113 protein-coding genes, 5 tRNA genes and 1 pseudogene (2 of these 119 running past the window's edge) are annotated in these 115,343 nt (G+C 43.0%); 52 read left to right on the top strand and 67 right to left on the bottom strand.

Going from position 1 to position 115,343, the window contains the following annotated elements:
- Positions 1 to 17 carry the start of a DUF4260 domain-containing protein gene (locus tag QY318_04895; protein WKZ31143.1) on the bottom strand. The gene continues 355 nt to the left of window position 1, outside the view, so the window shows 17 of its 372 coding nt (coding positions 1–17); its start codon is at positions 15 to 17; its stop codon lies off the left edge, out of view.
- 144 nt (positions 18 to 161) lie between these two features.
- On the opposite strand from QY318_04895, the gene QY318_04890 reads away from it, so the two are divergent.
- The gene (locus QY318_04890; GenBank protein ID WKZ31142.1) at positions 162 to 1,139 is read left to right on the top strand and encodes a M23 family metallopeptidase; all 978 of its coding nucleotides are present in this window, start codon (positions 162 to 164) and stop codon (positions 1,137 to 1,139) included.
- 109 nt (positions 1,140 to 1,248) lie between these two features.
- On the top strand, positions 1,249 to 1,572 hold the full coding sequence (locus tag QY318_04885; GenBank protein ID WKZ31141.1) for a hypothetical protein: 324 nt from the start codon (positions 1,249 to 1,251) through the stop codon (positions 1,570 to 1,572).
- A 414-nt stretch (positions 1,573 to 1,986) separates the two neighbouring features.
- Here QY318_04885 and QY318_04880 read toward each other — a convergent pair whose 3' ends face one another.
- A complete protein-coding gene (locus QY318_04880) occupies positions 1,987 to 2,493 on the bottom strand; it encodes a hypothetical protein (protein ID WKZ31140.1) in 507 nt (168 codons plus the stop codon).
- 103 nt (positions 2,494 to 2,596) lie between these two features.
- Complete coding sequence (locus tag QY318_04875) at positions 2,597 to 3,175, bottom strand: DNA-3-methyladenine glycosylase (GenBank protein ID WKZ31139.1); 579 nt, start codon at positions 3,173 to 3,175, stop codon at positions 2,597 to 2,599.
- Between the two features lie 270 nt (positions 3,176 to 3,445).
- Here QY318_04875 and QY318_04870 point away from each other — a divergent pair, with 270 nt between their 5' ends.
- A complete protein-coding gene (locus QY318_04870; GenBank protein WKZ31138.1) occupies positions 3,446 to 3,658 on the top strand; it encodes a hypothetical protein in 213 nt (70 codons plus the stop codon).
- A 98-nt stretch (positions 3,659 to 3,756) separates the two neighbouring features.
- On the opposite strand, the gene QY318_04865 is transcribed toward QY318_04870, so the two are convergent.
- Complete coding sequence (locus tag QY318_04865; GenBank protein WKZ31137.1) at positions 3,757 to 4,404, bottom strand: NUDIX hydrolase; 648 nt, start codon at positions 4,402 to 4,404, stop codon at positions 3,757 to 3,759.
- 61 nt (positions 4,405 to 4,465) lie between these two features.
- Here QY318_04865 and QY318_04860 point away from each other — a divergent pair, with 61 nt between their 5' ends.
- Positions 4,466 to 5,293: a methyltransferase domain-containing protein gene (locus tag QY318_04860; GenBank protein ID WKZ31136.1), complete on the top strand. Its 828-nt coding sequence runs from the start codon at positions 4,466 to 4,468 to the stop codon at positions 5,291 to 5,293.
- Between the two features lie 116 nt (positions 5,294 to 5,409).
- Here QY318_04860 and QY318_04855 read toward each other — a convergent pair whose 3' ends face one another.
- The 5 genes from QY318_04855 to QY318_04835 all read right to left on the bottom strand — a co-directional run bounded on the left by QY318_04855 (position 5,410) and on the right by QY318_04835 (position 11,150).
- Positions 5,410 to 7,389: a hypothetical protein gene (locus QY318_04855; GenBank protein ID WKZ31135.1), complete on the bottom strand. Its 1,980-nt coding sequence runs from the start codon at positions 7,387 to 7,389 to the stop codon at positions 5,410 to 5,412.
- A gap of 225 nt (positions 7,390 to 7,614) precedes the next feature.
- Positions 7,615 to 8,385: a heliorhodopsin HeR gene (gene heR / locus QY318_04850; protein WKZ31134.1), complete on the bottom strand. Its 771-nt coding sequence runs from the start codon at positions 8,383 to 8,385 to the stop codon at positions 7,615 to 7,617.
- A gap of 161 nt (positions 8,386 to 8,546) precedes the next feature.
- Complete coding sequence (locus QY318_04845) at positions 8,547 to 9,482, bottom strand: phosphotransferase (GenBank protein ID WKZ31133.1); 936 nt, start codon at positions 9,480 to 9,482, stop codon at positions 8,547 to 8,549.
- Between the two features lie 19 nt (positions 9,483 to 9,501).
- Positions 9,502 to 10,398 carry a methyltransferase gene (locus QY318_04840; protein ID WKZ31132.1) on the bottom strand — a complete coding sequence of 299 codons (897 nt, stop codon included), beginning with the start codon at positions 10,396 to 10,398 and terminating at the stop codon, positions 9,502 to 9,504.
- 386 nt (positions 10,399 to 10,784) lie between these two features.
- Positions 10,785 to 11,150 (bottom strand): hypothetical protein, encoded by a 366-nt coding sequence (locus tag QY318_04835; protein ID WKZ31131.1) that lies wholly within the window; start codon positions 11,148 to 11,150, stop codon positions 10,785 to 10,787.
- A gap of 97 nt (positions 11,151 to 11,247) precedes the next feature.
- Here QY318_04835 and QY318_04830 point away from each other — a divergent pair, with 97 nt between their 5' ends.
- Positions 11,248 to 11,772: a DUF6512 family protein gene (locus QY318_04830; protein ID WKZ31130.1), complete on the top strand. Its 525-nt coding sequence runs from the start codon at positions 11,248 to 11,250 to the stop codon at positions 11,770 to 11,772.
- A gap of 128 nt (positions 11,773 to 11,900) precedes the next feature.
- Here the strand turns inward: QY318_04830 and QY318_04825 are convergent, their stop codons facing one another.
- The 3 genes from QY318_04825 to QY318_04815 form a co-directional block, all read right to left on the bottom strand.
- Positions 11,901 to 12,590 carry a hypothetical protein gene (locus tag QY318_04825; protein ID WKZ31129.1) on the bottom strand — a complete coding sequence of 230 codons (690 nt, stop codon included), beginning with the start codon at positions 12,588 to 12,590 and terminating at the stop codon, positions 11,901 to 11,903.
- Positions 12,591 to 12,666: 76 nt separating this feature from the next.
- Positions 12,667 to 13,149: a hypothetical protein gene (locus tag QY318_04820; GenBank protein WKZ31128.1), complete on the bottom strand. Its 483-nt coding sequence runs from the start codon at positions 13,147 to 13,149 to the stop codon at positions 12,667 to 12,669.
- 29 nt (positions 13,150 to 13,178) lie between these two features.
- A complete protein-coding gene (locus QY318_04815) occupies positions 13,179 to 13,646 on the bottom strand; it encodes a hypothetical protein (GenBank protein WKZ31127.1) in 468 nt (155 codons plus the stop codon).
- Between the two features lie 171 nt (positions 13,647 to 13,817).
- Here QY318_04815 and QY318_04810 point away from each other — a divergent pair, with 171 nt between their 5' ends.
- The 6 genes from QY318_04810 to QY318_04785 all read left to right on the top strand — a co-directional run bounded on the left by QY318_04810 (position 13,818) and on the right by QY318_04785 (position 20,562).
- Positions 13,818 to 14,144 (top strand): nucleotide pyrophosphohydrolase, encoded by a 327-nt coding sequence (locus QY318_04810; protein ID WKZ31126.1) that lies wholly within the window; start codon positions 13,818 to 13,820, stop codon positions 14,142 to 14,144.
- A 2-nt stretch (positions 14,145 to 14,146) separates the two neighbouring features.
- Positions 14,147 to 15,718 (top strand): DUF2075 domain-containing protein, encoded by a 1,572-nt coding sequence (locus QY318_04805; GenBank protein WKZ31125.1) that lies wholly within the window; start codon positions 14,147 to 14,149, stop codon positions 15,716 to 15,718.
- Between the two features lie 217 nt (positions 15,719 to 15,935).
- Entirely contained in the window at positions 15,936 to 16,136 is a 201-nt protein-coding gene (locus QY318_04800) for a hypothetical protein (protein WKZ31124.1), read from the top strand.
- Between the two features lie 195 nt (positions 16,137 to 16,331).
- Positions 16,332 to 16,976: a prolyl oligopeptidase family serine peptidase gene (locus QY318_04795; protein ID WKZ31123.1), complete on the top strand. Its 645-nt coding sequence runs from the start codon at positions 16,332 to 16,334 to the stop codon at positions 16,974 to 16,976.
- 193 nt (positions 16,977 to 17,169) lie between these two features.
- Positions 17,170 to 18,264: an ATP-binding protein gene (locus tag QY318_04790; protein ID WKZ31122.1), complete on the top strand. Its 1,095-nt coding sequence runs from the start codon at positions 17,170 to 17,172 to the stop codon at positions 18,262 to 18,264.
- 6 nt (positions 18,265 to 18,270) lie between these two features.
- Positions 18,271 to 20,562, top strand: coding sequence for a S8 family peptidase (locus tag QY318_04785; GenBank protein WKZ31121.1), 2,292 nt, complete (start codon positions 18,271 to 18,273; stop codon positions 20,560 to 20,562).
- A 364-nt stretch (positions 20,563 to 20,926) separates the two neighbouring features.
- On the opposite strand, the gene QY318_04780 is transcribed toward QY318_04785, so the two are convergent.
- Together QY318_04780 and QY318_04775 are read right to left on the bottom strand one after the other, a co-directional pair.
- Positions 20,927 to 21,003 (bottom strand) — tRNA-His (locus QY318_04780).
- Between the two features lie 74 nt (positions 21,004 to 21,077).
- Positions 21,078 to 21,584, bottom strand: a complete 507-nt coding sequence (locus tag QY318_04775) for a hypothetical protein (GenBank protein ID WKZ31120.1) — start codon at positions 21,582 to 21,584, stop codon at positions 21,078 to 21,080.
- Positions 21,585 to 21,763: 179 nt separating this feature from the next.
- Between QY318_04775 and QY318_04770 the strand changes: the two genes are divergently transcribed.
- Entirely contained in the window at positions 21,764 to 22,699 is a 936-nt protein-coding gene (locus QY318_04770; protein ID WKZ31119.1) for a hypothetical protein, read from the top strand.
- Positions 22,700 to 22,707: 8 nt separating this feature from the next.
- Complete coding sequence (locus tag QY318_04765; GenBank protein ID WKZ31118.1) at positions 22,708 to 23,292, top strand: sigma-70 family RNA polymerase sigma factor; 585 nt, start codon at positions 22,708 to 22,710, stop codon at positions 23,290 to 23,292.
- On the opposite strand, the gene QY318_04760 is transcribed toward QY318_04765, so the two are convergent.
- The gene (locus tag QY318_04760) at positions 23,272 to 23,850 is read right to left on the bottom strand and encodes a hypothetical protein (GenBank protein WKZ31117.1); all 579 of its coding nucleotides are present in this window, start codon (positions 23,848 to 23,850) and stop codon (positions 23,272 to 23,274) included. The two genes, QY318_04765 and QY318_04760, sit on opposite strands and share 21 nt — an antisense overlap.
- Before the next feature lie 33 nt (positions 23,851 to 23,883).
- Positions 23,884 to 24,201 (bottom strand): MGMT family protein, encoded by a 318-nt coding sequence (locus QY318_04755; protein ID WKZ31116.1) that lies wholly within the window; start codon positions 24,199 to 24,201, stop codon positions 23,884 to 23,886.
- Between the two features lie 85 nt (positions 24,202 to 24,286).
- Between QY318_04755 and QY318_04750 the strand changes: the two genes are divergently transcribed.
- From QY318_04750 to QY318_04740, 3 genes are all read left to right on the top strand, one after another.
- Positions 24,287 to 24,826 (top strand): hypothetical protein, encoded by a 540-nt coding sequence (locus QY318_04750; GenBank protein ID WKZ31115.1) that lies wholly within the window; start codon positions 24,287 to 24,289, stop codon positions 24,824 to 24,826.
- 93 nt (positions 24,827 to 24,919) lie between these two features.
- On the top strand, positions 24,920 to 26,842 hold the full coding sequence (locus tag QY318_04745) for a hypothetical protein (GenBank protein WKZ31114.1): 1,923 nt from the start codon (positions 24,920 to 24,922) through the stop codon (positions 26,840 to 26,842).
- Between the two features lie 106 nt (positions 26,843 to 26,948).
- On the top strand, positions 26,949 to 27,866 hold the full coding sequence (locus QY318_04740) for an alpha/beta hydrolase (protein WKZ31581.1): 918 nt from the start codon (positions 26,949 to 26,951) through the stop codon (positions 27,864 to 27,866).
- Positions 27,867 to 27,891: 25 nt separating this feature from the next.
- On the opposite strand, the gene QY318_04735 is transcribed toward QY318_04740, so the two are convergent.
- The gene (locus QY318_04735; protein ID WKZ31113.1) at positions 27,892 to 28,521 is read right to left on the bottom strand and encodes a hypothetical protein; all 630 of its coding nucleotides are present in this window, start codon (positions 28,519 to 28,521) and stop codon (positions 27,892 to 27,894) included.
- 136 nt (positions 28,522 to 28,657) lie between these two features.
- Between QY318_04735 and QY318_04730 the strand changes: the two genes are divergently transcribed.
- Positions 28,658 to 29,887, top strand: a complete 1,230-nt coding sequence (locus QY318_04730) for a hypothetical protein (GenBank protein WKZ31112.1) — start codon at positions 28,658 to 28,660, stop codon at positions 29,885 to 29,887.
- 1 nt (position 29,888) lies between these two features.
- Here the strand turns inward: QY318_04730 and QY318_04725 are convergent, their stop codons facing one another.
- Positions 29,889 to 31,523, bottom strand: a complete 1,635-nt coding sequence (locus tag QY318_04725; protein WKZ31111.1) for a hypothetical protein — start codon at positions 31,521 to 31,523, stop codon at positions 29,889 to 29,891.
- Between the two features lie 194 nt (positions 31,524 to 31,717).
- Here QY318_04725 and QY318_04720 point away from each other — a divergent pair, with 194 nt between their 5' ends.
- From QY318_04720 to QY318_04705, 4 genes are all read left to right on the top strand, one after another.
- On the top strand, positions 31,718 to 32,032 hold the full coding sequence (locus tag QY318_04720) for a hypothetical protein (GenBank protein WKZ31110.1): 315 nt from the start codon (positions 31,718 to 31,720) through the stop codon (positions 32,030 to 32,032).
- Between the two features lie 35 nt (positions 32,033 to 32,067).
- A tRNA-Leu gene (locus QY318_04715) sits at positions 32,068 to 32,156 on the top strand.
- Positions 32,157 to 32,247: 91 nt separating this feature from the next.
- Complete coding sequence (locus QY318_04710; GenBank protein WKZ31109.1) at positions 32,248 to 32,595, top strand: hypothetical protein; 348 nt, start codon at positions 32,248 to 32,250, stop codon at positions 32,593 to 32,595.
- A 94-nt stretch (positions 32,596 to 32,689) separates the two neighbouring features.
- Positions 32,690 to 33,130 carry a hypothetical protein gene (locus tag QY318_04705; protein ID WKZ31108.1) on the top strand — a complete coding sequence of 147 codons (441 nt, stop codon included), beginning with the start codon at positions 32,690 to 32,692 and terminating at the stop codon, positions 33,128 to 33,130.
- Here QY318_04705 and QY318_04700 read toward each other — a convergent pair.
- Positions 33,096 to 33,560, bottom strand: a complete 465-nt coding sequence (locus QY318_04700) for a GNAT family N-acetyltransferase (protein ID WKZ31107.1) — start codon at positions 33,558 to 33,560, stop codon at positions 33,096 to 33,098. The two genes, QY318_04705 and QY318_04700, sit on opposite strands and share 35 nt — an antisense overlap.
- Before the next feature lie 54 nt (positions 33,561 to 33,614).
- Positions 33,615 to 35,402, bottom strand: coding sequence for a CapA family protein (locus QY318_04695; GenBank protein ID WKZ31106.1), 1,788 nt, complete (start codon positions 35,400 to 35,402; stop codon positions 33,615 to 33,617).
- Positions 35,403 to 35,496: 94 nt separating this feature from the next.
- Between QY318_04695 and QY318_04690 the strand changes: the two genes are divergently transcribed.
- The 4 genes from QY318_04690 to QY318_04675 all read left to right on the top strand — a co-directional run bounded on the left by QY318_04690 (position 35,497) and on the right by QY318_04675 (position 41,404).
- Positions 35,497 to 36,540 carry a heparan-alpha-glucosaminide N-acetyltransferase domain-containing protein gene (locus QY318_04690; GenBank protein ID WKZ31105.1) on the top strand — a complete coding sequence of 348 codons (1,044 nt, stop codon included), beginning with the start codon at positions 35,497 to 35,499 and terminating at the stop codon, positions 36,538 to 36,540.
- Positions 36,541 to 36,587: 47 nt separating this feature from the next.
- Positions 36,588 to 38,054, top strand: a complete 1,467-nt coding sequence (locus QY318_04685) for a DUF2334 domain-containing protein (GenBank protein WKZ31104.1) — start codon at positions 36,588 to 36,590, stop codon at positions 38,052 to 38,054.
- 1 nt (position 38,055) lies between these two features.
- Complete coding sequence (locus QY318_04680; GenBank protein WKZ31103.1) at positions 38,056 to 40,104, top strand: Ig-like domain-containing protein; 2,049 nt, start codon at positions 38,056 to 38,058, stop codon at positions 40,102 to 40,104.
- A 106-nt stretch (positions 40,105 to 40,210) separates the two neighbouring features.
- Positions 40,211 to 41,404, top strand: a complete 1,194-nt coding sequence (locus tag QY318_04675; GenBank protein WKZ31102.1) for an AAA family ATPase — start codon at positions 40,211 to 40,213, stop codon at positions 41,402 to 41,404.
- Here the strand turns inward: QY318_04675 and lysS are convergent.
- From lysS to QY318_04635, 8 genes are all read right to left on the bottom strand, one after another.
- Positions 41,401 to 43,392 carry a lysine--tRNA ligase gene (gene lysS, locus QY318_04670; protein WKZ31101.1) on the bottom strand — a complete coding sequence of 664 codons (1,992 nt, stop codon included), beginning with the start codon at positions 43,390 to 43,392 and terminating at the stop codon, positions 41,401 to 41,403. The genes QY318_04675 and lysS overlap by 4 nt on opposite strands.
- Before the next feature lie 395 nt (positions 43,393 to 43,787).
- On the bottom strand, positions 43,788 to 45,524 hold the full coding sequence (locus tag QY318_04665) for a FecR domain-containing protein (GenBank protein WKZ31100.1): 1,737 nt from the start codon (positions 45,522 to 45,524) through the stop codon (positions 43,788 to 43,790).
- Positions 45,525 to 45,540: 16 nt separating this feature from the next.
- Positions 45,541 to 46,110 carry a sigma-70 family RNA polymerase sigma factor gene (locus tag QY318_04660; GenBank protein ID WKZ31099.1) on the bottom strand — a complete coding sequence of 190 codons (570 nt, stop codon included), beginning with the start codon at positions 46,108 to 46,110 and terminating at the stop codon, positions 45,541 to 45,543.
- Between the two features lie 85 nt (positions 46,111 to 46,195).
- Positions 46,196 to 46,345, bottom strand: coding sequence for a hypothetical protein (locus QY318_04655; protein ID WKZ31098.1), 150 nt, complete (start codon positions 46,343 to 46,345; stop codon positions 46,196 to 46,198).
- A 102-nt stretch (positions 46,346 to 46,447) separates the two neighbouring features.
- The gene (locus QY318_04650; GenBank protein WKZ31097.1) at positions 46,448 to 46,933 is read right to left on the bottom strand and encodes a SufD family Fe-S cluster assembly protein; all 486 of its coding nucleotides are present in this window, start codon (positions 46,931 to 46,933) and stop codon (positions 46,448 to 46,450) included.
- On the bottom strand, positions 46,896 to 48,284 hold the full coding sequence (gene sufB, locus QY318_04645) for a Fe-S cluster assembly protein SufB (GenBank protein WKZ31096.1): 1,389 nt from the start codon (positions 48,282 to 48,284) through the stop codon (positions 46,896 to 46,898). Before sufB ends, QY318_04650 begins: the two co-directional genes overlap by 38 nt.
- A complete protein-coding gene (gene sufC / locus QY318_04640) occupies positions 48,253 to 49,005 on the bottom strand; it encodes a Fe-S cluster assembly ATPase SufC (GenBank protein WKZ31095.1) in 753 nt (250 codons plus the stop codon). The genes sufB and sufC overlap by 32 nt, the downstream gene beginning before the upstream one ends.
- A gap of 880 nt (positions 49,006 to 49,885) precedes the next feature.
- The gene (locus tag QY318_04635; protein ID WKZ31094.1) at positions 49,886 to 50,860 is read right to left on the bottom strand and encodes a lysylphosphatidylglycerol synthase transmembrane domain-containing protein; all 975 of its coding nucleotides are present in this window, start codon (positions 50,858 to 50,860) and stop codon (positions 49,886 to 49,888) included.
- 77 nt (positions 50,861 to 50,937) lie between these two features.
- Between QY318_04635 and QY318_04630 the strand changes: the two genes are divergently transcribed.
- The 5 genes from QY318_04630 (at position 50,938) to QY318_04610 (ending at position 54,262) form a co-directional block, all read left to right on the top strand.
- Complete coding sequence (locus QY318_04630) at positions 50,938 to 51,381, top strand: dual specificity protein phosphatase (GenBank protein ID WKZ31093.1); 444 nt, start codon at positions 50,938 to 50,940, stop codon at positions 51,379 to 51,381.
- Between the two features lie 4 nt (positions 51,382 to 51,385).
- Complete coding sequence (locus tag QY318_04625) at positions 51,386 to 52,276, top strand: YegS/Rv2252/BmrU family lipid kinase (GenBank protein WKZ31092.1); 891 nt, start codon at positions 51,386 to 51,388, stop codon at positions 52,274 to 52,276.
- A gap of 125 nt (positions 52,277 to 52,401) precedes the next feature.
- Positions 52,402 to 52,478 (top strand) — tRNA-Pro (locus tag QY318_04620).
- Positions 52,479 to 52,574: 96 nt separating this feature from the next.
- Positions 52,575 to 53,456, top strand: coding sequence for a hypothetical protein (locus QY318_04615; protein WKZ31091.1), 882 nt, complete (start codon positions 52,575 to 52,577; stop codon positions 53,454 to 53,456).
- Between the two features lie 545 nt (positions 53,457 to 54,001).
- Complete coding sequence (locus tag QY318_04610) at positions 54,002 to 54,262, top strand: hypothetical protein (GenBank protein ID WKZ31090.1); 261 nt, start codon at positions 54,002 to 54,004, stop codon at positions 54,260 to 54,262.
- Between the two features lie 74 nt (positions 54,263 to 54,336).
- On the opposite strand, the gene QY318_04605 is transcribed toward QY318_04610, so the two are convergent.
- Genes QY318_04605 through QY318_04590 form a run of 4 tightly spaced genes read right to left on the bottom strand, consistent with a single transcriptional unit; the run spans position 54,337 to position 58,350 of the window.
- On the bottom strand, positions 54,337 to 55,311 hold the full coding sequence (locus tag QY318_04605; protein WKZ31089.1) for an HAD-IC family P-type ATPase: 975 nt from the start codon (positions 55,309 to 55,311) through the stop codon (positions 54,337 to 54,339).
- Positions 55,271 to 56,767 (bottom strand): HAD-IC family P-type ATPase, encoded by a 1,497-nt coding sequence (locus QY318_04600; protein WKZ31088.1) that lies wholly within the window; start codon positions 56,765 to 56,767, stop codon positions 55,271 to 55,273. The genes QY318_04605 and QY318_04600 overlap by 41 nt, the downstream gene beginning before the upstream one ends.
- A 1-nt stretch (position 56,768) precedes the next feature.
- Positions 56,769 to 57,725 (bottom strand): sodium:calcium antiporter, encoded by a 957-nt coding sequence (locus QY318_04595; protein ID WKZ31087.1) that lies wholly within the window; start codon positions 57,723 to 57,725, stop codon positions 56,769 to 56,771.
- A 37-nt stretch (positions 57,726 to 57,762) separates the two neighbouring features.
- Complete coding sequence (locus tag QY318_04590) at positions 57,763 to 58,350, bottom strand: prephenate dehydratase domain-containing protein (GenBank protein ID WKZ31086.1); 588 nt, start codon at positions 58,348 to 58,350, stop codon at positions 57,763 to 57,765.
- 123 nt (positions 58,351 to 58,473) lie between these two features.
- On the opposite strand from QY318_04590, the gene QY318_04585 reads away from it, so the two are divergent.
- The 3 genes from QY318_04585 (at position 58,474) to QY318_04575 (ending at position 62,420) form a co-directional block, all read left to right on the top strand.
- Positions 58,474 to 59,541: a nucleoside monophosphate kinase gene (locus QY318_04585; protein WKZ31085.1), complete on the top strand. Its 1,068-nt coding sequence runs from the start codon at positions 58,474 to 58,476 to the stop codon at positions 59,539 to 59,541.
- Between the two features lie 637 nt (positions 59,542 to 60,178).
- A complete protein-coding gene (locus QY318_04580; protein ID WKZ31084.1) occupies positions 60,179 to 60,634 on the top strand; it encodes a hypothetical protein in 456 nt (151 codons plus the stop codon).
- 19 nt (positions 60,635 to 60,653) lie between these two features.
- Positions 60,654 to 62,420, top strand: coding sequence for an ABC transporter ATP-binding protein (locus tag QY318_04575; GenBank protein WKZ31083.1), 1,767 nt, complete (start codon positions 60,654 to 60,656; stop codon positions 62,418 to 62,420).
- On the opposite strand, the gene QY318_04570 is transcribed toward QY318_04575, so the two are convergent.
- The 4 genes from QY318_04570 to QY318_04555 all read right to left on the bottom strand — a co-directional run bounded on the left by QY318_04570 (position 62,417) and on the right by QY318_04555 (position 66,433).
- On the bottom strand, positions 62,417 to 63,070 hold the full coding sequence (locus QY318_04570) for an MFS transporter (protein ID WKZ31082.1): 654 nt from the start codon (positions 63,068 to 63,070) through the stop codon (positions 62,417 to 62,419). The genes QY318_04575 and QY318_04570 overlap by 4 nt on opposite strands.
- A gap of 145 nt (positions 63,071 to 63,215) precedes the next feature.
- The gene (locus tag QY318_04565; GenBank protein ID WKZ31081.1) at positions 63,216 to 64,349 is read right to left on the bottom strand and encodes a quinone-dependent dihydroorotate dehydrogenase; all 1,134 of its coding nucleotides are present in this window, start codon (positions 64,347 to 64,349) and stop codon (positions 63,216 to 63,218) included.
- 48 nt (positions 64,350 to 64,397) lie between these two features.
- Positions 64,398 to 65,153, bottom strand: coding sequence for a hypothetical protein (locus QY318_04560; protein WKZ31080.1), 756 nt, complete (start codon positions 65,151 to 65,153; stop codon positions 64,398 to 64,400).
- A complete protein-coding gene (locus tag QY318_04555; protein WKZ31079.1) occupies positions 65,150 to 66,433 on the bottom strand; it encodes a hypothetical protein in 1,284 nt (427 codons plus the stop codon). Before QY318_04555 ends, QY318_04560 begins: the two co-directional genes overlap by 4 nt.
- 143 nt (positions 66,434 to 66,576) lie before the next feature.
- Here QY318_04555 and QY318_04550 point away from each other — a divergent pair, with 143 nt between their 5' ends.
- Positions 66,577 to 68,682: an acetate--CoA ligase family protein gene (locus QY318_04550; GenBank protein ID WKZ31078.1), complete on the top strand. Its 2,106-nt coding sequence runs from the start codon at positions 66,577 to 66,579 to the stop codon at positions 68,680 to 68,682.
- Between the two features lie 10 nt (positions 68,683 to 68,692).
- Here the strand turns inward: QY318_04550 and QY318_04545 are convergent, their stop codons facing one another.
- The 5 genes from QY318_04545 to QY318_04525 form a co-directional block, all read right to left on the bottom strand.
- The gene (locus QY318_04545) at positions 68,693 to 69,286 is read right to left on the bottom strand and encodes an ElyC/SanA/YdcF family protein (GenBank protein WKZ31077.1); all 594 of its coding nucleotides are present in this window, start codon (positions 69,284 to 69,286) and stop codon (positions 68,693 to 68,695) included.
- 2 nt (positions 69,287 to 69,288) lie between these two features.
- Positions 69,289 to 70,143 carry a thiamine pyrophosphate-dependent enzyme gene (locus QY318_04540; protein ID WKZ31076.1) on the bottom strand — a complete coding sequence of 285 codons (855 nt, stop codon included), beginning with the start codon at positions 70,141 to 70,143 and terminating at the stop codon, positions 69,289 to 69,291.
- Positions 70,144 to 70,145: 2 nt separating this feature from the next.
- Positions 70,146 to 70,778, bottom strand: coding sequence for a hypothetical protein (locus QY318_04535; GenBank protein WKZ31075.1), 633 nt, complete (start codon positions 70,776 to 70,778; stop codon positions 70,146 to 70,148).
- A 113-nt stretch (positions 70,779 to 70,891) separates the two neighbouring features.
- Positions 70,892 to 71,920, bottom strand: a complete 1,029-nt coding sequence (locus QY318_04530) for a 2-oxoacid:acceptor oxidoreductase family protein (protein ID WKZ31074.1) — start codon at positions 71,918 to 71,920, stop codon at positions 70,892 to 70,894.
- Positions 71,917 to 72,471 carry a flavodoxin family protein gene (locus QY318_04525; protein WKZ31073.1) on the bottom strand — a complete coding sequence of 185 codons (555 nt, stop codon included), beginning with the start codon at positions 72,469 to 72,471 and terminating at the stop codon, positions 71,917 to 71,919. The genes QY318_04530 and QY318_04525 overlap by 4 nt, the downstream gene beginning before the upstream one ends.
- 128 nt (positions 72,472 to 72,599) lie before the next feature.
- Here QY318_04525 and QY318_04520 point away from each other — a divergent pair, with 128 nt between their 5' ends.
- Positions 72,600 to 73,193, top strand: coding sequence for a superoxide dismutase (locus tag QY318_04520; protein ID WKZ31580.1), 594 nt, complete (start codon positions 72,600 to 72,602; stop codon positions 73,191 to 73,193).
- A 78-nt stretch (positions 73,194 to 73,271) separates the two neighbouring features.
- Here the strand turns inward: QY318_04520 and QY318_04515 are convergent, their stop codons facing one another.
- From QY318_04515 to mutL, 3 genes are all read right to left on the bottom strand, one after another.
- Complete coding sequence (locus QY318_04515; GenBank protein WKZ31072.1) at positions 73,272 to 74,366, bottom strand: ABC transporter permease; 1,095 nt, start codon at positions 74,364 to 74,366, stop codon at positions 73,272 to 73,274.
- Positions 74,367 to 74,387: 21 nt separating this feature from the next.
- Positions 74,388 to 75,164 (bottom strand): ABC transporter ATP-binding protein, encoded by a 777-nt coding sequence (locus QY318_04510; GenBank protein WKZ31071.1) that lies wholly within the window; start codon positions 75,162 to 75,164, stop codon positions 74,388 to 74,390.
- Positions 75,165 to 75,238: 74 nt separating this feature from the next.
- Positions 75,239 to 77,086, bottom strand: coding sequence for a DNA mismatch repair endonuclease MutL (gene mutL, locus QY318_04505; GenBank protein WKZ31070.1), 1,848 nt, complete (start codon positions 77,084 to 77,086; stop codon positions 75,239 to 75,241).
- A gap of 282 nt (positions 77,087 to 77,368) precedes the next feature.
- On the opposite strand from mutL, the gene QY318_04500 reads away from it, so the two are divergent.
- Together QY318_04500 and uvrB are read left to right on the top strand one after the other, a co-directional pair.
- Entirely contained in the window at positions 77,369 to 78,256 is an 888-nt protein-coding gene (locus QY318_04500) for an adenylate/guanylate cyclase domain-containing protein (GenBank protein WKZ31069.1), read from the top strand.
- Between the two features lie 66 nt (positions 78,257 to 78,322).
- Positions 78,323 to 80,299 carry an excinuclease ABC subunit UvrB gene (gene uvrB / locus QY318_04495; GenBank protein ID WKZ31068.1) on the top strand — a complete coding sequence of 659 codons (1,977 nt, stop codon included), beginning with the start codon at positions 78,323 to 78,325 and terminating at the stop codon, positions 80,297 to 80,299.
- A gap of 11 nt (positions 80,300 to 80,310) precedes the next feature.
- Here the strand turns inward: uvrB and QY318_04490 are convergent, their stop codons facing one another.
- Both QY318_04490 and QY318_04485 read right to left on the bottom strand, forming a co-directional pair.
- On the bottom strand, positions 80,311 to 80,631 hold the full coding sequence (locus QY318_04490) for a hypothetical protein (protein ID WKZ31067.1): 321 nt from the start codon (positions 80,629 to 80,631) through the stop codon (positions 80,311 to 80,313).
- Positions 80,624 to 81,259 carry a hypothetical protein gene (locus QY318_04485; GenBank protein WKZ31066.1) on the bottom strand — a complete coding sequence of 212 codons (636 nt, stop codon included), beginning with the start codon at positions 81,257 to 81,259 and terminating at the stop codon, positions 80,624 to 80,626. Before QY318_04485 ends, QY318_04490 begins: the two co-directional genes overlap by 8 nt.
- A gap of 138 nt (positions 81,260 to 81,397) precedes the next feature.
- On the opposite strand from QY318_04485, the gene QY318_04480 reads away from it, so the two are divergent.
- Positions 81,398 to 82,279, top strand: coding sequence for a WecB/TagA/CpsF family glycosyltransferase (locus QY318_04480; protein WKZ31065.1), 882 nt, complete (start codon positions 81,398 to 81,400; stop codon positions 82,277 to 82,279).
- 9 nt (positions 82,280 to 82,288) lie between these two features.
- Here the strand turns inward: QY318_04480 and QY318_04475 are convergent, their stop codons facing one another.
- The 4 genes and pseudogenes from QY318_04475 to QY318_04460 form a co-directional block, all read right to left on the bottom strand.
- Complete coding sequence (locus QY318_04475; GenBank protein WKZ31064.1) at positions 82,289 to 82,984, bottom strand: anaerobic ribonucleoside-triphosphate reductase activating protein; 696 nt, start codon at positions 82,982 to 82,984, stop codon at positions 82,289 to 82,291.
- 22 nt (positions 82,985 to 83,006) lie between these two features.
- Positions 83,007 to 85,262 (bottom strand): annotated as a pseudogene (locus tag QY318_04470) (ribonucleoside triphosphate reductase).
- A 288-nt stretch (positions 85,263 to 85,550) separates the two neighbouring features.
- Positions 85,551 to 86,174 carry a transcriptional regulator NrdR gene (nrdR, locus tag QY318_04465; protein ID WKZ31063.1) on the bottom strand — a complete coding sequence of 208 codons (624 nt, stop codon included), beginning with the start codon at positions 86,172 to 86,174 and terminating at the stop codon, positions 85,551 to 85,553.
- A gap of 36 nt (positions 86,175 to 86,210) precedes the next feature.
- A tRNA-Gln gene (locus tag QY318_04460) sits at positions 86,211 to 86,281 on the bottom strand.
- 141 nt (positions 86,282 to 86,422) lie between these two features.
- On the opposite strand from QY318_04460, the gene QY318_04455 reads away from it, so the two are divergent.
- Positions 86,423 to 87,745 carry a hypothetical protein gene (locus tag QY318_04455; GenBank protein WKZ31062.1) on the top strand — a complete coding sequence of 441 codons (1,323 nt, stop codon included), beginning with the start codon at positions 86,423 to 86,425 and terminating at the stop codon, positions 87,743 to 87,745.
- On the opposite strand, the gene QY318_04450 is transcribed toward QY318_04455, so the two are convergent.
- On the bottom strand, positions 87,742 to 89,241 hold the full coding sequence (locus QY318_04450) for an excinuclease ABC subunit UvrC (GenBank protein ID WKZ31061.1): 1,500 nt from the start codon (positions 89,239 to 89,241) through the stop codon (positions 87,742 to 87,744). The two genes, QY318_04455 and QY318_04450, sit on opposite strands and share 4 nt — an antisense overlap.
- A 44-nt stretch (positions 89,242 to 89,285) precedes the next feature.
- The gene (gene dnaE / locus QY318_04445; protein WKZ31060.1) at positions 89,286 to 92,690 is read right to left on the bottom strand and encodes a DNA polymerase III subunit alpha; all 3,405 of its coding nucleotides are present in this window, start codon (positions 92,688 to 92,690) and stop codon (positions 89,286 to 89,288) included.
- 78 nt (positions 92,691 to 92,768) lie between these two features.
- On the opposite strand from dnaE, the gene QY318_04440 reads away from it, so the two are divergent.
- The 6 genes from QY318_04440 (at position 92,769) to QY318_04415 (ending at position 98,096) form a co-directional block, all read left to right on the top strand.
- Positions 92,769 to 93,530 (top strand): hypothetical protein, encoded by a 762-nt coding sequence (locus tag QY318_04440; protein WKZ31059.1) that lies wholly within the window; start codon positions 92,769 to 92,771, stop codon positions 93,528 to 93,530.
- A 92-nt stretch (positions 93,531 to 93,622) separates the two neighbouring features.
- Entirely contained in the window at positions 93,623 to 94,351 is a 729-nt protein-coding gene (locus tag QY318_04435; GenBank protein ID WKZ31058.1) for a glucose-6-phosphate isomerase family protein, read from the top strand.
- Positions 94,305 to 96,239, top strand: a complete 1,935-nt coding sequence (locus QY318_04430) for a transglutaminase domain-containing protein (GenBank protein ID WKZ31057.1) — start codon at positions 94,305 to 94,307, stop codon at positions 96,237 to 96,239. Before QY318_04435 ends, QY318_04430 begins: the two co-directional genes overlap by 47 nt.
- Positions 96,236 to 96,652 carry a hypothetical protein gene (locus QY318_04425; protein WKZ31056.1) on the top strand — a complete coding sequence of 139 codons (417 nt, stop codon included), beginning with the start codon at positions 96,236 to 96,238 and terminating at the stop codon, positions 96,650 to 96,652. The genes QY318_04430 and QY318_04425 overlap by 4 nt, the downstream gene beginning before the upstream one ends.
- Before the next feature lie 5 nt (positions 96,653 to 96,657).
- Positions 96,658 to 97,266, top strand: coding sequence for a hypothetical protein (locus QY318_04420; protein WKZ31055.1), 609 nt, complete (start codon positions 96,658 to 96,660; stop codon positions 97,264 to 97,266).
- Positions 97,245 to 98,096, top strand: a complete 852-nt coding sequence (locus tag QY318_04415; GenBank protein WKZ31054.1) for a hypothetical protein — start codon at positions 97,245 to 97,247, stop codon at positions 98,094 to 98,096. Before QY318_04420 ends, QY318_04415 begins: the two co-directional genes overlap by 22 nt.
- 30 nt (positions 98,097 to 98,126) lie before the next feature.
- Here QY318_04415 and QY318_04410 read toward each other — a convergent pair whose 3' ends face one another.
- From QY318_04410 to QY318_04360, 11 genes are all read right to left on the bottom strand, one after another.
- The gene (locus QY318_04410; protein WKZ31053.1) at positions 98,127 to 98,423 is read right to left on the bottom strand and encodes a helix-turn-helix transcriptional regulator; all 297 of its coding nucleotides are present in this window, start codon (positions 98,421 to 98,423) and stop codon (positions 98,127 to 98,129) included.
- 93 nt (positions 98,424 to 98,516) lie between these two features.
- Positions 98,517 to 99,854, bottom strand: coding sequence for a hypothetical protein (locus QY318_04405; GenBank protein WKZ31052.1), 1,338 nt, complete (start codon positions 99,852 to 99,854; stop codon positions 98,517 to 98,519).
- A 68-nt stretch (positions 99,855 to 99,922) separates the two neighbouring features.
- On the bottom strand, positions 99,923 to 100,246 hold the full coding sequence (locus QY318_04400; protein WKZ31579.1) for an FKBP-type peptidyl-prolyl cis-trans isomerase: 324 nt from the start codon (positions 100,244 to 100,246) through the stop codon (positions 99,923 to 99,925).
- A 285-nt stretch (positions 100,247 to 100,531) separates the two neighbouring features.
- Positions 100,532 to 102,001: a hypothetical protein gene (locus QY318_04395; protein WKZ31051.1), complete on the bottom strand. Its 1,470-nt coding sequence runs from the start codon at positions 101,999 to 102,001 to the stop codon at positions 100,532 to 100,534.
- Positions 101,998 to 102,729: a DUF362 domain-containing protein gene (locus QY318_04390; protein WKZ31050.1), complete on the bottom strand. Its 732-nt coding sequence runs from the start codon at positions 102,727 to 102,729 to the stop codon at positions 101,998 to 102,000. The genes QY318_04395 and QY318_04390 overlap by 4 nt, the downstream gene beginning before the upstream one ends.
- A complete protein-coding gene (locus QY318_04385) occupies positions 102,730 to 103,452 on the bottom strand; it encodes an AAA family ATPase (protein ID WKZ31049.1) in 723 nt (240 codons plus the stop codon).
- 67 nt (positions 103,453 to 103,519) lie between these two features.
- Entirely contained in the window at positions 103,520 to 104,182 is a 663-nt protein-coding gene (locus QY318_04380) for an SDR family NAD(P)-dependent oxidoreductase (protein ID WKZ31048.1), read from the bottom strand.
- Between the two features lie 16 nt (positions 104,183 to 104,198).
- Complete coding sequence (locus QY318_04375) at positions 104,199 to 105,128, bottom strand: putative DNA base hypermodification protein (GenBank protein WKZ31047.1); 930 nt, start codon at positions 105,126 to 105,128, stop codon at positions 104,199 to 104,201.
- A 39-nt stretch (positions 105,129 to 105,167) separates the two neighbouring features.
- Positions 105,168 to 105,644: a hypothetical protein gene (locus QY318_04370; GenBank protein ID WKZ31046.1), complete on the bottom strand. Its 477-nt coding sequence runs from the start codon at positions 105,642 to 105,644 to the stop codon at positions 105,168 to 105,170.
- A gap of 17 nt (positions 105,645 to 105,661) precedes the next feature.
- Positions 105,662 to 106,252: a hypothetical protein gene (locus QY318_04365; protein ID WKZ31045.1), complete on the bottom strand. Its 591-nt coding sequence runs from the start codon at positions 106,250 to 106,252 to the stop codon at positions 105,662 to 105,664.
- Positions 106,253 to 106,288: 36 nt separating this feature from the next.
- The gene (locus QY318_04360) at positions 106,289 to 106,912 is read right to left on the bottom strand and encodes a hypothetical protein (GenBank protein ID WKZ31044.1); all 624 of its coding nucleotides are present in this window, start codon (positions 106,910 to 106,912) and stop codon (positions 106,289 to 106,291) included.
- Between the two features lie 107 nt (positions 106,913 to 107,019).
- On the opposite strand from QY318_04360, the gene QY318_04355 reads away from it, so the two are divergent.
- Positions 107,020 to 107,823 carry an SDR family oxidoreductase gene (locus tag QY318_04355; GenBank protein WKZ31043.1) on the top strand — a complete coding sequence of 268 codons (804 nt, stop codon included), beginning with the start codon at positions 107,020 to 107,022 and terminating at the stop codon, positions 107,821 to 107,823.
- A gap of 85 nt (positions 107,824 to 107,908) precedes the next feature.
- Here the strand turns inward: QY318_04355 and QY318_04350 are convergent.
- A tRNA-Gly gene (locus QY318_04350) sits at positions 107,909 to 107,982 on the bottom strand.
- Between the two features lie 71 nt (positions 107,983 to 108,053).
- Positions 108,054 to 108,602, bottom strand: coding sequence for a 50S ribosomal protein L19 (gene rplS, locus QY318_04345; protein WKZ31042.1), 549 nt, complete (start codon positions 108,600 to 108,602; stop codon positions 108,054 to 108,056).
- A gap of 161 nt (positions 108,603 to 108,763) precedes the next feature.
- On the opposite strand from rplS, the gene QY318_04340 reads away from it, so the two are divergent.
- Complete coding sequence (locus tag QY318_04340; GenBank protein WKZ31041.1) at positions 108,764 to 109,357, top strand: hypothetical protein; 594 nt, start codon at positions 108,764 to 108,766, stop codon at positions 109,355 to 109,357.
- Positions 109,350 to 110,321, top strand: coding sequence for a 2,3-bisphosphoglycerate-independent phosphoglycerate mutase (gene gpmI, locus QY318_04335; protein ID WKZ31040.1), 972 nt, complete (start codon positions 109,350 to 109,352; stop codon positions 110,319 to 110,321). The genes QY318_04340 and gpmI overlap by 8 nt, the downstream gene beginning before the upstream one ends.
- A 1-nt stretch (position 110,322) precedes the next feature.
- Here gpmI and QY318_04330 read toward each other — a convergent pair whose 3' ends face one another.
- Positions 110,323 to 111,291, bottom strand: a complete 969-nt coding sequence (locus QY318_04330) for a DUF368 domain-containing protein (GenBank protein ID WKZ31039.1) — start codon at positions 111,289 to 111,291, stop codon at positions 110,323 to 110,325.
- Between the two features lie 101 nt (positions 111,292 to 111,392).
- On the opposite strand from QY318_04330, the gene QY318_04325 reads away from it, so the two are divergent.
- Entirely contained in the window at positions 111,393 to 112,013 is a 621-nt protein-coding gene (locus tag QY318_04325; GenBank protein WKZ31038.1) for a glucosaminidase domain-containing protein, read from the top strand.
- A gap of 11 nt (positions 112,014 to 112,024) precedes the next feature.
- Here the strand turns inward: QY318_04325 and QY318_04320 are convergent, their stop codons facing one another.
- Complete coding sequence (locus tag QY318_04320; GenBank protein ID WKZ31037.1) at positions 112,025 to 112,543, bottom strand: DUF192 domain-containing protein; 519 nt, start codon at positions 112,541 to 112,543, stop codon at positions 112,025 to 112,027.
- A 56-nt stretch (positions 112,544 to 112,599) separates the two neighbouring features.
- Between QY318_04320 and mnmA the strand changes: the two genes are divergently transcribed.
- The 3 genes from mnmA to QY318_04305 all read left to right on the top strand — a co-directional run.
- Positions 112,600 to 113,661, top strand: a complete 1,062-nt coding sequence (mnmA, locus tag QY318_04315; GenBank protein WKZ31036.1) for a tRNA 2-thiouridine(34) synthase MnmA — start codon at positions 112,600 to 112,602, stop codon at positions 113,659 to 113,661.
- Positions 113,662 to 113,752: 91 nt separating this feature from the next.
- Positions 113,753 to 114,250: a sigma-70 family RNA polymerase sigma factor gene (locus QY318_04310; GenBank protein WKZ31035.1), complete on the top strand. Its 498-nt coding sequence runs from the start codon at positions 113,753 to 113,755 to the stop codon at positions 114,248 to 114,250.
- 34 nt (positions 114,251 to 114,284) lie between these two features.
- Positions 114,285 to 115,343, top strand: the 5' portion of a protein-coding gene (locus QY318_04305) for a hypothetical protein (protein ID WKZ31034.1). It continues 834 nt past the right edge of the window; 1,059 of the gene's 1,893 nt are visible here — the first part of the coding sequence; it begins with the start codon at positions 114,285 to 114,287; its stop codon lies beyond the right edge, outside the window.

Raw genomic sequence — 115,343 nt, 5'->3', positions numbered from 1 at the left:
ATAGTCAAAATTCTCATTGATCTATACTACCACACTTACATGTATGGGTACTGCACTACAGGTTAGCTCCGCTACTACTTTTCGCTACCAAATTTTGAGATACTAAAAGTAGAGTTATATAAGTTTGGGTACAGCATATATAATTTTTTAGACATATCAGAATGGCAATTCGCCGTTGTTTCAGGAGGGTAAAGAGTGGTGTGTTGACGATCGCAATAGCGCTCTTAATCTTGGCGGTCCCAAGTAGCGCTTGGGCGATGGTTCCATTTGCGCTCAATTCTTCAGGGACTTCACATATTATCTGGGCGCAGAGAGGTGCTAGCTGGGATAATCGATTGGGCAATTATGGTGGTGTTACGGGTAACTGGCAGGTAGTGACAGGCAGTCCTTACCATTATGGTGGTGACTACTATGCAGATGATTGGAACTGGAGATCCTATAATGAGGATTGCTATAAGCATGTAGTGGTTCCTATCTCAGGTACAATTATCTTTAAAGGCGTTGCGAACCCTGATCCAGGTTATGGATATCAGGTAGTTATTCAGTCCAATCAAAACAGCAACTTCGCATGGAGGGGCGCTCATCTGGTTTCTGGCTCGGTCTCTCCTCCAGTGGGTACAACAGTGCAAGCGGGACAATTTCTAGGTCTTGTTGGTAATACAGGAACGCAGTACTGTCACTTGCATTCAGTGCTGTATAAGAATATCTATTCATACTTAAATGGACAGCAAGGTAGAGTTCTATTGGGCCAAGGTAAGGCTCTTTTCAATACAGGTGGTCCAAACATCTTCGCCGCACCTTTTGAGCACGATGGCTCACACTGCAATACCTTTAGCGCATCTCAACTAAATCTCTTTGAGAACGCAAACTGCAATGGACCAAGGCAGCAGTATGTCAATCCAGGGCTATACAACCTAACAACATTTAATGACCTTACACGTTCTATGTATGTGCCCCCTTTCAAATCAGCGCGAATATATCAGCATGCTAACGGTGGAGGCTCGACACGGTGTATTACCGGCTCTATGTGGGATCTCGGTATCGATACCTATTCTAATGGTGTGCCGATAGTTCAGAATGGTCTTTCAACCATCTCGTCTGTTCGATACTACCATAACAGTACAAACTGCACGTTGTAGCATAGTTTATTCAGATGGGGGGCTTAGGCTCTCCATCTGTTGGCAGGTTTGTGGAATTGAATAGTGGTTGCTACAATGGTTAATAAGATAATATTTCATCATTCACATTATGGACGAGGCAGCAGTAAAAGCCCTTATCGCAGAGGTTAAGTCAATCCCAGGTATAAACTCAGAGACGCTCCAAAAGGCTGAGCAGATGGTATTTAAGCTGCCAAAAGCGCCTATTAAAGTGCCTAGTGGGTCTGCCGATAGCGCGCCTGTCACTGATGTTTTTTCTAACTCTGAGCTACGAGATGCTTTGGTCGATTTTGTAAATGGCTCGAAAGCGGCGTGGGAGAAGGGTGAGGATTACGGCTTGATAGGAACTGTTGTAGGAAGGCTTGAGAATTTTGAGGGGTTTGATGCTGCGAAGATGGTTCCTTGGTATAAGTAGCCAAAGAAAGTTATCGATAAGGCCACTACTATTGACGGTTTATTGGTAGACATGACTAGCTCCAAAGAGCAATATCACCATCTGTAATGCATTGGAGTTGACCGTGTTGCACTACATAAGAGGCACTCAACTTGGGTTTATCGTTTCTTTCGCCGAAAGCGTATTCTTGCCCAGGTACTACAACATATAAAAGTGTTCTTGTTCAGGCAGCCAATACACATCCCCTGCGCCATGGGCTTCAACTATCCTAATTGCTGATTGGAAGCAGTTTTGTGGGTCATCTGGAAATGAACGACCTTCGTTGTTATACGGATCGAACGCGTACATAACGTCTTTAGGTTTGTAAGTACAATGTAAATGCCTGGGATTATACCACTATGGGCTTTGAATTTGTATCTTGAGAATCTCGTTAGCCTAATAAAGCTCAATAAACGAGACATTTGTTATCACCCAGGCCTCTCCATCCTGCTTCAGATAGAGCTTAACACTTACTCCATCATCGTTTCTAAATGAATAATCAGCCGTTGTACCAGACAGATCTGCCTGGATCATTACCGAGTGCTGTTTAGTAAAGATGGCAGAAAAGGAATCTATCTTCAGCTCGTCACAATTTTCATAGCTACCAAAGGCCTTTTCGGCTACAGCTTCAGCGTCGTTTTCTAATTTGAACTCAGGCGAAAAGTAGCTTGTCACATTACCATTTTTGGAATCCTCACATAGTGGTACCACCACTGTAGAATTGATATCTCTTGCTCCTTCACCAACCGCTTGCATAATTACGTAGAAAGCTATTCCACATGTTGCGCAGCTTGCGAGCATAACGATTAGGAGGATAGCAACAATTAGAAGTGGCTTTTTCTTGCTCTTGCTTGGTGTAGTCGTTGTATTGTTTGTTGTAGTTGTCTCGGTTGAGTTTTCCATTGAGCTAGGATTGAGATTATATACTGGAGATTATAGGGGCAAGTATGTGGCTTGTCTATCGCATAATGGCAGGAGAATACTCTTGATGCCTAACGAATTGTATCTACCTAGATACAAACTTGCTTTCTGAGAGTGCATACCTTAGCTCAAACTCAGTTGATTTACTAATACCTATCCTTCGAGAGATCTCTACAGCAAATTTACCACTACTATTTGCGTCACATATCCTTAATGGTGAATCATTTCTTGTAAGATCAATGCCATCCAGGCTCTTATCAATGCCGAATGCCATGCATAGCTTACCTGGCCCTGTAGTCAGATCCATGAGCCCTTGCTTATTTCTCAGCTTCTTCATAGCCTCAATCCCTTGGATTGGCTCTAGCGCCCTGATAAGCACACTTCCCCCAGCATTTTGTGTCTGGCATACAGCGTCAAGGCAGTAATATGTGTGGATTCGATGGACATAGGCGTGTCCTCCGTCCAGAAAAAGCGATGAATTGGCAGCTGTTTTGCCTCTTGATGCGTGAGCTGCGTCATCATCTTCTGCTAGGTATGCCTCTGTCTCGACGATTCTGCCTATTAGTAGTTGGCCGCCTAGTTCTCTCACTAGTAGCTTGCCTAGTAGATCGGGTGCTACCTGCTCTGGCGGTCGTCTGAAGAATGTGCGGCTAAGGGTTTTCATCTGACTATTATAGTCTATTTTGTTGTGAATCTCGTGAGTTCCAACCATATATTGAAGTGGAGCTACCCATAAGCGGACTTATTGGTAGCTCCAGGACAAGCCTATCCCAGCTGGGAGATTGGCCATGGCAACATTAGTGCCGAACTTATCAGCGTAATGATGCCCGCGGCTATCCCCCATCTCGAGGATCTCTGCTTCTCGCCTTGCTGTGCCAATATTTTAGCCCTTTGGCTAATTGGCCCAACAGTGGAGAGAATCAGAAGACCACCGATGAAGAGATTCGCTTGCCATATCTGCTCGCTTCCGTTGGTCAGCCATAAAAATATCAGGCTGACTGTCCCGGCGACGGAAACAAGCAACCAGCGCCTGTTTCTAGTCCCCAAGAAGGCGCCTAAAGTCACTAACGCTGCAGAAGCGAACAACAGGTATGTGTTTGACATACCTCACCTCCGTGTGGTCTTAGGCTTCTCTATGTTTCCATAGAGTGGATGGTTCTGAGGGCATTTGCCACTCATCTGTCTGCTTTTTAAACAGCACTCCATCAACCACATCATTATAAAATCGCTTTAGAAGAGGATTCTTTACGGTAACAGCCCTGACTCATGCAGAAGTGCGACTTTTTCTTCCAATGCAGCCAAGGTTTTTGTGTATGCCCACTGGTTACGGCTGTAGAGGCTTAGCAATGTGTCTCTAGGCGAGAAGAAAACCTCTATTGGCTCTTCTGCCATGCTATATAAGCCAGTTTCAGTAGGTATCTGGTAGTAAAATCTGCCCAAGTCGTCCTCTCTAATCAAAGTATCGGCATTCAGCTCTGGGAAGTGGCTGGCAGCTGTAACAAACTGCAGTCCAATTCTTCTACTACTGTTGTGTCTAATTGAATAGGTTAATGGATACAGTTCTGTTGTGAGTTGGAGCCTTGTTTCCTCTAGAAATTCGCGCCTTGCTGTATCCGCTGGCGATCTATCTGTTAATTCTACGTGTTCTGAAGGTATATCCCATCTATTTCCCTCTTCGTTGACAAACAAGACAGAAAGCCCACCTGAAAGATTGTGTGTAACAACAAGTACTCCAGCAGAAGTTATAGTACAGATCTCGAACGGTTCACCATACGGGTCGGTCAAGCATGCTTCAAAACCCTCGCTCGGCATATTTCCCCACGGAAAGGCTTGGTGGCGGAGTTGGTATTCTGCTCTTTGTTGAAGTGCTTTAGCGATAATAGATTCATACATGGGCGGTTATACCATATTTAGCGGCAGGATAGATTCCTAATTGTGTTAAAATACCAATAATATGGCTACAGTCGAGGATTATTACGGGAAAAAAGAGTCAAGAATCGGATATCGACTATTCCTAAGAGATGCACAGCATTTCGGTCTTTATCCGCTTGTCGGTGATTCCAACATCTCTGAATGGGAGGCACAGAAGCGACACCACGATAGAATCTTCGCGCAGCTCGATCTAGAAGCCGGTCACAAAGTACTCGATATAGGGTGCGGTAGAGGGATTGTTGCGAAAGACCTATCGCAAAGGTATGGCTTAGACATAACTGGTATCGATCTTACCCCTTATATCGTAGAAGAAGCAAAGAAAAACAATTCAATGCTCGATAACCCTCCGACATTTATCAACGGATCGTATCAGGAGCTTCCATTTGAGCATGATAGCTTTGATGGATTATATGCTGTAGAGACACTATCTCATGCTACTGACTTGGCTAAGGCGGTTGAAGAGGCTTTCAGGGTCGTCAAGCCTGGTCGGAAGTCAGTTTTCTTCGAATATAAGATTGATGAAGATGTAGAACTAACCGAGTATGAAAAGCGAATGTACGATCTGGTTAACGAGGGGTCATCAATGGCTAGTCTAGACAAATTTACAGGAAATACTTTTAAGGAGCTGTTGGAAAAAACAGGCTTTAGAGATGTTAAAGTCACGGACGTAAGTCTTGAGGCTGAGAAATCATTCAGGAGGTTGTACAGGTTTGCCAGATTCCCATATTTCTTTATTAGGCTGTTTGGTCTACAAAAGACCTTCATAAATGCGACTGCTGCGGTAGAATATTACAAGTTGGCTAGGAAAGGGTATCTGCGATACTGCATATATGAGGGTGTGGTCGCGTAACTGTGAGAGGTTCACATTAATATCCCCACTTTATCAATAAACCTAATCTTAATCTTCTCACGCATATACTTCAGAAATGCATAGGGCTTTCGCCTACTCAGATACTGCACGTCACCCTACCCTCCAAGCACTAACCTTGCTTGATCCATGAGTGACTTTGGCAGCTGGCTATTATCAATAAGATCTCTCGGTGGCAGTATCTGAAAGAATTTCACACACCTTATCTGGTTGTCGCTGGTTCGAAGTACAAAATATAGAGCAGAATCATCAATCATCTCCTGTATACGCGGGGCAGCTATTGTGTAACCTCTATATAACCATAGAGTATCTTGGATCGTGTTATCATACTGTAGAGAATCGAGCCCATCGCCTACAGTGGTGTCACTTAATGTGCCGACTGAAAGCATTTCCGCACCTGGATACTGTTGTTTAACAATTTCAACTGATGTACTAATCATATTAATTATCTCGTGGGTTTGAGCTGCGGCGCCCATCTTTATAATGAAATTTGCGGAAGTCGCTGATGGGTGAAAAACGGTAGCATCGTTCCGATTTACAAATGTAAGTTCGCTTTTGAATCTCGTGTCTTCTTGGGTAAATGGTATGCCATTAATTATCACCACTAGTTGACCGTCTACGATCTTGATGCTGTCAGCGTACTTAATGATATCTGGTCTGTATTTTGTCTCACTCATGTACACTCCAGGCACTGGCACAGTTTCTACACGTGGGTATGGATCAAAGACTTTGTAGGCTCTATACTTCTGCTCAAGTAACGAATAGTCAGCAGGAGAAGGGAGATCTGGCATTGCGGTTGACGAGTTGCCTATAGCTGTTGGCTCGGGTGGTGTGGGCAAGGGTGAGCAACCAGCAAGTGCAGCTGCCGTCAACATTGTGGCAAAAACCGCGCCTAGTCTAAGGAAGTCTCTTCTCGACAGTTTGTTGGTCGTTGACATAGGTGGTTGGTAATCTACCGTTGAGGGCGTATTCGTATTATTAATGTGTGAGCGCTCGCGAGCGGCTATTATCAACGGATACAATTGGGTTATCATCAATGGCGGCATAACTATCGAGCTGCTTGATCCAGAAAAGTCGGATAATAAGCTCTCTTGAACGAGCATTAGTTTATTTTCAACCGCAATAGGGTCTGTAGTGATAGTAAAATCAAGAACCTTCTCATCAGCAGTTATTATCCGCAAACCTGTAGCATTTACACCTAGCTCTATTCCTATGCTTGTACCATTGTGAGTAACGATGTAATGGTCAACGTTTGAATGCAACTGATACTCGGAGCTTTCTTGCAAAGGAGCGTTAATCGGTTGATTATTCTGCGTAACAAATGCTATTGCTGGTGTTTTCTCTGAGTCATTCAGCTCAACATATTTTGCAACATTAAATTCAGCAAATTCTTCCTGCTTCGCTTCTAGCCAGTACCTCCAGTGCATTCGTCCTGCTATAGATTGATACCAATAATCCTTTCCCATAAAGCCCCGCGTAGTGGTTCTAAGAGCTTCAAGCATCGCAATCGTTGTTACCTTCTTGATCTTCTCTTCACGAGTCAGACCAGTTACACCAAACATACCGAGGCGGTCGGAGGGGTTTTTCATGAGTGACTCTGCAGCTGTTGCGAAAAACTCTGCATAATCTTTAGTGCTGTATATATTTTCCATATGCACAGGTAGCCCATCGCGATTCTGTTGGGGCCAACGATCTTCACTCCATTCGGTAAACTTAGCGTCACTGAAAATTGAGCCGTACGATGCGTCGACAAGATGCATCAATTCGTGGTAAAAAACGCCTCTTTGTTCAGGTTTAAAGTAAGTTATAGTCCCTTGCCGTTGGTCTGCTTGGGCAGCGATACCCTGCCCTGTCTTTTGATCGATTTGATCGACTGACTGATAATTTATTATAGTAATAACATCAAATGGTTTGCCGCTACCCACGGTCATAGCATTTGGAGAGATATTTGGTGGGAATTTCAATGCCTCTTCTTGAATCATCCTAGAGCGCTCTTGGGACATCGGCTCTCCTTCAATAGCTAGAGAATACGCATTCTTGAAGGCTGTTTGCTGTTGCTCGTTTTCTACCTGTGCCATGCCATCTTGTGCGCTGGAATATTCGTGGCTATAAGTTCTCGGGGTAAATAGCTGTCTCCGACTAAGTGTGCTCATCTGTTTTGATTAGGTTCTAGTAGGGATGATTTTTATTTCTTTATACTACCACAATTCACGCAAGTATTACTTCTACTACAAACGCAATAACGGCCGTGGGTATAAGGTTTCATTATTCAATTAAACCCGTAACTTCGGCTCTGTAAAATTCTAAGGTCTCAGAACTCCAGCAAACACCTGCCACGCGAGTAGCGACTTAGCTACCAAACTCAGAATCATATAAACACGCTCGCCGTATAGATAATCCCTCCATGGCCCTATCTTCTTGTACTGCAAGAACATATTCACCGCAAAGCAATTGAAGAAAATAAATATCGAGACATAGATCCAGTACACAAAGTCAGGAATATTGCCACCGCCATACTTGTTAGCGCCAAAGACATACACCCCAAACACTATCCAGGGCACAATCCCCGCTATACAGCCCAGCCAGTATGTATACCAGTCGGTCTTCTCCTTCCCTTTGTTGATCAGCTCCATTGCAAGTCCAAGCAGGTTCATTAAAGCTACAAGGGTGAAGATCATTATTAGGCTGGAAATATCGTAGATTCCGGTCAGGAAGCTTATTGCCAGCATCATCACGCTTGCGCTTAATGAGTACTCTATCCATCTTGCTTTGTTTATCCCTACCTTTAAGTCTGATTCATATCTCTTGCGATATACAGTTGCAATACTCAGATGTGCTAATGAGCAGATCAAGAAAAATATAACAACAAACCATGCCAGATTCACTGTAAATAGCTCGGTAGTTGCAGGTGCTAAAGCGCTTGTAGCTGGATCAAATTTTAAGTAATTGGTCGTAATCGGGACGACTCCTTGGTCAGCACTCGATAGAAAGAGCACAGCTAATGCTTGTGCGAAATGAAGTGCTGATAGTGCGAGATTTGATCTGTTAAGTCCTTTCATGGTTTTGTCGTTCATTGAGTGGGGAAGGCAATTAATTTAGATATCTGCTACTAATAGTATCAGAATCATAGGTGCAATAAAATGGAGGTCGTTTATAAATAGCTTTTCTGCTTTATGACTGGAACAACCCTAATGTAAGTAATTTTCATATCCCTCCTTAAGCACCCTCTCTAAACTTATTTATAGTATGACAAATATTCGTTAATTTCATCGATACAGTCATCTTTATTTATATTAGTCATATTCGAAGAAAGTAACGCTTCGAAATTCTCTAAAATACTATTTAGTGACCATTGCTGTCCGTAGTAGTCTAATAAGTCGGGGTAATGTTTACTTTTAGTTTCTGTAATATATTTCTTTATTGAAAAATGTTTATTTGATGAAAGAAAGTTAAGGTCTCTTTCGGAAGGAGTAAACATTGCACCGTCCCAATCAATTAACTTCATCCCTTTTGTTGTTTTAATTATATTCAAACCCGTAATATCACCGTGAGTCAGAACAAATCTCAAATTCTTTTTCTTATACATCGCTCCTAATAAGGTGTGTTGATTTATAATTTTACGAATTAGTGTTTCGTTCATAATCAACAATTCGTTTGTTTGTTTGTCATAATTTTGATTGTTGCCTACTACAGACACTAATAGATTAAGCCTATCAATAAAGTTATTCTCAAATGTTTCTTTAGGTAAATTAAGATTAATAATGTGAGTTGAATTGTGAATTTTAATCATTATGTCGAAAATCCTTTCATAGAGGGTTTTATCCCAATCATGATTACCTAAGCTAATATTTGTGCCATTAATAAATGGAAACAGGTAGAGTTTACCTTCCAATACTGAGCATGAGGTTTTACCTCTTATTTGAATTGGAGGAACTACAAATTCAAAATTGCTTAATTTTAGTAATAGCTCGTTTACTATATCAATACTTGCAATGATTTCTTTCTTGGCACAGTACTTGGCGAAAAACGTCTGACTATTCTTACCTTTAATTTTGTAGGAATAACTTTCTTCACCAATTGGGATAAAGCTCACAGTATCGACAACTATTTGGTAATTTGTTTCGATACTCCTGACAATATTATCTCGTATAGTAGCGTTGTCATATTTCATAGCGATTAGTTTACAAATATTATAGATAAGCAATAACAATAGTTGGCTGCTGGCCGTTAAAACTAATAGTGCGGCTTTCTATTCTATGCTTAGGGAAATGAGATTTTATAAACTTTATTAGGAGGTCAGGTTTCTTGACAATAAAGCAAAGTACAGCGTCATCGGTTAATATTCTTTTATACTCTCTTACTGATTTTTCATAAAGTTCAGTCATACTTGCAACCTCAAGTTGTTCACCCCATGGTGGATTTGAAATAGCTAGGTTAAACTGCGCCTCATCCCAATCTGTGGAAAAGGCAGATTCTATCTTAAGAGTAAAGTCTTTAGCTCCAACAGCTTTCAAATTCTCCCCTGCCATCTTCACAGCTTCCGGGCTCACATCACCACCCGAGACCTCTGCACCTTGTAGAAATGACTCACATAGTATCGTGCCACTACCGCAAAAATTATCAACTAATTGTACTTTATCTTTATCTTTTATTTTTGAGCAAGCCATTTTATAAAGCGATGCTGATATGGTCGGTTTTAATGAACCTAAATAATTATGTGTAACGTATTCTCGATCATGCAAAGGTTTTGCAAACAAGCGTATAGCCAAGACTACCCTCTGTTGCCCTATGCTTATTCGCACGTCAAAATTCTCATGCTCTTTCTCTGTGAACTGCATATCTAGCTCAGAGCTTAGTTGACTGGCTAATTGCGCTTTCAGTTCATATGTATCTGCAGTGGATTTGTATTTGCTTATCGTTATTGAGAAGTTACTTGATAGCTCTCTTAGCTGCTCAATTACTTGAATATATTGTTTGATGTTTGCTTTGCTGACGTGCTCTATAATATCTTCTATCACCGTATTCTTACCTACCTCAAAGGAATCAAAGAGTAATGCTAAATCATCAACAGTTTTTAAATTGCACAAATCATGTAAGTCACCTGCGAAAGAACCAACAATTTATTTCGTATCAACCTTTTCTATCTCTACGCCAAATTGCATCAGTTCGTTTTCTGCAATATCTTCCAATCCTTTAACTACAAAAAATATAATCTTCATAAATACTTTAGTTTATCTCGTTAAAATAAATTGCGACATTCCATATTTTCAGAATCACTTACGACTCCCTCTATGTATTTCAGTAGTATATCTGTGTCATAACGTAAACTGTGATTCTCAAGTGTTATTCTAATATAGTTTTTTACCTTACACGGAAAAATAGCTATAAGTGATATCCTAGAGTAGATCTGTGTTAGTTAAGCATTCCCTAGCCAGCTGGTGTCAGAGATGCCGGCTAGGCAACAAATGCTACCCTACTCCTTCACCACCTTCCCAATAGGCAATGATTTGCTAACCACTACCCCGTCTAGTACCTCCGCTTTTACTTCCTCTCGGGTACGACCATCATAGGCTACATCTACCGCATATGATGGGAACTTCGCTAAAAGCGGTTTGATGTATGTATCACCAAACCAGCCTCCTACTGTTCCCTCTGCATAATATGTAAATTGAAGTCCAAAATTTTTGTCTGAGACTGAACGAACGATTAGCTCGTAGAAGTTTTCGTCTTTAGCCCACTCCTGGGCGACTGTGATGAGATCTCTGAAACCTGCGACTTTGTAGTCGAATTTGATGACTCCGCATACAAAATGCGAAGAGTATCTATTTTGTTCTGACATTTCTGACTTTGCTAAATTTAAACTGACTTAATCTGACACCAGGTAATTATACCACGTTATGGTGTACAATTAGCTATTCCACTATTACGAACAACACATGAATCAAATAGCTATTGTTGAATTAATAGGAATCCCAATAATATTCATCTTAGGCTCATTTTTTCACTTTCTTTATAAATATGGAGGTAAAAGGCCTTGGATGGCTATATTTAGTCCTGTTAATGAAAGTATTTGGGAACATTTGAAGATCGCTTTTTATCCAGCTTTAATTTTTGCAATCTTTCAATACATTTTATTAAACCAGTCTACGTTGAAATTTTTTAGTTCTGAAATTATCGGGATTTATGTCATGATCCTCTTTATTTTAGTTGCAGAATGGATCTATCCAAGGATTCTAGGAAAGAACGTATTAGTATTAGATTTAGCTGTATTTCTAATTGCGATAATTTTAGGTCAGCTAACCTCCTATTTCTTGTATATTAATACTAATTTTGAACTACCTATGTGGGTAATTCTTCTAGTTATTTTTGGGCAGAGCATAATTTTTGGGATATTAAGCTTCAAACCGTTAAGGCTGCCTTTGTTTAGGGATTCTGTTGATGGTAAGTATGGGATTAAGTAGGAGAAGTATGCAAGAAAGAGGTAGACTTATTCCCAGGGAGATGTAAAACGGACATTATTGTTGGGTCTCAATGGATGGGAAATGGTGTTTGTATGATGGCTAGGTTCTTGACTAGTGTGAGCCCCAAATTATACCTGCAAGTCAATTTCAACAAACTGTAAACAGTGTGGCGAATCAGGACCTTTCTCAAATAATATGGATCTCATCGCATCTGTGTCAGTTTCTAAAGCTGGTACTGTGACATTAACTCCTTGAGATCTCAATCCAGTTATATATTGGCTCACCATGTCCCTGTACATTTCGGGCCATGCTTTATAGTAGATTCCATCTGGAACAAACGACATTAATTCTGAAAACATTAATCCGTAATTTGATGAGAGGTGTGAATATGCCCAGCTATAAAATTCTTGCATGAAAATGCTCCAATCTTTATAGTCTAGGCCTCTAATCCCTTCTAAACCAAATGCACCGATTGGATTACATAGGATAATATCTGGCTGAACGGGCAAACATATCGAATCTCTAGCCACAGGATCAAATAGGTCAGCTACAAGCACTTCTGCATGTGTATTTATACCTGGATTTAATCTAATGCCGGTCCAACTGTCCGCTTTTCGCATGAATGCTTTTCCTGTGTTACCTCCCGGTCCAAAGAGATCGAGCACATTTGACGGAAGTCCATTCCGTTTTCTGTGTTCTATCAGCTCAACAATTGACACTGTCTTGAGTCTGATTGCATCTTCGATCTGTTGATATCTATTCCCGGTAGATGGCCAATCCTTTTTATTATGTGCACTTACAAAGGATGCTTTACTCATTTAATTATGCATTTCATCGCTATGTAAAAAGAAAATGGGGCAGGAATTTCGTGAATTATACATTTCAAACGAAATTTTAGGAATCTGAAACAGATAAGTATTGAACCTTATTATCTCTGATATACATCAGATACTTTTCCATGTCTGGTAGATCTGGTTCTGCTATATGAATGAACTGTAATCTAGTGTCAGTACCAACTAATATTTGCGAAATCCTATACATTGTCCAATTACAAAAGCTATCGGTAAAGTCAGCGCTTATGCCAATACTGCCAAATCCATTTTCTGGGTAATCAAGAGTATATTCATAAATGCCCCCTACATCCAACTTCTTAGCATGGTTGTATTGATTTACTGCTCTACTCTCGAAATTTGATTTGTTTGTAGGGCTTTTGGCTACGCCTATAACGATTGTAGGTTTCAACTTTATAATTTCATCCTGAAAAAGCTGAAAATCGGACGTTAGTTTATGAAACTCAAATACTGACAGCCCTAGACAGGATTTGTAAGGGAAGTTCTTAAATGTATATATTAGTGGCTCAAACATGAACTTTTTCACTTATTCTTATACCTTGTTAATCGTTATTTTTAACTATTGATTGCGATAAGCTCGTCATTTGTGATCGTTATATTCCCCTCTCTATCAACAAACCTAATAGTTCTCTTCTCACGCATATACTTCAGAAATGCATACGGCCTTCGCCTACTCAGATACAGTGTATCACTCTGATTGATGTAGCACTCCTGCTCAAATGCAGATGCAAGATATGAGTCTAATGGTGATAATTTTCGGAAGTATCTGTAATAGATTCGCTCTGCCGCGATAAAGATGAAATAGAATATGAAAAGTAACTCCAACTGCTGGCGAAAATGAATCTTCTCGTGATTTATCCATGTGGGGTTATTTGGATGGTCTGGAAAACGGAGGTAGAGGAAAGGGTAAAATGCTCCAGCTTTGACGCTTTCTGGGTTGGCAAAGCCATTTAGTCTGCCTATGAGGGTGCAGAGTGTGGGCGATTGGATTTCTATGTAGTATTTTTTTAGGTTGATTCGCATTGGGGTAGTATAAAGGCCTATGAGTGAAAAGACCACTAAACTGGCAGGCAGAAATACAACTACACAGAATAGTAAAATTGAACTTGGAGTTTGAACTATTGTTGTGAGGGTATCTGTATCCCCTAAACATCAAGTGATAGAATGTTAAAGTATAATTAAAAGATTAAGTTTATGAAACACTCAAAATTACTAGAAAGACTCATAAATTTTCGGGATGCAAGAGATTGGAAACAGTTCCATACCCCGCAAAATCTTGCCAAATCATTATCTATCGAAGCAGGAGAGTTATTAGAATGCTTCCAGTGGACGGATAAATATGACCTAGAGGATGTTAAATCAGAAGTAGCAGACCTCTATACCTATCTTCTTCTGTTTGCAAATTCACTAGATATTGACCTTGAAAAAGTAGCTTCAGATAAATTAGCAATAAGTGAAGAAAAATATCCTGTTGAGAAAGCTAAAGGTAATGCCACCAAATATACCAAATTCAAGAAATAGCTATGTACGAGATCAAGAAATTTAATTACAGGAAGGATCAATTTACAAATGTAAGGGATTATCGATACGGTGAGAATTGGCCAATAGTGTATATTCTTGAAGACGGTAAGGAAGCCTATATTGGAGAAACTACAGCAGCATATAGACGGGCTAGCCAGCATTTCGAGAAGGCAGACAGGGCTAAGCTAAACTCAATGTATATAATTGCAGATGATGAATATAACAAGTCTGCTACGCTTGACATAGAATCCTCCTTGATTAGATATATGTCCGGCGATGGTAAATACCTATTACAAAATGCTAATTTTGGAATACAGGAGTCAAATTATTACGATAGAGAGCGTTATCAAGCTAAATTTGAGACTATTTGGAAAGAACTTCAAAAGTTAAAAGTAGTCGATAATGATCTTGTTCAAATTCAAAATAGTGATTTGTTTAAATATTCTCCGTACAAAGCCCTCTCGCAAGATCAGCTAGACGTCGTTGATAAGATAATGTCCAGTATTAAATTTGGGGAAAGAATTCCCCATCTTGTATCCGGTGAGCCAGGAACGGGGAAGACAATTGTAGCCACCTATCTAGTAAAAGCATTAAGCATGAAGAAATGGTCTAAAGACTTAGAGATAGGTCTTGTTATTCCAATGACATCGCTTCGTAAAACACTTAAGCGCGTCTTTAGAAATATTAAGGGTCTAACGCCAGGTATGGTAATTGGTCCTAATGATGTAGTAAGGAAAAAGTACGATATCTTGATTGTTGACGAAGCCCATCGGCTACAAAGACGGGTAAACCTAACAAACTATAGAGATTTCGATAAGATCTCTGCATCTTTAGGACTTGAGAAAGACTCTGCTACACAATTAGACTGGATCCTGCAATCATCAAAGCATCAAGTGCTATTTTATGACAAGTATCAGTCAGTAAAGCCAGCTGACATTAAATATAACGCATTAGACAATATTTCCTTTGTAAACCACAAATTAACTTCTCAGATGAGAGTCAATGGAGGAATGGACTATATAGAATATATAAGGGATATTTTAAACTGCTCCAATCCGTATCCAAATAAATTCTATACCTATGAATTCAAACTCTTTAATAATATAAAAGATATGGTCTTGGCAATCAAAGAAAAGGATTATGATTACAGTCTTTCAAGGATACTCGCAGGATATGCCTGGGAATGGAAGACCAAAGGAAACAATGAGATCGATTATGATATTGAAATTGACGGCACACGGCTTAAGTGGAATAGTGTCACAGAAGATTGGGTTAATTCACCTAATGCAGTAAATGAAATTGGGTGTATTCACACGATTCAGGGCTATGATCTGAATTATGCAGGTGTAATAATTGGACCCGAGATTTCTTACGACAAAAACAAACATAAAGTGGTTGTTGATAAATCAAAATACCTCGACTTCAATGGAAAGAGAGCAATTTCTGATCCAGCAGAATTAGAAGCATACATAAAGAACATATATACAACTCTACTCACTCGTGGTATTAACGGAACATATGTATATATAGTTGATGATTCATTGAGGCAATATATGAGTCAGTACTTTTTATAAATTTCTTAAAAAAAGAGCTCATCTTTTACAAAGATCAGACCGTGTAATAACAGTTGAGGTTAATCTCGAAAATGAGACCGTTTGGTTAACCCAAAAACATATAGAGAAACTGTTTGATAAAGACACTAACACAGTTATGAGCCTTCTCAAAACATATATAAAGTAGGCGAGTTAGATAGAAACTCAACTACCCGGAAATTCCAGGTAGTTCAAGAAAATGTGTGCAGAAAATGATCTTAACGAATCTAAAGTTCAAGAAATTATTGATGAATATCTATTTACAGAGAGAAAGCATATTGGAGATGAGGTTGTTAAGTCATTAAATACCCCTCCCAAAATCCTCGAGAGGCGATCACTTACCGATAAAACGATGGGTTTGATTCTTAACTTTGTTGAGACGCTTTTTGAGGGTGTGTAGTGATTGGAAGATAGCTAAGCTAGAATAGATATTGGAGGATTTGATAGCAAGGCTAGATGAAATTATGACTCACATAGGGTCAAGACTCTGACCTGCAGATTTATCGTCCATATTCGAATTCGCTAAGAGTCACGAATGTGGTCAGTTAGTTGACGAGATTAGGAACTATTTTCTTTTAGAAGTTATAATTGGTTTATGGACATATTAATTATACCGGGGTTCACCGGTTATCCAGAAGAAGTCACTTTCAAAGAATTGGGAGAAGAGCTTCAAGCCACTGGTCACATAGTGACTAAGATTGCATGGCCTCACATCCCTGATAAAATGAGCAAGTATAGTTTTTCAGAAACCATCGCAACTGCAAGAGCAACTCTCAATGCGATAGAAAGCAAAGAACTCATAATTCTAGGGTTCTCTATGGGAGGAATAATTGCAACTCTCCTAGCAACTGAATTCCCTCCGAAGAAACTTGGCTTAATTGTAAGTCCTTATCAGGTTGGAAGTGAGTATGACCTAGCTGGAAAGTATAAGGAGTGGAAAGAAACAGGTTATCGCAAAGTTACTTCTTCAAAGTTTGGTGAGCTCAGTATTCCCTTTTCGTTTATTGAGGATGCCCAAGAATATAATGCAATTGATTATATTCAGAATGTTACCTGCCCAGTTTTATTTGTTGTTGGTGAAGAAGATGAGAAGGTTCCAATGTCGGTAACCAGAAAGATCTTTGATAAAGCAAATGCGCCAAAAGAATGGTGTCAGATTCCTGAAATGGAGCATAAGTACCAGTATCAACCAAAAGTTCTAGAAGAGGTTAATAAGGTTATTGTCGAATTTATCAGCTAAGGTGAGTATGGAGTATTTATTGGGGTGCTTTGTGTGACGCATTCTTAAACCTGAAGATAAGCTTCAATCTCAGCGCGAACAATTTTCGACAATTTGCCAGCTAACGACTTATTACGGAATTATATATACTTGCATATTCGTAATTATAGTTGTAACCTATACTTATATAGTAATGTATTATGCAAATACGGAAATGTCCTTTAAAGTTGATTTCGTAGAAAAATTTATTAAAGCAGCTTCCGAGAACAATATTAATATTGTCAATAAAATGATAATTCAGGAAATTGAAGAAGCGAAAGCAAAGGGCCATTATAAAATAGTTAAACGTTTGGAAAAGATACGCTCAGAAATGATGCTCCTAGATAGTTTCTCAGGACAAAAAACAAGAGCCAACATTATAATTGATAAAAACGAGAATCTATATGAACGTAACACACCAAAAATCTCTATTTCAAATGTAACTTTAGACAAGTTTACTCACAAAGTTATTAATAGCTGGCTTCAAGAGTGGAAAGCACGTGACAAGCTTGAAAAAGAGAACATTTACCCTTCTAATTCAATATTACTTTATGGAGCACCAGGCACAGGAAAGACAATTCTTGCGAATGCAATAGCTAACGAGTTAAATCTTCCTTTAATATTAGTAAGATTAGACGAAATAGTTTCCTCGTACTTAGGTAAAACAGGTAAGAATATTCGTTCCATATTTGAAATAGCGAAAAACGAGAATGTTATAATCTTTCTGGATGAAATTGATACAATAGCTAAACACAGAGATGATTCATCAGAGCTTGGAGAATTAAAAAGAGTCGTGACAGTACTTCTACAAAATATAGACAACTTCCCTAAATCCTCGATATTAATTGGAGCGACAAACCACGACTCACTCTTAGATAAAGCACTCTGGAGAAGATTTGAAACACGGTTAGAGTTAAAATTACCACTTATATCAGAGAGACGACAGTTATTTCAAACATACTTATCGAATAGTACTAACGACTTACCTCTTAAACTACTCGTTAAATATAGCGATGGGCTAAGTGGCTCAGCAATACAACAAATCTCTTTAAGAATTAAACGAAAACTAGCACTAGCAGAAAATAGTGAAAATATTACAATAATCTCGCTAAAAGAACTCTTTTTAGTATTGCAGATGGAAAATATACTGAACAAAAATGATGCTTACAAAATAGCTCAAGAATTAACAAATTTAGGATTTACAAAACAACAAATATCCGAAAGCACAGGTATTCCATACACAACTCTCATTGATAATATAAAATCATAAGATAACATGGAAATTCTTTACACCTTAAAAAACAAAGCAACTAAAGAAGCGAAACAAGCGCACGGGAGCGATTTCTGGGAAACTCATTGGGAAAACGATGACTATATAACAGAGGAAGGATATATAAACCGTTTGAACACAATAACAAGTGCTGTTAATAGTAGTATCGAATCTGAACCATCCATTACCAGTCGAAGGTATATTGAAGTTAATCTTGATGAAAAAGCAGCATCGAAAACAAGCAAACCTCATAGACTGTGGGATATGAATAATATTCGGATAGTATCGTCGTCCACCGATAATAAAATCATAATAAGTGCTGAATTGCCGTCCTTAACAACTCTGAAAAAATCACTAGAGGAAGCATCATACATTAAAGCGAAAGAGAAATTAGATGATGTTAGAACAATTGATAGAAATGCATTCAGAGAAGTATATGCATTCACAGGTGCAAGCGTTTATTCCAGGAAAATAACAGAAAGAATTGATACGCACTTGTTTCAGAAATTATCCCAAATTCCTAATCAAAAAATCGAATGTATTATTGAGATGGCTTCATATATACCCTTTGAACAATACGATGTGCTTTTTAATGCAATTGCACAAAAATTAGATAGTGACGACTTGCAGAAAGTAGATGCGAAATTTTTTATAAATAATCAAATGTACTTTTTAGCATCAATTACGAAGTCTCAAGTCGAGGCTATGCTTTCTGACGCAAAATTGGATGATATAGCATACATATACCCTCTTGGAGCCATGACGGCAAGTAGAAGCTTACCTTCAATCGATATTAACTCAATAAGCATAACTCCCCCTCAAACAGATGAAATAATCGGCTTGATAGATAGTGGTATTAATTCTAAAGCTATCAGTTCATCAGTATTTCATACTGAGAAATATATTCCCAGTCACAAATTGGAAGATACATCGCACGGCACTTTTGTTGCAAGCAGAATATTATATGGGGGAAATATTACTTCGCTATTAACTAGTTCAACTCTAACTCCAATTGCTCAAATTCTGAACTTACAGGTTTTATACCAAGGAGCTGACGGTGCACCAGAAATAGAAGATTTATTTTCTTTAGCCGATGTTATAGAAAAGTCATTAGGTAAATATCCAAAAGTTAAAATCTATAATTTATCCATTAATAATAAATTACCCATTGAGAGCAGGAAAATACATCCAATAACTGTATTAATAGATTATTATTCGAGAAAATATGATGTCTTATTTATAGGAAGCTCAGGAAACCACGATTCCTATTTGGGATATTCGACTTATGATGAAATTATCAGCTCAAATGGTATTGAAATAGCATCCCCAAGTGATGCAATTAATATGCTAACAGTCGGTTCCGTAGCTGAAATTACTGATGATACAACGTGGAGCCCAGTGAATGGTGCCCCTTCACCATTCAGTCGAGGAGGGCATAATAGAGATTACATTATTAAGCCAGAGTTAGTCGCACATGGTGGTGAGATTTGTATGGATAATAATCTTGAACAGTCAAAGAGAAACTACGGTGTTGAGGGCATTGTAGGGGACAAAATTGAAAAAGACAACGGAACAAGCTTCAGCACACCTTTAGTCACTAGAGAAGCCATATTTGCATTAGATTATTTACATAATTCAGACATCAACGAGCACCTAGAATTAACAAATAACTATGCTAATACAATAAAAGCGATGCTTATACACTCTGCTGAGATGCCTATACAACAGCCTACGGGGAATATGCAAAAATTCTTAGGTATGGGTACACCCAATATTGCAAAGCTATTATCTTCAAATTCATCAAACGTAAATATTCTCTATGCAGACACAATTAAAGGTTCTTTCAAAAAGCATAGAGTTTTAGTAGATATCCCGAATGAATTAATTGATAAAAAACTTCAAATAACATTTACATGCGTTTACAACCCACCAGTGAATAATGCTTATGTAGATAGTTATAATCGCCACAGCCTTGAAGCGAATGTTCGTTTAATTAAGGTCTTACCGTCAGGTGAAGAAAAAATATCTTACTTATCCAAATTAAAAGGGAGAAAGAAAGTAAATGGGAAGAAATTCTCCTTAATACATTCAGAGACTTTTAGAAATAAATTTCCAGCAGGCAAGATTGAGGTTATAACTCAGTTAACAACAGAAGATGACGATACAACGATAGAGCAAAATTATTGTTGGATATTATCAGTCAGTGACCCAAGTGAGAATATTGATGTACAATCAATTTTAGAAAACTCAGCTCAACTTGAACAGATTATCCGACAAGAAGTTGAGGTATCACTTTAGTATTTTGGGGTAAATTTTATTCTATGAACATATCAACTATTAAAGAAGAATTAGAAAAGTTAATGGGTGAAGGGTACTACTCCAGACCAATATGACAATTTACGAGCTAAATGGACTAAACAGAAAAAACAATGAAGACAGGCTTAACTTAATAAGCCAAGCAGACGAAGAGTACTATATTACCTCTGCAATGCTATTAAACCTAGCTTCAAGAAGTCATGAGCTATTTATGGGTTCTGAACCTGATCAGAAACGACAACTTATCACACTTACACTTCAGAACCTATCTATCAAGGATGGAAAACTGCGTTATGACTGGATAAAACCGTTTGATTCTATCTTCAATTCTGCCAAGAGTCACGAATGGGGTGGAAGATGGGGCTTGAACCCACAACCCTCGGTTCCACAAACCGATGCTCTAACCAATTGAGCTACATCCACCACAAACAACACTTACACAACATAAGCGGCACACAATTATACTATCTCACCGCGCAAACTCCAACTCTACACCATTACCTCGTCATTGCCAGATCATTGAATGGATAGGCTATCGGGAACAGCTCAACCCCCTCTTGTCGCTCCCACCTCATCCCCTCACCTAACTGTGGTCGGTTCATCACCACAGGCGAAAATGGGTTTAAAAATGCGAAATCCCATTCATTATATGTATCTATGCGGCAAAGTCCCGCAGAATCTTGGCCATTAATGGGAAATATTGGTGCATACATATTCAACCCTGCCTCGTGTGCCTGCTGCATCGTTACAATTAGCGATCTCGATAGATGGTTGCTACAATAATGATCATAAAGTAGCGACCGCAGATCAGTCTCCTTTCCACCCATTACTCCAATACCTGTCCTCTTGTCATATGGCTGTAGGGATAGAGCGTGAACAGCATCAGGAAGCCTCAGCGCTACTTCATACAGATATTGTCCTGTCGTCTCAAGAGATTCGAGGGGAAGTTTTAAGAAATATTTTGCTAAATATTGGCGGGCAGAGCCTGTTTCGAAGCTTTCCATAAGCTGGTCGTGTTTTAGTACAGGAACTTGGTGAAACATTTGTAAGGTTATAAAGAATTTAGTCGGTCGGATTATACATTATATGAAGCTGACTCTGCTAGAGATTTAAACCTCTTTTGCCGTATTTTATGACCTAAATCCGTATATAATAGTAACTAAGCTTATAAATGCGGAAAAATATGGAGCAGAATGATTTTCTAAACAAATTAAACTCTCTTGATAGCCTTACTAATGAAGGCCTGAAAGAGAGGCTTAAGAATCAGCTTCTCGCTAGCTATGACGACTTAATTAGAACTAATGCGTCCCAAGTGCATGAACCTCGGCATCTCTTCCTCAAATTGGCGAGTTTCAAGACGGTAACAGTGCTCGTTTTCGTTCTAGTCGCCTCAATCCTTATGTTTTTCCTCAACAATAAAGGAGTGATTGAAGCAGTTGCAGAGTGTGGTATCAACATCGACTGTTATATAGGCAGCAGTAAGACTACCAACAAATATGGCATGGAGGTGAAGCTACTTTATTATGAAGGCACAGACGGACCTGGATTCTCTGGTAGTAACTTTGATGAAGAAAGTGCGCAGGAAATTATCAAAGACATGGGTGGAGAGCTTATATCGAGTTCAGATGATAGATACATATACTCATTGCCAGATACCGGCCATCTTGTCGATATTACCAGAGAGTACGATGAGAATGGCGCAGAATATTGGGCTGTATCTACAGTTAATATGGATTGGTTGGAATCGGGGATATTTCTAGATCTGTATTTTGGTGAAGAATTTGTCAAAGATAATATGGATTCAAGAGGTGGCACTTTGTCCAACTCTGTGTACAGAGACACAGCCCACACAGTAGCGGAGCTCGACTCACTAATTAATCAGGGTGGATATGTGAGGAATCACGAAGGGTGGAATGCATATCTAGACAGACCAGTACCAGATAGTTTTTATGAAGATATATATATGTATGATATAGAAATTGACGGTGTTTGGTATTTTCTTGAGCTCAGTTGGACGCAAGGCAACTTCTTAACTCTTAGAAGACTAGAAGATGGAACACTCGTGCAGAAAACCGACAAACCGATGTCCGACCTGATAACTTATCTTGAACAAAACTAGATAGAATCATGAACAGACGAACTGTAACTGAGCTTGATAAGCTTGCTGTCGAAGCTGCTAATGATAAAGAGTCGTTTGGACGCCTTTACGAAGAGACTTACGACAAGCTATTTAGGTATCTCTATTGGAAATGCGGAGATAGGGATACCTGTGAGGATCTTCTTTCAGAAGTGTACGTAACGCTTCTTGAGAAGATTCATGAGTACGACTATCGTCGAGCTTCATTCGTGACATGGTTGTATAAGATTGCTGCAAATCGGCTTACGGATAGATACAGAATGAAGGAGATTGAGAGTATTGATATGAGTGAGGCTGAACTGGCACTTGAAGGTGACGAAGTGGAGGCTCAGGTTGAGATAGAGGAATTTGTTCGCGAAGTACGCAAGCTGGCTGAGGTGCTGTCTTATAGGGAGAGAGAGATTTTCTTTATGCGTTACGGAATGGAGCTCTCAAATAAAGAGATTTCTGAGGCTTTGAGTATACGGGAGAAATCGGTTAGCTCAACTCTGTCAAAAGCTACTAACAGACTGCGGGATCTCTATTCAGACAAGATTGCTTTACAGAACAATCTTCTACCTAAGTCCACTGTATAGCATTATAAAAGCTGAGTGAGCCCCATTCGTTCTAAAAAGTGCCATCGGTGGATTATCCATAGCGTAAAGCAATTCACAAAAATCCCTCCTGTGCACCGCACAATAAATACCGATCAACCATTCTATGCTTCCACCATCCTGAAGCGCTGGATTACCCTCAAAGTTGGTTGACTCTCCATTCACTATATCCACATGGCTTGAAGTCAGTAAAAGACATCTTACCTCTCTCTGAAAGGTAAGCTTAACAAAATCAAGAAGCTCATCTCTGGTACGCAGCTCACCATTACGAAGCTGTTGAGCATATCCTTTCCATTTGGCTCTAGCTTCGTACCGGCAATAAGAATCCTGATCCATAAATGGATTTTCTGCAATCGCCCATTGCAAGAAGCATTGATCATCTACTTCACCATCATAATAGTTACCTTTCTGATGGCTACGAGCAATTATCTCCTGAATGGCCGACATAAGATCTATTTTCAGTTGTTCTCTTGTGTCTACTCCATGTTCTGGAACCCCACTTCCACCATGTCCAGCACTGCTCAAAAACGGAAGGTTCACGCGGCCAGTATACACCCACCCTAGCGGAAATAGCTACCTCCCATCCCACAGATAGCTCTCTAGCTCCAGAATAAACTGATCATCCACCTTGACCCCCTCATCCCTCAATAGATCTGCCTGAAGCACCTTCTCAAACCCACCATGCCCATGATCGATCGAGAGAAATCCCTTCGCATTTACTACTCGCCACCACGGTATCTGTCTCTCCTCATCTGTGAGCAGTCTAAGCGCGTAACCAACCACTCGTGCGGCTCTAGGATTGCCCAAGATTGAGGCAACCTGACCATATGTGGCCACTTTGCCCTCTGGGATTCTGTTTACTACCTCATATACCTGCTCGAAGTATTTCATGGCTCAATTATAGCAGTCGCATTTATGTAAGGGCGGTTACGATTAGCTATTCTGGCTCGGCGGATACCTTATAGTATAATGGGTGATGAAAAAGGGTAATTTTGGCTTGAGTGCACTACTAGCCACAACTATGTTTCTAGCTAGCTGCAGATCCGAGCCCGCAAAAAGTACTGTCACTCCCCCACCCTATGATACTGGCTACTGTGCGAGAAGTTTCGGTGCGGGAATAGGACATGAGTATGAGCTCGATCAGCCGTTACCCGAGATCGAGACACATCCTTGGGGAGTAGAGGTCGAAATAAATAACAATTACCCGTTTAAGCTTGCCATAGTAGGAACAAATCGCGCTTCACTCTGGATTGAGGAAATTGTTGTTTCTTTGCCAGATGGTACTGAGTATATAGTAGGCCAGCAGGGCAATCTTGAGCCTGTCGCCTTCATCAATCCGCCTGAAGGTGGTGGGCTTGTTTGCATAAACCCTCCACCTGATATTGATCTTAACCTTGCTGGCTCTACCATAACTATCTCTTGGGGGTTAAGTAAACCAGGTCCATACAATGTAATTGTATACGGAGCTGATAATCTATCGCATCGTCAGCATAGCTACCATCCGATTCTAGACTAACTACTGCAAACACCATACTTGTAGCTCAAGCCAACTTGACCCAGCATCAAATCAAAGGGTAGTATGATCAAAGTAAATATACACTGCTACAACATGCAAAATAAGCTAAAACTTGCTGCCGCCCTACTCCTTCTGCTTACTTCGTTTGGCATGTTATTTGTAAATAGTTCGTCGAAGCTAACCAAATCTGCAGAGGCTGGCATTAATGAGAACTTCGAGGAGCTCTCCCCAAGCTTTAACTGGGCAAATTTTTTCCTAACTGAAAGCGGCACTGCCGGAAATGCTAACCATTTTGGTGCATACGCCTTTGAAGAGCTAAACGGCGAGTTGCTTATAGGTATTGGACGCGCCAGACCAGCTGAGTCCAGCGGCTCAATGCTAGTGAAGTACGATGGATCTACAGTCACAAATATTGGCTTATTAAACGAGCAGGGCTTTGTCGACATGGTGAGTACTGGGAGTAGTGTGGTTATAGCGGGTTCAGATCCTGCCCCATGGCCTACAGGTACGCCTCCACAGCTATGGGAATGGGGAAATGTATATATAACTGATGGTGACAGCCTCACTAAATATCGTGAGACTAGCGGACTTGATGGTGTAATTCATACATTCTCAATAAGTCGTGCTGCCGATGGGACGCTCTATTCAGCAACCGGCTCGCAGGACGGGACACATAATAATCAAACTGGCACATGTGTACTTGGCACGACATGTTACGGCGAGATCTTTAGAAGCACAAATGGCGGATCTGTATGGGAAACGCTTGGACCGGCTGGGCCGTATAGAAACTTTGACGTCGCTGAATTTGCTGGCAGACTTTACACTCTTTCAAGTAGTGACTCTACTTTATACCAGCCATACCTTCAGTACAGTAATAATAATGGTGCTAATTGGACTACAATTACCCTTCCTACCGAGATTCATCGCACCCACTTTGTCGAGTTTAACGGACAGCTGCTTATTCTTGGCTATGACGACAGCACGATTTACGGCATTAATCCTGATAACAGCTATGATACTTACACGCTTGATTTTGATATTGGCTATGCGGATGTGGCTGTTCCTACATTTAGGAATTACAATCAGTTCGTGGTAGCTAACGATGGATTTCTTTACACCATTGAGCGCGGAGGAAGGGTGATGCGTAGCAGTGACCTCGAGCATTGGGATGAGCTTTACGATGCTGACAGAAGCTTCATCTCTATCGGATACTGGGCTGCACAGAACGCTATTGTACTTGGTGAGCGAGGTACAGCGGGTAGTGTGTGGATGATTGATATTGATAATGGGGATGTTGTGCAGATTTTGAACCTCGCTAGCGATCTCAACGCGATTGATCTGGCTAATAGCAGCAATCTTGAAAACCCGAGCCATCAGCACACAGGATATTATAGAGTAAGTCGCCTCCTAACTAACGCTGACATACCGCTTGCAGATCTAGTCATAGATCTAGTCGCAAGCAGAGATTGGGCTACTGTGTCCGGCGCAGTCGATATAGAATTAAATAAGTCATTTGTGCACAACTTAGCTGCTGCACCAGGCAGCTACGGTACATTTGATCTGTATGTACCCAAAACAGCTGAGCAAACCTCCGTAATGATCTGCCCAAATGCTATGTCGCTTGAGGATGTCGAGCCTGATTGCTCAGGTGGAATAGAGAAATTTGAGGTTGATTCAGATACAGACATTGTGACTATTAACTCTAATCAGTATTGGCGAGTAACAGGATTAACAGGCACCGGAGGCGTATCATTGCCTGCCCTCTCTGCATCAACTGGCGGAGGAGATGACGGTGGTGGAGATAGTGGCGGCGGGGATAGCGGTAGCGGCGATAGTGGAGGTGCAAACAGCGGCAGCAGCGGTAGTGGAAACGCTAGTGGTGGGACTAGCGGCGAGCTCGTAGCCACCGGGAGTGACCTTAGACAGCTGCTTGCAATCTACGCGGCTTTGATTACGACTATAATGATAATTACCTTCATTAAATCGGCTAGACGTGCTAAATGGAAAAACAGTTAGGAGTATCTTGCCAATTTTTCTGCTGAGTCATTTACACTATACAACTATCTATTAATCATCTAATATTGCCCGTATATAGTTAACGAGTGCAAGTTTACCGAGTGTGATGGTCAAAAATCCCGATACACGCAACGCGAAGAGTAAAATTCAATTTCCTACGAGCTACAATACGATACTGAATGGTAGGAAGGTGTCATATTTCGATACGGAGGGTGAATTGGCAGCCAATAACCCAAATTACCTATCACAGAAGCCACCGTTGCTTTTGATACACGGCTGGATCAGCGTGAAGGAGATATTTGTTACGTTTATTCATGAGCTAAGCCATAAATACAGGGTTATTGCCCCCGATTATCCTGGCTTTGGCTGGTCTGAGGCGATCCAGGTTGGCTCTGAATTAGATGAATTCAGCGATTTTACATCCGATTTCATAGAGCTTCTGAATCTAGGTAAGGTGAATCTGTATGGCGGCTCGCTTGGTGGTGTATTGGCTGCTAAATTTGCTGCAAAATACCCGGATAAAACGATTAAAGTTGTCGCCAGAGCGACGCCAGTGCACTATTCGCAGTTCCCCATCTACTTTACTATGTTGCCAGCAAGGCTATTTCTAAAAATGAAGCCAGTGATCCACAGCTCACAGTTTCGCTATATTTTTCGTAAGATGTGGCACCACGAGCGTAGATCACTAGATGTTCTTGAATGGGATTACTGGGAGGATAAGTTGGATGTTAGAGACAAGGTGCTCGAGGTGATGTTTGACTGCTTTGAGAAGAATGTATCGATAGAGCTAGCGCGTATAAGTATGGTATATCTGCAAAGGCTTGACCTGCTCAAAGAGCTTCGCGATAACAAAGCCGATGGGCTATTTATGATTAACGACTTCGACACAAAGGTTAAAGCAAGGCTTGAACTGTATGAAAAGGTGCCAAACTACAAGATTATGCGATTCAGTTCTAAATCGCATACCTCGCTCGAAGAGGATGTCTCGGAAGTGACACGGAAGATGATTGAATACTACGGATAGTTATCGCAGCTATTGACCTAACAAGCTATTCGCCTAACAGAAGTTCAACATGCGCAACAATCGCATGTATCACATAATTAAGAGGGTAGCGACCTATCAGTCCTGGTATTAGCTCAATTTCTATACTGTAATTAACATATTCGCGGTTGTTTTTATTTGGGCGTGAGTTTGTTGTGCAGATAATTTTCACAAACTCTTTAATGAAAATGCTTTGCACCTTGTTGCTTACTAGCGCTTTGGCTGATTTGACCTCCTTTGTATAGATCTTCTCCTTGTACGAGCTAAGCCGTATGTCTATAGGACTTTCTGGGACTCGAATTGTCTTATGCTCGCTGTTAATTATCTTGTTGCGCTCAATAATGCTGCCGATCTTGCTTTTGCGCTCATAATAATTCTTATAGCTTCTCTCTGTAAAACTTTCGCTATTCATCTGATCCCAGAAGCCTGGCTCAGACTCAAGTATGTCGATTACCTTGTTGAATTTGGTCTTCTTCAGATTGGGGTTAAATCTTAGACCATTGCCATATTTGTAGAATTTGCCAAGCGTCAGTGTAATCCTGTCATAATTATCTGGATTGTACTGCTTCAGCAAATCCTCAATTTTGTCGTGAATAATTGTGACTGTTGCCTCGTGTAACACGGTTTTAATGTACATTAAATCAGCTGCTATATATAATTATACTTATTGGAGAGGGTTATTCAAGGGTCAGCCCGACAGAGGGCGTTCCGGGCCCGGGACGCCCTGGTTCATACAGCCCCAAACCGGGCTGCCCGTACAAGCAAAACCGCAAATGTTGCAAAAAATACATTGGGAGAACAATCCAAATATCGAAGCGCTCCTCATTTCACATATGCCTCATGTTGACGACATTTTCCTTTTTACCCCTGAATTGAAGAGGCTAATGTCAGCGCATCGGGAGAATAGTGGTCAGCAGCTAGATAGCCAAATAGCTACCCAGATTGCAATTAAAGAAGCACACTTCTCGCCTACAGCAAACTTTACTCCAGATGCTTTTAATCAGATCAATGCTCTATACTACTCACAGCAAGATTTTGCCTTCTATAACCGCCTGGGGCTCGCTAGAGCCTTCGACGATTGCCCTCCGCTTACTCGGGCGATTGCATACTTAATGAAATCCAAAGCCACCTCGCAGGGTAAGTTAGACATTACAGAGCTCTCAATTGGTGCCAAGGCCCACGCATGGGTTGAGACTGCCAACCATCTTAGCGATCTAGAGATTCATCTCACTGCGACAGATATAAAAGACCCGAAATACCACTTTGACAAACTGGATTTCATCCCACAAAATCTTACGATCAAATACCAGATAGCCAACATGCTCAATCTGAGCAGCGTAAAATTACCCGCTAACCAAGATATTATCTACTGCACATATTTATTCGACACTATCTGGATGCGCAACGATCTTCACCTGATTAAAGGCGAAGATGGGCAATGGTTTCAGCAGCTGTTCAGGGTGAAAGTGACTGAGCTAGCTCCACATCGCGATAGATTCGTACAACAACTTAAAAATGCTCACTCACCTACTCTACTTGACCGACATGATTTCGAGGCAATCATGATAGAGCATATAACAGTGCCTTTTGATATTGCAGCTTTCGAACATGGCAAGCAAATTAAAGAAGTGCATGAAGACAAAAAGCCCGGTTTTAGCTTAAACTTTCCTGGCGGACTGATTGAATCGATCCAGTATCTGACTAAATATCTTAAGCCAGGTGGCTGCTTTATCCTTGGCGAGATCGCTGCCCATGCCGAGAATCAGGATATCGTCATGCGACCATGCGAAAAGACCGGACTTATTGCCAGATTCCAGGTTGAGGATTATGTCCTCGCCAAAGCCATCCTTGAGGCGCTCGGATATGCCGTTGATATCATGACCTTCGACAAGCTAGCTGATAAATACTTGCTGAAAGGATGGGAGGGGGAGTACAAAATTGAAGATGTGAAGCTAATCAACGGTAATCCGAACAGCTGTGTAGTGGTAATAACCAGAAAATAGATTAGTGATTCTCGTATACATCGTAAAGATAGTCCAACTGCACATACATGACTGGGCCTGCATCTCTATCGTACAGATATGGATCAATCTGAGTAAATAACCCATCAATCTTAGGAGCGTCTATATTGAAATAGTCTGGGTGGCTCAAGAAGTTTACAGTTGTACGCTTATCTATTGGCTGGCCCAGGTTTGGGTAGTTTTCCTTAAAATATGAGAACAGTATTGGTGCGGTACCATTGCTGTCAGTCGAGTCTAGACCGTTATTTGGAAATTCCCAAAGAGTCATCAACTCATCGCCGAAGCCGCTCGAGTCATTCTGGCTGTAGTAGGTTGGACGGTAAGGTTGAGTCGTTGTGCTTAATATCCAAGGGAATGGGATATTGTGACGGCCAAGGCCCTGTTCAGGATCGCTGGAAGTAAACCTGCTTCTTCCCGAAGAATCAGCCACGAAACCATTATCCTCAAGGATTATCAATGTATCAGTTGTCGCATGCCAACCACCAGCTCTAAAGATCTTTGGCTCTGGAAGCCCTTTCTCAGCAAACAACTGCTTCGACCAGGTAATGATCTGTGTGAGCTCATCATGGTTATATCCTGAAACGAGAACATCATAGCCATCGTTAGAGTTCCAACCCCATGCAGGAGCTGTCTTTGGCTCTACACCAGCTGCGCGCACCATATCAAAAAACATATGCAAATGGAGCCCGATTGTATCGCCATGATTCTGCTGCCTTGCCTTCACCCACGCCAGATTTTGGGCTGCAAACTGCTGGTTTACAGCACTAGATACAAATGTCCTCGGGTTGTAGAAATGGGTAATAGGCATGTTGTTATGCTTCTTGGCGATATTGTCGATGCTTTGGAGGTATGCGTACGGGAAATTTTTACCTTCGTGGTCCAATGTCCAGGCAACATATACAGGATATGACACATACACATCTTTGGTCTCAGAGTATGCATAGCCGCATGAGCTCACAATATAGATCCTTGCTTTTTGGATGCCAGGTGTAACAGTGTCAAAGTTTATCTTACCCTGATACGCCTTCGTATCACCCTCTTTTTGGGCTAGCTCTACTTTGACGCCTTGGTCAACCACTTCCGCGCGGATATGGAAATTCTTAATACCATCAGATGCTGCAGCATATTCCTGTGTCATCGCCCCACTTACGACCATTGATTTTTGGTCGTCACTAAACTCTTTTCCTATTAACATCCATTTTCTTGGCGTACTTACTGAGCTGAAAATACTGTCTTTATATGAGTCAAAGTTTGAACAGTTGCTACCATCACTTCGATCAACGATGCTGGCTTCATTTGCGATATCATCTTCATTAAGCTCATCACCGCTTTTTTTATCCTCTACCGGTGGTGCTGATGGTGTATAGAAAAGAATTCTATAGCCTAGATAGCCAAGCGCACCAAATAGCACTACTGTGATAAAGAGTGGAAGAATCGCTGACAGCTTGCTCGACTTTGCCTTCTTTTTACTACCTTGAGGTTGAAATTGGTACTCTGGCTCGTCGGCATAGCGTGGCTGAAGATAGGGAGACTGGTCTGTAAATTGCTGTTTCGGCTGTTGAATTTGGTTGTTGTCGTAAGGCTGGCCACCTGGAGCCCCTTGCTGGTTTTGTGCCATTGCCAATTATATCAAAAAATATTAATTATTCATTAATTTCAAGCTATAAGTTTATACGGAATTTGGTGGCTTCTGTAACAGAGCCATACGCCTTATTTCATTAAATTTTAATGTTGCTCTCTCGCCGCTTCCGTTATAAAATTGCTATAGCAATGCCCAATCCGGCGTGGCACACTTAATTAAGCAAAATTTCTATGAGACAGCGACCATTAATAACCAGCGTGATGAGAGGGATTGTAAGCTTTATTATGACCATAATTGAGATCCTTATCTGTCTTCGAATGGTATTCCTGCTATTTGATGCTAATGCCTCAAATGCGATCGTCGCTTGGGTATACGATAAAAGCCAGATATTTGTCGGCCCGTTTGAAGGGATCTTTAATGATATTGTGATTGATGGAAGATATGTGATCGATATCAACGCACTTATTGCATGGTTTGTGTATCTGCTTATCTATCTTGTAGTGCTTGAAGTGATCAAGCTGCTCGAGCGAGCATTGATGAGATAATCGCAATTTTGTGGTAAGATTCGCATGTTTATCGTGCTGGGGTGGCGGAATTGGCAGACGCGCTAGTTTCAGGTACTAGTGGGAGTTAAATCCTGTGGAGGTTCGAGTCCTCTCCTCAGCACCAGTTATTAAATGCCCAAATTGAATTTATTTGTACCAGACTCATGGAAGGAATTAGTTCACTGGAGGGAGAGCCTCCTTTATCGATATTAATCGTGGAGGATGATAGATCTAGACCTTTTGTCCGCGAAGCTAAGAAATCCCTCAACGGATCTACGCAATTCCATAGTGTTAACTCTGCCTCAAGACTATATGCCACACTTGTAGAGGGAGTCAGGTTTGATTTCGCAGTAATAGCACTGTCGGGGGGGGCGTGGCTTGGGGCTGCACTAAGCTGCCAAGAATATGGAATACCTGCGCATGTCATCCTTCATCCAGACGATATTGGTTCTGCTACTAAGCATGTCTACAACGCCTCTGAAACGATTGGACCTTTAGTCCATCTGAAGTTTCACAAAACAGGAGTTCCATTCCCTTGGAGTGCATTAAAAAAGTCCTTATAGCCTACAGCCTCCGGAGAGCACTCTTTACATATGGTCTATTTAGATGGATAATTTGACTATAGGTTGCGGGGCTAAGTTACGTTGCTTAACACAAATGTCAGAGCTTGAGAAAAAAAATATATTGTTAATTCTAGACGATACAAGCTGGGGAAGTATCCATAACGAAAGGTTAAAGACACTTGCTCAGTATGGCGCCGAGATAGTCACTGCAAGTAACATTCCAGAGGCGATAGAAATAATTTCTACCGGCAACGTCTTTCATATAATTACCAGGCCATACAACGGAAGATGGAGAGAAATTGCACATATAGCTAGGGAGCATCAGACAGCATGCACAATTGTGACTGGTAACCAATCTGAAAGGTACAGAAGGGCTATAGAGCAAGAGTTCCCAGAAGGTGTTTATGTCGCTTGTAAGGGAGAACGTGAGGAGATTGAGGCAATGTACAAAGACATAATAAGTCAATTTATTGAAGAGATCAAGGCAGAAAATGAAGACCTCACTGAACGCGGTTCGAGTAATAAATATGCCTAAACGGCCATTCTTTCTCCACCCACTCCTTCACATCCGCTGAAAGCCTCTCATAGAAACCATTCTCATACATCTTCTGAGTACACCACCACGAAACATCTACCTCATACTCTTTATCTAAACCATCTGGGAACCTAAAGCTCGGATGATAAAAGTAAATACACCCGTAACACTCATTTTCATCCTTACTCATTACAGTGTATGCGAAGGAATTCTTATACTCAAACTCTCGCTGGTGCCAAGATAAGTCAATTAGGTCATCCTCGATAGTGAGGTCTGTAGTTGGCCACGATTCACTCCTAACTTTGTGGATAATATCAATGCTGCTCATTACAGCAAGATAATCAAGATATACATCACTAGCACAAAGTTTACGCGCAATATAATCCTCTTTGACTAGCTCAGGAGGTATAAAATTATCTGGAACTAACATCTAATTGGCTATTACAACTTAAGTCGCTTATTATAGCGCATTCAGAAGGCTCGTCTAAAGGCTCGCTCTCGCATCCTCCAACAGCCCCAGCAGCAGCTCCCTATCCTCTCCCTCAGTCACATACGGCCTCATATCATTATCATAAATAGTCGTGCTTACCTTTGTCTGCACATGCTTACCGTCGACGAAATAGTGCGTTAACACAAGCCCTTGGCGCGTCCCAATCCACGGGATCTGGTCAAAAAAAAGATTTCCGAGGCCGTAGAAGATTGTCTTGCCATTGTACACTTCAAATGTCTGTGGCTGGTGCGCCTGTGTTCCAACAACGATGTCTGCCCCATCCTCTACCGCCTGTCGAAATACGCCTACCTGGTCAGGGCTCGTCAAAGCTTTGTAGCATGGAGGAAAAATCACGTCGCTGGCTGGATATGAGTAACACTCCTGAAACTGGAAGTCTACTATTACCACGGCGCCGGCTTCTTTTGCGGCCTTGATATCAGCTTCCATCTTCTCGAATGAGAACGAATTTGCTCCTGCTCTAGATGCCGAAGCCAAGGCACCTGAGCCGTTCATCGTGTCGTAATAGTTATATCCAATGAAGGCTAGCTTTGTACCATCAACCTCTTTATAGAGGATCTTGGCTGCATCTGTGCTATCCAGACCACCTCCGAAGTAGCTCCAGCCTCTCTCCTTATACATGCCGATTGAGTTTGTGTTGTGTACTGCGCCGTAATCGTTGTTATGGTTGCCTGTAAGCTCGATTATGTCTAGCCCAATAGCATCAAGAGCGGCTAAATAATCACTGTTTGAGCAGAAGCTCATGCTTCTTACCGGCACGCAGTCATCAATGAACGAGACCTCATTTGATGTGTGGGTAAGGTCAGCATCGGCTAGAAAATCACTGATCTTGGTCGCTGCATATGCAGGATCACCTGATGCATCTATCTTAAAGGCTAAATTTCGGCTAAGCGCTGTCACGCCGGTCATATTTAGCTTCAGCACCCGCTCGTCTGTCAGCTCCTGTTCAACATCCACCTCCTGCTTGGCAAGCCCGATTAATGTCCTACCAACAGAGTCGTCGGCACTGCTTTCAATGACCCCAAGGCTTGCTGGCAGCGATCCGCTATCAAAACTATCTAGATAGTAAACTCCCTCGTAGCTTAGCAGCTTCAGATCAGCTGTAAGGTCAGACATCATCACAATTGCAATTGTGCTATCTAGCCATTCAATGTCTGCCGTATTTTCGACAACTATGATCTGCTGGTCTGGAAAAAGTGCAGTAACAATGCTCTCATAACTGGATAATGTTACGAGTGCGACTGAGGAAGAATTTAGCTCATTTGCGTCTGTTGAGTCTTTTAACGAGTATAGGTTGACGACCGGAAGTAAGACCTGGTTGCTCAAAACGAGCATCTCATCTTCAATCGAGCCGTATCCAATCTGCAGATCGGCATTCCCGTCGACAAATTCATATCTCTTCTTCCCCTTATATTCGACTTCATCAAGTGCATCTTGTAAATCAGCTGCAAAATCTTCTGGAAGATCCTCGCTAATTTGTACCTTGTAGGTTCGGTAGTTTATCTGGAACTCCTTAGCCTTATAGGTAACAGCATTAATGTATGAGCGATATGTATTATTGAAAAAAACTGCCCCTATGATATTGAGGGCCACAAATCCTACCAATGTATAGCCTAAAATCCTCTTCAAGCTTCCACCACTATGCTTACTCTGGGGCTTGCCCTGTGGCTTGCTCTGAGACTTGCTGCGTTGCTGTTGCTCTCTTGCTCGGCGGTTCGGGTTGTATACAACGCTTCGCCTGTCAGAATAGTTATATGTAGGCATTTCTAGAGTTCTTAACTTATTTCAACAATCAATACGCTGGATTTCGTGAAAAGCTATATTTCCAAGCGATCCATTTCATATTATCATACTGCATATGTCGACCCAAAAGCCAAACAGCGAGCGCGACAATTCAATAGATCTTCTACGCGGCTCGGTAGTCCTGTGGATGATTATTACCCATACCAACGCGATTTTTTACAAGTTTGACAACCAAGGGTGGCTTGGGTTCTTTACATGGCTAGGGGCCACTGTCTGCTTTACCACTTTCCTGTTTTGCTCAGGTTCTGTATATGGAATCAAGTTTAAGGATCGCGGCGACAGGATACCATTTGAAAAATTGTGGCAACGTGTTGCATATATATTGTCAGGCTACTATGTGGCAGCATTTGCAGTTGTGATATTGAGCAATCAGTCACTTCCTTCATTTAATGAAATTATGCGCGTGCTATTCTTCGTAGAGGTACCAATTTTCACAGAATTCATACTCACTTTTGCTCTTGTGGACATACTTATATTCGCATTCCAGAAATATCTGAGAATATCCTTGAGTAAGCCATATATTTTACTAATTGTGGCTGTAGTAGTTTATGTTGCCGCAGCATACTTATATAAGGTAGACCTTAAAATAGAGCTGCTAAACGCTTACAAAGCGCTGTTTGTGGGCCACGAAGAACTTCACAGGTTTGGATTACTTTCCTATTTCCCAGTGCTGGCGATAGGTCTGGCTTGGGGCTACTGGAGCCATAACATAAAGGATAGGCGGGTGTTTCTTGGGATCGCTTTTGCAATCATGGCTGCGGGGATCTATATCGCTGAGCATCGACTAGGATTTGGGCAAGATCGGTTCCCACCTTCTCTGCTTTTCTTGGCTTACGGGGTGGCATATGCTGCCCTTTTCTTGCTACTTTCAGAGCTAATCACCAGATTAAAACCGCTTGCGAGCTCATTAAAATATATGAGCCGCTATACCTTTGAGTATTACCAGCTTCACGTTATAGTCATGTACACTGTAAGTATACTTGTTGCAGGACAGCGTTTTGGCGCCATCGGAGCTGCCGCTGCAGCGATTTTCGTTATACTTGTAGTCTCGCTACTGGTTCGGTTAATCGAATTAAGAAGATCCAAGAAGCTTACTTGAAAGAAATGGCTTCAATATAGAGAATGGCTCGAGGAAATATTCGGGAAATGAGATATAAAGCGCAAAATTACAATTACAGAAGAAAGAAGAAAAAGAACAAGCTGGTTTTCCAAGTTCTATTTTTAGGCATCATGCTCTTAGGGGTTGGATTCCTCTCATATTCCGTTACAGACTTTATGTATGACAAGAAGGAGGTGGGAAATACTGGTATTTCCACCGTCGACCTAGCATATTCTGCAACAGCAGAAGGTGAGGTAGAGGGAGTCTCGCTTGATAAGGCGCTGTGTAATCGCTTTGAGGAGGTGGGTGGAGAGGCTTTTCACTCGGCTTATACCGATCGTAAGTGGTATCTAATTACTAACAATCCCTCAGACTCGACTTTAAGATTTACGACCATCCCATCAAATGAGTTTGTGAAATTTTTTAATGCATACAAGGATCAGCTAAATCTTCAGGTTCAATACTCTATCGTTGGCACAGATGACTTAGCGGATCTTCCACTCGTCGAAGAAGAGAGCTTTGAGCTTGATATTCCGTTGGCTAGATATAATCCTGGTATATACGAAGTTAAGGCGATAATACGCAGCGATTGTGGGAAATTTGAAACTGAGGCATTCGAATATAATCTTTCATATCCAGTGTATGTCAATTTCACGCTTGACTGGGACGGCAATCTTGTCAAGGATGAGACCTTCACTAAGCTTGCTGATTTATCCGATCAGTACAATGCGCCAATTACTCACTTCTGGAACCCAAGGCTTTATGTTTCTAAGCAATATTCAGAGGCATATCGGGCACGAGCTACAGATTGGGTTAAGCAAAGAGCTACAGCAGGTGATGAAATTGGCCTACATCTTCATATGTTTTTTGACATGGTCGAAAGTACCGGTGTAACAGTGAGGCAGACTCCTGCTTGGGGATGGAATACTCATGATGGATACGATGTAATGGTTTATGGCTATTCTCAGCAGGAGTTAGGCAAAATAATCGATTGGTCGAGGAAGCAGTTTGACGAACGTGGTCTTCCAGATCCAAAAGTCTTCCGAGCCGGAGGATGGCAGGCAGATGAAGATACACTTATAGTATTGCAACAGAAGGGCTTCTATGCCGACTCTTCTGGTAGGACACGCTTTACACTTGGCACCAATGGCATACCAGTTCCATGGGATCTGAAGGTTGAGACGCAACCATATAGGCCAAACAGGTATGATCAGAATCTGGGCTCTGGATCGCCCGCCGACATTTTGCGAATTTGGGAGTATCCCAACAATGGTGGTGACTGCACGGCACTTTCTTCGTATGAAGTGCTAGGAAGGTTTGGTCAAATTTACAATGGCAGACCGGTTGATGAAGCAAAAGTATTCAACTTTCTGTCACATCCAGATTACTTCTACAAAGATGAGCCGTGTGTAAGCGGCACTTTGGAAGGGATAAGCAAACATAGCTATGAAAACGACCAGGGACCTGTTATATTTGAGACTATTAACAATGTACATAATTTAGTTGCCAAGTGATATGGACTTTAACGATTTCAGAATTCGAGCACTTGAAGAGTATGTTAAGGAGTATCTCCCATCATTCGAATCAAGAGTAGTTGTATTAATAATTTTCCTACTACTGCTTATAGCTATAAATGTAGGATTCTTTATTATTCGCCGAAAATATAAGAAAAAGGCAGGTGATGCATCAGCTGCTAAGGTGACTTCTGTCTGGTATAAGAAGATTGGCCTTTGGCTTTGGGATAAGAAATATCACATATTGCTAGTAATTTTCGATATTCTGCTGCTTATATTGATGTGGGTGGTCTTCTACATGGCATTTATCATTAGACCAAATGTCATTGGCTCCACACCCGATGTTAATGCATATATGGTCTCGGGTGAGCAGCCAATTGAAATAGAGTTTGATTTGCCGATAGATCAGGAGACTGTAAAGTTTAATATGTCACCAGAAGTTGAGGGTAAATGGGAATGGGAAGGCATCTGGGGAAGCGACTCCTTAAAACGAAAGGTTAAATTTACTCCTAAAGAGTCTATCTACCCTGGTTCGGTAGTCGTAATCTATATTACAGGTATCAGACTTCCATGGAGCGATGGGAAGCAGCATGAGCAGGCTGTTGAATTCTATGGCCCCAAAGTACCACAAATATACCAGACAATACCTGACGCTGACAGCGCAGATGTGCCTGTTAACAAACCACTCTATGTTGAATATGATTCTCCATTAGGCAGCTTCGTTGAGCTTAAGTATGAGATCTCTCCTGAGGTGAAGTTCACAGTCGATCTATCCGGTGATTATGTTCATATGCTTAATCTAGAGGAAGAATTGAAACAGGATAGTGAGTATACATTAAAGATTTACAGAAACTTGCGCTCATACAATGTAGAGAACGGTGAAGATATCGAGCGAAGCGACACAGAGACTATCTTGGATATGAAGTTTAAGACAGTTACGACTCCATATCTTAAGTCTCAGTCTCCAAAAGGAAATGCCGCACCTGCAGATTCTGAGATAATCGCCGTGTTCGATCAAAAAATGGATAAAGCTGAAGTTGAGAATAACTTCAGCATTGAGCCTGCAACCGAAGGGCGAATAGAGTGGCGCGATGATTATACATTTGTATTTATTCCAAACGCAGATCTAACAAAAGGCCAGTCGTATACTGTTAAATTTAATAAAGGGTTGATGAGCGGTAGCAGCGGCGTAACTCAGGAAGACATTATCTTTACATTTGGCGTGGCTGGTAAAGTAGTTGTTTCATCATTTAGTCCTACGAACGGTGCGACAGGCATTGAGCCAGCAGGGCTTGTTATCAGCGCACAATTTAACCAACCAGTTGACAAAGAGTCGGCACAATCACACTTCTCGCTTTCACCGTCTGTCGCGGGTACATTCAGCTGGGAAGGAGATCTGATGAGATACACCCTCTCTACATCTGCAGCATATGCAACAAGATATACTGCAACTGTAAGTGCTGGCGTTAAAACAGTTTACGGAATTGACTCTGATCAAGCATTCTCGACTGGGTTCACTACACGCGCGAATGTATTTACAATCAGTGGCATCCCTTACTATCGCCAGCAGGAAACCTTTACCTGCAATATTGCTGCTACACGGATGGTTTTGGGATATTACGGCATAAATATGACTGAGAACCAGATCCGCAGTGGAGTTGGTACTAGCGATAACCCGAATGTCGGTTGGGTATCAGGGTATGGAGTTCATATAGGCCCAGTATCAAATTTTGTTAGCGGATACCGACAAGTTGAAACGCACACAGGCTGGAATACGACAGATCTTCTTCGAAATGTTCAGAATGGCGATCCAGTGATTCTGTGGTGGTATAACCGTTATAGCCAGCCTAGAGGTGCCTACACATTGCCTTCCGGGGTTACAGGCTATATGGGTATGCATTCTGAGATAGTATATGGTTTTGCTGGTACACCGGAGAACCCGACAGCTATCTACGTCATGGATCCATGGAGAGGTTATCTTACCTATGACCCAGCGACCTTCTACTCGAACTGGGCATACCTAAACTACACAGCATTGGTGGTGCGTTAAAGTAAAGTAGTGCGACCACTTGGCAACAAGTGGTCGCACTATAAGTTTGTCGAGTAGCAGTTTCTCTGTGGTAAACTAGATAAAGAAACTTACTTATCTGCCCAAGATGCAAGAAGAGTCGACAACACAATTGGCCGAAGTGCTTTACCTAATAAGTAAGCTAGAGCAAGCCACACTTCCTCAAGGACTTAGAGAACAGATTGAGATGAAGCTGAAACGCCTCAGACGAATGGCTAGGCAGGGTCAGTCAGCTGGAGAGTATGAAGCTATCGCCAAATATATTGACTGGTGCATGAGCGTGCCTTGGGGCAGATATGTTCAAGACAATCTTGACCTCGTAAAGGCCAAGCAGGTAATTGATAGCATGCATTACGGTAGCGAGAACGTTAAAGAGGTAGTGCTTGAGTATCTTGCGGTATTGAATCGCAAAAATGCTGCAGCAGACAGAGAGTATTCAGCGCCAGTTCTAGCATTTGTTGGAGTGCAGGGTGCGGGCAAGACAAGCCTCGCCAAAGCTATAGCTGCTGCTCTAGGACGACCATTTTACAGGATTTCACTTGGTGGATTGGGCTCTCCAACTGAATTACGCGGCTCGCCTGCTGCTGACCTGACAGGGACTCCTGGCCAAATTGTGCGCTCAATGGTGAAGTCGGGCTGCATGAATCCAGTGATCCTCCTTGATGAGTTCGATAAGGTAAGCGGAAGCGAGAGCAGTAGACAAGACTTTATGGCGATAATGCTCGAGATAATGGATCCGCAACAAAACAAGTCTTTTCGAGATATTTATATTGATTATCCAGTAGACCTTTCAAAGATACTGTTTATAGCGACTGCAAACCGTTTTAAGACTATCTCTCGCGAATTGCTAGATAGGATAGAGTTTATAGAGTTTCCAGACTATACAGTCGATGAGAAAGTCGTCATCGCTCAGAAATATTTATTCCCTAAGGTCTTGGAGTATGCAGAGCTAAAGCCCGAGGAGCTACAGATCTCACAAACCGCTTGGCCAAAGCTTATCAGCACATTTGGTACCGACCAAGGTGTGAGACGAATTGAACAGAGCATGAAAAAATTGGCGCGTTATGTAACAAAGCAGATCGTGTTGGGCAAGACTACATCTGTTACAATCGATGAAAGCAACGTTGATCAGTATGCACGGCTGGTATTGCCGAGTGTCGAAGAGGTCCGCAACAAAGACTTCACAGCTGCACCAACTACAGCCCCAGATGCAACCTCAAACTCTGTACCGGACGCCGCTCAAACAGATGCAATGCCAATCCAAGCTGCACCGATGGCTTAGCCCCACATACTGAATTTCTTTGTAAGCGGGTCGATTATATCTGCTGCCCCAAAGACACCAATACCCCAAATCAGTAGATCATCCAGCTTTTTATCCTTGAGATCCTCTTGGAGAGGATCATCTAGGTTAAACTGAATCATCTCGTCAACATATATAAGGTATGGTAATCCAGTTTCTTGTACTTTCCGAGCGAAATTAACCATCTGGCCTGGATTTGCTGCGAGTGTAATCACAGGAAACTGTGAATTTGCAGATATTTTATCTCCATCTGCCAGCGTGAAGCTCTCCCGACCTACCACTGCCTCGCCAACTTTGCCGCCAAGATAGGCTGTCAGATGTCCTACAGTATTTGTAAGCCTCCAGCCTTCAACATCTTTGTTGAGCACGATGACAAATTTAGAGTTCGATGCAGGCGTGCTTGATGCTGCATATGCAGGCTTCTTATGTGAAGTAAGCTTACTAAAGTCTACTCGATCGCCATAAATCTCTTTCGAGAAATTGTCAAAGAATCTCTTCATCGGCGGGAATGGCACTCCTTCACGGGCTGTAACAGCCTCAAATGCCCAGAATACACGCTCAGACATCCCAAACCCTACTGCAGGCGGCATACCATATTCGAGCATCTCTACGAAATCTATATCAAGCATATGTGCCTCTTCGTCGCCAGAATCTCTCATATCTTGCTGCTCAAGGAACCTATCAAGCTGCTCTTGCGGGTCATTTAGCTCAGAAAATGCATTCGCCATCTCACTGCCAAGGATTATAGGATGGAATCTGTCAGCCTTGCGTGGATCATCCACATTGGCTTTTGATAGCGGAGATAGGAATTTCGGAACTCCAGTCAAAAAGACCGGCCCGACAATATCTTTCCGAATCAGCTTCCACAACCCGTCTGCCACCCTGCTTCGATTCATGTTGAGATCTGCCTCACCTCCATTTTTCACGTATACATCTACAAGCTTTTCAACTGTGTCATCAAATACGCTGACACCAAACTTATCCCAAACAACTGTCGAGAAGTCTATCTCTTCCCATTGACCGCTAAGATCGACTGCGTTACCACGGATCTCAAACTGCAATGTGCCATAAACTTTTTCAAGTACATATTTGAACATCTCTTCTGTAAGCTTCATCCCATCGCGTGAGTCAGCATAAGCCCAGTACCACTCCATGGCTACATGCTCCGGCAGGTGCTCTTCGCTAAAACCTTCATTTCTAAATCTTGGTCCGAGGTCATACACTTTTTCAAACCCGCCACCTAGAAGCCGCTTAAGCGGGAGCTCGTGGGATATCCTGAGGTAGAAATTCTCGGCAAGCGCATCGTAATATGTCTCAAATGGCCTTGCATCTGCACCTCCTGTGGTATGCTCCAGCACTGGAATATTAACCTCCGTGAAGCCTGTAGACTCCATAAAGTCTCGCACAGCGTTCCAGAATACACCTCTTCGTACAAACATCTCGCGAACCTCTGGATTCATCGTCATATCAAGATATCTTCTTCGATACCTAGTCTCTTTGTCGGTAACTCCTTGCCACTTATTTGGAAGCGGTCGTATGCTCTTTGATAGAAGCTTGATACTGGTTACAAGTACTGATTCCTGACCAGTTTTGGTCTTAGTTACGGTACCACGTGCCTCGATATGGTCACCGATATCAAGTAGATGAAGCTTATCTAAGCCAAGTATTCCCTCAGCCGTATTGGTTGCGCCTAGCTCCTCATTACGAATGTAAAGCTGTATACGCCCTGTTTGATCTTGTAGATCAATAAATTGGATATCCCCATGCTGCCTCCATGTCATTACACGACCATTTACCACAACCTTTTTGCCTTCTAGCTGTGCATACTGCACAATAATCTCACTTGCGTATTTTGTACGCTCTCCCTTCCCAGGGTAGGGGTTGATGCCCAGCTGCGTCAGCTCCTTAACCTTTGCTATTCTTTGAGCTCTTTGACCTATAAGGTCGCTTCCAAATTTTGTTTCGTTCATGCTATTTTTTACTGAATTTATGTATAACTCACAGGAGTTATTAAAACAAAACGCCTTTGCAACAAGTCAAAATTAACTTGTTGCAAAGGCGTTCAACCGCGGTACCACTTTGCTTTGCCCAGATATCTCTACCTAAGCCTTGTTGGCTATTGCTAGCCTAGCAATTCACAGCTTGCTCTACTGCAGGTTCTACTCTCTATTTATTCGCTATAATCGCTGACTGCGATCATAAGATAGATTTCTTCCTAAGCTCGGAGGTCTTGCTTCGGGTTTGATGTTCTCCGTTCGCACTTTACCGGAGTCACTGTAAGCATCGTACAACCAGAAGTTCCTCGTCAATGCTGATCGATTATAGCCTACAAACCTGCACCCTGTCGAGAAAATGAGTTTTATGCTCAATAATCACGAAGTACCACATCAATCTTCTCAGGGACACCACTACAAGTTTTCCCATCCTTTACACATATGCTCACATTGTAGCTACCATCTCCTTGGAAAGCCTCAAGCCTGGCCTTACCTTCTGATTTAGACTTTACATGCTTTACTCTAAACTGTGATCGAGGAAGCTTATCAGATATCTCTTCTGTGCTCCAGGCGACTAAGAAGCCTTCTTCTGTAACACCGTCATACTCCCAAAGTACTTTGTTTGCCTCGACCTCGACACTAAATGGTGACGAAGTAAACATTGGGGTCGGAGATGCCACAGACACAATATTGCTGTATGCAAAGCATCTATTTTCAGCCTTAATATAGGCGCAAAGTCTTACATTGTATGTCTGCCCGTCTGCAATTGGTATGAAATACTCACCTTTAGTCTTCTGTACATCTCTGGTAATTGCACTACCCAAAACTAGATTCGAGCCTCTAGAATAAAGTAGCTTCCAGAAATCAAAACCATCTCCGCTACCTTCTATAATGCTCCAGGCAACTCTCATACCTTCACCCTCGGCCCATGCATTAGTCTTAATCGCTGGCACCTGTGGCACAACACTAACTACCTCAACTGTCTCGATAGCGCTATTGCCTTCGCTGTCTGTTGCTACAATTTCGATCACATTACTACCATTCTCGACCTGCACCTTCTTCTCGAATTCTCCATTCTGCTGCACCTTGCTCTCTTCTCCATTAATAACTACAGTGCTTTTTGGTGAGGTTTGTCCTTCAATTACAGCTGTACCGCCTTCAACAGTGCTGTTATAAGGTGTCTTCATGGCGATCTGAGGGCTCTCTAGATAAGCGATCTCACTAATCTTTGTGCTTCCACCCAAGACTTTGCTATCTTGTGAGGCATTCCATGAAATAAAGTCAGACCCAGTTATGAAAGACTGTTCAAGGATACCAAGTCCAAGAGAATATCTTGAGCTTGGACTATTCATAATGAAATATGTGTAACCCTCATCTACTTCTTCAACTTTTACTTTATTCGCCTTTGTTTCTGCCTCTACTTCGTCCTTAAGCACTAATACTCCGTCTTCATTCTCATTAGACACCACTGTATAAACTGCCTTTTCACTCTTATACTTGCCATACTCAGTATTTACTTCAATATATGTTCTGTCATCCGCTGCCCTTACATATAGCTGACCGTGCGAAAGGTCTAGACTTATTGTATCGCTATTTGCCTTGTTAATTTTTAACGAAGTATTGTTGTCGAGCCGCACAATGTCTCCACTTTCAAATAGTATCGAAGCTCTGCTATTTGCTTCGGTCTGAATTGAGTCGCCATCCTTTATTGTTGCTCCATCAGAGATAGAATAGAGCAGTTTACTGTCAGCTTCTGTCCCAGTTTGACCATATAAGTATGAGATCGTGCCTGTGTATGACTGTTTCTTCACGCTTTGTGTCATAATCATTCCTGGCTTGCTTACAGCAAATATTGTCAATCCTACCAGCGCTACTGCAATAACAATACCAGAATAGAATAACCGGCTGTTAGCCGGGTATATCGAAGGAAGAAAGGATGACATTACTGAAATGCCATCTAGAAGCTTCGCTGCTTTTTGGGAAATCTTCGCCCAAAGCATGTCTGAGAATTTCTGATCGGTTATCTGGTCATATTTTGAGGGGCTAATTCTGGCCTGAAGGATAAAGCTCTCTACTGAAAATTTCGTTTTGCTGTTGCGATTTTTCATACTTTGTTATATATCGTTATAATAATTCAGATATTTCACTCTCTGAGTATTCCTTCTCAAATTGCTGCTTAAAGGCCTTTGACGCCCTATGAAGTAGCACTGAGACATTATTCTCTTTGAGTTTCATAACTTCCGCTATCTCTGAAATATCTAGTTCCGAGTAAAATCGTAAGGACAAGACTTGCTGATAGCGAGGAGCAAGCTTAGCCATAACATTCGCAACACGTATCTGAGCTTCAGATACTACTACCTCTCTCTCATGGTTCGGCTCTTCTGAACCAATTAGCTCATTAAGCTCAGTATGATTCCGCTTCGACTCTTTGCGGATATGGTCAACAATCTTATTGTGCGCAATCCTATACAACCATGCCCCAAAACGGATGCCATCTCTTGGATGGTAATTATCTATCTGCTTAACAGCATCATGGAACACCTTGCTGGTGATATCTTCTGCAATGTTTCTATTCGGAAGTCGGTTGATACAATAGCCAAATATTTTAGGCAAGTAGAATTCATATACCTCACGGAAGTACTCTATATTTTCTTTTGATTTAAGTATTAATTCAATCTCACGCTCTTTCGTCATCCCTAAGAATGTTCTAAATTACTGTGCCACCGGAATTACTATCTTCATCCCCATTACCAAACATTCCCCTTTTATCCTGTAATATCTAAAAAATGTAATTTGCTAAAAAGTATAATCCGAGCACGACTACTGTGATAAATATCGCTGTCTTCAAAGCAAATTTAAACAGCTTGGCGATTACGATGAAAACGACTGCTCCCAGTAAAATTCCCAAACCGATTGATAGCCAGTCCATACTTATTTACGCTCACAATTTAGTCGTTTTAAGTATAGGGGGGATTACAATATTGCACAACTTATATTTACTTTTTTTGAAGTCCTATAGCGGGGTGATAAGCTACAAACGTAGGTAAGCATCAGCAATTAAGCCTATTGCCGCCTTCTCATTTACACCTCTGGATAGCATATATTGCAGCATCGCCCTATCCGGACGACCAATCGCTGATTTATGATCCACCGACACCTCTTTTTCATCTATTTCAAGCGTAGGCACAAACTGTATTGAAGAATCCTCACTCAGCATAAGTGCCCTCATATCAAGCTTCGAGGAGATGCCGCTTATTGCATTTGGGGCAAATATAACTACCCGCAGGTCGATCTTGGTCATACCGACAAGCACAAGCCTAATAAATATATCTGAGCTGACATTCTGCTTAGCGAATAGAAACCGTAACTGAAGTAGCTCAGGCTGCTCATTGTTAAGATCTAGCTTCTGCATAATTAGGAAATCTGTGCTCTCCTTTACCTCGATTTCGATGCTTTTCTCCTGAAGAAGCTTATCGAAATCAATTTGCTGCTGTTTTTTGGTGTCCTTTTCCTTCACGGTTAAGAATAATTTGAAGTAATCGTTCTAGCTCTACCGAGTATTCTAGCGGCAACTCATCGATTACAGGGTCTACATATCCTGTGACTATCAGCTGCTGTGCCTCTTCGGCCGGTATTCCTCGCGACATTAGATAATTTACCTGCTCTTGATTCACCTTAGATACGCTTGCTTCATGCTCAAGCGTAGAGCTATCATTTGAAACTATATTGTGGGGGTATGCATAAGATTTCGACTCTTCGTCTATCAGAAGCCCATCGCAATTAACCACCGCACGTGCACTTGCTGCTCTTGAAGTAATTCTCGAGATTCCTCTATATGTGGCTTTTCCGCTACCCACGCTTACCGTGCGTGAATCAATTATGCTGGAGGTGTTTTTACCAAGGTGGATCATTTTGGCTCCTGTATCAAGATCCTGACCACTGTCAGCGAGCGCCATAGATAGTACTTCTCCACGCGAGTTGTCACCCTCCAAGATTACCGATGGATACTTCATGGTTACCTTCGAGCCGATATTCACATCAAGCCATTCAATTCTAGCGCCTTCTTGAGCCTTGCCACGCTTGGTGACCAAGTTGTAGACATTCTTCGACCAGTTCTGGATCGTAGTGTACTTGATATGGGCATTTTTGGCTGCGAAAAGCTCCACTACAGCTGCGTGCAGCGAGTTGGTGCTGTATTGTGGCGCTGTGCATCCCTCGATATAGTGTACCTCTGAGTCTTCATCGGCGATTATGAGGGTACGCTCGAATTGCCCCATATTTTCTGTGTTAATTCTAAAATATGTCTCCACTGGGATAGCTATTTTCACACCTTTGGGCACATATATGAAGCTCCCCCCGCTCCATACTGCACTATTAAGTGCTGCAAACTTATTGTCATCGTGTGGGATCAGCTTGCCAAAATACTCTTTATATAGCGTCGGATACTTATGGAGCCCTTCATCGATACTTTCAAAGACCAATCCGCTATCCTGATACCGCTCCTGAAGATTGTGGTAGATTATCTCGGACTCATACTGTGTAGAGACACCTGCTAGAAACTTCTTCTCGTGCTCGGGTATTCCTAAATCATCAAATGTCTGGCGAATATCCCCCGGAACCTCATCCCATGTGTGGGTGCGATCGCCAGCTGTTGCATAATACTTGATATCATTAAAATCAATATCGCTAAGATCTGGCCCCCAAGTAGGCATCGGCTTTTCCAGAAATACCTTATACGCTTCCAGACGCATTTCAAGCATCCAATCGGGCTCTTCTTTGATCTGCGAGATCTTGCGAATTACATCCTCACTTAGGCCTTTTGGAAACTCAAACCCTTTATTCTGTTTTCTCTTTGCTTTCTTCGGCATATCCTTTTGAGATGATTTTTTCAGCTAATGTACCGTCTCCGCTTTCAACAATTGTTCCACCCTTTAAGAGATGCACTTTGTCCGGCTGAATATAGTCTAAAATTTTTGGATTGTGCGAGATTACGATGATCCCGACGCCATTATCCTTCACAAATTTGTTGATGGAGCTAAATATTCTCTTTAGCGAATCAATATCCAACCCAGAGTCGATCTCATCAAGCACTGCATACCTTGGGCGCAAAAGTATCATCTGCAAAATTTCGCACTTTTTTTTCTCGCCGCCCGAGAAACCTTCATTTAGGTTTCGCTCTGAAAAGTCAGGGTCAAATCCCAGCTCATCCGCAACCGCCTCAAACATCTCAGTAAAGCTCCATGGGTCAATTTTCTCATTCTCATATTTTCTTGAATTGTAGGCATTTCTGAGAAATTCAACCAGGTGAACTCCGGGAACCTCAACAGGGTTCTGTGCTGCATAGAAAAGCCCTTCCCGCGCTCGAGTGTCTATCTCCATATCAGAAATATCGGTTGAATCCAGCTTGATCACTCCAGTACAGTTAAGACCGTCCCACCCGATTAGAGCCTTCGCCAATGTGCTTTTTCCTGCGCCATTTGGACCCATTACCAGATGAATCTCGCCTGGGTTTATTGAAATATTAACTGATTCAAGTACCTTTTTCTCGTTCTCGTCGAGCGCAACTGTTAGATTTTTAACAACAAACATGTCAGTATGATCATATTAAGCGTGCTATATTATATTGGATCATTGCAATATTTGAAAATTGGCCTCAACGAGGGAGACGTAACCGCGTATTTAACCTCCATTAGATTTTAAATGTATGAAACCTTTCACCTATCGCAACGTGGAGGTAGCTAATCAAGGGCAGGTTGGTGTAAAGTAAGTCATGAGTTGCTAACGATTAAGTTTTTAAGACCGCAATAAATGAGTAGTGAAAGTAGATATCCGCTAAATGAAAATCAAAATAAGATGGCTGTTTGGGTTAACCTGATTTGTGACGAGAAAATGATTTGGTAGGTGAGTATGATCAGGATTATAGTGAGACAGTTAGTTCCTCTACACCGACCACACCAGATAAACTTTTTTCAAGCTACAGACCTGTACCGACCTACTCACAAGTTATTCAGGCTGCTTGTGAGAAACTAGGCATTACCTCGACTCAGGTAATTTGGATACTGAGTGGTTATGAGTGGAAACATGCTGTTGGCGAGATCGACCCCAAGGAATTTACGGGGGTTAAGACATTCGGTGCTAAAGCATATTTTCTAGGGAATCTTCCTCTGTAACTTACAGTTAGATTCTAAAATTACAGCGATAGGTGAAAAACCACGAAGATTATGGTATAATATCCCCGCATTCAATTTTGTGAGGCTTACAGCCTCACTTTCCTGCCCTAGATAGAAATTCAATTTCACTGCTAGTCAGTCTTTCTGTCTGAATGCAATAAAATGTAAATGAAAACCAGATGAGTAAGGATCAGCTTACTTTGGATTTCGAGCCTCCTTTATTGGAGGAGTATCATTACCACGAGGTTTTATCAAACCTAACTCAGCAAGTAGCGAAAGCTTCAAAAATGCTGATGAGCCTATTCTTGTAGACCTTCGAGTGTTATTGGGCTAACGGCCGTTCTATCCAGCTTCTTCCCTTGGACGAAGAGTATCCCTCCAGAAACCGCAGCTATGACTGTGTTTATCGATATAGATAGTATGTGCGATAGCACGATGGCTTCAAGTATCCCTTCACCTTTGATTGCAAAGAGAGAGAATACAAATAGCATAATCGCCTCGTATGTTCCTACCATTCCCGGGGTCTGGATCGGGATAACTGCTGAAAGAGTAAGTACCGTTGCCGCAACCAAAAGCACGGTAAGTGATATATCAAGCCCAACTGCCTGAAAAGCATAATATGTAGCCGCATACGTGATTACCCACCCAGCCGCTGTTGTTATCAATGTTTGGAAGTACTGCTTGTGAGTGACCTCGTTTACAGCCTCAAGTATGCCGCTCCCTTTACGTATTCCTGGAATTTTCCGCATAATATTAAGTGCAAAATCACTCTTGAGAATTGCTAGAAAGAATAAAATCCCTAGAAAAGTAACCATTGATGCCACTTTCATATACCCAAGCCCAGATATCACTAAGGTAAGCAGAACGCCAACAATCAGTATTACACCTGTGTCTATTATCCTTATGAATACGAGCTTTCCAAAAGCCTTGCTAAGGCTGTAATTTGCAAATTTCTTGAGCAGAGCAGGCAAAGCTAGCTCACCAAGTCTAAACGGAAGCATTGTGGCAAGATATGAATGAACAATTGAGATATTAGTCATGCTACCTAGTGGAAGCTGGATAAGGGTAAGGTCTCTCAGCCTTAAGCCTCTAACAACTGACCCTAAGATTGAGAGCAAAATTACCGCTAGTGTAGGCCAAAACTTTATCTCACCTGATTTCTCTATGAGCGTCTGCAGATTTAGGTTGATAGCTATAAGATAAATCGATCCGACAAAGAGAGCTACCACTAGAATATTTTGAACAAGTTTCAATAAACGCTTATGGTTTTGCATACTGTTGCCATTATACGATCAATTACTGATTGCAGTCACTAGATCAATTTATGCTCTCGCTAAGGTATAATAGAAACATGAAAGATATCTCTAGGATCACAGACCAGCTTTATATTGGTGCTTGGAATTCAGGCATAGATGAAACGGAAATCGACAGGCTTGGCGTAGATCTGATTATTTCTACTATTTTCTACCTTCCCCGTCATCTAGCAAACCACAGCATTGAGGTTGTCTGGCTTCCTTCATTTGACCACAAGTTCTTGCCAATACCGATGAAGATGCTAAAACGAGGCGCCGGTATTGCGAAAGAGTTCTTGGATGAAGGAAAAAATGTACTTGTGTATTGCAAGGAAGGACGCCATAGAAGCGTAGCTATGACAGCAGCGATACTTATAAACCAAGGATTTAGCGCAAAAGAGGCGGTTGAGCTAATAAAACGACAGCGCATGATAGCTGATCCTGACGTAGAATATATCCGCAGGAGAATTAATCGTTATGAGCAGTTAAATTCTAAACCGTAGAGCCATGAGCAAAAGAATAGAGCTGATCGTAAATCCGATATCCGGCAAGCCTGAGCCGATTTTGTACTATATCAACAAGGCACTGAACGAAGACGGGACAGAGTGGAATTTGCATATCACGAAGAAGAGCGGAGATGTTGAGAGCTTTGTAAAGAAGTTGTTGCCAACAAAGCCCGACGCAATAGCTGTATATGGTGGCGATGGTACAGTCATGTCAGCAGCACAATACCTTATCGACTCCCCTATCCCGCTAGCGATTATCCCAGGCGGCTCGGCAAACTTACTCTCAAAAGATCTTATGATACCTCAAGATAGTCAAGCAGCTTTAGCACTACTGTCGAGGCCAAAAAGCGAGTGGAGATACACGAAGGTCGACATGGGCAGGCTTGGAGATGGCAGCAAGTTTATCTTGCGAGTAGGAATGGGATTTGCCGCAGATAAGGTGAAAATGGCTAGCCGCGAGATGAAGGAGCGCTTCGGAATGCTGGCCTACTCGGTAGCCGGGGTGCAGGCATTCAAGGCTGGCAAAGAGATAGAGTACAATGTCGAGGTTGATGGAGAAAAGTTTGTTGAGAAAGGATACTCATGCTCTATACTTAACTCGGGCAATATGGGGATTGGGCAACTAAATCTTTCCAATATGATTAGCCCGAGTGATGGCTATCTCGATCTTGTAATTTTTAAGACACGAAACTTCGCGAAGCTGTTGGAGCAGCGCTTCGTGAGCAAGAAGGATCTCGATGACTTTAGCGACACCGTGACACATAGAAGAGGAAAGAAGATAAGGTTGACTGTAGAGCACCAAAGCGATATCCAGGTAGACGGAGAATTAATTAGCGGCAATGAGATTGTAGCGGAAGTTATGCCGCAGGTAGTAAAGATCTTGGTTCCATAGATTGATAAAATGAGCTTTTTAAGCTAGAATTTGACTCACAAGAAGTACTCGGGGAGTCCTCAAGAGGACTGCCTCGTAAATCAAGATCACGCAACTGTATACACAGTTGCTTAATCTTGAATACTCGGGGAGTAGTTCAGATGGCTAGAACGCTACTTTTGGGAAGTAGAGGTCGCAGGTTCGAGTCCTGTCTCCCCGACCATCTCCAAAATGAGCACCGAAGGTGGTCGTTTTGGTGATGGTGGAGTCATAGCAGCAGGATTTATATAGAAATAGCAGATCAAATCAGAAGACTAACATGAAAACAGATTTAAACGCAAAACCACGCCTTGTAAAATTCACTCAGATACTCTTAGTGATTCTGAATTCACTACTTCTTATTGGAGTGATTTGTTGGCCCATACTTAATCGTACAAACCACACAGGACTTGAAGCTTACTACTTTATAGTGCCTTTTTTCATCGTAGCATTATTGCTTCTTTTGTCATCGCCCTTTAGCAAAGAACTAAACGTCACTCTGCTGGGAGTAATGGTTAGTTTACTGGGAGTTGCGCTACTATTTACGTATAAGCAATATAACGTAATGATCAATTATAATGAGTGGCTAACTCGTGGAATGCCAAGTAGGTTTGAGAGTGTTGAAACAATGTTTTGGGCAAATGACAATGAGACGTCATATTCGGCTCAAGACTTGAGCAATTCAAATTTTTTGGTTAAAGGCTTTGGGATAACTCTACCAGAACCATATGTAATGCTCTCGAGCGGAGCCCCGGTTAAGGTCGATATATGCAATACTATTTCAGCATCAGGGGTTGACGTTTATCTAGAGGATAGGTATCTGCAAGATACTGCCTCATTTAGAATCAGCATAGAGGAAAAAGAATATGTACAATCCAACAGCGAGTTTCAAGAATTTGTCCGTGTGTTTCTGCCACAATCTGCCGGTGAATTTGAAAAGGTTGGGAGTGTTGATCTTAACGGACACGTATTTACGAAGTATAAATACAACTCCTATGAGATAGTTACTCCTGTACAATTTGAATTAGTTGGTGAAGAGTATATTTATGAAATAGAGTTAGATGATATTTATTTGTTCATCTCACATATATCAATATCTGATAACAAAATTGAGGAGATACTGTCCACACTAAAGACGAATGATCTTGATTGTCAAGAGTAGCTCCCAAGATTCCCTTGGCTAGATATTTACCAAAAATTTAGTGTGAAGTAGAGTTAATTTGTTTCCTCCTATGAATCCCGACCTAAAAGCGAAACGATGCGAGGTCACACTAATAAAGAAAACGACCACCGAGAGGTGGTCGTTTTCTTTATTAGTGTGACCAATGAGGCTACAAAGCAGGTGATAAGTCTGTGCTTTCGAGCACGACGAACTTGAGGGAGTCGTTGCGAGAGGCATCCTTTAGGATCTCCCGACTGACTCTGACTCTGACTCTGACTCTGACTCTGACACTAACGCAAGCAGGTGGATGGCAAGTAGAGATCACGGGTTTAAGTACTGTCACTTGCTACACTGCGAGTGATAATCAGCAGAGTTCATCGATTCGGAATTTTTATGACACTTCGATATGGTAGTATTACTAGTAAATCTAATATGTAAATATCATGAAACTTGCTGATCTGATCCGTAATCCTGACAATATAGTAATAGACAGCTCATTTGTGGGTAAAGTTGAGATTGTTTACTCCTGAAAGTTACCCAGGTTAGTGAAACAGATATTGAGTATCCCTGAAAATGTCTCAGACTACGATGAACCAATAATCCTCCGTAAGCTGTCGAGTGATATGATACTGAAAGCGACAGAAGAAATGAATAGCGATTTCATTGGCAATCATGTATTACCTATATTTGATTGCAGTGACAACGATTATCTTGGCTACGATTATTCAAGCAAGCTCTGGTGTATGTATAACATTGTTGATGATGTTTCTTTTAATGAGCATGAGGATATCTTAGACTTGCTTTGATTAACTTACGAACTGAGATCGGTAATTTTGACTCCTTAAGAACTTCGGTTAATTAAGAAAGCGTCTATATAGCTTTATCTCAACTGCATTTCTGTCGAACGGTTCCCACGATTTACCCAAACCTTTATCACCTCGAACAAAAGCAAGTTAAGCAGCCCAAGGCCAAACAGGGAAGTCCAATAACCCAACGAAAGCGGCACTGTGCCTAATACCAAATTAAATATCGGCATCTGTACACCTACAATCAATGCGCCAATCCCAATTAACACTGACAAAACCATAAACCTGTTTGAGAAAGGATTGTAGCTGAAAATTGTGTGACGCAAGGATTTGCAGGCGAAAATATAGAAAAGAGAGTTGATTCCTACACCTACAAATACTACCGTTCGCATTAGCTCAACGCTCACACTTTCTCTATGTAGGTAGTAGAAAATTAAAAAGATCATAGCATCCGCGATTAATACAAATAGTGCAATAATCTTTAACATCTGGCGATCCAAGATATGCTCATTCTTGCTCCTCGGTGGCTGTTTTAATAGATCGCCCTCCTTTGGCTCAAATGCCAAAGATAATGCAGGCAGTGCGTCTTCGACTAGGTTCACCCACAATATCTGCAGAGCAGTAATCGGAAGTGGTAGCTGTAGCAATATAGCTCCCATGACAAGAATCAGCTCACTAAAGCTTCCTATAAGCAGATACATGACGGTTTTCTTAATATTATCGAACATGGCACGACCCTCCTCGACCGCCCTGACGATTGTCCCAAAGTTTGAATCCAGGAGCACCATATCTGCCACCTCTTTTGATATATCTGACGCATCTTTCACGACGATCCCAATATCCGCAGATTTAAGTGCTGGGGAGTCGTTTACCCCATCGCCTGTCATAGCTATTACCTCACCATTCGCTCGTAGAGCTTCTACTATTCGCAATTTCTGTATCGGGTCAGTTCTAGCAAAAAGTATGATCTTCCCCACACGAGACCGGAGCTCATCATCGGAGAGCTTTTTAAGCTCTACACCTGTTATCGCGGTGCCATCTGCGAGCATGATCGCTCTCATCAAGCAAGCCAAGCTGTTTCATAACCGCGATTCCAGTCTCAAGATAATCTCCAGTAATCATCTTGAAATTAATCCCAGCAGACTGACACTCCCTTATAGACTCAATCACTCCTTGCCTGATCGGGTCATCAAGGGCGAGCAGACCGTTCCACTCAAGCTGACTTATATCTTTCTTGCTCAACTTTTTATTCTCTTTGTACTCTTTGTGGGCGAAACCAATAACTTTCTTCCCTTTGGAGGCATACTCAGCAATACGTGCCTCCCACAACTCACGGCTATTTTTATCGATAGTAGATTTATCCAATAGCACCTCGGGAGCTCCAAATAGATATAGAATTTTCCCTCCAGACGACTCACCAAGTAGTGCAGTGTACTTTTGCTTGCTGTTAAATGGTATGCCATCGACCACTTTCTCGCTCACTTCCCATGACCCCGATACAACCTGTGAGCTATGTTTCTTTTCCAACCACTGCCTCATGGCAATTTCAAGAGGATCAGAGCCATTCTCTGACAATCTAATGCTTCTGTACGCAAGATCATTGTCTATAAAATCCTCTTGTACCACGTTTAAGACCCCCTCTGTTACTGTACCGGTCTTATCTACGCATACTGTTGTAACAGAGCCTAACGTCTCGGCTGCGAGAAGCTTTCTCACGATAGCCTGCTGCTTGGACACCTTCTGCATCCCAACCGCTAAAATTACTGTTAGCGTGACAACTAGTCCCTCCGGGATTGATGCTACAGCTACGGCTACGGCAGTAGTCGATATCTCGCTGAGCTCATACCCATATAGCAAGCCGACAAGGAAAAGCAGTGCGGCACAAAGTGCGGCAATAATCGAGAGATATCTCGCAAGCTTCCCGAGCTGATGCTGCAAAGGTGTCTTTGTATCGCTAATTGACGATACACTGGCTCCGATTTTCCCGATGCTAGTATTGCCTCCAATCGATTTCACTTTCATATATCCATGCCCAGTCAGCAGTCTTGTCCCTGCATAGATCATATCGCCGTGTGATTTGTGCACTGGCACGGATTCACCGGTCAATATAGCCTCATTCACGGTCAGTCCCATCGCTTCTACTAACTCGCCATCGGCAGGAATCTGATGCTCTATGGTAAGCTCAGCTATATCACCTACCATCACCTCGGCCAACTCTATCGTGAACTTCTTACCGTTGCGCACAATAACTGCTTTAGGATTGATCAGTTTTTTAAGCTGTTGCAAAGTATTTTCAGCCTTGTATTCTTGATAGAAACCGAGTGCACTGTTTATCGCAATCGCTACCAAGATAAATAGTGTGTCGACATATTCAGCAAGAGCCGTGGTTATCAGTGCGGCAAATATGAGCACAAAAACCAGCGGTGATTTAAGCTGATTCACCAACAATGATAGAGGCGACACAACTCTCTCCTGGACTAACACATTCTTTTGTGACTGATCCATATCAAAAATGTATCACTTTATTCAAGCTGTAAACAAACATAATGAGATAGAGAAAAACAAGTGCAATACCCTCCCAGCGCACAATACGCTTATCGGTCCAAGCGAAATAGCCTAGTATTAGGCATGTTACTGTCAGGATAATCGACACGACAAGAATTGTGCTTGAACCATTGAGCTGATAAGGACTTAAAATCGCTACAAGACCCAATATCGCTACATTAGTAGTTGCACTACCAAGGACGTTTCCAGCTGCAATTTTATTCTCATTGGTGGCGCTGCTTGTTAGTGCTACAACTAGCTCAGGAGTGTTTGTGCCAATACCAAGAATAAGGATACCAACCAACACCTCTGGTATTTTCAGAATTGAAGCTACATCAACGACCTGATTCACGAGGAAGTTTGATGCCACAATTAAGACCGTTACACCTATAACCATCTTTATGGTGAGAAGTATTAACTTACTATTTGCTATTTTCGTGTGCTGCGGGTTTAGGTCATTTGCCCGCTTAGTCTTAAATAATAGGTACAGTATCAGTCCCACATAGGCTGAGATTAAGATTACTCCGTCGGCTTTGCTAAGATTTTTGTCGATAACCACAACAGCCATCATAAAGATGAGGAGAAGAGACATAATCACTTCCCGCCTGCCAAACATAGTCTTAAAGGGTATTGAGCGGTGCTTTATTGCCAGCGCGCCAACAGTTACAGTCATCAAAAACAATGTTGCACCGAATAGATTCCCCACTGAAAGCTGTGGTACATCCTGGCTGGCTGAGCTTATGGCGATTGAAAATTCGGGGAGACTTGATGCAAATGACAGTAATACAAACCCACTTATGAAATAGTTGATCCGTGTACGGTAAGAAAGTGAGACTAGTGACGAACGAATTACCCCTGCGCTCTTTATCATGAGCAAGAGCAGTATTACTATCCCTGTGAGTTTAAGCAGTAGATCCATCTCTTCGCATCATTGTAACAAAGTCCAATGGCTTGGGCTATGCTTTTAGCTGCTTAAGGGGTCGGACAATAAGAAAATGTGTATTGTTATCTTCTCTGTCCTGAAGATCCTCGTCCACAATTTTCAAGCCGTAAATCTCTGCCATATCTTTGTTTCCTAAGATCGCGCAATGCTTATCAAGCTCTCCAGATGCCAAGGCCTGGGCTGCTCTTGCGGTATCAATCATCTCGCCATCGCCCGAACGGAGCTCAACCGATGCATACCGTTTCCCCAGTGTCAGCGCGCACTGGATAAACACCTGTGGATGGGCATAGATCGTCTTGAGGTCTGCTGCTGAGCACTCGTGCGAGCACATCAAGAAATGCCTGATCTGAAGGGAAAGCGTATCGACATACTGAAAATCGTGCTTGCCGATCGCCTCTGCACTTTCCTCAACGACACCACCGAGAGTATTAAATATCGCAAACAATCCTAAATCAACCTCCCCCGCCTCCAGGGCAGCCAAGACTCGCTCCGATGTATACAGATATTCAATCTTAGCATTTTTGATGCCGTTTTCCGATATATATTTTAATGCTGCTGAGTGGTTGAAGCTTCCTTCACCACCCTGTATTCCTATTTTCATTAAAAGTGTATCAATTATTACCGAAAGCAGGATTTTAGCATAGATAAGGGGAATGATATATGATTTTGACAAAGCTACAATTACAAATATAATGTGCGCAGTAAGTTCTCAACTTTACACGACATGAAAGGTATCGATTTTCCAATCGTCAAGACTAAGCCACCTAAATCATCAAGAGAGTTTGATCTCACTGATCCCGCCGAGCGCAAGGTGTATTTCCAAGAAAAAGTTCCGAAAGAGATTGCCGAGTTAAAGGATTATTTCCGCGACAATACTTTCGTCGCCTACCTACTTGGTAAGAAGATGGCAGGCAAAGGTACATATACAAAGCTGCTAGCCGAAATTTTTGGCTCGGATCTTATCAAGCACCTCTCTGTTGGTGACCTTGTAAGAGCTACTGACCAGGTAAAAGATGATCAGAAGGCTAAGGATGAGCTATTTAACTATCTTGAGAAAAACTACCGTGGCTTCATCCCGCTTGAGGAGGCATTTGAAGCGTTTATTAACCGCGATACATCAACACTTCTCCCTACAGAGTTTATCCTCGCACTGGTGAAGCGCGAGATCGAGCTTGCTGGTCGTGTAAACCTCTTTATCGATGGATTCCCTAGAAATATGGATCAGATCTCATATTCATTATATTTTAGGGATCTGATTAACTATAGAAACGACCCTGACATCTTTGTGCTGATTGACCTGCCTGAAGCAGTTATTAATGAAAGAATAAAATTCAGGAGAATCTGTCCGGTATGCAACAGCTCAAGGCACCTGACTCTTTTTCCAACTAGTCTGATTGAGTATGACGAGGAAAACAATGAGTATTTCATTAAATGTGACAACCCTGAGTGCGAGCCACACAGAATGGTTGGCAAAGAGGGAGATGACAAGGGAATAGAGGTAATCAAGGATCGGTTGGTTATGGATGATGAGCTAATTCGCAAGGCATTTGGGCTACACGGCGTGCCAAAAGTCCTGCTTCGCAACGCTGTACCGCTTGATATTGTAGGTGAGATGGTTGACGATTTTGAGATAACAAAAGAGTATGTTTATTCTGGCAAGGGCAAAGATATAACCGTCGAGCAGAAGGAGTGGATCATGATCGACGACAATGGTATCGAGTCAGTGAGCCTACTTCCTTCGGCTGTGGTTGTTGAATTTATCAAGCAGCTACACAGCATCTTGATTGGATAGAAGCGACATTTAGCCCGTCTTTATGCTAAAATCTCTAGTGGTGAGGTCTTTTGGGAGTGTTTTTGGGTGCACTCGGGAGTCCTCTACGAGGATTGCCTCGTAAGCCAAGATCGCGCAACTGTAGTAGAACTCAGTTGCTTAATGTTGAATACTCGGGAGTAGCTCAGATGGCTAGAGCGCAGCTTTCGGGTAGCTGAGGTCGCAGGTTCAAGTCCTGTTTCCCCGACCATTTACCAAAATAGTGTTGCACTATTTTGGTAAATGGGTGGAGACATGCGCGGAAACTGCGGAGCAGGTTTACGTCGGCTGTTAGCGAATGAGGAGCTAAGCGACGAAATGAGCTTAAGCCGGGGGATGCAGAGCCAAGTCCTGTTTCCCCGATGGTCTAGAAATGAACACCGAAGGTGCTCGTTTCTAGACCATGGAGACTAGTGTTGAAGCTGCACTCCAAAGGAGGCAGTGACAAGTCGTGTCACTTACTTCACTGCGAATGAAATGAGCAGCTTGAAGTAGTGATGTCGTGCACTGTGAACGAAGTGAACAGCATGCACGCCTTCCCCGACACCAAGAGAAGTGTCACACCAGCTGTAAGCGAATAAGGAAAAGGGTTAGAACTTAAGCCTAGTGACACAAGAGAATGAGAAAATACAGCTATGAAAAATACAAGCTTTTCTTGGAAAAGTCCGGTGATAAGTACATTAAGAAGTCCATCACAAAGGTTAAAGAAATTACACCGAAAGTATTGAGAGAATTTAACGGACTTATCCATACAAATGAGGGGCCAGTTGAGCTTAAACTAGGAGGGTATATTGCAACTGATATTAATGAAGTGGACTATTGGGTGATTTCAGCTATTTCGTTCAAAGAGAACAAGAAAGTAATTGGAGAGGAGAATGAATACTTACTTGTAAAGAGTAAGAAGCCAGTAACTGCGCAGAAAATGAAGGAGGACTTTGAAGTGACAGTGTCAAATACTACACAGATAGGTAGGCTTGGCGATTACTTGGTATTTAATGGTTATGCCTTCTGGATTGTTAATGGAGAGATATTTGAGAGGGATTACGAGCCCCTCAAACATAGATCTGTTAGTTAAATTGAATATATAGAACAACATGAAAAACCTATTCGCACTTCTAAGACTCTCAAAGCCACTCCACGGCCTTATGATTGCCCTCACACTTCTCCTCGTAGTGGGCACTCTCTTCGAGCTCGTTACACCACTACTCTCAGGAAAGATACTTGACGAAGTAATCCAGCAGGTAGGAGCAGAAGATAAAGTTTACACAGAGCTCATACGGCTTATCTCGATTTCGCTTTTCTCCACGCTTGTATACCTAGTGATCCGATCAGTAGGACAGAGACTTGGTGACCACCTAGGAGGCCATCTACGCAAGCACCTGACCGAGATCTTCTACAAGAAAGCACTCTCACTCCCTCAGTCTTACTACGACTCGGAAATGTCAGGCAAAATATTGAGTCAGCTCAGCCGCGGAATTGTCTCAATCCAGGGCTTTGTTAATGTATCTACAAATTTTATTATCCCAACTTTCTTGCAAGGTGTGATCGTTATCGGAATCTTGATCTACTATAACCTGGCGCTTGGATTGCTCATGGTTGCTATTATCCCTATCTACACTGCAATTAGCCGCTACTCGACTAAGCGCTGGGGCAAGCGGGAAGAGAAGAAGAATAAGATAGAGGATCAATCACGATCAAGAATTCAGGAGTCAATCAGCAACATTAGGCTGGTTAAAAGCTACACTAATGAGCCGAAAGAGTACGGCTTGGTTTCTGGCTATCTAGCCGGGATTAACAAGATTATCTGGAAACAGAGCAACGAGTACCACGCAATCGACTTCGTGCGTGAGACATCGCTCTATCTGGTGCTTTTCGCCACTAGCTTAATCATCTTCTATAACGCCCTGATCGGTGTAATCACCGTTGGTACTGTAATCGTGCTTATGCAGCTTGTTGAGCGAGCTAGATATCCGCTATTCGGCATGTCATATATATTAGAGCAGATTCAGGCAATTGAATCAGGATCAAAAGAGTTTATCGAGATCATTAATCTCCCAACAAGTGAGGACTTTGACGGCAACGAAAAGGTAAAATTGGTGGAGAAACCAGAAATTAGGTTTGATAAAGTTTCATTTAAGTACGACACCTCCGAGAAAGTATTGGATAAAGTGTCATTCTCAATTGGGCACAATGAGATGGTAGCCCTAGTCGGCCCAAGCGGTGCTGGCAAGACTACGATTGCCAATCTCCTGCTCAAGCTGTATGAGCCAACAGAGGGAGAGATCTACCTCAACGACCAGCAGTATAGCAAGCTTTCACACAAGTTTGTCCGTGAGAATATCGCGCTTGTATTCCAGGCTAGCGAGCTCTTCTCAACTACAATAAAAGAAAATGTAGCATACGGATCTAAGCTGGACGACGACAAAGTGGTTGATGCGCTGAAGAAAGCTAATGCTTGGGAGTTTGTATCCAACCTGAAGGGCGGAATCAACGCCGAGGTTGGTGAACGCGGTATCCGCCTCTCAGGTGGACAGAAGCAGCGAATCCAGGTTGCACGCGCTATCTACAAGGATGCGCCTATATTGATCCTAGACGAGGCAACTTCAAGCCTCGACGCCAAGTCCGAGAGTGAGGTAAGCGAGGCAGTAGATCGATTGGTAGAGGGCAGAATGGTAATCGTAATTGCTCACCGCTTCTCAACCATCCAGAACGCCAACAAAGTAATCGTGCTAAACAATAAGGGTATCGAGGCAATCGGTAATCCCCAGGAGCTATCAACTAAGCCAGGTATCTATGCTGATCTGCTGCAATACCAGATCGAGGGAAATAAGAAGCTGCTTAAGAAGTTTGAGCTTGCCTAAGCTTTGTCACCTTTTAGGGAATTCGCTTGCCCTTTAAATCCTTTCTTGACCTCAAAGTCATAGAGGCTGTCCTTGATCGCGACGATGTATAGCGTTCCAAGCACAGAAGCAATAGCCACGAGCATAAATATCGCTCGATAGTTGAAATATTGAATCATTAAGCCACCGAGAGCTGCGGTTAATGCGGTTCCCAAGCCAACAATCGTATCGTAGAACCCCCACCCCATCGCTTCCTGATTCTTACCGAGGTGACGTGTAAATATGGCGTTGAAAGACGGAAATGTGAGGGCTAATGCGAAGCCTGAAAGCGCCTGTATCACATAGACATGCCATACTTCTGTGGCAAAAGCAAAAAGGAATGCAGTCCATGCAACTAATAATGAGCCTCCTACAAGGTATTTATAATCATCATACTCTCCACCATTGGCATCAAGCCTCTTTGCGACCGGCATCTGAAAAACACTTTTAAATACAAGAAATATTGTTGTAGCGAACCCTGCAGCAGCTATAGTACCGCCATTAATCTCCTCTGCCATGTAGAGCTGGATAAATGGATTGATAAGCCCCCATGCGGAGAGGATTACAATGTCTGAGTAGGTGAGGTAAAGGATGATTTTGTTAAACTGAAGCGTAGCAATTCGTTTAGGCATTAGTTTCATTTAGGTCGATCCACAAGATTTTAAGCAGTTATTTAAGATAGCATTTGCATATTGTGAGAACAACTCTGTGCATGAAACAGTCGAATGTCAAACAAACTCCGCCTTCGCGAAGTCGCACTTGCAAAGTGCAACTTGCCTAATGCCGATGATCGGCTCCGACTGCTTCGGAAATTGTAGCGTAGCCATCCTCCTGCATAAGACCAACAAGCCCTTTGTTTATCTTCCCAATCAGCTGCGGACCCTGATAGATCATCCCTGTAATCAGCTGTACCAGGCTTGCCCCATGCCTGATCTTCCTATATGCATCTTCAGCGGAAAAGATCCCGCCAACACCAACTATTGTAAGATCCTTTCCATATTTTGCATAAGTATCGTATATAAGCTTGTCACTTAGCTCCTGCGTTGGTTTTCCGCTAATCCCGCCTTTAATGTTCTCCGGAATCTCATCTTTGATAAGCCTGGCATCGCGCACCTTTGTCAGATTCCCTATCACGACCCCATTCACCTTGTACTTAACCGCTACTTGAAGCAATGCATCAAAATCACCCCAGTCCAGATTGATAGGCATCTTAATATAAAGCGGCTTATCGGTTTTCACTGTTCGTAGTTTTGCGAGCAGTGGATCAAGCTTGTCAGGAGTTGTAAATGGCTCACCGCCAAAAGTATTTGGGCATGAGATATTTATTTCATATGCTGACCCGACTTTACGGTCGGCAAACAATTTATAGCACTGATAGTAGTCCTCAATCCCACCCTTGAGTGTGCTTGTTTCTTTGCAGTTTGTCTTTGCTATCGAGATATTTACATGAAAATCTTTCTCTTGAAATTTGGCGACCCGTTCGATGATTACTTCCGAGCCCTCATTTTTCAGGCCGTAATAGACAACCAAGGCTTCTGACTTAGGCAGCCTGTATAGCCTGGGCTGTGGATTACCCTCATACGGCTTATATGTCACAGAGCCTACATCCATAAAGCCAAATCCTACCGAAGGCATTATGCTCATCAGGTTTGCATCTTTATCAAAGCCGGCGGAGAGCCCCACAGGATTCAGATATTTTACGCCATCAAATTCGCACTGAAGCGCCGGATTACTATAACTGAAAGCAAACGAGGTAAGGCCGCGAGTAACAGCTGATTTCCCAAGTATAGTACCGGAATGCAAGTGCTTATCGTGTACCGTCTCTGGATCCTGCCTAAAAAGATGAGGCTTGTAAAATCTTTGATAAATCGTGTCGGCGAGTGATGTTCCAAACATCTGTGAAAGAATCATAAGTTAGCAATGGGGTTAGTAATTGCCAATCCCAGGCTGATAATACTCCTAGGCCGCCTGCTTCTCAAGCTCGAGGTAAACTGGGTCATGGTCTGATCCCAAAGCATTGTGCAATATCTGCGAGTAGACGCTCATGTTTTCAAGGGCTTTAAGGTTCGCAAATATCCAGTCGTTCTTGAACTTAATCTTGTCTAGAATTGGGTCTATGTGCTTTCGTTCTGTTCGGATCTCGCTATTTGTAAGATAGCTAAATGTCTCCTTGCTCGGGCAAACATTTTTGAAGCCACTGTCCTCCATCAGTTTTACCAGCATATCGTGAGATTTCTTGCGTACGCTATTGAAATCACCGCAGATATAAACCGGGTAGTTAAGTGAGCCAGTATTCTCATTAACAAAGCCTATCAGGTCTTCAAATTTGACAGTGTCTTTGCGCAATATCGGCAGGTGGACATTAACAACAAACTCTTTCTGACCATCTCTATTTACCTCCATTATCATTACCCCTTTGGTTTCTCCGAGTAATTTTGATTCATTTAATATTGTTGTATATGTGTTTAGGAGGTCGATATCTTTGCGATAAGCGGTGAGAAGATTTTGATGCCACTGCTTCCGCTCTTTAAATAGATACTCGAATGTTGAATATCTATAACCTTTCTCGGTGAGATATTTCTCAAGCTGCTTGTTCGGCTGATATTCCTGCAAGCAGATATAATCGGGCTGATCGCCGTTCATGACTGAGTCGATCGTGGCGATTATCTCGTCTACATACGTACTTAGCTTTACGTTGAATGTAAGAAGCTTCATCTTGGTTCAAGTATTAACAGATTTTCTACATGCGGCGTTTTTGGATAATAGTTGTACGCCCTGTTAAATTTTATATCATAAATCTGGCTAAGCTTCCTATAGTCTTCTGCCTGAGTTTTCGGATTGCAGGAGAGATAGATCAACAATTGTGGCTTTAGCTCGAGCAATTTCTCAACCAATTTCAGGTGTAAACCAGACCTAGGCGGGTCAACAACAACGTGCGATTTTCCTCGGTCAATTGAATCTAGATTCGCTTCAACCTTGCCTGCGACGGCTGTGACATTGCTGATGTCATTTAATTCGGCTGATTTTTTGGCATAAATTGGAGAGTCTTCGGAGAGCTCAAGCAGACTAACTGTGTCATACATATCGGCGAGCGATATGCCGATTGTACCAACGCCAGAGTAGAGATCATAAAGATGGTTTCTATTAGATTGCTTCGCAAGATACTCTTTGATATCAGAAACTGTTTGAGCAAAAAGTTGTGGGTTTACTTGGAAGAACGAATCATATCCATACACGAAGCTGTAATCCCCTACTTTTTCAATAAGCTCTAGCTCTCCGCTTCTGCTGATCTCTCCCGAGGCAACGGAGGCTGGGCTTCGAGGATCTGAATAGAGCTGAATTGACCCTTTAACGTACTGCTCGGTATCTGTTTCATTAAATTCTAGGGCCTTGATCTCATTCTTAAGATAGAGTGCATATACGATTTTGTCTTCATGAAATGAGTATCGTACGACAAGCGACTTTAGATCCGCAAATTGCAACTTGCCTGCCTTGTGGAGTTGGTTTACCTCTTTAATGAACTGCTTCATGAAATCATTCACTCTATCTGGCGCTAGCGCGACTGTATCTACTGGTTGCTTGCCTCTATGGCTATCGCGTTTATGAAAGGCTAGGGATATTGCCTCCTCTGCATCTATGTAGAATGAGAACTCGAACTTATTGCGATACTTATACTCTTTGTCCGAGGCAATTACATCAGAATCGGGTAGCTGTGTATCTGCAATCTCAGTGAAGAGATTTTGGATTAGCTCTTTTTTAATTTCGTTTTCATAACCTTGTGCCATAATTTGATAGGGTGAGGTTGAAAGATAGCTTTCCTGATCTTTTGGCAATACACGATTTTTGTTTTTCTCAACAATCAGCACAGCCTTGGTATACCTTGTCCCCTTTTTCTTTGTTACAACCTCAGCATCAACCAGCTCACCAGGCAGCACACCAGCAACAAAGTACCTCACCCCATCCAGATGAGCAACGCCGTATCCTTTCTCATTCAATTTTTCGATCTTCAATCTATGAGTCATGCCGAAAATTAACTTACCACTATTTATATGCTATGTTGTAAAAGGATTATATCATCAGCGTCAACGTCGACAATTACCATAGCTGATTAGAAAGATTAAATTACGCTGCCCACTTAATGACCACATCATTAGAAAGACTTTTCAACCCAAGCAAGGTGGCAGTTGTTGGTGTTTCCGCCGACCCAACCAAGCTAGGCACGGTTGTCTACGACAACATAGAGAAAAGTGGCTTCGACGGTGACCTTTACCCAGTAAACCCAAAGTACCGTGAAATATATGGCAAGAAGTGCTTCTCTAAAGTCTCCAAAATTCCGGGCAAAGTAGATCTCGTTATCATAGTTGTACCCTCAATATTTGTTTTTGATGTAATAAAAGATTGCGCTCGCAAGAAAGTGCCATATGCTGTCATTATCAGCGCAGGATTCAGCGAAACCGGCTTCGAAGGACGAAAGCTTGAGGAGCAGATTGCCGCTTTTGCAAGAGAGCACGGCGTTAGAATTATTGGTCCGAACTGCCTTGGAGTGACATTCACAGATAGCAAGCTTAACGCATCGTTTGCTGTACAGGCTCCAATGCCTGGGAATGTAGCATTTATGTCGCAGTCCGGCGCATTTAATACCGCACTGCTTGATCTGGCTGACAACAGAAAGCTTGGCTTTAAATATTTCGTATCTCTGGGCAACAAGGTTGATATTAACGAGCTCGACCTTCTAACTGAGTGGCTTCAAGACGATTCTATAAAAGTTATCGGTGCATACATCGAGCAGTTTAGCGACGGACGTCGTTTCTTGGACATAATAGCAAACAATAAGAAGAAGCCGATCGTATTGCTCCACTCAGGCGAAAGCGAGGCAGGAAAGAGGGCTGTAGCCTCTCATACAGGGTCGCTAGCTGGTAGTGCGAACGTGATCAGGGCTGCTCTGAGGCAGTATGGGGTAATCCAGGTTGATAGCGAGGAGAAGATGCTAAGTGCTTTAATGATGTTCTCCAGATCTGAGATACCTGATTCAAACAAAGTTGCAGTTATAACCAATGCAGGCGGACCAGGAATTATACTTACCGACCACCTAGAGAAGAATGGATTGGAGCTTGCAAAGCTTACCGCCGAGACTTCATCAATAATCAAAAAATCTCTCCCGCCAGCAGCTAGCATTCATAACCCGATTGACGTACTGGGAGATGCGATGTCTGACCGTTATAAAGCTGTGTTGGATACATTGGACAAAGATAAAAATGTCGATGCGATCATTATCCTACTCACTCCACAGCTGACCACGCAGATTGAAGATACCGCCAAGCTTATTATTAACTACGATCGGAGGACAGAGACTCCAATCATTCCCGTATTCATCGGTGAAAAATATGTAATGCAGGGCTTAGACAGATTGTGGAGCAATCAGATAGCCGCATACCAATATATTGAGGAGGCCGTATTTTCCTTAAAGCAGATGGTTGCCTATAAAGAATTTACTGAGAAACAGGGGCGACGAAGCACAATCTCTACTACCCCTGGAAGATCCAGCCGACAGGTCAGATCGTTTGCAAGCGAAAATGAGGAGGTGCTTAAGGAAGAGATAACCAAAGATATCTGCAAAGAGGTTAGGATGGATCTTCCTCGTGAGGCACTCGTAAGTACACTTGAACAGGCACTAGATTTTCGTAAGAAAGCGGGAACTCCAATAGTCCTTAAGGCTGTCAGTGAGGATGTCGTCCACAAGATCGACGAGAAATATATCTACCTCAATCTGGACAGCGAGAAAGATGTCGAGAAGGCCTTTAAGACACTGTACAAAAAGGTATCTTCGCTCGTATCCCCTGCCAAGCCCCGACTGCTTGCCCAGGAGATGATTATGGGCGGTGTAGAGTTGATTGTTGGGGTTGACCGGGAAGGAAGCACTACTACATCTGGCTTTGGTCATACCTTGCTAATCGGTACTGGTGGTATATACACCGAGCTGTACAAAGACACTGCCCTCCGTGTATTGAATATCACCAAGGATGATGCGAGTGAGATGCTAGCCGAAACAAAGGTTCACAAAATCCTCACAGGCTACCGCGGTCAGAAGAAATTGGCTGTCGATAAGGTTGAGGAGTTGATAATGAAGGTACAGCGGATGGTGAATTTTTACCCTGACATATCATCGCTAGACATTAACCCATTGATCGTAACTGAGGATCGCGCAGTCGCAGTCGATGTGAAGCTTTTTGTAAAGAAGCGCTAATTCTCTTTAGCTAGTCCAGCTGTAGATCAATCCAGGCTCGGTTTATTGCGAAAAATTCTCTCATCTCGTAATACCAATGCCCTTCATATGTCCTGCTTGTAGCCGATATTCCTGCGCTTTCAACCCCTAGCTTGTCGCATGTGTAGATTGCTCGTCGTAGGTGGAAGCCTTGGGTAATTAAGAGAGCTTCTTCGATGTCATATTGCTCACCTGCTCTTTTGCATGTCTCAAAGGTTCTTACACCCTTCTCATCTTCAATTATATCCTCTTCGGACACACCAAACTTTTCAGTTAATATCTCAATCATTGCATCAGTTTCATTATTATGGCTGTCACTATTGTCGCCAGAGACTAATATCTTTTCAATTTTACCTTCGTTATACAGCTCAGCAGTTAATTTCAATCTGTCTGCCAATGGATCTTCAGCTGTACCATCACTATTTACCCCTGCGCCGAATAAGATTCCATACTCGTATTGTTCTACATGCTCAACTTTCTCATATATCTTCTCATCACCATAGCTATAGATAATGTAGGTATTGGCTATCACTACAAATATTGAGGCAAGAACAAAAAGTGTGAAAATTGCTGCTGTACGCTTCATGGCTATTTAAACTCATCAAGTAGATCTTTGATCTCTATCGGCGCATGATCCAATGTGGCAACACTCTTTCTAAATCCTTGGTCTAGTCCGTTCTTATAGAGCAATCCGGTAGCAATATGCCCAGAAAGGTCAGCCGTAGCTTCACGCGCCATCTCGAGGTTATTTATACTGTAATCGTTAACTGAGGTAATATCATAGATTCTCTCGAGATACCAGTTGTGTGGCGTTGCCTCATTATAAGTTGGGCAATCTTGAAGCACCTCGACCAGGCTGAACCCGTTGTGATGAATCCCAAGCCGTATTAGCTGTGTAAGCTGCTTCACATTTCCTGAGAAGCTCCTCGCGTAGAAAGATGGGTTCAAAGAGAGAGCCAGCTGGGCTACATTAATCGGAGGGATCTCAACAACTCCTGGTGTGCTATTCATCTCGACTCCCATCGGAGTTGTGGGGGAGGCTTGGCCAGTCGTCAGTCCGTAGTTACAGTTGTTATGCAGGATAAATGTGATATTTACATCGGAGCGGATAGCATGGATCAAATGATTAATTCCCTCACCAAGCGTAGCGCCATCCCCGGCAGAGGCAACAACATGCACATTTGGATTTGCAATTGCCGCACCCATCGCAAAGGGAATAACACGACCGTGCAATGTGTGCGCACGGTATCCCCCAATCTTATCTGACCCATTGCCATTACAGCCGATATCGAAGCAAAGCACTATGTCGGTAGGCTTTATACACTCTTCGACCAGGGCATTTTTCAATGCACCATGGATGCCGTAATTACCACAATTGGTGCACCAGGTGTAAATGTTGTCCGAGTTGTAGTCTTTATGTGTGACTGAGCAGACGTGTCCCATACTTATTTATTAATAATTACTTTTTTACCTAGCTCTTTTTCTACAAATTGTACCAGCTCTTCCAAGAAGAATGGTCTACCATCATACTTAAGCAGCTTATTGGAGATGCTCACATGAGCCTCTTTGGCTATCAGGCCGGCAAGCTGGGCAGTTGCGTTATTTTCGACAATTACCACCTTCTTTGCCTTATCTATAAATTGCATTAACGTTTCGGTTTTAAATGGCCATAGATACTCGTAGTGCAGATAATTTGCTGTGAAGCTGTTCTGGCCATTGTTTATTAGCTGCATCAGGTCAACAATATTTGTTTTCACACTCCCCCATCCGATAAACGAGATGTCAGCTTCCGCTGTGCCATACAGCTCCGGATCTGGTATCTCTTGTGCTAGTTGATCTAGCTTGCGAAGTCGCTTATCTACCATAGACTTTGTGACATCAGCCGCCTCTGTGCTATCGCCATCTACATCGTGCTCATCGCTGTTTGCGTTATAGGTCGGCCCTGATTGTCCAGGCAGCCATCTTGGTGATATGCCGCTATCAGTAATCTTATACCTGCTCCCAGAATCAAGCTGCGACAGCTCATCTTTTCCGACTAATCCTCGTTCAATCTCAATCGGCTGGTGGCAGTTTATCAATATTATAGAGCGATTCGGCGATGCTCTTATCGGTCATAATTATCACTGGAAGCTGATACTTTTCAGCTATGTTGAATGCCTCCTGGATTCTGGTATAGGCAGAGATTGGATCACTAACGGCCACAACACAGCGGGGAAATTCGCCGTGGCCAGCATACAGAGCCAGGTTCAGAGTCAGATGAGCCGGTCCATGTTGGCAATCCGGTTGCGGCACCATGCCTCTGAGCCAGCAAGATTACCAGTGGGATCTCTGCTATGCCTGCATTTGAGATTGTCTCCGTCATCAGGTCAAAACCCCCACCAGAGGTGCCAGTCATCGCTCGCGCACCCATAAACATACTGCCTATAGCCATCTGCACAGCCGATATCTCATCCTCTACCTGCTTCACTATCAGATCTTTCTTATTAGCAACCTCAGCAAGATAGCTCAGAACTGGTGATGATGGGGTCATCGGATAGGAATAGTATGCTTTCATGCCTGCGGAGAGCGTCCCCAAAGAGAATGCATGACTTCCTGTTAGCACATAGCTCTCTGCCCAAGCTGCATCCTTAGCATAGCCATCTACCGACATCTTCATCTCCGCGTCTTCATAATTGTACCCTGCAGCTAGCGATTTTTTGTTTCCTTCAATAAACTGCTCTTTCTTACCAAATACCTCTAGTACTGAGCCTTCGATGCTCTCATAGCTCTCACCAATTAGCTTCCATATAAGTCCGATCAGTACAACATTAGCCATTATCTTATTGCCGCCCTCAAGAAGCGCTAATTCATCGGCTTTGACGTAGTGTACTTTGATACTGTTTTCCTGGATGAATTTCTCCTCCTCCTTATTGAAGTGAACTTTGGGGAGTGAGTGAATCAAGAGGCCGTCACTGTTAAGGGTTTGAAGATACTCATATATCGTAGCTCGGCTTATACATACAAGTAGGTCACACTTCGCGCTTGGGCTACTTATCGGCAAATCTGACCATTCAATCTGAAATGCTGCGACGCCACCTTTAATAAGTGAGGGATACTCGCGATATGCAAAGACTTTATACCCGACTCCCTTTAAAGCATCACTCAAAATCTCACCAACCGAGTTGATCCCTTGGCCTGACTCACCTCCTACTTTTACAACTGTACGTCGATACTTGCTCATATTGAAATGTCTTTCGGCGCCTCTTCCTTCTCTTCGATATTATTTACAACACTTTTGGCATCATTTTCGGCCTTGCGGTAATTAAAATTGCTTAGGTCACTAATAAATTTCTTGGTCCAATCAGTCACCATATTATCAAGCAGTGAGTATGGGTCCCCGTTGATCTTCAGCGGTACTGAGATCGAAGTTCCACCCTGTTTTTCAAATGTCTCTTGCAGCGTAATCATTCCACCACAGAAAAGAACAGGCTCATACCTTGTATCACCTAATCCAATAAACCCAGCATACTTACCTTCCACACTATTTTTCGATATCTCTTTTAGAAGTGGCTCGAAATATGGGCTAATTACACCATGCTCCCATGTAGAAGTGGCAAAGATAAAAAGCTGGTTTGCTGCAATTAGTTCAAACTTTGTTGATTCTGCCCGATGAAGTTGAGCGACAAAGCCGTTTGCATTGAGAATTTCGGCTACCTTTTCACACACTGCTGCAACATTGCCAGAGGCGGAAGCGAAAATTATTTGAATGTTTTTTGATTCTTGAGGTGTCATGGCAGCTATTTGTTAACTCTCTAATAGTAACTAATGACCCGATTGCTGTCTACATATTGTGCTATCAATTAGACTCACGCCAACATTCGGGGTAAAATTAATTGGATAAACTTTTAGAGATGAATTTGATGGTCAAACAGTACACTTTGCCAGATCTACCTTATGCATATGAAGCATTAGAGCCTGTAATTTCCCGAGAGATTATGCAGCTTCACCATGATAAGCACCATGCTGCATATGTAAACGGAGCAAATGCTGCGCTGAAGACGCTTGAAGAAGGCCGACAGGGCAAGGAGATCAATGTGAAGGCTGTTATGCGCGACCTTAGCTTTAACCTCAATGGCCACCTGATGCACTCGATCTTCTGGGCAAATATGCGGGCAGCAGAAGAGGAAAATGAGGCTTCTGATAGATTGCAAAGCTTGCTAGCAGAGCAGTTTGGGTCATACGAAGCATTTAAGGCAGAGTTTGCAGCAGCAGGGAAAGCTGTGGAAGGCTCAGGATGGGTAGCACTTTGCGCAAACGCCACCAACGACCTAGTTGTAATGACATTCGAGAAGCACAATCTGCTGTCTTTGGTAACATTTGACCCAGTACTGGTACTCGATGTATGGGAGCATGCCTACTACCTCGACTATAAGAATGATCGAGGCGCATATGTTGATGCATTCTGGAAGATCGTGAACTGGGAAGATGTAGAGATGCGCGTAATCGGCGACTAACTGTCTACCCGACCACCCCGACTCACTTGCCCGACCCACTTAGTCTTCGCAAGTGAGTCGGGGTGGTCGGATTATCGATTACTCTTTCCACTTGAACAGCTTGATTGCCGCTGCGTATACAACAACAGTCATAAGCAAAAGTATTCCTACATCTGAGGCAATCTCTGAAAAGCCTGCGCCCTCAAAAGATACAGCACGAAGGGCGTTGTTAAGGTAGGTCAGAGGCAAGATCTTGCTTACTGGCTGCAGCCACTCCGGGAAAACCTCGATTGGGAAGAAAGTGCCTGCCAATAGGAACTGCGGCAATGTGATAATGTTCGCCAATGGTGGTACTGAATTTTCATCTTTCGCAATGCTGCTGACGATCAGACCCATCCCTAAGAATATGATCAAGCCAAGCATTGAGAGAAGCAGCATTTCTACGAAAGTCACCCATCCATTTACCAGAGTAAATTCTAAGAAGAAGTAGCCAACGCCAATGATTACCACCGCTTGCATGATAGCAAACATTAGCTTGCTGCCTGCTAGGCCGGTGAGGATTGAGCTCTTCTTTACAGGTGTTGCGGCAAATCTCTTAAGTACCAAAGTTGCCCTCAGGCTCACAAATAGAAAAGCTGTTCCAAAAATACCTGTACTCATCAAGGCGAAGCCGAGCTGGCCAGGCAAGATAAAGTCGATCTGCTTATACTGCCGACCTTCAACGTTTTCTGTTTCAACAGTTATTGGAGGCTCGGTAACTCCTGCAATCTGCAGATTCATCGGTGAGACGATACCCTGAATTGTTGAAAGCACAACCTGCGATCCCTCTGGTTCTGCACCGCTAAGCCTCAGGTCTACTAGGTAGCTTGGCATCTGATTCTCATTCGCTCTCTCAACGATATTCATCTGCGCGCTGATTCTACCTGCTTTTAGCTTCTCCTCTACCTCTTCATTACTCATCTCTGTATCTAGCTTAATATAGTCGATCTCCTCAAGCGCCTCATAGATCGGGTTATCTGTATCCGAGCCCTCTTTGACAGCTATTGTATAGGTTTGCCCGCCTTGACCGATAAACCCAAATACTACAATGAAGATCAGAGGAAATAGGAGACCGAAAACAATGCTGGACGGATTTCTCATTGTAGAGATGAGATCCGCTTTTAGCATCGCTAGGAAAGATTTAATGAATTTCATATTGGTTCTATATAGGTTAGCTTATTCTCTTAGGGCATGCCCGGTTAGATCGAGGAACACATCTTCGAGGTTGGCATCCTTTACCTTCTCTTTCCTCTTAAATCCTCTCTCAAGTAGCTCATCTACCAACTTGCCTGGTGGTGCAATTGTAATAATCTGACCATCATCTATAATTCCAACCCTGTCGCACAGAAATTCGGCCTCATCCATGTAGTGTGTTGTAATTACTACTGTTGTACCATTCTCGCGAATCTCTCTAATCAGATCCCAAAGGTTTCTACGAGCCTGCGGGTCCAAGCCGGTTGTTGGTTCATCTAAGAATATGACCTTCGGCCTATTTACAAGTGTTGTTGCGATTGAGAACCTCTGCTTCTGACCTCCAGATAGCGCTTTCACCTGCACCTTGGCCTTATCGGTAAGGTTTACCTTCTCAAGTAGACTCATAGCATCTACCTTAACATCGTAAAGCCCTGCAAACAGGTTAATGAGCTCGAGAAGGTTCAAGTTTGGGTAGAACCCTGCTTGCTGAAGCTGCACTCCAATAAGCTGCTTGATTTTCTTTGCATCTTTATTGATCGAAAGACCCAGTACTTCAACTGTTCCCTCAGTCTCATCCCTCAAAGTCTCAATTATCTCCAAAGTCGTCGTCTTGCCAGCTCCATTAGGACCTAAAAGGCCGAAAATCTCTGACTCATATACATCAAAGCTGATTCCGTCTACTGCTGTGAAATCACCATACTTCTTTACCAGATTCTTCACGCTTATTACTACCTCTTTCTTCTTCTCTTTCTTTGACATATAACCTCAGTGAGAACTTAATTTACCAGTGTATATCGTATCACAAAGCAGTACAGCTTGTCTTCGGGCTGTACTTAATAGGTTCTATCGAAGTTCTTATCCAACTCGGTGAGAGATATTCGCCACACTATTGGGCGGCCGTGCGGGCAGCTATAAGGGTTGTCACATTTCATTAATTGCTCGACTAAAGATCTACCCTCAGAATAGTGAAGCTTCTGATTGGTCCGAATGCTATTGTGACAAGCAATTGTCGCGAGCACATTTTCCCGCTGCTTATTTAGGTCAAACAGCATCTCCCCTTCTTCATACTCACCAAGATCTACAACCTCTTTTATAAGCTTGGTTAAATCTGCTTCATGAAATTCAACAGGAACTGCAGTAACTTTTAGCCCCGTATTATCAACCTCAACAGAGAATCCAAGCGATTCAAGGAAGTAAGTATTTTCTTTCATAAAGATTAGTTCTGTCTCCTCAAGCTGTATATGCTCTGGCACAAGCAGATTTTGAACATCCAGTGTTGCTCCGCCACTTCCACTCTGATTATAGTTACTCAGAAGCTTCTCAAAAGTGATTCGCTCTGCTGCGGCATGCTGGTCTACCACCCATAGCTCGCTTTCAAACTGCACAAAAATATATTTCTTGAAAAATTGCGCGACGTTCAGTATCTCGCCCAATTTAACCTCGCCATTTTCGCTATCAAATACAGGAAGTGACTCACTCTGATCTCGCAACAGATTCTCAGAGAATCGGATACTCTCATCAACAGATCGATTCTGCCTCGAAAAATCAAGGACGGCTGTGCCCGAGCTACTATATCCGTCACCCTGCGACGAGCTTACTATCGATCTTAGCCTGCTGTAAGCATTATCTTCATGTGCGACGCCGTCGTATGAAATATTTGAAGAGTACTCGCTCTTGATCTGCTGACTGAGGGCTGAGGCCACGGCCTGCTCCACGGCAGAGTAAACACGGTATGGGTTGATGAAGCGAACTTCCTCCTTGCGTGGATGGACGTTTACATCCACAAGGTCTGGCTTAATTTCCACCATCAGTACCAGTGGGACTTTATCTCCGTGTGGTATGAATCGATCGAACCCCTGAATAACACTCTTAACAAGCCCTCTCTCACTAACTGGACGCCCATTTACAAATGTATATATGTGATTGACCTTCGACTGGTGAAATTTCGGGTGAGCGACTAACCCACCGATTTTCATCCCCTCTCCCTCATAAAATATATCCACCATCTCCTCGGCAAAGTCTGCCCTTACAACTTCCCTGAAACGACCTGGGTGCAGAGTCCTCGATGTTACACCCTGTATCTTCGGCAAGTTATAGATAGTTCTTCCATCTTTCTCGATATTGAAAGCAACATTTGGATATATGATCAGGTATGGCAAAATTATCTGCATCACTTTGCGATACTCAGTCTCTGCACTTCTTAGGTATTTTCTGCGCGCTGGGATTTTCCCGAAAAGATTCTTCACCATTACTGTAGTTCCGACGTCTCGAGCTGCTGGCTCAATACCTGTTGGAGTAATGCCCTCAAAGGCGATCTTATATGCTAACTCTTCTGAGTGCTTTGATATTGCAGTTACATCTGCAATCGCCACTATTGTCGAGAGAGCCTCTCCTCTAAAACCCATGGTAAGAAGGTTGTTTAGATCCTCTAAGGAGTCTATCTTGCTGGTTGAATGTGCCTCGAACGCCAATCCTAGCATGTCACTAGAGATGCCTATCCCATTATCTGAAACCTCGATTAATTCAAGCCCCCCTTTATTGATGCGTATCTTTATTATGTCGGCACCAGCGTCAATGCTGTTATCTATGAGCTCTTTGACCACCGAAGCTGGTCGTTCAATCACTTCGCCTGCTGCAATCTGGTTTATTAATTCTTGTGGGAGTTTCTTAATGTCTGCCATCGGTGACAATTATATACGTGAATTGGAAATTTTTCATGAAGATTTCATTAAATTCTTTCCCTCTACGCAATTCAAAGTCTCAAGGATGCACAACCGAACGGCGGTGCCTACTATCGATAGTCTGCACAACACACTGCAAAAATGACTTATTAAATTTTCCTATCGCTTGTCAGCAATAAATAGCGCCACATTTTCCTGCTCAGGTATGGCCATTTGCCACTATCAGTGATTATAGCGACGCCACTTGACCGCCATGATGAATATAATAGATTATATGATGTTATGATCTACTTGAATCTAAATACAGCTTATCCGACAGCTTCATCATTTGCCGGTGTGGGGAAAATGTTTAACAAGAAGCTTTTAAACTTCTATCAGCGAGGATTCTTTGAGGAAAAGTATAAGCACCCTGTACGGGAGAATCTGATGATTCTTTTTTCTGATATTAAAGGCTTTACACAGATGTCAGAGAAATTTTCATCACACGACCTTTTCATAATGCTCGACAACTTCCTTACCAAAGCCAGTTTGATCATTAAGCAGAATGACGGGAAAATAGATAAATACCTCGGTGACGGGATTCTTGCATATTGGAATATTCAGGACAAGGATGTAACTTATAAGCTAGTCCTAAATACTCAAGAAAAACTTAGAGAATTATCCAATGAGTACTCGACGGCAACAAATGTAGATTTCACTATAGGTGTTGGTGTTCACGAAGGCCCTGCAACAATTGGATATCTTGGGAGTAGTTCGCAATCAAACAGCAAGACCAAAACCCTTATAGGCAAAAATGTAAATATAGCATCGAGATTAGAGGGCTTGACCAGAAAGTATGGGGTCGAAGCTCTTTTATCATTCCCGTCTCAGTACGCACGTGACACACATGACTTCATCTTTAGAAAGGTGGATATCGTCCAGGTTAAAGGCTCTTCAACAGTCCTGCATATATACGAGCCAATGCGCCGCTCCAATGAAAATCTAGCCAAGCGAGAAGTTTACGAGCAGGCATTGAAGCTTTACCTTTCTGGCAAGTTCTACCACGCAATGCACAAGTTCCAGATACTGTACGACGACAATCCTTCAAAGCTTATGTCACAGCGAATCAAGAAACTGAGCCTCGCACCAAAGGATGATTGGGATGGGGTGTGGAACTGGACGAGCAAATAAGACCACCTTTGTCCATTATTCACCTGTTTGTTTCTCGAAATTATCGCTACGTGATAAAATTGCGATGTGAGTTTCACTTTAAGCACACAACTTACTCCTTCCCCCGACCAGGAAAAAGCCATACAGCAGATCGTCAGCAATATTGATAATAAGGTCAATAAGCAGACTCTACTTGGCGTAACAGGCTCTGGAAAGACATTTGTGATGGCAAACGCGATTGCACGAACCAACCGCCCTACCCTTGTACTATCCCACAACAAAACCTTGGCAGCACAGCTATACGAGGAGTTTGTCGAGTTCTTCCCTGACAATGCGGTTAGATATTTCGTTTCATACTACGATTACTATCAACCTGAAGCCTACATCCCAGGCAAAGATCTCTATATTGAGAAAGAGTCCGATATTAACAATGAGATTGAGCGGATGCGACACTCGGCCATGTATGCTGCGCTTACGAGGAAGGATGTAATAATTGTCGCTTCAGTCTCATGTATATACAACATAGGCAATCCTGAAAATTATCAAGGCCACTCGATCACAATGAAGGTTGGTGATTCCTTCCCAATCTCAAAGCTAAGCAGAGATCTGGTATTAATGCAGTATCAAAGAGATTTGACCGACTTTACTCCAAGCTCATTTAGGATAAAAGGGGATATCGTAGATATATTTACTCCATACCATGAGCTCCCAATCAGATTAAAGTTCTTCGGAGACGAGCTTGAAGAGATAAACTACATTGATGCCCTTACAGGCCAGAAATTAGCCCAGATCAATAAGATCGAAATCTTCCCTTCTAGGACATTTATCTTCGACTACGATGTTGTAAATAAGGCTGCAGAAGAGATAAGAAAAGATATGGAGATCCAGGTTGAGGCGCTCAACAAGATGGGCAAGATCGTCGAGGCGCAAAGATTGAAGCAAAGAACTACCTATGATATTGAGATGCTGCTTCAGGTTGGCTATTGCAAAGGGATGGAGAACTACTCGATCTACTTCGAAGATCGTCAGGTCGGTGACCCTCCATATACATTGATGGATTACTTCCCAGACGACTACCTTCTATTTATAGACGAATCCCACATAACTGTTCCTCAGATTGGTGGGATGTCAAAGGGTGATGCAGCCCGCAAGGAGACTTTGATTGAGTACGGCTTCCGGCTACCTACAGCACGAGATAATCGACCGCTCAACTTTGAAGAATTTAGGCAGCGCCAAGGGGTAACAACATATGTCTCAGCAACTCCAACACAGTGGGAGATAAAAGATAGCGATGAGAATGTTGTCGAGCTGCTTACAAGGCCAACGGGCCTACTTGATCCAATTATCGATGTACGCCCAACTATGAATCAGATCGATGATGTCATTGCTGAGGTAAACGCAAACATTAAAAAGCGTCAACGAGTCCTTATCACAACTCTTACGAAACGTATGGCAGAAGATCTATCTGCCTATCTCGAGGATATGGATATTAGAGTTCATTACTTACACTCTGACCAAGATACTGTTGAAAGAGTCGATGTCCTAAGAAAATTACGGCTGGGCGAATTTGATGTATTGGTGGGAATCAATCTACTACGTGAGGGTATCGACCTACCCGAGGTATCCCTCGTAATTATCTTGGATGCAGACAAAGAGGGTTACTTAAGGTCACGAACCAGCCTAGTACAAACTATTGGTCGAGCTGCAAGACATCAAGAAGGAAGAGTTCTTCTTTATGCTGACAAGGAAACTGATAGCATGAAATATGCGATCACAGAGACGAGAAGAAGGAGAAAGTTCCAGGAAGAATATAATACGAAGCATGGCATTACCCCAACCACCATCCAGAAAGGGATACGTGAATCTCTGAAGAAAGACGAGATAGACGATACTCCGCTTGATTATGCTGCATGGATAGAAGAGAGCAAGCCTCCGAAAAGCAAGGTAAAGAGCCTTATCAAAGACCTTGAAGATAAGATGTTTATCGCTGCTGAAAACCTACAGTTTGAGAAGGCCGCTGAAATACGAGACCAGATCAAGGATCTAAAAAATGCGGTGGGATAAAGAAAGATACATTAGTAGCCGAAATCGTCGGCATCTAGGTCGGAAAGGTCAAGAGCCTCGTCGAGCTCGTCCACAGATCCTTCATTTTCCTCTACGGTTTGATCAATGCTCTCAGATACATACTCCATACCAAGCTGATCTGCCGTAAGATCACTCATATCGCTATCTGCGTCCAATTCCCCAATGTCACTGTCAAGATCGGCAAGTACTTCTGAAAGCGATAGTGGTCCTTTCTCACTCATAGTGCCGTATACCATTACACCCCCAAAAGCTATCGCCAGTAGGCCTATAAATACCGCTGCAACTACAATAGATCTCCTCTGCTTACTCATTATCTTTCTCCTTATTATCCTGCTGATCCTGCTTTACCTGCTCCTTCAGATCCATAAGGCTTTGGCGTAATGTGCCCTTTATGAATACTCTAATCTCAGATGCATCATCCCGAACCTTCTTCATCTTTGCTCTGACTTCCTCCATCTTCTCCAAGAAAGCAGCTTCTCCTTGCTCGCAGGCGGCTTCATCTACCGACTGAAGCTCAGTTTTAAAGTCTTCATAATCCTCTTGGAAAACCGTGACCAAGCCTTTCAAAGTCTCAATATTTGCTTCAAGCTCTGATGTATCGTAACCACTCTCTTTAAGGCTCGTATTTACTTCCTCAAGCTTTGACACAATATTACTATACCTATCTGTATACTTACCCTCTGTCTTCGAGTAGCCATTTAGTTTGCTTTGAACTTTCTCCTGGACTGCTGCGCACTTCTCATTCGAGATTGCTATATTGTTTTTTTCCTCCAGCATCTTCTGCTTTAATGCCTTCAATCGAGCTTTCTCAGCCTCTATCTGCTCCTGAGTAGGACTTGGTGGCAAGTTTGTGTCGATTGCGTATGATGATGGAACAAAAGTAAAAAGTAGCAAAACTGCGATAAAAGCGAATGCAAATGATTTCTGGGCTGTTTTCATGAAATATAAATAAAAATTTTATGTCGAACCATGATCCATATCAGTCACTCATGTGAACTGTTACAGGTCACTTGAATACAATATACAAGTTCGAACCTAAAATGTAAAATGTAGAAATTTCAGATATCTTAATACACTATGAGATTACCCATAGTCGAATTACACGGAGTCAAAATAAACCCATTGACAAGGGAGCAGTTTCTCACTGAGTTCACTGAACTGGCTGAGAGCGGTGCGCCAGGAAAGTATATTGTTACTCCTTACTCTGAATATATTGTAAATGCACAAAGTGACGAGCAATTCAAAGCTGCCCTAAATGGCGCAGATCTATCAATTGCGGATGGGATATATATATTGTGGGCCACCACATTTATGTCACGACCGGTCAAAAGCAGGGGCATGATTGGGAAGTTACAGGTTCTCGGCCAATATATTGGAACTGGTGCCTCAATTATTTTCAACAAGACTTCGCTAACAAAAATTGTTCCAGAACGAATACCTGGTTCTCAGGTTGCATATGATCTCGCCAAGATATGTGCAGAACGAAATTATAAGCTTGCCATACTTGGTGGATTTGATTTTGGTTCAGGCAACACTGGAATCTTAGCGGCAAAAAAACTTCAGGAGCTTTACCCCAGTCTCGAGATTGTCGAGATTTACCCAGGCGAGCGCAAAGAAGAGGAGGGGCAGGTTGTGATCGACATTTTGAAGAGTAGCGGTGCCGATGTGCTTTTCTGCTGCTACACGCCAAAGCGCGAGGAGATCTGGCTGCACGATAACCTTAAACATACAGGTATAAAGGTCGGAATAGGGCTGGGGGGTACTCTGGACTACATATCAGGAGTAAAGAAGGCGCCGCCGGCATGGGTCAGCAAGCTTGGCTTAGAGTGGCTGTTTAGACCGTTCTTCGCTGATGGGTACTCGCTCAAGGCAATGTGGAAAAGAATGAAGCGTGGATGGATACCTGCAATGGTCAACTCCTCACTCTTTTCATTAAGAGAAAAATTGCGCACTGTATAAGCCCGAGAGTCATGCCCGAATCTCTACTCGATCCACATAATTTCTCATTATTTGTGCGAAATGCTCAAGCTCATTCGGTTTAAAGCTCTCTTTGCCTGTAAGGCTTGGGTCTATTGTCTTGCCAGGACGGAAGTTTTGTATGTAGTATGACTTCGCCCCATTAACCATCTGTCCAATCTTCTCTACGCTTTCATCATTATGTAGACTCCTTATATATGTTGTACGAAATTCATACTCTGCGCCACAATTCATTATAGTCTGAATAGACTCATTTATCCCGGTAATCATCTGGCCGCCATTCAATCCTTGACTATAAAGCTCTTCGGCATACTTCACGTCCATCGCCCAGTAATCCACCAGCCCCGTTTCTGCAATCGCAGCAACTATCTTTGGAAAGCTCCCATTTGTGTCTAGTTTTAATTCAAAGCCGAGCTCCTTAACTTTTTTAATGAATTGGGGAAGGTCTTTATGCATTGTGGGCTCACCACCTGTTATAGTGACGGCATCTAGCTTTCCGACGCGAGTTTCAAGAAACTTTAGCACTTCGTCTTCACTATATATTGCCTTACGATTTAGCTTTCCGACAACAAGCTCAGGGTTGTGACAATATGAGCAGACCATATTGCACCCATAGGTGAATATTATTGCGGAAAGCCGCCCAGGATAATCGAGAAGTGTAAGCTTCTCTAAGCCAGCGATAACCATATCTGTTCTAGAATAAATTCTTCTACTTCTTGCGATACTCTACTCTGTCTACCCACTCAGACTTCTTTCCTTTGTTCCACTGAGAGACAGGCCTAAGATAGCCGACCACTCTCGAATATACTTCACACTTCTGTCTTTTTGGCTTGATTGCCATAATACTAATATAATAAATTTAATTCTATATAACTCCGCCTTCACGAAGTGCGACTTGATAAGTCCGACTTAATAAGTGCGACTTTGCCAAGTCATCAACAACCTCCTCATCAGGTGCATAACCGATCTCCTCGTCACACCTCGGACAATACTCATGCTCTCCTTCAAGATAGCCATGCTTTGGACAGATGCTAAATGTTGGAGTGATTGAGAAATAGGGCATACTGTACTTCTCACACATTCGCTTTACAAGTTTCTTTGTTGCCTCAAGATTCGGGATTCTCTCTCCAAGGAAAGCGTGAAATACAGTCCCTCCAGTATATTTGCACTGCAAACTATCTTGGAGGTCGAGAGCTTCAAATAGATCCTCGGTAAATCCCACCGGTAGCTGTGAGGAGTTGGTGTAGTATGGGTCAGCCAGGTCAGCCTCCTTATTTGCTACTACAATCCCTGGATACTTTTTAACATCTGATTTCGCGAATCTATATGCTGTCGATTCTGCTGGAGTCGCTTCAAGGTTGAAAATGTCGCCTGTTTCTTCTTGATAACCACCTATTTTCTCTCTCATAAAATCCATAACCTCGAGAGCAAATGCATGACCCTTCTCGCTAGTTATATCTTCGCCCAAAAAGTTGAGCAACGCCTCGTTCATACCATTAATTCCGATTGTATTGAAGTGATTCTTCCAATATTTACCAAATCTTTCTTTCACGCTTGAAAGATAGTAGCGAGAGTATGGATAGAGCCCCTTCTCAGAGAGATCCTCAAGCACATTACGCTTTATGATCAAACTCTCTTTAGCTAGCTCCATCATCGACTCTAGCTTCTCAAAGAACTGCTTCTTACTCTTAGCCGTGTGGCCTATTCTGGGCATATTTATCGTCACAACCCCGATACTCCCTGTAAGCGGGTTAGAGCCAAACAGCCCTCCTCCACGCTTTCTTAGCTCTCTGTTATCCAGCCTTAGCCTGCAGCACATAGAACGCGCATCATCCGGGTTCATGTCTGAGTTAATGAAATTTGAGAAATATGGGATTCCATACTTTGCTGTCATTTCCCAGATAGCTGTTAGCTCAGGGTTGTTCCAATCGAAATCTTTGGTTATGTTGTATGTCGGTATTGGGAATGTAAAAACTCTACCACTCGCATCGCCCTCCATCATTACCTCTGCGAAGGCCTTATTAATCATCAGCATCTCTGGTTCAAAGTCTTTGTACTTTTCTGGCATCAGTTTGCCCCCTATTATCACGCTTTCCTCAGCCAAAGCACCGCTAGGGAGTATATCCATCGTGATATTGGTAAATGGTGTCTGGCATCCCACCCGTGTTGGGACATTCATATTGAAGACAAATTCTTGAATTTCCTGCTTTACTCTGCCGTAGTCAAGATTGTCATACCTGATGAATGGAGCAAGATATGTATCGAAGCTTGAGAATGCCTGTGCTCCTGCTGCTTCATGCTGCAATGTATAGAGGAAGTTAACAACCTGACCAAGTGCGGTCGAGAAGTGCTTTGGAGGGGCACACGATACCTTCCCAGGAACACCAGTAAATCCTCTCAATAGTAGATCCTGCAGGCTCCATCCACAGCAGTAGATAGCCAGCATTCCCAGATCGTGAATATGCATATCCGCTTCTATATGGGCATTTGCAATCTCTTTGGGGTATATTGTGTGCAACCAGTAGTTTGCCTGTACAGAGGATGAGATATGATTGTTTAGCCCCTGCCATGAGTAAGCCATATTGCTATTCTCATTGACCCGCCAATCCGATTCACCTATGTAATCCCGCACTAGCTCTTCCGCATCAATTAGCGATTTGATATTTCTGGCCTTGTTATTTATATCCCTGAAAAGAGCATACGAGTGCGCTGTCTTGCCGTGCCCCATCTCTTTAAGCGTGCTAATAACTTGCTGATATATTTCTGTGGAGCTTACGGCTGAACCGTCGTTTGATTTTTTTAATTTGCTAATAACTTCTGACGCTACCTCTTCCGCCCTCTGTTTGTCACTGCCTCCGATTACTTCGGCAGCCTTATAGATAGAATTGGTCAACCTCTGCTTGGAAAATGAAACTTTGCGTCCATCACGCTTGATCACCTTTGCGAAGCCACGACTCTCTTTCATTGCTGGTGCGATTTAATTTAATCCCGTTAGCCTGTCATTCTATGCCTTGGGCTGAATGATAGGTTAGCGGAGTCAGATAAAATAATGCACACTTCACAATGCTTAGCATACACAATATATTGCCATCTGCAACCAAGCTACCGCAACAGGTTGTGCCAGTCAAGCAAAGAGCTAGGCCTATATTATTATTTAGCCGAAATGTTGTGGGATTGGTATGTTCCACAAATTGTATGTGGGGTTATAAGCCGAACACTATCGTAACAGGTGATGAAATCAATCAGAGAAGATTTACTTCTTTGACTCTTTGAGCAGCTCGTCCAGCTCATCTCTAAATTGCTCAAGAGATTGAAAATCTTTATACACTGATGCAAAACGCATATAGCCAAGTGGGTCAAGCTTTTTCAGCCTCTCGAGTACAAGCATGCCGATCTCACTTGAGTTGATCTCGGTACTCTCCATGCTTAGAAGATGCATCTCAATATCATCAACCATGCTTGAGATCTGATCCATATTTAGCTCTGCATTTGTGACTGCTTTCCGCACTCCTTTGGTTAATTTCTCGCGGCTATACTGCTCGTGTGTCCCATCTTTCTTGACCACGGTGAGATCGACATTTTCGACGCGTTCATATGTGGTGAAGCGCTTTGAGCATTTAAGACACTCTCTACGCCTTCGTATTATTCCTTCTTCTTTATTTCTTTTGTCAACTACCTTTGAGTTGGTAGAAGCACAGTACGGACATTTCATAGTTGTAATTGTTCGTTCTTGGATACGGGCGCCGCTTCGTTTCACTTCGCGGCATCCACCAGTACCAGCCGATCGCTTCGCTCTCGGATGCGGGCGTCGCTTCGCGACACCCACGAGTGCTTGCCAATCACTTCGTTCTTGGATGCGGGCGCCACTACGTGGCATCCACGCACGTCAACCGATCGCTACGCTCTCGGGACGTTGCGGGACAGGGATTTGAACCCCGATTCTCGGCTTCAAAGGCCGGTGTCCTACCATTAGACGATCCCGCAGCATCAACATGCCGCACTAAACCCATCACGGCAACCAATTTTAATATCCTTTCGCGCTTTTAGCAATCCAGACCAAGATCAAAGTCATAAAGCAAAATATTGTCCTATAATTTACCAGACTTATGGTAATATATTTATACTATGCCCAGGAAGCCTCAAAAGATTAAACGAAAAGCCGCCAAGAAAGCCAGTAGCACCAGCCAACAAGGTGCAAAGACATATATGTCCTCGAGCTTTAAGAAAAACGCCAAGCGCCAGAGAAAACCTGTAGCCAGAAGGAAGCCTAGTCGCATAAAGCGAGCCCTGAGCTCACGCAAAAGCAGCAATAAGGCCAAAATGAAGCGCCAAGGATATGGCAAGGCTCGCAAAGCAGCTGGAAATGTAGCTAAGGTTGCAGCTATAATGATTCTCCCATTATTCGTGATCTATGGTGCCTACCAAGGGATCCTCCAAGTTGTCTCTATCCGTGCTAGCAAGGTTGAATCTGTAAATGGTGTCGCTGTCGCCAAAGAAAAGGTTGTTGGCTTCAAGGAGCTTCCGATTTACCCTGGCTCACAGTTTGTGTATAAGGATTATATTGAAGAGGAGAGCGTCAAAAAATTCCTTTCTAACGGCGAGTCTGTTTACAGGCTCCCTCCGGATATAGTCTTCAAGGAGGTAGCAGATTATTACAACGCTATCCTGCCATCATCAGGATGGGAGCATATCTTGTCCGTACCAAGAACCTCCAACGAGATGATGTATGGAGAGTATTGGATCAAAAAAGATGGAGAAAATGCCTTAAGAATCTATAACAAGCTTAATGATATCTGGTATCAGAAAATCTCAGTTGAAGAAGCAAAATCGGGCCTTGCTGCCCAGGTACGCTTGGAAAATGAGCGAGAGCTTATTATCTCTTCGACTGAAGGCAACGAATTTCTCCCCCACTTTCCATGGAATCTCAAAGTTCCCAATGAGTATCTGATCCGCTACTACGATACTGAGATTGAAAATTCACAAGGGGTTGAGCTAAAAAAGATTGGCAAAGATGAAAAAGTCTTCCTCGAGCCACTTGGTCGCGCGGGCTCGCTTCCTCCAGATGTGATGTTGGTAGAATTTATCGAGAGGGTAAACAGCAATGATGCATATATCTCAAAGCCTGACACAGAATCAGGATCGAACTCAGATGGGCTACTTTCCGACACAACAGATTCGCGAGAGGCTGAAAACAGAGAAGAAGAATTTTCAGGGTCTGGATGGAAGGTTGTTAGTTCGACCTATATTGAGTATGAAGGGAGAAGTGTGCTTGAAGCACAAATTGCTGCTCCTGGAATGGGAGGCACAGCGTATGTATTTGAAAACTATCGCAGTGGCCAGATGTTTGTGCTGACATCTTTCAGTACCGAAAATCAGATGATTGACTATATGCTGAAGAATTTACAAGATAAGAGGAGCGGCTATACGAAAGATGACTTCGAATTTTAGTTTGATCCATACCGCTTCTTTAGCTCGATGAACAGCGCATCTACAAGCTTCTGATCCTTGAGCACCGATCTCACACTGTCGGGGCCAGCTTCCCACATCGTTTTGACCGAGCCATACTCTTTCATAAGTAGCTTTTTCTTTTTCGGACCAATTCCTTTGACCGAGTCGAGCAATGATTTTTCCATATATGCTTTCCTCGCTTTTCGATGATGCTTCAATGCAAATCTGTGAGCCTCGTCTCGCAATGTAACAAGAATTCTTGGCTTCTTTAGCGGGATCTGTAGGGTAACTCTGTTTCGTACCACCCAGAACTCGTCTACCTTCCTGCCACCCTTGCGCTTATATTTGCGTCCCTTGCTGATTCCCAACAGAAAGATATCGTCTGGTATCAGGTCGATCACAGCTGAAAGCTGCCCTTTTCCACCGTCGATCATAATAATGTCAGGCTTCGTAGAGAGACTTTCATCCTCTACATTGGTGTCGATATGCTTAAGCCTTCTTGTAAGCACCTCGCGGAGGCTTGCGAAGTCATCACTACCCTCAACACTTTTCACTTTAAATACGCGATATTGCTTAGGATCTGTTACGCCCTCCTCGGAGACAACCATAGAGCCGTAAGAGAAGGTTCCCTGGATATTGGAGATATCGTAGCATTCAACGCGAGATACCTGGGCAAGACCGAGCTGCTTTGAGATGCCGTCGAGCTCATTTCTGAGCATTTTATTACGGTTTTCGATATACTCCTCCTCGGCTCCGCTATAGCCTACATCTATCTTATTACCCAGATGCTTTAAGTCTTCGATCTTATCTCTCAGTAGTGCAGCCTTCTCAAATTCACGATTGCTAGAAAACTCTCGCATCTGCCTCTCCAGATCAGTGACATGCCTCTTCTTCCTCCCGTCGAGAAATTTGATTATTTCATCAATATTATTTCGATACTCCTCTACCGTGTGCTCGCCAAATGCTGGATTAATACACATGCCGAGGTGATAGTAGAGGCAGGGCTTAGTCGGAGAATTACATGTACAGAATGGGTGAAGCTTTCTGATATATCTATAAACCTGCCGCACTGCACGACCACTTGGATATGGGCCGAAAAGCTTCCCCTTCTTCAGGCTTTCAATAGAAGTTGACCGCACGATATAGATCTTCGGTATCTCTTCTTGTGTTGTGATGTAAAGCCATGCATATGACTTATCATCTTTCTGCAAGACGTTATACCTAGGCTGGTTGTTTTTGATCAGCGCAGACTCAAGAACAAGCGCCTCAATCTCATTTTCTGTCTCAATATAATCAATCCTGATGATTTTGGGGATCATCGGGATGATGTGTGGACGGTCAAAATGGTCGTCACGGAAATATGAGGAAACTCTAGCGTAAAGGTTGACCGCTTTGCCCACATATAGAAGCGTATCTTCAGAGTCGTAAAACTTATACACACCAACACGGTTTGGGAGAAGATCGAGCTGTTTTTTAAGTTCGATATCGGGCTGCAAAGTATCTGCTGCTCAGGTTAACAGCACTATTATAGCAATTATCCCTAGCTGAAGCGGGAAATGAGCTGCTTCGCCTCATCGTTGACCGCAATCTTGTTCTCGAGGTTCATGACATGACTCTCACCATCGTTCACCATTATAATTCTCACAGGGACATTTCCTGGGTGATCTTTGATAAATTTCTTAAGCTCAACCACGTCATCTTCTGTGTGGACACCATTAATTTTAAATGTAACGCCGCTAAAGTTTGTGCCATGGGCTGCGGCATTAACCACCTTTGCTTTCTCGAGCATGAAGCTCTTATCGCCATCACGGTCATTGAGCCGACCCGCAAATAGCATTGGCTTATTTGGTAGTAGCTCATCTTTAACCTCTTCAAACGCTGATGGAAACACCACCATCTCGATACTCGCGCTCTTATCTTCCACTGTCACGAAGGCCATCGGATCTCCTTTCTTTGTTGTGATGCGCTTCACATTGCTAGCAATTCCACCAACAACATATATTTTACGTCCAGCCTCTTTCTGCAGTAACTCACTGATAGGTATAGCGCCTTTGCTTGCAAAGAACTCATGCAGATCATCAAGCGGATGGCTTGAGACATAGATTCCAAGCAGCTCTTTCTCCCACTCTAGCTTCTGGTATACCGGAGTAGGCTCGCCCTCAGGCAATTGCATTGGATGATCGATATGCACCATCTGCACCTCTGCCGGTCCGCTTGAGAAAATATCTATCTGCCCTAATTTCTGTGATGTTTTCTCATGCTTATATCGATCGTAAACAAGAGGTAGGGCAGCGATAAGCTGCTGCCTGTCACCAAGTGAATCCAATGCTCCAGCCATGATCATGTACTCGACAACTCTCTTCTGTACTTTATTGTCTATATTTCTGTAAACGAAGTCATCGAAATTTCTGTATTCGCCATTCTTGGCACGCTCTTCAACGATAACCTTTACCACATCCTCGCCCACATTTTTGATTGCCGCCATCCCAAAACGGATATTTTTCCCATCAATCGTAAACTTATGATCACTCTTATTTACATCTGGTGGTAGCACCTGAATCCCAAGCCGTTCACACTCTTGCAGGTCGATCACAACCCTATCAAATGTATCCAGATCACCCTCAAGGAGTGCTGCCATAAATTCAAGCGGATAGTGGGCCTTCAAGTATGCGGTCCAGTAAGACACAAGCGCATAAGATGCAGAGTGAGCCTTGTTGAAGCCGTAGTTTGCGAACTGAAGCAGCCTCTCCCACAGCTGGTCAACGCTCTCCTGTTTGAAGCCCTTCTCGACTGCACCACCTATAAACTTTGGTTTCTCCTGCTCCATCACATCCATCTTCTTCTTACCCATCGCTTTTCGGAGCATATCTGCACCACCCATCGTGTAGCCAGCGATATCCACAGCAATCCTGATAACCTGCTCCTGATAGGTGATAACGCCATTGGTGATCGACAAGATCGGCTCCAGCTCGGGCATAAGATACTCGGCCTCCTTCTTGCCCTCCTTCACCTCTACATACTCCGGAATGAACTGCATAGGGCCAGGACGATAGGCAGCCAGCAGGTAGCAGATCTCTTCCTGTGTCTCTGGCTTCAATCCGCGAATAGTCTTGCGCATCCCCTCGCTCTCTAGCTGGAAGATACCAACTGTGTGGCCGCTTTGAATAAGCTTGTATGTATCTGGATCGTTCGCATCAACTGACATAAGGTCGAGTTCTTCACCAGTAGAGCCTTTAATCTTCTCCACTGAATCTCCTATCACACCCAGATTTCGCAACCCCAGGAAGTCGAACTTCATTACCCCAACCTCCTCAAGATCAAACATCTCAAATTGCGTCATACCAATACCCTCGCCTTTCGAGTCACGCTGGAGTGGTACATAGTTTGAAACCTCGTCAGGGGTAATGATGATTCCACATGCGTGTGTAGATACTCCACGACAGAGACCTGCAATTCGCCTCACGATGTCGGCCATCCGCTTATTCAATGGATCAGACTCGACGATCTGCGCGAACTCTTTATTATTTTCGATCATATAGTCAATATCTTTCGCCTTTCCGAATACTATCTCAACCATCTTCGAGAGCTGATCAGCGACGGCTAGATCTACTCCGAGCACTCTCGAAACGTCCCTGATCGCCTGCCTCGTTTGCAGCTTGCTGAAGGTTCCGATCTGTTTCACACTATCAATTCCGTACCGATCGATTGCAAATTGAATTACCTCATCTCTCCTGCGGTCAGCAATATCAATGTCGAAATCGGGTGGTGAGTTTCTCTCTGGATTGAGGAATCGCTCGAAATAGAGCTCCCACGATATCGGCTCGAGATGGGTAATGTCAGTTGTGTATGCTACAACCGAGCCACAGCCTGACCCTCGCATACCTACGACAATCCCATTTTCGCGGCAAAAAATGACGAATTCTCTCGTAACTAGGAAGTAGTCGTTATAACCTTTCTCATTAATTACCTCTAACTCATAATCGATTCTTTTCTGCAGCTCTTCGTCGATCTTGCCGTATTTCTTTTCTGCACCCTCATATGCAAGCTTCCTAAGATAGGATGCGGATGTCTCTCCTTTCGGAAGGCCGAGAAAGCGTGGCTCAACACGATCGAAGCTAAGTGAGTACTCTTCGATGCTGTCTGCAATTTTTTGCGTGTTTTCGACAGCTTCCGGGAGATCTTCAAATAGCTGAGCTATCTGCTCGCTGCTTTTGACATACAATTCCTGCGACATATATGTGCGTCGCGTGGGATCTTCCAAAGTTTTCCCGTCGGCGATGCACCAAAGTACTTCTTGCACAAGTGCATCGTCCTGGTTCAGGTAGTGGGCATCGCAGGTGGCCACGAGTGGGAGGTCCAGCTTGCGCGCGATCTCAATCAGCTTCGGGTTTACCTCGTCTTGCTCTGTGATCCCATTTCGCTGGATTTCAATATAGAATCTGCCTGGATATATTTCAGCAAATATTTTGGCCATCTCCTCGGCTTTCTTATCTTCGCCGTTCATTAGATGTCTTGCCACAACTCCGCCAAGACAGGCCGATGTTGCTACCAATCCCTCTGAATATTTCTTTAATGTCTCGATGTCGACTCTTGGCTTATAGTAGTATCCCTCCATATGACCTGCAGACACCAGTTTCATTAAATTGATATATCCTGTTTTGTTTTGCGCCAGGAGGATCATATGTGCATATTTATTGTCTATTCCGGCTTCTTTCAGGTTGTGGTCGCGCGGGGCGACATATACCTCACACCCGATTATCGGCTTGATCCCCGCCTCCTTCAGGCTCTTATAAAATTTGTAGGCACCGTACATCACACCATGGTCTGTAATGGCGCATGAATCCATGCCGAGCTCTTTAAGCTTCTCGACAAGATTGGCGATCTTTATCGTTCCGTCGAGCAGCGAGTACTCGGTATGTAGGTGTAAGTGCGTGAACTTGCTCATATATCTTTAATATATATGAATCTGATTTCAGAATTTTTTAAGATATGTGCGATAGTATATCTGATATACTGATTTGTGATGAAAAGAGACATAGTTAGTAAGAAAAAGCTATCCAGTTTAGGTAGGGGTACATCTAGCATTATTAGGCGTACTACAGAACGCACAGGAAAGAAGCGAATAATATTTATTATCTCAATGTGTCTCCTATTTGTTTTTGCATTCGACCCAATCGCTACGCCGCAAATTGAATCAAGGTTGATAGAATATAATTCTGAAAATGTGTCTGCAGAGCAAAGTAAGATACTCACTGAAGTTGAAAATAGCGATATAAAGATCTTTGACTCTGCTCTTGCCCTAAATCTCAATAAGGCACCAACAGATATATCCAATCCACGAAATGTTGGCAGTAACTTTATCACTACTGATCCAAGAAATATCGCAATGAGGCAGTTTCTTGAAGACCACAGCTCCCCAATGTATCCGTACGCTGAAGTATTTGTAGAAGAGGCAGACGAGCATGGGCTCGATTGGAGGCTGGTGGCATCAATTTCCGGCGTGGAGTCTGCATTCGGAAATATTACTCCTGCCGGATCGAATAACGCTTGGGGATGGCGAGGAGGGAGAATAAACGGCAGAAGCACATGGAGCAGATTCGCAACCTGGTCAGACGGAATATCGGTAGTGACTGAGAGGCTTGCCAAGGGATATGGCACAGATCTAACCCCGTTCCAAATTGAGGCAACCTACTGCCCACCTTGTGCACAGAATCCGCGTCATGAATGGGCAAATGGCGTCAACAACTATATGGTTGAGCTAAACTACTACCTCGAAGACCTATAAATGAAGTCGCACTTTGCAAGTGCGACTTCACGAAGGCGGAGTTCGTGAAACGCAGCGCAGTTTCACAAAAATGTCGTGTGGTATAATGACCCATGGCGAAAGTAGACCTGAGAAAATCTGCCGGGTTCTCGTTGTATCTAGACGATTACCAACTTACAACACAAGATATGCAGTTTGAGGAGGTTGGCAAAGTAGAAATTGACCAGATTCGCCCACAACTCTTAAACGAGGAGCTTACATCCCCAGAGGTCTTTTATTACAAGTACATGGGGCTTGATCACGACAATATCTTCAAAACTAAGGGTCTCAAGGTAAATATCTATGTGATCCCAGCCAATTTTGCAGGCATCGAGTTTGTAAAAACAAGAGCCACACGTCTCCCCACACATCCCAAAATCATGGAAGTCATTTACGGGACTGGAAGTGTCATTATGCAGAAGTTCCATCAAGATGATTCAGATATTATCTATTCAAAAATTAAGAGAGAGCAGAAGTTTATCGTCCCTCCAGGCTACGATGTTACCCTAGTCAATACTCGTAATACTGCAATGATTGTCGTAGAGGCTTATAGTTCAGTCACAAAACATGTATCACAGCTAGACTCCATGCAGGGTATGGCATATTATGTTATTAGAAAAAATGCAAAGCAGGAAGTCGTTCAGAATCCACGCTATAGAGACATAACGAAGGTTAGGAAGATTAGATGGGATGAGGTTGTGGTGAAGAATAACATTACCCTTAAGACACCGATCGTAAAACAGATACTCCGCAAATATGACAAGTTCGACTGGCTATTTAAAGAAAATTCTATCAAAGTGTAGCTCAGCGATTTTACTTGCACTCGCCCTATTCACATCTCTCCTCCCCACTCACTTATATGCTTCCTCTGAAGATAGTGCTGCAGGCTTTACACAAACTACTTCAATCATCTATACGATCAACAGCGAGGGAACACTTTCTACAGAGATTCAGCTACATGTCATACCAGAGGAAGGGGCAGCAAATGTTGTTAAATTTTTCACCATTACCCTCCCATTTAAGCAGATCGATAATGTCGGTGTGAAAAAGGGTGACCGTGCGTATACAGTAAGTCACAACGATGTATCAGAAGGAACACGGCTTGTCGTCGACCTAAACAACCTCACTATTGATCGAACCAGAGGAGCACAGTTTAGGATAACGTTTAGCAAAGGAAAGTTTATGCAGGAGGGCGAGAGCAGTGAATTACCTCTCCACATAAGCTCTACGACTTCCGAGCACGTGAAGATTACACTTAACTCACCTTTTGATGACCTACTCATTCCTGTGCTTAAGGGGATGACAATCATTGAGCAGAACAACCAGAAGATAATTAACTTCGCCTCACCAGAGAACGACTCGCTACTGATTTCCGGTTCCGACCAGTTTGTTTATGAATTTAGCATCAATAAGCAATTCGTAAATACAGATGAGATCCAGAAAACATTTGAAGTAAATATACCTAAGATAGGCAATGGGCAGAAGCTGCTGATCGATGAGGTAACTGAGCCACCTTCAAAGGTACTTATGGATCCAGAGGGCAATCTCTCACTCCGCTATACAGTTCCGGCAGAGAGCGAGCTAAAGGTAAAGATTGAGGGCTTGATCAAATTTGAAGAGGGAACGGGTGGTACACTTCAGTTTGAGCAGTTTGAAAACAGCACGAAAAAAGCGGATTACTGGGACCTCTCTGACGAGACAGAGCTAAAGCGCATCGATTTGTACATACAAAACGGTGGCATTGTTCAATCATTTGAGCGAGATGCTAGAAAATTGTCAACAGAAGAGCAAGCAAAGCTTGCGAACATCTTGTATCGATATGTACTCGACCGTCTCGGATCTCAAAATGAATTAGATACAGCCACCAACTACCGCCAAGGGAAGCGCGTGCTAGAGAATCCAGCGATTGCTTCAGCTGCCGACTACAATGATTTCCTGATTGCAGTTCTAAGAGCCTATTCAATCCCAAGCAGGCTGACACAGGGCTATATCTCAGACAGCTCGGGAGTATACGAGTCTGGATTTATCCATAGCTGGGTTGAGGTGTGGGATAATCTGAAGGGCTGGATCGTACTGGATCCTGTGATTGAGGTGATCACTGGTATTCAAATGTATGACCCGCTGTTTAAAGATCACGTTGCTTTCGTTACGAGGAGCTACAACCCATTTAAGCCACAGCTTGGTTTCTTCTTGAATGAAGATATTGAGGTGAGTCTTACAGATAGAAATTTTACTGAAATTCTCTCGGCGAGCAGCAGCCAGATTATCGATGGGGCTTCTATACTAAACCCTGCATCTAGTGCAAAGTTTACGATTCATAATGATGGAAATAGCATCATCAGTAGTGTGAGTTTTGACTTCGAGGATAATTTCAAAGAGAATAGCTTTGAAGAGGATAAAAGTATTCTTATATTCCCTGGACAAGAAATTGAGATAACCGGTAGCTTGGTTATTGAAGAAGAAAATTTGGCTGCAAAGAATCGCTCTGCGGCACTTAGAGGTGACCTCAATATTGTTTCTCTGTACGGCACTGAGCGTACATATATTCTTGAGGACAGTGTAAATATTAGGCACTACTGGTGGTGGGATACATTTGTTAAACTGATCTCGCTATTCATATTCCTAATGCTGGCCCTGTTAGCTGTAAATGTTGCCAAAGCAATTAAGAAAGTAATCTACAAAGAGAAATGAGCACAAATTTAACAATCGTTATAATAGTAGCAATCATCATGGTTGGTTTGATCCTTTATGCTGCTACTTCGACTAATAGGGATAATTCAAAGAAAGATGCACTTCTTGGCAAAGCAGAACAGCTGCGAAAGCTTGCAGATCAGCCTATTACAGACAGTGAGATGAGAGATATAATTGTCCAGTTTGACTCTTTACTCTCTAAATCTTTACAGCTAAAGTTGTATAACAGTGATTCATGTGGAGATAACCTGAAAAAGGCAAAATCACTCTTTAATAAGAGCTCATATGATGCGATCTGGAAAGCACACAAGCTCCGAAATGACATCGTGCACGATGGAGCTACACCAAATGATCGAGAATTTGACCAGGCTGTGAAGAGTTTTGTAGCTGTAATATATAAGTTGCTTGGATAGCGAAGATGAACCGAGGCAGATTAATCACATTATTTCTACTTGCCCTGCTTATTGTAGGAGTAGCCTCACCTGCTTATGCGACTGGACCTATGCCACCCGAGGAGACTGTAGATGAATCAGCCCAAACGGGAAGCGCAGAGCCAACTGAGCCGTATGAGATCGACCTAAGCTTCGGAACTCAGTCACCTTGGACAAAGAAGCTGCCATTGATCGTTAAAATTAAGCCAAACGTAGACTCTACCAGGACAGAGGTAGCACTAGATGCGCCTCTCGGACTTGGGTATAAGAAGAACTTCAACGACTATTTTGCGGTTAAAGAAGGGCAGGTTTACGAAAAAACAATAACTCTATACCCCGAAAATCCAGGCACTTACACTGTCACCGTCAATGTAGTCGATTGGGGCTACAGCACGAATCGAAGCAGCTCACAAAATTTCAAGATTACTTTCGGCGAAGATCTTGTAACTGAGCCAAAGACTGCTAATTATGACAATATGAATATACTCCGATACATTATCAATCTCTCGCTGCTAGTTCTGCTAGGAGTAGCTGCATTCTTTGGAGGTAAGAGATTATTAAAATTCCTAAAACAATGGTTACAGCCGCCCCAATAAAAAAGAAGAGGAGCAGGATCGCAGTATTTCTTTATGCGATAGCTTTGTTTACTCTGCTTTTTGCACTCTCCTACCTCCTGTATCAATATATTGGTGAATATAACAATTTAATTAACAATCGCGACGCATATGCATCGAGCTCAATGTCGCGCGAGAAATTGATCTCGGAGTTTGAGCAGAATGCCGTGGATTTTACCAAGGCACAGGAGGAGATAAACAACGAGGCCGATCTCTCGACACGAATGTCACTCCTGACTCAATCGATTGAAGCAGTCAGCTCGCAGATAGACCTTATTGAGGAGGTAAAGGAGATTGACGACGAGTTGCTCAAGCTTAACCTAACCGCAGAAGAGCGGGCCGAGATTGAGGAGATCCAGAGGGTCGATATTATGTATGCGGATCTGTACGGCTACTATTTAGAAACACTCCAAACTGAGCTGAACGTCACAGATTACAATATCGCACTAGCTACAAGCAATAACTGTCTTAATGGAATCGATTTCTCACAATCAAACGAGGAGATTAGCACAAAAATAACTGAATGCATGCAAGATCTACATATCACCACTGGCAAATCAATGGCGCTTGGATCCCAATTTCCCAATACAATCGAGTACATTAAGCAAACTTCGCAATACTGGGATACAACCCGCCAGCTTTATGATGCCCTAGCTCAAGAGCAAAGAGAGCAGGCTACAACTCTGCGCACCACTCAAGATGCCCAAGGCGAAAAGGTTAAGGAGTATTCTGCTAAATCTGTCACAGAAATTGAAAAGGTGTTGAGCAACCGAATAAGTACGATCTCGGCACTTGAAGCTGAGCTTCAGTAGTTTTCTGACGGGTAATAATCGTTCTTCTTATTAAAGGCTCTTCTTGATTTCCTTTATCTCTACAAGCATAGCTTCGAGGCTTCTTTGGATTGTATCGAGACGTTCCTCGAGTACGCTCTCCTCGCCATCTTCCGCTAAGAAAAATTTCAGCGGCTTATTTAGCTCTTGCGAGATTCTGTGTAAGGTCTCAAGTGGGGGCAATGTGCGACCGCTTTCATAAGCGCTCACAGCTTTGTCAGAAAGGCCTAGAGCGAGACCAAGTTTCTTTTGGGATATCCCAGCCTCTTCTCTGAAGTCCTTAATTTTTTGACCTACATTATTCATCATCGACGGATTATAACAGAAATAGACTCAACTCTAAATTAATAAGTTATCCCATAGCATATAGTGACAACAGGTCAAGAGATGGTTACTGGATCCCTATTGATCCGGGGAGACAATCGAAGCAAGCTTGCCGAATACACGCTTCAAAGCACCAGATGATGGCTCATTGCTGGCCCAACCGCTATTATCATCTTCACTCTCGACCCCAGGCTGGTTTGCACCCAAAGGGAGCTGCTCGTCCACCTCTTCCTGTGGAAATGAGGCTCCTGCATTCCCACTATCAACGGATTCAATTGATCCTGGTGCTGAAAAGTGCTGGCCAGCTGCTACTGGGGCTGCTGTAGGGACTGCCCCTTGTGTAGCATATGGTGTTGATTGCTCAAGGGATGTCTGAGTAGTTGGGACTGTTTGAGAAATAGGAGCAGTATCTGCTGCATAATCTGGAGTTGGCTGCGGAATTTGTTGAGGCTCGAACTGCGCCTGTGGCTGTTGAATTTGCTGTGGCTCTATCTGAGGCGCTGGCTGTGCGATTGGCTGAGGCTCTATCTGTGGTGCGGGCTGTGTGATTGGCGCGGCTACCTGTGGCTGAGACGGCTGCTGTACAGGCGCAGGTTGAGAAGGTGTGGACATCAGATTGTAAGATTGATTCGGGTTGCCCATTGAGTTTGAAGTGGGTGATTTGAATCCGTACTGGACATCATTCTCGCTTCTAAGCCGCTGAATGAATCGGTTCTTCTCTTCAAGTAGCTCAGTCAGATGTCTAAACTCTTCGAGCTGGTCTTTAACCTGCCCTTCAAGCATCCGGACTCGTGCCTCTGCCTGCTCTGCCCTCTCCTCAGACTTCTTGTAATTTCTCCCATCCTCGATTAGCTGCTTATGCTCTTTCCCGTCGATCAGCTGCTTTTTAATTTCTTCCTCTCCGAGAGTGCTGTATTTATAATAGTTGATATCTCTTGTGTCAGGTTTTCTTACCAAAACCTGCTGATACACCCTCTCAATCATTTCGACGCGTTCCTGTGGAGTAAGTCGCTTCTGCTGTCCTGGTTGCTGACCGCCTGCTGGTGCACCCCACGGATCTCCCCAGCCTCCAGCTGAGCCACCTCCCCACGGTGATCCCCAACCACCTCCAAACGAGCCACCGCCACCCATTGGTGCAGGCTGGCTGTTATTTACTGGCTGCTGAGTGCTAGCCATGGGCTGTGGTGCCGAAAATGGGTCAGCACCCCAATCAAAGTCATCTTGGAAATCTCCCCCAGTGCTATCTGCTGCTGGCTGGCTCGCTACAGAGTTGCTTTGCGGCTGTGAGCTTGTAAGGGAGTTTGCAATTGGTTGAGCAGCTTGTGACTGCTGCATTGAGGGTTGGACTGTTGCCGGTGCAGGCTGCTTGATGTCAGGCTGTGGTGCGCTGTTTGAAGTGGTCTGTCCGACGTTCATTGTGCCACCCGGTTGCGGATCGTCTCTGACCGGCCCCACTTGTGGTACTTTGAAATCCGGCATTTTGTTTAGCTTCGTGCGATATTTACTAACTCAACCTCAAAAACTAATGCTGCACCTCCTGGAATTGTTGGAGGGTTGCCATATTCACCGTAGCCCAGCTCTGATGGGATTGTAAGCTTTCGCTTCTCACCGACTTTCATGCCCTCAATCCCCTGGTCCCAACCATCGATCACTTCTCCAGCACCAAGTGTGAATTGAAATGTCTGACCACGATCATATGAGCTATCAAATTTTGTCCCATCCAGCAATCTACCTTCGTAGTTAACCTCGATGAAGTCTCCTGCTTTTGCACCGTCACCGCTGCCTTCTTGTAATGTCTCGATTACCATTTCTTCAACATCCTCTCCTAAAGTTAGTTCATCATCAGTTCCTTGAACAGTGGCTGGATCTACAGATTTGCTGCCCTCTGCGCTATTACTGCCGAGCAGAAGTATTATTCCAAATGTAAACACCAAGGTCAGCATTAAAAATAGACCGAGATATGGAACTTTTAGTTGTGTATTTTGCATCACTTTAACCCCATTAATTAAAATTACAACTTCCTTATTCTATACGCCCTATTTTACCATTTAGTTACACAATTTGTAAGCTCTACCACAACATTTCTTACAGCTCTATACTACCGAAACCAGGGTTACAATCAGTAGCAAAATTCCCGACGCAAGCGGTGCATAATCTGCGAATGAGCTGTAACGATTAAGCAACTTTCCCTTAAATCTATCCACTAGGAACGCAAATAGTGCCAATACTATGAAGACGCCTATACCAAACGCCACCGTTGCAGGCAGAAGCAGCCATATGTAGCCAGAACTTACTATGAGGATAAATATCGTCCAGCCGGTCAAACATGGCGCCAATCCAGCTACAAACGCAACCATAAACTGCTCTTTAAATGTTGTAGGCTTCTTACTTCTTGACTTCGCATGTGGCTTTGCCGATTCCAATGCTAATTCCACCTCATTATCTGTCTTGAATAGATCGCTAATCTCATCGGTATCGCTCACGACTTCATTTACCCTGCCCTCCGACTTTTTCTTCTTCACCAGCACAATCAGCTCTTTCACAGTAATGTAAAGCGACAGTACTAGCAGTGCTACGATGGAGAATTGCTGAACATATGGGAGTGCAGCGTATAGGTTGATGTACTGATTGAAGATTATCAATCCAACGGCAAGGATAATGATGTCTGACATATGTGTCAGTGTGAAGATGAAGACATAGATCATGCTTCCTCTTAGATTTACTTCATTATTCATCATCATCGTTGCAAGAATCACCTTGTTGTGTCCACCCTCAAAGCTGTGCAAAGCACCTAGAACTACAACGATCAGAAGTATTCCGATCCTTGACCATGGGTTGTCAGAATCAAGCAGGCTCGCAAAGCCAGCCATCGTCCGATCACCAGCGCTCTTTAGCTTATTTGCGATGAAGTTGTTGCCATAAAGTGTGAATCCACCAGGTGCTGCCGAATCGGTTGCTGTCTCTTCCTGTTCCTCCTCAGCTTCCTCGACCTGTTCTGTCTCGCGCTCGACCTTAATGTCTAATTCGTCTTTTTCAGAATCAAGCGTTTCACTGTAAAGGAGCTCACCGGCATGGTCGTATACACTCATAACATTGGTCTGATTTGGAAATTCATCTAGCAGGATGCGGTTTTTAATATGCACATTCTCGAGATCATCCTCACAAACAAACCTCACATGGAATTCTAAGCCATTCAGGTAGAAGAGTTGAAAATCTTCCACCGGGATCATCTCTGAAGATAGTGTGCACTGTTTCTCGTTATTCGATAATTGGAGCTTTTCGGCGAAATAATCGTTGAAAAATTGCTCTTTCTCGCCAAGGACTTCAACTGCACCGTCAGGATTTTCTGTAAAACCGAGTAAGCCTGCTGCCGTAACCCAGTTCATGCTCACGTAGCCGTATGCCTCATTTAGCGGCAATCTTTTGCCCAGGTTATCATCTGCGACATTGATGATGGCAAAAGAGACATCTACAGGGTGCGCCTCAGCTTTGTTAGATGGCAAAAGTAACGGTAGCGCCGCTATTACCAATGTGAGAATTGTAATTAGTAAGATTTTCTTCATCTTTTTTTGATATTCAGCAGGCTGCGAAGCTCGCTATCAATGGCGTTAAAATCCTCTCCTGCCAGCAAACTGCCCAGCTTTTCAACATGAGTATACGGCGAATGCTCGTCTGTGTAACCTACCTCTACCCCATCAACAATTGTGAGGATAGGCAAGCTTTTTTGCAGCTCCTGCGCGTCTGAATCAAGGTTCTTCAGATCAAACAGCGCAGCTGCAAGATAATCCTTCTTTGAGAAATTGCTAAAGTCATTATCTTTTCGATATAGAATTGTAGCCAGATTTAAGAGTGAGCTGTGCAGGCTTCTCTCTGAGTGGTGCTTATTTACCACAACATTGCTGATATTGATTCGCAACTGAGCATCATACCAACTTTTTGGGATATAAAGCGGTGCTATCAAGCTCTCATCAACTACTATTTTGACTTCTTTGTTGGCTCTTACCAACTTCACAGAGTGCTTTTTCAAGTATGAAATCACTTCTGGCTTATCAGCAAGAAGCTGGCTCCAGCTTGCGTCATTAAATTCGCTTTCTATCAGCAGTAGTTCAGCCTCACTTACAGATCGTATCGTTTCAATAATAAGTTCGTGCAGCTCCACAGACGTAGTGAAAGGATAATCAGCTGAGCCAAGAAGGTTCGACTTTATTGCAATCGAGCTAGCAGCCGAGGATTTAGCAGTTAGCTTGTTAGCAATCTGCGACCAGTTGTCATGATTTTTGTATTTGTCCACCTATTCGATATCGATAAAGCGTGCGATGTCGTTAATTAGCCTTGAATCCACTGATTTATCACTATTTCGCTTCATTATAGTATATGGATAGCGTGAAAGACCAACTTTCTCAATGGCTTCTGACGAGCTATCATCGTCTGCACTACCTAGAATATCGTTTACAATAATTAACCGCTTTTCTGTAGAGCCTATAACATCGGCGACGTCATTAATTCGCTCTATCACCGATAGATAATCCGGAGAGAGCCAGCTCACAAGCATCAGGTAGTCGTCTTCTTTGCCATACACACTCCTCGTAAGATGCTCTATCCCAGCTTCACGATCTACAATCGCAAAATCGTACAGGTCATGCTCGCGCGCAAGGTCTAAGAATAGGTTTAAAGCCGAATTATAGCCACAGAGACAGGAATTCATCTTATGATGACCCATATAAGCGAAATCAAACTGGAGTCCATCTTGATCAACCTTTTTCACATAATCCTTCTGGATTTGGGCTAACACCCGCTCCGTGTCTTCACCATCTTCGGTTTCAAATTCGCCAAGTGGCTTTAGATCATCCCACTTTGACTTGATGCCCAGTGCGAATGGGAGCGTCATCGCTGCATCGGCATCGACCACGAGCACACGGTGTTTGTTATCTTTCTTCGCAAGCAGCTTGGTCAGCTCTGCAGCAACTGTTGTTTTGCCTGCGCCACCTTTGCCTGATAGAACTATCTTTTTCATATTTGTAATAATTTCAATATTACCCGTAAATAGGATACAGCATAAAGATTAAATTCAGCTAAAATCCTCACCAATCTCTCTTCTTCGTACCGAGGTAGAAATATCCACTCTCACTTTTAGATTTTACCAGCTCGAAAATCTCTGCAGCAGGCTCTTTCGGATCTCTTGGAGCATTATCTCCACCCATATCGGTCTTAACCCAACCAGGATCGAAGCTGTATACCCGGATATTCCTGTCTTCAAGCCTCGAAGCAAGTAGCCTTGTGTATTTGTTTATAGCTGCCTTCGAGATGCTGTATGCCGGCCACTCACTACCCATATCCTCAGTAATCGAGCCAAAGCCCGATGAAATATTCACGATGATAGAATCGTCTTTCATCACTTCACGAAGAAGCAACTCTTCGGTCAGCTGGATAGTACCCATTAAATTCACATTAAGTGTGCGTCTGAGCAGAGCGATATTCACAATTTCAGCATCTTTATCGATGGCAACTGCCGCATTATTTATCAGCACATCGACTTTAGCACCCTCTTTTCCAGCCCACTCTGCGAATGTGACTACCTGATAATGGGCTTCAAGTTCAAGCCTCTTCGTAATTAAGTTCTCATTAGAATAATCGAATGAGCCTGAGGTTGAAGTAGAAATCACCATATAGCCCTCGTTAAGAAACTTCTCAACTAGGGCCTTTCCTATCCCTCTGCTTCCTCCAGTAATTAGTGCCGTTTTCATGAAAAGTTCATTAAAATTAGCCCTGTTGCGGCTGTATGTATAGCCTACTTCTACCCCTTCCGGCTTTATAGTTGCAATATTTTCTATATTCGCATGCAATCCCTTCCCAGTTCTCAGCCGAAAGAGCTACTCCTACCCCATTATAAGTTAAATATGGGAAATCCTCTAACTCGATCGTGGCTAGGTAATTAAGCAGAGCGTCTGGATCAGCAGAGTGTGAGAGCAATTTCAGAGTTGGAATTGCACCAGGTCCAATATGAAAATCTTTATGCAGATTAATTTTCTCAGGGAATTGATATGCAACATCAATCAGCACTTCGGTCATATGAAACTTGAGATTAACTCCAAGCAGTGGGAGTATTCGTTCTAAAGCCGTGTTTACACTGGTTTCATTAAATTGCTCGATTTCTGCCCATAACTTTCTGGCTAACTTGGGTAGATAGAGACAGAAAAACTCTTCTCTTGTTGGAAACCCTGTTTTGGCGATTGCATTAATCGGAAAGACGTATGCTGTCCCATATTTTGGTCGTGGATGCTCTATAAGCCGCTGATAAACTTTAAGATTTTCATTTTCATTAAAATTTAACAGCCCAGTATTTTTAACTGTTATTGGGTTGCACGCAAGCCTGCAATACATCAAGTTGAGAAGCCACACACTTGGGGTGCTGAGCAAGGACTCGAGAAGTAAATGAGTTTCAATAGTTTGGCGATCAAGCTCGCGGTAGATATTACAGAAACGCTGCTTGTGTAGTATCGGGTCTTTCGTAAAAGGTGCTGACTTACCGCTCTCTTTTCGCTCCCACACAAGCATTCTCTCAATTGCAAATTGGCGAATCGACTCGAGCACTTCTAAATCAATAAGTACCTTTTCGTCATATTTGACCTGCGCCAAAGTGTGCTTACTCCAATGCTTATAGAGACCTTTCAGCCTGTCGGGGATTTCCATTCCAAGATTATAGACTCAGCGAAGCAGAAGCGGCAATCGTTACTTCGCGCTCATAAACTGCCCCTTCATCCTGAAAGCAGCACCGATCGTAAGGCAGAATACGACAAACCAGATGAACTCGCCGACTGCAGGGATCAATGCAATTAATTCAAGGAGTAGAATTCCAGCAGCCATCTGCCAGAATATCTGTGCTTTAGGCACAACCCTCCTGCCCAACGAGTATCCAACCACAGGGAAACAGATCTGCGTGAAAACAATGAAGAATCCGAGCATAATCAGTACAACTGGCCATCCTACAAAGGTAAACAGGAACATGATCGCCGCGACAATAGCTACAGGGATGGCGATCAAGCCAACAATTAGGCTACTTACAGCCTCGCTTAATCCCCCGAGCTTATCCGACATCACCTTCAGCTTTACCGGTGCAAATTTCCAAAGCAGTGCCGCAATAAATAGATAGCCCACTGTTGAGGTCAATACTATTATCGTTCTTGCAATTAATAGGTCTGTATTCATGAAAATATCATTAAAAATTAATTATCTCCTGATTTTGGACGCTTATAGAGTATGTAGAATCTTCCTTTCAGATCTTCCGAATCGACTCCAACATTTTTACCGATCACAATCACCCTGCCCGTGACATTGCCATCAAAGGTTGATTCAGAGGTAATTGCGAATAGATTGCCAGCTATATTCCCTTTTAGGTTTAAGCTAGTGGTAAAAATCCTTGCGGTACCATCAATATCTCCATCAAGATCGACCTCCCTGGCAAACAGCCACAAATTGTCGCTCACTTTACCCTTAATCGTCACCTCTTTTGCAAAGATAAGCATACCTCCATTGATATTGCCTTCAAAATCAACGCTATTTGAGAAGACTATGAGGTTTCCGTTAACGTCTGTATTAATTTCGAGATCACGACCTATGAGGAAGTAGTTGTTTACTCTCTGGAGTCGTTCTTTGAGGTCGCTGACAGCTTCTTTGCCTTGCTCGATTCCCTGGTCAACGAGGTTATCGATCTGCTCACGAGAGTGTGCTGGTCGAGCCAGAGTGATGATGGCGAGAAAGAGAAGTGCTGTGAGCGTTATTTTGTATGCGAGACGTTTACCCCGTTCTGTTTGCATACAATTATTATACTACCAACACTATGGGGTTTCAACTCATTCGCCGTAAAGTTGATCAAATGTTGCTGGATCAAGTCCCTTGATGTATCCAATAACCCAATTGGTCTCTTCTGAAGCACCTCTTGTTACAATCTCCATCCCGAAAAGATCAGCTTCTTCACCATTTTCATCTGTCGTCGGATCTTGAAAATATCTTCCAGTAAAACTAGTTTGGCCCTGTCTCATCCTATCTGCCACTACGTATTGACCGCTAGCATAAAAACCATCTGCTGTTTCTACAAAGAGGAGAGCACTTTCAGGTACAACACCTACCATTGATGTTTGTTGCAGTTCAGGGCTATGCCCAATATTTGCTCGTAGCCGTTGTACATATGCAAGAAATTGTGGATTACGATGAATATCTACTGTTGCAAACATTACTGAATCCATCGGCATTACCTGCTCAATTGCTTCAGCCATAGCGGGATCAACAAGTCCTAGTGCTGGTACTCCAGTCGGCATCGTCTCTGTGCCAGCAGATGCGTTACCTGACTGACCATTTCTCCAGAGTAAGAACAGTAATAGAATTGTACCTATAGCGAAAGGAACACCAACCTTCACTTTGTCTGGTACTTTAGAAGTATCCGGGGCTTTGATCTCTATACCAAATACTTTTGCCATGTCCGGATTATATACCTACCGGCGCATTTCGCCAACACTTTAATTCAAGATTGAATTCTGATCCCAATTCTGTGAATATAGAATAATAAGATTAAGTATTTAGTAAATTGGATCCACTCACACCTCTCTCAGAGCTTATAAACCTCAAAGGTAAGCTTGCGATCGTCACTGGGGCTACCTCAGGAATTGGGAAAGGGATCGCCAACAGGCTTGCCGAGGCCGGGGCTGATCTCATACTTATCAGCCGAACAGAAGCAGACCTTAAGACGACAGCAGAAGAGTTTGCTCACTACGGGGTAAATATCCAGACTTTTGCCCTAGACGTGGGTGTAAAAGAGAAGATTGATGATTTTTGGCAGAAGATTGCTGAGCAGACACCAAATATTTTGGTCAATAATGCGGGTATCTATCCATTTGGACATTTCTTGGAGACAGATCAGGGGCTGTATCAAAAAGTGATGGATGTGAACCTGAATTCCAGTTACTGGATGTGCTTTAATTTCATTAAAAAGCTGACCGAAGCAGACCTGCCAGGAAATATTGTGAATATTGGCTCGATCGAGGCTGTGATGCCGCTTCAAGATGGTTTGATTCATTATTCGATCTCGAAGGCTGGAGTTATTGCACTTACACGTGGGCTGGCAAGGGATTTCGGAGAGAAGCATATTCGTGTCAATGCGATATTGCCTGGTGGAATTAAGACTGGTGGGACAAGTGAGATAGCGAAAGATCTTTTCAAATTGAAGCTTGGGTTGCTGCAGGATGCTTATAATTTCCAGCAGCGGTTGCCGCTAGGGAGGATTGGTGAGCCCGATGATGTTGCGAAGGTGGCGCTTATGTTGGTGAGTGATATTTCGAGCTATATGACCGGGGCGATTGTGCCGGTAGATGGAGGGTTTTTGTCGTCGTAGTGTATTTGAGCGGGAGTCAACAGTATACTCGCTGCGCTCGTACAGTTGTATCTAAGCTTGTAGCTACTCTCTCCGTTCGTAGACAAGCGGGAGACGGGGGTCGAACCCGCAACCTTCTCCTTGGAAGGGAGGTATTCTAGCCAATTGAACTACTCCCGCGCACCAGACGCTACTTACTATTCTAAATCAAATGGGCTAATTGCAAAACTACTCTATTATTCTACTCCTTACTATTCCTTATCGGCTTTGGCTTCTTCTTTTACTTCTGCTGACTTTTCTTCTGTTTTTTCCTCAACGGCTTCGCTCTTCTCTTCAGCCTTCTCCTCAGTAGCTTCTGCCTCGACTGGAGCCTCAGCCACCTCTGCACCTTCTGCTGCGGTTGCGCTATCTTCGCTCTCAGCCTCTTTCACCTCTTCATCGGTCATATATACATCCTTATGACCTGCGACACGCATAGCCATACGGCCAACTCGCTCGCGGATGAAGTAAAGCTTCGAGCTTCGTGCTTTACCTCGCTTTGTGATCTCGATCTTCTCAAGATTTGGTGAGTGCAATGGGATGATTCGCTCAACGCCTACTCCGTAAGAGATCTTGCGGACTGTCAATGTCTTGCTTAGGCCAGTACCGCTGATTGCGATTACGTTACCCTCGAACACCTGGATTCTCTGCTTACCACCCTCTTTAATCCACATGTGAAGTCTTACGCGATCACCAACCTGGACATCTGGTCTGTTCTTGTACTGGTCAGCTTCAATTTTCTTTAGTATCTCGGGGTTCATTCTCTTACTTAATTAGATTATTACTCTGTTTTAAATTCGCACGGGTGATTATACTGGGAGTCGAAATATTTCTCAAGCAGCCGTGAAATCCTGAAGGATTATAGAATAAAAATGGATTTTATGCCAGAATATCCATTGAAATATATATTGCACTGTCCCAAATGCACCCCGACGGCCAACTCCAAAAGAAGAAGGTGATGTTAATAATCATGGATGGGCTTGGCGCAGCACCAGACGGCAAAGGGAACGCTGTCTCTCTCGCACACCCGAAAAATCTTATCTCGCTTTGGGATGGATATCCGCACACATATCTAGATGCCTCTGGCGAGGCTGTGGGCTTGCCCGAGGACACATATGGCAACAGTGAAGTTGGACACTTAAATATTGGTGCCGGCAAGATAATCTTGCAAAATCTCCCAAAGATCAATAAAAGCATATCAACTGGAGCCTTTTTTACCAACCAGACACTTACCGAAGCGCTCAACCATGCGCAAAGCTACGGCTCTAAGATCCATATAATGGGGTGTGCAAGCACCGGATCTGTCCACGCCCATATTGACCACTTCATAGCAACCCAGCAGTTTTTCCTCAACAAGGGCTATAAGGGCAAGCTATATTTCCATGCTTTTACCGACGGTCGAGACACAGGCCCACAATCAGCAGCGCAATACCTAAATACCCTCCAGACCCAGATCACGAATACAGGGCTTGGGCATATCGCGTCACTTAGTAGGAAGATCTCTTGCAATGGATAGAAATGAGAAGTGGGAGCGAACCGAGCAGGCTTACTCGATGCTTACCAAGGGAGCAGGAACAAAGGTAGCAGATTGGCAGAGCGGGTTAAATGCCTCGTATACTGCCGGCAAGACCGATGAGTTTATCGAGCCCACGATTATCCCTGACGGGAGCGATATCCCGATGATTGTTGAAAACGATGTGGTGCTCTTTCTAAATTTCCGATCTGACCGAGCGACACAGCTATCTGAGGCTTTCATCCAGTCAGATTTTATGCATTTCCAGACAGTGGCATTCCAGAATCTCTACTACGCTGGCATGGTGGCATACAAGAAAGATTTCCCTAATAAGGTTATTATGCCCAAAGAGTATGTGAATCTGTCACTTGGACGCATGCTCTCTGAAAGCAACCTACGCCAACTTAGGATTGCCGAATCTGAGAAATTCCCACACGTGACATATTTCTTTAATGGAGGCCTAGATGTGAAATACCCAGGCGAAGATCGTATTGAGATCCAGTCACCCAACGTGCCAACTTACGATTTGAAGCCAGAAATGAGTGCTTTGCAAGTGACCGAGGCCTTGGAGGCAAGGATTAAGACTGGAACATATGACTTTATCCTGCTTAATCTGGCCAATCCAGACATGGTCGGGCACACAGGTAATATGGAGGCCTGTATCAAGGCTATTCAAGCGACTGATTACTGTGTAAACCGCTTGGTAGATAGATTTACAGCAATGGGCGGCACAGTAATATTAACCGCAGATCACGGAAATGTAGAAGAGGTAATCAAATTTGGTACCGAGGATGTAGTAGATACTGAGCACTCGTTAAACCCTGTTCCATTTATTGTTGTAGACAAGAATTTACCAAAGGTAAATATGCGATTCGGCAAGCTATCCGATATTGCGCCGACTGTACTGCATCTGATGGGTATCAGCAAGCCAGACGAGATGCGTGGCCAAAGCCTGCTTAATAAATAGCCTACGCCTTCTTGTAGCTCCGCCAGTTCAGGTAGAATGTTGTGCCGAAAACCAGAGCAAACAGCAGTACCATGGTTAATATCTGCCTGTCAGTGAAATTCTCTACACCAACCTGCTCAATAATCGGTTTCCCACTCTCTGAGTAGCCAGTCACATCCACAAATGGCCATAAAGTAGGAGCCGAAGATAGTACGAGCGCCATGACGAAAGCCATAAACAGACTTCTCGCACTGATCAAAAGCTTCCTCATAAGTATCGATATCGTGAAGAAACCTGCCGCAGCACCTACTCCAAAAAACATTAGCCCTATAAGCTGCTCTGGAGTCACAGTGAGGGTAATTAACGAATGTACTGTATCAATAATGTAGTAGTAGACCCCCATAACAAGAAGTATTACTCCACCACTCACACCAGGCAAGATCATTCCAGAAATACCGAAGAATCCTGCCACCAGGAGCAGCAGATATGATGGATCTGTTATCATCGACGACTCATCTTGGAACACAATCCAAGAGAAAACTATAAATGTAACGGCAAAAAGCAGAAGCTCTCTCCACCCTTTTCTTTTCATTTCCATATATGGCACTACCGAGGCCGCAAGTAGTAGCGCCAAAAGTATTGCAAATAGGTAGTACGGGTAGTTATCAAGCATCCACAGCACTGCCGAGGTCATCGTTACAAGAGCGAACAGCACTCCAAAACCTAGTGGAACTACAAATTTAGAGTCCATTTTCAATATCTGGTCGCGAACATCCTTAAATGTAGCCTTGCGCATCAAGAAGGCAAGAACCGTTTTCGCTATCTGGGTAGTTCTAAAGAGTGCCTCAACAATTCCTTCGTATATACCACCCATCAAAGCGATGGCAGACCCGCTCACTCCTGGGACGATCTCGGCACAGCCCATAAGGAAACCAAAGAGGGTGTACTTAATACTCTTCCTAATCTCAATTTTCAAGAGATATTCCTTCATAATAGTAGCTTTCTTGACGGATGAAATCGCCGTCAAAACATGATATAATATATTATAGGTCACGCAGACTTATGCAATTAGTAACTTTTGCATCGTAAGAAATGCAAGTCCCATTGAATTACAAGAGAAAAGCCCTCGTACTCGTTGTCATGATACTTCTTTCAGGCAACTTTGTGAACGTATTCAGCCAGCTTCAAATTGACGACAATATCATAACCGAGCATTCTGCATTTGCCGCTTCAGAGTACCGTAAGGAATTCGTAGTACCAGTTCAGTACGATTTTACGCAAGATGCCGCAAAGCAGGCAATAGTCGACCAGCGGGTAGAAGATCTGAAGTATAGCCAGGAGAATATTCGAAAGCTCGAAAGCTACCTAAGCAAGCGTGGCTCACCTATGGCCTCTCAGGCAAAGACCTTTGAAAAGATGGCTGTGAAGTATGGCCTCCCTTACAACCTGATGCCTGCCATCGCGGTAATAGAATCAGGTGCAGGTCGACATAACTATCGACCTTACAATTATGCAGGTATGGGTGGTCAGGGCGGTGCACTGAGCTTCACAAGCTATGAGCAGGCAATCGAGAAGCATGCCCAGATACTTAGATTTGGTTATTTCGACAAAGGTGCCGACACTCCACATGAAATTGGTCGCTACTACTGTTACCAATGTCCTACCTGGGGATATAAAGTGCAGGGCGTCATGAACGAGATTGATAGGCAGTAGCTTCCCGCTTCCTAAAAACTGTAATTAATCTCAAATGTTGAACCCTCTGTCACCTGGTTTTCATTAGCCCAGCCGCCATTTACCTCTACCACATACTGATAGCTCGACGAAGGGTGATATGCCCTACACTGCTCAATACGACAAGGAGCAGCATAATGGACAATGTCGACCACTTGAAACTTACTATCAATATAGATCATATCCAGGTAGATTAGTGTATTCTTCATCCAGAATCCGCCCATTCTTGGCGACTCAAATGCAAATAGCATCCCTTGATCATAGTGTAGGTCTAGGCGATTCATCAGTCCGATTCTCTGTTTCTGCTCCGTGTCTGCTATCTCTAGGAGTAGCTCAACCTCTTCACCATCAGCATTTGTGAATCTCCCCCAGCTATCATCTAAGCCAGAGTTTACAATCCTTGGGTCGGTGACTGAGTTATCAGTGCTGTAAATCATAGTCAAAATCAGCACGGCAAACAGTATGACTGTGCAGAAAATAACCGTGGGACCAAGTAGATTTCTCGCTAACATACGATATAATACTCTCTATCTTATTAATCAGTACCATTTTAGCCTATCATATTGAGATGAGCAAAATATTTGTCGGTATGTCTGGAGGTGTAGATAGCGCTGTTTCTGCGGCGATACTGTTACGTGACGGCCATGATGTTACCGGAGTATTCATGAAAAATTGGTCAGGCGACGATCTTGGGATCGATGATCAATGCCCATGGCAGGAAGACATGGATTATGCACAGAAAGCTTGCGAGAAGCTTAATATCCCTTTCATCTCTTACAATTTCGAGAAAGAGTATCGCGAGTCGGTTATTTCGAATTTCTATGAAGAGTATGAGCGTGGCAACACACCAAACCCAGATATTTTGTGCAATAGCTTCATTAAATTTGATGTTTTCATGAAACGAGCAATAGAGGATGGTGCAGATCTAATTGCCACCGGCCATTATGCACGCACTGAAGACGGGTCGCTATTTAAAGCTACGGACAGGAGCAAAGATCAGACATATTTTCTATCTGGACTTACAGAAGAGCAGCTATCCAAAGCATACTTCCCACTACACTCAATGAAGAAGTCAGAGGTGCGCAAGCTAGCAGCTGAATTAGGGTTACCAAATGCCACACGCAAGGACAGCCAGGGAATCTGCTTTGTCGGCAAGGTCGATATTCAAGATTTCCTAAGCCTGCGACTGAAGGAGATATATGGCGAAATCGTAGATGTTGATACAGATGAAGTAGTCGGAGAGCACAATGGAGTTTGGTTTTACACCAATGGACAGAGAAAGGGTTTGCAAATTGGTGGGCTTGAGCAGCCATATTTTGTGGCGTGTAAGGATGTGGAAAATAACAGGTTGTATGTCGCAAACGGCAAAAAGCATCCGCAGCTTTGGAGCAATACAATCAGTACCGAGCCATTTCAGTTTATCAATCAAGACGAAAAGCTGGAAGGCGAACTAACAGCACAGATACGATATCGAAGCGAGCCAACAGCAGTGAAATTCCAGGATGGTAAATTTGTATTTAAGAAGCCGCTTTGGGCGCCATCAAAGGGTCAGAGCCTTGTGGTCTACAGAGGCGAGAAATGTCTAGGACGAGGCATTATTACTGAGTGGGAACCAGCAGTTACACTGTAGTCCGACACTCGTATATGGCTTTATAGCATTACATTTATTGACAAAATGTACACCATACTCGACTATGAATATGATGACTTTATAAAGCCGTATGACCAATGATGAGCTGAGGAGTTTCTACCGCGAGCAGATGCCACGGATATACAAATTCTTCTACTACAAAACATTGTCGCGAACCCGCAGCGAGGACATGACCAGCGATACATTCGTCAGATTTCTCGAAAAAACAAAAGCGGCAGATATCCAAGACAAAGATAAGTATATATGGGGCGTCGCCTACAATGTTTTCCAAGATTTCCTCCGCCAGAAATATGAATCGGTGCTTGTGCAGTTTGATGAAGAGATCTTCGATGAGTATGCGAATCAGTATATTGAAGAGCGCGAATCAGCCACTACATTAGAAGAAAGAATTCTGCCATTTATTGCTAAATTGCCGCAAAAACAGAAAGAGATCGCTACGCTTAGACTAATTGAGAAAAATTCTTTATCCGACATCTGCCTTATCCTCAATAAAGACATGAACTATGTAAAAACAACTCAAAAACGCGCAATACGGAAGCTAAAAGAGCTAGTAGCATGTACACCGTAGCCGACTTAATATTATAACTAAGAAATTTGTTCATATGGGTAAAGATCCAATAGAGCAAAAATTAAATAGTTTCACCGGGAAATTCAGCGACGCTGTGCCGGATGAGCAGTTCGCTTCTCAGCTTGAGGAGAAATTGCTACTCTTAAATGGTGACCAGAGTGCTGGCCAGCCCGGAAAGAATAATTTTTTATTCATCTCTGCCATGAGAAAAGCTCTCAAAGTAGCCATACCCGTTGCTGTGCTAGCAATGTTGGTTGGCGGCTATTTAATCTATGCCAATCAGTTCTGGATCAAGTCTCGATATGAATTGTGGACACTCGACCAGGCATCAGTACTTGGCAAATTGCAAGGATATGCATCGACAGGGGGCGAATCCATTGCTACAAGGCTTAGCAGCTATGCGGCAAACGGAATAACAGCCGAAGCGGATTCTGCTTCTGATCTTCTCGCTCCTAGAATGATGGATCAAAAGTCGTACACAGAAGCTATCGATAAATATACAGCTGGTCCAGCAAGAGATAAGTGTCTTGCTGTATCGCCTTGGGGTTACTATACCAATGAGGCAATTACATCAGAAAGCTACAGCTATTACGACACCACAGACAGTAATTATGCCTACTACAACAAAAATGTAACAACCGATTCGAATGGGAATGTTATTGGATATTATCTAACTGATCAGACAGGCTCCTACACATATTATGGTGGTGACTTTGCGATTTTCATAAAAGGCTCGCCTACCGCATTTATGGCAGTAGAGGACATTGCTGCGGACAGCGATACAGTAGACGCTGCTGAAGATACAGCTGCGAGTCCACCAACAAGTGAGCCAGACGTTGATGACCCTGGGAGTGCGGGTGGAGAGACCACAGTAGTAGACCCTGGTGTTGGTGTACCAGAGCCTACCCCGGATCCGATCGACGATTCAGTCGACGAGCCAGTGGCACAGATAGATGGCGAGATTGTAGATATTGTCATGATTGATGGCCGCGAAGCATATGTTGTAAAGACAAGCTATGAAACAGGTTGTGATTTAGAAAGTGTTGGCTCAGTACGAGTCGGAGCTGTAGAACAGTCACCTGAAAATGCTGAA

The sequence above is a fragment of the Candidatus Dojkabacteria bacterium genome (assembly GCA_030583845.1).
Taxonomy (GTDB): domain Bacteria; phylum Patescibacteriota; class Dojkabacteria; order SC72; family JAHDCA01.
This window is presented reverse-complemented; position numbering and strand designations above follow the sequence as displayed.

Bases quoted from the DNA above. Each gene is read 5' to 3' on its own strand.
- QY318_04440 (WKZ31059.1), top strand. From the start codon at position 92,769: ATGAAAAGAGACATAGTTAGTAAGAAAAAGCTATCCAGTTTAGGTAGG.
- QY318_04485 (WKZ31066.1), bottom strand. From the start codon at position 81,259: ATGAAAACAGCCCAGAAATCATTTGCATTCGCTTTTATCGCAGTTTTG.
- QY318_04685 (WKZ31104.1), top strand. From the start codon at position 36,588: ATGAGATATAAAGCGCAAAATTACAATTACAGAAGAAAGAAGAAAAAG.
- QY318_04500 (WKZ31069.1), top strand. From the start codon at position 77,369: ATGATCTACTTGAATCTAAATACAGCTTATCCGACAGCTTCATCATTT.
- QY318_04320 (WKZ31037.1), bottom strand. From the start codon at position 112,543: ATGTTAGCGAGAAATCTACTTGGTCCCACGGTTATTTTCTGCACAGTC.
- nrdR (WKZ31063.1), bottom strand. From the start codon at position 86,174: ATGCCACGTAGTGGCGCCCGCATCCAAGAACGAAGTGATTGGCAAGCA.
- QY318_04430 (WKZ31057.1), top strand. From the start codon at position 94,305: ATGACAAGTTCGACTGGCTATTTAAAGAAAATTCTATCAAAGTGTAGC.
- QY318_04655 (WKZ31098.1), bottom strand. From the start codon at position 46,345: ATGGACTGGCTATCAATCGGTTTGGGAATTTTACTGGGAGCAGTCGTT.
- QY318_04865 (WKZ31137.1), bottom strand. From the start codon at position 4,404: ATGTATGAATCTATTATCGCTAAAGCACTTCAACAAAGAGCAGAATAC.
- QY318_04740 (WKZ31581.1), top strand. From the start codon at position 26,949: ATGGTCAAAAATCCCGATACACGCAACGCGAAGAGTAAAATTCAATTT.
- QY318_04545 (WKZ31077.1), bottom strand. From the start codon at position 69,286: ATGAAGCGTACAGCAGCAATTTTCACACTTTTTGTTCTTGCCTCAATA.
- QY318_04530 (WKZ31074.1), bottom strand. From the start codon at position 71,920: ATGAGCAAGTATCGACGTACAGTTGTAAAAGTAGGAGGTGAGTCAGGC.
- QY318_04775 (WKZ31120.1), bottom strand. From the start codon at position 21,584: ATGGAAAGCTTCGAAACAGGCTCTGCCCGCCAATATTTAGCAAAATAT.
- QY318_04585 (WKZ31085.1), top strand. From the start codon at position 58,474: ATGAAAGGTATCGATTTTCCAATCGTCAAGACTAAGCCACCTAAATCA.
- QY318_04755 (WKZ31116.1), bottom strand. From the start codon at position 24,201: ATGAAATACTTCGAGCAGGTATATGAGGTAGTAAACAGAATCCCAGAG.
- QY318_04860 (WKZ31136.1), top strand. From the start codon at position 4,466: ATGGCTACAGTCGAGGATTATTACGGGAAAAAAGAGTCAAGAATCGGA.
- QY318_04845 (WKZ31133.1), bottom strand. From the start codon at position 9,482: ATGAAATATGACAACGCTACTATACGAGATAATATTGTCAGGAGTATC.
- QY318_04615 (WKZ31091.1), top strand. From the start codon at position 52,575: ATGAAAACAGATTTAAACGCAAAACCACGCCTTGTAAAATTCACTCAG.
- QY318_04370 (WKZ31046.1), bottom strand. From the start codon at position 105,644: ATGAATACAGACCTATTAATTGCAAGAACGATAATAGTATTGACCTCA.
- QY318_04395 (WKZ31051.1), bottom strand. From the start codon at position 102,001: ATGAAGAAAATCTTACTAATTACAATTCTCACATTGGTAATAGCGGCG.
- QY318_04380 (WKZ31048.1), bottom strand. From the start codon at position 104,182: ATGAAAACGGCACTAATTACTGGAGGAAGCAGAGGGATAGGAAAGGCC.
- QY318_04365 (WKZ31045.1), bottom strand. From the start codon at position 106,252: ATGCAAACAGAACGGGGTAAACGTCTCGCATACAAAATAACGCTCACA.
- QY318_04330 (WKZ31039.1), bottom strand. From the start codon at position 111,291: ATGAAGGAATATCTCTTGAAAATTGAGATTAGGAAGAGTATTAAGTAC.
- QY318_04665 (WKZ31100.1), bottom strand. From the start codon at position 45,524: ATGAAAAATCGCAACAGCAAAACGAAATTTTCAGTAGAGAGCTTTATC.
- QY318_04700 (WKZ31107.1), bottom strand. From the start codon at position 33,560: ATGTTAGTTCCAGATAATTTTATACCTCCTGAGCTAGTCAAAGAGGAT.
- QY318_04570 (WKZ31082.1), bottom strand. From the start codon at position 63,070: ATGCCTAAACGAATTGCTACGCTTCAGTTTAACAAAATCATCCTTTAC.
- QY318_04880 (WKZ31140.1), bottom strand. From the start codon at position 2,493: ATGGAAAACTCAACCGAGACAACTACAACAAACAATACAACGACTACA.
- QY318_04375 (WKZ31047.1), bottom strand. From the start codon at position 105,128: ATGGAAATCCCCGACAGGCTGAAAGGTCTCTATAAGCATTGGAGTAAG.
- QY318_04405 (WKZ31052.1), bottom strand. From the start codon at position 99,854: ATGAACGTCGGACAGACCACTTCAAACAGCGCACCACAGCCTGACATC.
- heR (WKZ31134.1), bottom strand. From the start codon at position 8,385: ATGAACGACAAAACCATGAAAGGACTTAACAGATCAAATCTCGCACTA.
- QY318_04600 (WKZ31088.1), bottom strand. From the start codon at position 56,767: ATGGATCAGTCACAAAAGAATGTGTTAGTCCAGGAGAGAGTTGTGTCG.
- QY318_04540 (WKZ31076.1), bottom strand. From the start codon at position 70,143: ATGGGACACGTCTGCTCAGTCACACATAAAGACTACAACTCGGACAAC.
- QY318_04475 (WKZ31064.1), bottom strand. From the start codon at position 82,984: ATGGTTATCGCTGGCTTAGAGAAGCTTACACTTCTCGATTATCCTGGG.
- QY318_04660 (WKZ31099.1), bottom strand. From the start codon at position 46,110: ATGACGAAAGAGCGTGAGATTGAATTAATACTTAAATCAAAAGAAAAT.
- QY318_04730 (WKZ31112.1), top strand. From the start codon at position 28,658: ATGTTGCAAAAAATACATTGGGAGAACAATCCAAATATCGAAGCGCTC.
- rplS (WKZ31042.1), bottom strand. From the start codon at position 108,602: ATGAACCCCGAGATACTAAAGAAAATTGAAGCTGACCAGTACAAGAAC.
- QY318_04595 (WKZ31087.1), bottom strand. From the start codon at position 57,725: ATGGATCTACTGCTTAAACTCACAGGGATAGTAATACTGCTCTTGCTC.
- QY318_04385 (WKZ31049.1), bottom strand. From the start codon at position 103,452: ATGAAAAAGATAGTTCTATCAGGCAAAGGTGGCGCAGGCAAAACAACA.
- QY318_04680 (WKZ31103.1), top strand. From the start codon at position 38,056: ATGGACTTTAACGATTTCAGAATTCGAGCACTTGAAGAGTATGTTAAG.
- QY318_04325 (WKZ31038.1), top strand. From the start codon at position 111,393: ATGCAAGTCCCATTGAATTACAAGAGAAAAGCCCTCGTACTCGTTGTC.
- QY318_04340 (WKZ31041.1), top strand. From the start codon at position 108,764: ATGCACCCCGACGGCCAACTCCAAAAGAAGAAGGTGATGTTAATAATC.
- QY318_04870 (WKZ31138.1), top strand. From the start codon at position 3,446: ATGAAGAGATTCGCTTGCCATATCTGCTCGCTTCCGTTGGTCAGCCAT.
- QY318_04360 (WKZ31044.1), bottom strand. From the start codon at position 106,912: ATGGCAAAAGTATTTGGTATAGAGATCAAAGCCCCGGATACTTCTAAA.
- QY318_04590 (WKZ31086.1), bottom strand. From the start codon at position 58,350: ATGAAAATAGGAATACAGGGTGGTGAAGGAAGCTTCAACCACTCAGCA.
- QY318_04720 (WKZ31110.1), top strand. From the start codon at position 31,718: ATGAGACAGCGACCATTAATAACCAGCGTGATGAGAGGGATTGTAAGC.
- QY318_04515 (WKZ31072.1), bottom strand. From the start codon at position 74,366: ATGAAATTCATTAAATCTTTCCTAGCGATGCTAAAAGCGGATCTCATC.
- QY318_04550 (WKZ31078.1), top strand. From the start codon at position 66,577: ATGACCACATCATTAGAAAGACTTTTCAACCCAAGCAAGGTGGCAGTT.
- QY318_04490 (WKZ31067.1), bottom strand. From the start codon at position 80,631: ATGAGTAAGCAGAGGAGATCTATTGTAGTTGCAGCGGTATTTATAGGC.
- QY318_04725 (WKZ31111.1), bottom strand. From the start codon at position 31,523: ATGGCACAAAACCAGCAAGGGGCTCCAGGTGGCCAGCCTTACGACAAC.
- QY318_04310 (WKZ31035.1), top strand. From the start codon at position 113,753: ATGACCAATGATGAGCTGAGGAGTTTCTACCGCGAGCAGATGCCACGG.
- QY318_04675 (WKZ31102.1), top strand. From the start codon at position 40,211: ATGCAAGAAGAGTCGACAACACAATTGGCCGAAGTGCTTTACCTAATA.
- QY318_04785 (WKZ31121.1), top strand. From the start codon at position 18,271: ATGGAAATTCTTTACACCTTAAAAAACAAAGCAACTAAAGAAGCGAAA.
- QY318_04705 (WKZ31108.1), top strand. From the start codon at position 32,690: ATGTCAGAGCTTGAGAAAAAAAATATATTGTTAATTCTAGACGATACA.
- QY318_04425 (WKZ31056.1), top strand. From the start codon at position 96,236: ATGAGCACAAATTTAACAATCGTTATAATAGTAGCAATCATCATGGTT.
- QY318_04795 (WKZ31123.1), top strand. From the start codon at position 16,332: ATGGACATATTAATTATACCGGGGTTCACCGGTTATCCAGAAGAAGTC.
- QY318_04455 (WKZ31062.1), top strand. From the start codon at position 86,423: ATGCCCAGGAAGCCTCAAAAGATTAAACGAAAAGCCGCCAAGAAAGCC.
- QY318_04815 (WKZ31127.1), bottom strand. From the start codon at position 13,646: ATGCGAATCAACCTAAAAAAATACTACATAGAAATCCAATCGCCCACA.
- QY318_04480 (WKZ31065.1), top strand. From the start codon at position 81,398: ATGAGATTACCCATAGTCGAATTACACGGAGTCAAAATAAACCCATTG.
- QY318_04800 (WKZ31124.1), top strand. From the start codon at position 15,936: ATGTGTGCAGAAAATGATCTTAACGAATCTAAAGTTCAAGAAATTATT.
- sufB (WKZ31096.1), bottom strand. From the start codon at position 48,284: ATGCCGAAGAAAGCAAAGAGAAAACAGAATAAAGGGTTTGAGTTTCCA.
- QY318_04400 (WKZ31579.1), bottom strand. From the start codon at position 100,246: ATGGTAATCGAGACATTACAAGAAGGCAGCGGTGACGGTGCAAAAGCA.
- QY318_04630 (WKZ31093.1), top strand. From the start codon at position 50,938: ATGAAAGATATCTCTAGGATCACAGACCAGCTTTATATTGGTGCTTGG.
- QY318_04415 (WKZ31054.1), top strand. From the start codon at position 97,245: ATGGTTACAGCCGCCCCAATAAAAAAGAAGAGGAGCAGGATCGCAGTA.
- QY318_04765 (WKZ31118.1), top strand. From the start codon at position 22,708: ATGAACAGACGAACTGTAACTGAGCTTGATAAGCTTGCTGTCGAAGCT.
- QY318_04635 (WKZ31094.1), bottom strand. From the start codon at position 50,860: ATGCAAAACCATAAGCGTTTATTGAAACTTGTTCAAAATATTCTAGTG.
- QY318_04885 (WKZ31141.1), top strand. From the start codon at position 1,249: ATGGACGAGGCAGCAGTAAAAGCCCTTATCGCAGAGGTTAAGTCAATC.
- QY318_04525 (WKZ31073.1), bottom strand. From the start codon at position 72,471: ATGACACCTCAAGAATCAAAAAACATTCAAATAATTTTCGCTTCCGCC.
- QY318_04510 (WKZ31071.1), bottom strand. From the start codon at position 75,164: ATGTCAAAGAAAGAGAAGAAGAAAGAGGTAGTAATAAGCGTGAAGAAT.
- mnmA (WKZ31036.1), top strand. From the start codon at position 112,600: ATGAGCAAAATATTTGTCGGTATGTCTGGAGGTGTAGATAGCGCTGTT.
- dnaE (WKZ31060.1), bottom strand. From the start codon at position 92,690: ATGAGCAAGTTCACGCACTTACACCTACATACCGAGTACTCGCTGCTC.
- QY318_04735 (WKZ31113.1), bottom strand. From the start codon at position 28,521: ATGTACATTAAAACCGTGTTACACGAGGCAACAGTCACAATTATTCAC.
- QY318_04560 (WKZ31080.1), bottom strand. From the start codon at position 65,153: ATGAAGCTTCTTACATTCAACGTAAAGCTAAGTACGTATGTAGACGAG.
- QY318_04565 (WKZ31081.1), bottom strand. From the start codon at position 64,349: ATGATTCTTTCACAGATGTTTGGAACATCACTCGCCGACACGATTTAT.
- QY318_04790 (WKZ31122.1), top strand. From the start codon at position 17,170: ATGTCCTTTAAAGTTGATTTCGTAGAAAAATTTATTAAAGCAGCTTCC.
- lysS (WKZ31101.1), bottom strand. From the start codon at position 43,392: ATGAACGAAACAAAATTTGGAAGCGACCTTATAGGTCAAAGAGCTCAA.
- QY318_04575 (WKZ31083.1), top strand. From the start codon at position 60,654: ATGAAAAACCTATTCGCACTTCTAAGACTCTCAAAGCCACTCCACGGC.
- QY318_04745 (WKZ31114.1), top strand. From the start codon at position 24,920: ATGCAAAATAAGCTAAAACTTGCTGCCGCCCTACTCCTTCTGCTTACT.
- QY318_04835 (WKZ31131.1), bottom strand. From the start codon at position 11,150: ATGTCAGAACAAAATAGATACTCTTCGCATTTTGTATGCGGAGTCATC.
- gpmI (WKZ31040.1), top strand. From the start codon at position 109,350: ATGGATAGAAATGAGAAGTGGGAGCGAACCGAGCAGGCTTACTCGATG.
- QY318_04830 (WKZ31130.1), top strand. From the start codon at position 11,248: ATGAATCAAATAGCTATTGTTGAATTAATAGGAATCCCAATAATATTC.
- QY318_04435 (WKZ31058.1), top strand. From the start codon at position 93,623: ATGGCGAAAGTAGACCTGAGAAAATCTGCCGGGTTCTCGTTGTATCTA.
- mutL (WKZ31070.1), bottom strand. From the start codon at position 77,086: ATGGCAGACATTAAGAAACTCCCACAAGAATTAATAAACCAGATTGCA.
- QY318_04855 (WKZ31135.1), bottom strand. From the start codon at position 7,389: ATGGCACAGGTAGAAAACGAGCAACAGCAAACAGCCTTCAAGAATGCG.
- QY318_04580 (WKZ31084.1), top strand. From the start codon at position 60,179: ATGAGAAAATACAGCTATGAAAAATACAAGCTTTTCTTGGAAAAGTCC.
- QY318_04420 (WKZ31055.1), top strand. From the start codon at position 96,658: ATGAACCGAGGCAGATTAATCACATTATTTCTACTTGCCCTGCTTATT.
- QY318_04810 (WKZ31126.1), top strand. From the start codon at position 13,818: ATGAAACACTCAAAATTACTAGAAAGACTCATAAATTTTCGGGATGCA.
- QY318_04750 (WKZ31115.1), top strand. From the start codon at position 24,287: ATGAAAAAGGGTAATTTTGGCTTGAGTGCACTACTAGCCACAACTATG.
- QY318_04410 (WKZ31053.1), bottom strand. From the start codon at position 98,423: ATGATGAATAATGTAGGTCAAAAAATTAAGGACTTCAGAGAAGAGGCT.
- QY318_04825 (WKZ31129.1), bottom strand. From the start codon at position 12,590: ATGAGTAAAGCATCCTTTGTAAGTGCACATAATAAAAAGGATTGGCCA.
- QY318_04695 (WKZ31106.1), bottom strand. From the start codon at position 35,402: ATGCCTACATATAACTATTCTGACAGGCGAAGCGTTGTATACAACCCG.
- QY318_04690 (WKZ31105.1), top strand. From the start codon at position 35,497: ATGTCGACCCAAAAGCCAAACAGCGAGCGCGACAATTCAATAGATCTT.
- QY318_04770 (WKZ31119.1), top strand. From the start codon at position 21,764: ATGGAGCAGAATGATTTTCTAAACAAATTAAACTCTCTTGATAGCCTT.
- QY318_04805 (WKZ31125.1), top strand. From the start codon at position 14,147: ATGTACGAGATCAAGAAATTTAATTACAGGAAGGATCAATTTACAAAT.
- QY318_04875 (WKZ31139.1), bottom strand. From the start codon at position 3,175: ATGAAAACCCTTAGCCGCACATTCTTCAGACGACCGCCAGAGCAGGTA.
- QY318_04625 (WKZ31092.1), top strand. From the start codon at position 51,386: ATGAGCAAAAGAATAGAGCTGATCGTAAATCCGATATCCGGCAAGCCT.
- QY318_04890 (WKZ31142.1), top strand. From the start codon at position 162: ATGGCAATTCGCCGTTGTTTCAGGAGGGTAAAGAGTGGTGTGTTGACG.
- QY318_04605 (WKZ31089.1), bottom strand. From the start codon at position 55,311: ATGCTCGCAGATGGCACCGCGATAACAGGTGTAGAGCTTAAAAAGCTC.
- QY318_04520 (WKZ31580.1), top strand. From the start codon at position 72,600: ATGGTCAAACAGTACACTTTGCCAGATCTACCTTATGCATATGAAGCA.
- sufC (WKZ31095.1), bottom strand. From the start codon at position 49,005: ATGTTTGTTGTTAAAAATCTAACAGTTGCGCTCGACGAGAACGAGAAA.